The sequence below is a fragment of the Cellulomonas sp. GbtcB1 genome, from assembly GCF_019091725.1.
Classification (GTDB): domain Bacteria; phylum Actinomycetota; class Actinomycetes; order Actinomycetales; family Cellulomonadaceae; genus Cellulomonas.
The window spans coordinates 1-81,925 of record NZ_JAGXJG010000011.1 but is presented as its reverse complement, the minus strand read 5'-3'; the positions used below and the strand labels follow the sequence as shown (position 1 = coordinate 81,925).

82 protein-coding genes are annotated in these 81,925 nt (G+C 75.6%); 40 read left to right on the top strand and 42 right to left on the bottom strand.

Annotation, left to right across the window (positions count from 1 at the left end; all coding sequences use genetic code 11):
- On the bottom strand, positions 1-554 hold a 554-nt coding region (locus KVT14_RS06375; protein ID WP_217614906.1), incomplete at its 3' end, for a hypothetical protein.
- A gap of 124 nt (positions 555-678) precedes the next feature.
- The gene (locus KVT14_RS06370) at positions 679-1,434 is read right to left on the bottom strand and encodes an SDR family NAD(P)-dependent oxidoreductase (protein WP_217614918.1); all 756 of its coding nucleotides are present in this window, start codon (positions 1,432-1,434) and stop codon (positions 679-681) included.
- A 222-nt stretch (positions 1,435-1,656) separates the two neighbouring features.
- Between KVT14_RS06370 and KVT14_RS06365 the strand changes: the two genes are divergently transcribed.
- Positions 1,657-3,735: a SpoIIE family protein phosphatase gene (locus tag KVT14_RS06365; protein WP_217614905.1), complete on the top strand. Its 2,079-nt coding sequence runs from the start codon at positions 1,657-1,659 to the stop codon at positions 3,733-3,735.
- A 51-nt stretch (positions 3,736-3,786) separates the two neighbouring features.
- Positions 3,787-4,290, top strand: a complete 504-nt coding sequence (locus KVT14_RS06360) for a metallophosphoesterase (protein ID WP_217614904.1) — start codon at positions 3,787-3,789, stop codon at positions 4,288-4,290.
- 41 nt (positions 4,291-4,331) lie between these two features.
- Here the strand turns inward: KVT14_RS06360 and KVT14_RS06355 are convergent, their stop codons facing one another.
- The 5 genes from KVT14_RS06355 to KVT14_RS06335 are packed head-to-tail and all read right to left on the bottom strand — an operon-like array spanning position 4,332 to position 9,475.
- On the bottom strand, positions 4,332-5,507 hold the full coding sequence (locus KVT14_RS06355) for a PP2C family protein-serine/threonine phosphatase (protein ID WP_217614903.1): 1,176 nt from the start codon (positions 5,505-5,507) through the stop codon (positions 4,332-4,334).
- A 49-nt stretch (positions 5,508-5,556) separates the two neighbouring features.
- Positions 5,557-5,982, bottom strand: coding sequence for an ATP-binding protein (locus KVT14_RS06350; protein WP_217614902.1), 426 nt, complete (start codon positions 5,980-5,982; stop codon positions 5,557-5,559).
- A complete protein-coding gene (locus KVT14_RS06345) occupies positions 5,969-6,304 on the bottom strand; it encodes an STAS domain-containing protein (protein ID WP_147795922.1) in 336 nt (111 codons plus the stop codon). Before KVT14_RS06345 ends, KVT14_RS06350 begins: the two co-directional genes overlap by 14 nt.
- 19 nt (positions 6,305-6,323) lie before the next feature.
- Entirely contained in the window at positions 6,324-8,294 is a 1,971-nt protein-coding gene (locus KVT14_RS06340; protein WP_217614901.1) for a glycosyltransferase family 2 protein, read from the bottom strand.
- Positions 8,291-9,475 (bottom strand): PP2C family protein-serine/threonine phosphatase, encoded by a 1,185-nt coding sequence (locus KVT14_RS06335; RefSeq protein ID WP_217614900.1) that lies wholly within the window; start codon positions 9,473-9,475, stop codon positions 8,291-8,293. The genes KVT14_RS06340 and KVT14_RS06335 overlap by 4 nt, the downstream gene beginning before the upstream one ends.
- 117 nt (positions 9,476-9,592) lie before the next feature.
- Between KVT14_RS06335 and KVT14_RS23405 the strand changes: the two genes are divergently transcribed.
- From KVT14_RS23405 to KVT14_RS06320, 3 genes are all read left to right on the top strand, one after another.
- A complete protein-coding gene (locus tag KVT14_RS23405; RefSeq protein WP_217614899.1) occupies positions 9,593-11,869 on the top strand; it encodes a bifunctional diguanylate cyclase/phosphodiesterase in 2,277 nt (758 codons plus the stop codon).
- A 70-nt stretch (positions 11,870-11,939) separates the two neighbouring features.
- Complete coding sequence (locus tag KVT14_RS06325; RefSeq protein ID WP_217614898.1) at positions 11,940-12,581, top strand: DUF3105 domain-containing protein; 642 nt, start codon at positions 11,940-11,942, stop codon at positions 12,579-12,581.
- A complete protein-coding gene (locus KVT14_RS06320; protein WP_308160926.1) occupies positions 12,578-13,279 on the top strand; it encodes a DUF305 domain-containing protein in 702 nt (233 codons plus the stop codon). Before KVT14_RS06325 ends, KVT14_RS06320 begins: the two co-directional genes overlap by 4 nt.
- A gap of 12 nt (positions 13,280-13,291) precedes the next feature.
- Here the strand turns inward: KVT14_RS06320 and KVT14_RS06315 are convergent, their stop codons facing one another.
- Together KVT14_RS06315 and KVT14_RS06310 are read right to left on the bottom strand one after the other, a co-directional pair.
- Positions 13,292-15,133, bottom strand: a complete 1,842-nt coding sequence (locus tag KVT14_RS06315) for a sodium:proton antiporter (RefSeq protein WP_217614897.1) — start codon at positions 15,131-15,133, stop codon at positions 13,292-13,294.
- Positions 15,134-15,167: 34 nt separating this feature from the next.
- A complete protein-coding gene (locus KVT14_RS06310) occupies positions 15,168-15,581 on the bottom strand; it encodes a MerR family transcriptional regulator (RefSeq protein WP_217614896.1) in 414 nt (137 codons plus the stop codon).
- Positions 15,582-15,673: 92 nt separating this feature from the next.
- Between KVT14_RS06310 and KVT14_RS06305 the strand changes: the two genes are divergently transcribed.
- From KVT14_RS06305 to KVT14_RS06295, 3 genes are all read left to right on the top strand, one after another.
- Positions 15,674-16,678, top strand: a complete 1,005-nt coding sequence (locus KVT14_RS06305; RefSeq protein ID WP_217614895.1) for an aldo/keto reductase — start codon at positions 15,674-15,676, stop codon at positions 16,676-16,678.
- 173 nt (positions 16,679-16,851) lie between these two features.
- A complete protein-coding gene (gene aztD, locus KVT14_RS06300) occupies positions 16,852-18,198 on the top strand; it encodes a zinc metallochaperone AztD (RefSeq protein ID WP_217614894.1) in 1,347 nt (448 codons plus the stop codon).
- Between the two features lie 107 nt (positions 18,199-18,305).
- A complete protein-coding gene (locus tag KVT14_RS06295) occupies positions 18,306-19,241 on the top strand; it encodes a metal ABC transporter substrate-binding protein (protein WP_217614893.1) in 936 nt (311 codons plus the stop codon).
- 58 nt (positions 19,242-19,299) lie between these two features.
- Here KVT14_RS06295 and KVT14_RS06290 read toward each other — a convergent pair whose 3' ends face one another.
- Positions 19,300-19,569 carry a Rho termination factor N-terminal domain-containing protein gene (locus KVT14_RS06290; RefSeq protein ID WP_217614916.1) on the bottom strand — a complete coding sequence of 90 codons (270 nt, stop codon included), beginning with the start codon at positions 19,567-19,569 and terminating at the stop codon, positions 19,300-19,302.
- Between the two features lie 77 nt (positions 19,570-19,646).
- A complete protein-coding gene (locus KVT14_RS06285) occupies positions 19,647-20,753 on the bottom strand; it encodes a GTP-binding protein (protein WP_217614892.1) in 1,107 nt (368 codons plus the stop codon).
- 54 nt (positions 20,754-20,807) lie between these two features.
- Here KVT14_RS06285 and rpmB point away from each other — a divergent pair, with 54 nt between their 5' ends.
- The 7 genes from rpmB to KVT14_RS06250 all read left to right on the top strand — a co-directional run bounded on the left by rpmB (position 20,808) and on the right by KVT14_RS06250 (position 22,856).
- Positions 20,808-21,044 carry a 50S ribosomal protein L28 gene (rpmB, locus tag KVT14_RS06280; RefSeq protein WP_217614891.1) on the top strand — a complete coding sequence of 79 codons (237 nt, stop codon included), beginning with the start codon at positions 20,808-20,810 and terminating at the stop codon, positions 21,042-21,044.
- Positions 21,044-21,211: a 50S ribosomal protein L33 gene (gene rpmG, locus KVT14_RS06275; protein WP_203668967.1), complete on the top strand. Its 168-nt coding sequence runs from the start codon at positions 21,044-21,046 to the stop codon at positions 21,209-21,211. Before rpmB ends, rpmG begins: the two co-directional genes overlap by 1 nt.
- Positions 21,211-21,516: a 30S ribosomal protein S14 gene (rpsN, locus tag KVT14_RS06270; RefSeq protein WP_217614890.1), complete on the top strand. Its 306-nt coding sequence runs from the start codon at positions 21,211-21,213 to the stop codon at positions 21,514-21,516. The genes rpmG and rpsN overlap by 1 nt, the downstream gene beginning before the upstream one ends.
- A gap of 11 nt (positions 21,517-21,527) precedes the next feature.
- Complete coding sequence (locus KVT14_RS06265; RefSeq protein WP_217614889.1) at positions 21,528-21,791, top strand: type B 50S ribosomal protein L31; 264 nt, start codon at positions 21,528-21,530, stop codon at positions 21,789-21,791.
- Positions 21,788-21,910, top strand: a complete 123-nt coding sequence (gene ykgO / locus KVT14_RS06260; protein WP_217614888.1) for a type B 50S ribosomal protein L36 — start codon at positions 21,788-21,790, stop codon at positions 21,908-21,910. Before KVT14_RS06265 ends, ykgO begins: the two co-directional genes overlap by 4 nt.
- Positions 21,910-22,080 (top strand): 50S ribosomal protein L32, encoded by a 171-nt coding sequence (gene rpmF / locus KVT14_RS06255; RefSeq protein ID WP_217614887.1) that lies wholly within the window; start codon positions 21,910-21,912, stop codon positions 22,078-22,080. Before ykgO ends, rpmF begins: the two co-directional genes overlap by 1 nt.
- A 125-nt stretch (positions 22,081-22,205) precedes the next feature.
- A complete protein-coding gene (locus KVT14_RS06250; protein WP_217614886.1) occupies positions 22,206-22,856 on the top strand; it encodes an alpha/beta family hydrolase in 651 nt (216 codons plus the stop codon).
- 81 nt (positions 22,857-22,937) lie between these two features.
- Here KVT14_RS06250 and KVT14_RS06245 read toward each other — a convergent pair whose 3' ends face one another.
- Genes KVT14_RS06245 through KVT14_RS06235 form a run of 3 tightly spaced genes read right to left on the bottom strand, consistent with a single transcriptional unit; the run spans position 22,938 to position 25,286 of the window.
- Positions 22,938-23,417 carry a heme-degrading domain-containing protein gene (locus tag KVT14_RS06245; RefSeq protein WP_147795906.1) on the bottom strand — a complete coding sequence of 160 codons (480 nt, stop codon included), beginning with the start codon at positions 23,415-23,417 and terminating at the stop codon, positions 22,938-22,940.
- 58 nt (positions 23,418-23,475) lie between these two features.
- The gene (locus KVT14_RS06240) at positions 23,476-24,252 is read right to left on the bottom strand and encodes a class I SAM-dependent methyltransferase (RefSeq protein WP_308160925.1); all 777 of its coding nucleotides are present in this window, start codon (positions 24,250-24,252) and stop codon (positions 23,476-23,478) included.
- Positions 24,249-25,286 (bottom strand): NAD(P)/FAD-dependent oxidoreductase, encoded by a 1,038-nt coding sequence (locus tag KVT14_RS06235; protein ID WP_217614885.1) that lies wholly within the window; start codon positions 25,284-25,286, stop codon positions 24,249-24,251. Before KVT14_RS06235 ends, KVT14_RS06240 begins: the two co-directional genes overlap by 4 nt.
- Before the next feature lie 90 nt (positions 25,287-25,376).
- Here KVT14_RS06235 and KVT14_RS06230 point away from each other — a divergent pair, with 90 nt between their 5' ends.
- On the top strand, positions 25,377-26,021 hold the full coding sequence (locus KVT14_RS06230; RefSeq protein WP_217614884.1) for a helix-turn-helix domain-containing protein: 645 nt from the start codon (positions 25,377-25,379) through the stop codon (positions 26,019-26,021).
- Between the two features lie 22 nt (positions 26,022-26,043).
- On the opposite strand, the gene KVT14_RS06225 is transcribed toward KVT14_RS06230, so the two are convergent.
- The 3 genes from KVT14_RS06225 to KVT14_RS06215 all read right to left on the bottom strand — a co-directional run bounded on the left by KVT14_RS06225 (position 26,044) and on the right by KVT14_RS06215 (position 28,753).
- The gene (locus KVT14_RS06225) at positions 26,044-27,216 is read right to left on the bottom strand and encodes an SLC13 family permease (RefSeq protein ID WP_217614883.1); all 1,173 of its coding nucleotides are present in this window, start codon (positions 27,214-27,216) and stop codon (positions 26,044-26,046) included.
- A gap of 98 nt (positions 27,217-27,314) precedes the next feature.
- Positions 27,315-28,547, bottom strand: coding sequence for an AGE family epimerase/isomerase (locus KVT14_RS06220; RefSeq protein WP_217614882.1), 1,233 nt, complete (start codon positions 28,545-28,547; stop codon positions 27,315-27,317).
- 14 nt (positions 28,548-28,561) lie between these two features.
- Positions 28,562-28,753 (bottom strand): hypothetical protein, encoded by a 192-nt coding sequence (locus tag KVT14_RS06215; protein WP_217614881.1) that lies wholly within the window; start codon positions 28,751-28,753, stop codon positions 28,562-28,564.
- A gap of 114 nt (positions 28,754-28,867) precedes the next feature.
- Between KVT14_RS06215 and KVT14_RS06210 the strand changes: the two genes are divergently transcribed.
- Genes KVT14_RS06210 through KVT14_RS06200 form a run of 3 tightly spaced genes read left to right on the top strand, consistent with a single transcriptional unit; the run spans position 28,868 to position 33,404 of the window.
- Positions 28,868-30,064, top strand: coding sequence for a LacI family DNA-binding transcriptional regulator (locus tag KVT14_RS06210; RefSeq protein ID WP_217614880.1), 1,197 nt, complete (start codon positions 28,868-28,870; stop codon positions 30,062-30,064).
- A gap of 53 nt (positions 30,065-30,117) precedes the next feature.
- Positions 30,118-30,894 (top strand): HAD-IA family hydrolase, encoded by a 777-nt coding sequence (locus tag KVT14_RS06205; protein ID WP_308160924.1) that lies wholly within the window; start codon positions 30,118-30,120, stop codon positions 30,892-30,894.
- Entirely contained in the window at positions 30,891-33,404 is a 2,514-nt protein-coding gene (locus tag KVT14_RS06200) for a glycosyl hydrolase family 65 protein (RefSeq protein WP_308160923.1), read from the top strand. Before KVT14_RS06205 ends, KVT14_RS06200 begins: the two co-directional genes overlap by 4 nt.
- 24 nt (positions 33,405-33,428) lie before the next feature.
- On the opposite strand, the gene KVT14_RS06195 is transcribed toward KVT14_RS06200, so the two are convergent.
- The 3 genes from KVT14_RS06195 to KVT14_RS06185 form a co-directional block, all read right to left on the bottom strand.
- On the bottom strand, positions 33,429-33,947 hold the full coding sequence (locus KVT14_RS06195; protein ID WP_217614878.1) for a hypothetical protein: 519 nt from the start codon (positions 33,945-33,947) through the stop codon (positions 33,429-33,431).
- A gap of 31 nt (positions 33,948-33,978) precedes the next feature.
- Entirely contained in the window at positions 33,979-34,356 is a 378-nt protein-coding gene (locus KVT14_RS06190; RefSeq protein ID WP_217614877.1) for a hypothetical protein, read from the bottom strand.
- A gap of 125 nt (positions 34,357-34,481) precedes the next feature.
- Positions 34,482-34,850: a hypothetical protein gene (locus tag KVT14_RS06185; RefSeq protein ID WP_308160922.1), complete on the bottom strand. Its 369-nt coding sequence runs from the start codon at positions 34,848-34,850 to the stop codon at positions 34,482-34,484.
- 348 nt (positions 34,851-35,198) lie between these two features.
- Here KVT14_RS06185 and adhE point away from each other — a divergent pair, with 348 nt between their 5' ends.
- The 6 genes from adhE (at position 35,199) to KVT14_RS06155 (ending at position 40,909) form a co-directional block, all read left to right on the top strand.
- A complete protein-coding gene (gene adhE, locus KVT14_RS06180; RefSeq protein ID WP_217614876.1) occupies positions 35,199-37,913 on the top strand; it encodes a bifunctional acetaldehyde-CoA/alcohol dehydrogenase in 2,715 nt (904 codons plus the stop codon).
- Between the two features lie 140 nt (positions 37,914-38,053).
- The gene (locus tag KVT14_RS06175) at positions 38,054-38,578 is read left to right on the top strand and encodes a hypothetical protein (RefSeq protein ID WP_217614875.1); all 525 of its coding nucleotides are present in this window, start codon (positions 38,054-38,056) and stop codon (positions 38,576-38,578) included.
- 115 nt (positions 38,579-38,693) lie between these two features.
- A complete protein-coding gene (locus KVT14_RS06170) occupies positions 38,694-38,816 on the top strand; it encodes a molybdopterin oxidoreductase (protein WP_147795895.1) in 123 nt (40 codons plus the stop codon).
- A gap of 85 nt (positions 38,817-38,901) precedes the next feature.
- Positions 38,902-39,159, top strand: coding sequence for a type II toxin-antitoxin system Phd/YefM family antitoxin (locus tag KVT14_RS06165; protein WP_217614874.1), 258 nt, complete (start codon positions 38,902-38,904; stop codon positions 39,157-39,159).
- Complete coding sequence (locus KVT14_RS06160; protein ID WP_217614873.1) at positions 39,144-39,545, top strand: PIN domain-containing protein; 402 nt, start codon at positions 39,144-39,146, stop codon at positions 39,543-39,545. The genes KVT14_RS06165 and KVT14_RS06160 overlap by 16 nt, the downstream gene beginning before the upstream one ends.
- Positions 39,546-39,628: 83 nt before the next feature.
- Complete coding sequence (locus KVT14_RS06155) at positions 39,629-40,909, top strand: aminotransferase class I/II-fold pyridoxal phosphate-dependent enzyme (protein WP_217614872.1); 1,281 nt, start codon at positions 39,629-39,631, stop codon at positions 40,907-40,909.
- Positions 40,910-41,023: 114 nt separating this feature from the next.
- Here the strand turns inward: KVT14_RS06155 and KVT14_RS06150 are convergent, their stop codons facing one another.
- The 4 genes from KVT14_RS06150 to KVT14_RS06135 form a co-directional block, all read right to left on the bottom strand.
- On the bottom strand, positions 41,024-42,343 hold the full coding sequence (locus KVT14_RS06150; protein WP_217614871.1) for a multidrug effflux MFS transporter: 1,320 nt from the start codon (positions 42,341-42,343) through the stop codon (positions 41,024-41,026).
- 81 nt (positions 42,344-42,424) lie between these two features.
- The gene (locus tag KVT14_RS06145) at positions 42,425-42,823 is read right to left on the bottom strand and encodes a VOC family protein (protein ID WP_217614870.1); all 399 of its coding nucleotides are present in this window, start codon (positions 42,821-42,823) and stop codon (positions 42,425-42,427) included.
- Between the two features lie 44 nt (positions 42,824-42,867).
- Positions 42,868-43,932: an adenylate/guanylate cyclase domain-containing protein gene (locus KVT14_RS06140; RefSeq protein WP_217614869.1), complete on the bottom strand. Its 1,065-nt coding sequence runs from the start codon at positions 43,930-43,932 to the stop codon at positions 42,868-42,870.
- Entirely contained in the window at positions 43,929-44,819 is an 891-nt protein-coding gene (locus KVT14_RS06135; RefSeq protein ID WP_217614868.1) for a biotin--[acetyl-CoA-carboxylase] ligase, read from the bottom strand. Before KVT14_RS06135 ends, KVT14_RS06140 begins: the two co-directional genes overlap by 4 nt.
- 119 nt (positions 44,820-44,938) lie before the next feature.
- Between KVT14_RS06135 and KVT14_RS06130 the strand changes: the two genes are divergently transcribed.
- Genes KVT14_RS06130 through KVT14_RS06115 form a run of 4 tightly spaced genes read left to right on the top strand, consistent with a single transcriptional unit; the run spans position 44,939 to position 49,148 of the window.
- Positions 44,939-46,564: an acyl-CoA carboxylase subunit beta gene (locus KVT14_RS06130; RefSeq protein WP_217614867.1), complete on the top strand. Its 1,626-nt coding sequence runs from the start codon at positions 44,939-44,941 to the stop codon at positions 46,562-46,564.
- Complete coding sequence (locus tag KVT14_RS06125; protein WP_308160921.1) at positions 46,561-47,145, top strand: hypothetical protein; 585 nt, start codon at positions 46,561-46,563, stop codon at positions 47,143-47,145. Before KVT14_RS06130 ends, KVT14_RS06125 begins: the two co-directional genes overlap by 4 nt.
- Entirely contained in the window at positions 47,142-47,378 is a 237-nt protein-coding gene (locus KVT14_RS06120) for an acyl-CoA carboxylase epsilon subunit (RefSeq protein WP_308160920.1), read from the top strand. The genes KVT14_RS06125 and KVT14_RS06120 overlap by 4 nt, the downstream gene beginning before the upstream one ends.
- A gap of 51 nt (positions 47,379-47,429) precedes the next feature.
- Positions 47,430-49,148 (top strand): DUF885 domain-containing protein, encoded by a 1,719-nt coding sequence (locus tag KVT14_RS06115; protein ID WP_217614866.1) that lies wholly within the window; start codon positions 47,430-47,432, stop codon positions 49,146-49,148.
- Between the two features lie 94 nt (positions 49,149-49,242).
- On the opposite strand, the gene KVT14_RS06110 is transcribed toward KVT14_RS06115, so the two are convergent.
- A complete protein-coding gene (locus KVT14_RS06110) occupies positions 49,243-49,881 on the bottom strand; it encodes a vitamin K epoxide reductase family protein (protein WP_254630486.1) in 639 nt (212 codons plus the stop codon).
- A 166-nt stretch (positions 49,882-50,047) separates the two neighbouring features.
- Here KVT14_RS06110 and KVT14_RS06105 point away from each other — a divergent pair, with 166 nt between their 5' ends.
- The 4 genes from KVT14_RS06105 to KVT14_RS22285 all read left to right on the top strand — a co-directional run bounded on the left by KVT14_RS06105 (position 50,048) and on the right by KVT14_RS22285 (position 55,567).
- On the top strand, positions 50,048-50,731 hold the full coding sequence (locus KVT14_RS06105) for a nucleoside triphosphate pyrophosphatase (protein ID WP_217614865.1): 684 nt from the start codon (positions 50,048-50,050) through the stop codon (positions 50,729-50,731).
- 439 nt (positions 50,732-51,170) lie between these two features.
- Positions 51,171-52,970 (top strand): biotin carboxylase N-terminal domain-containing protein, encoded by a 1,800-nt coding sequence (locus KVT14_RS06100; RefSeq protein ID WP_217614864.1) that lies wholly within the window; start codon positions 51,171-51,173, stop codon positions 52,968-52,970.
- A gap of 5 nt (positions 52,971-52,975) precedes the next feature.
- Positions 52,976-53,476, top strand: a complete 501-nt coding sequence (locus KVT14_RS06095) for an NUDIX domain-containing protein (protein WP_308160919.1) — start codon at positions 52,976-52,978, stop codon at positions 53,474-53,476.
- A 78-nt stretch (positions 53,477-53,554) separates the two neighbouring features.
- Positions 53,555-55,567 carry an endonuclease/exonuclease/phosphatase family protein gene (locus KVT14_RS22285; RefSeq protein WP_308160918.1) on the top strand — a complete coding sequence of 671 codons (2,013 nt, stop codon included), beginning with the start codon at positions 53,555-53,557 and terminating at the stop codon, positions 55,565-55,567.
- A 30-nt stretch (positions 55,568-55,597) separates the two neighbouring features.
- Here the strand turns inward: KVT14_RS22285 and KVT14_RS06085 are convergent, their stop codons facing one another.
- A complete protein-coding gene (locus tag KVT14_RS06085) occupies positions 55,598-57,013 on the bottom strand; it encodes an NAD(P)H-quinone dehydrogenase (RefSeq protein WP_308160928.1) in 1,416 nt (471 codons plus the stop codon).
- A 342-nt stretch (positions 57,014-57,355) separates the two neighbouring features.
- On the opposite strand from KVT14_RS06085, the gene KVT14_RS06080 reads away from it, so the two are divergent.
- The 3 genes from KVT14_RS06080 to KVT14_RS06070 all read left to right on the top strand — a co-directional run bounded on the left by KVT14_RS06080 (position 57,356) and on the right by KVT14_RS06070 (position 60,674).
- The gene (locus KVT14_RS06080) at positions 57,356-58,186 is read left to right on the top strand and encodes a purine-nucleoside phosphorylase (RefSeq protein ID WP_217614862.1); all 831 of its coding nucleotides are present in this window, start codon (positions 57,356-57,358) and stop codon (positions 58,184-58,186) included.
- Between the two features lie 126 nt (positions 58,187-58,312).
- Positions 58,313-60,202, top strand: a complete 1,890-nt coding sequence (locus KVT14_RS06075; RefSeq protein ID WP_217614861.1) for a phospho-sugar mutase — start codon at positions 58,313-58,315, stop codon at positions 60,200-60,202.
- Between the two features lie 121 nt (positions 60,203-60,323).
- Positions 60,324-60,674 (top strand): hypothetical protein, encoded by a 351-nt coding sequence (locus KVT14_RS06070; protein WP_217614860.1) that lies wholly within the window; start codon positions 60,324-60,326, stop codon positions 60,672-60,674.
- Positions 60,675-60,770: 96 nt separating this feature from the next.
- Here the strand turns inward: KVT14_RS06070 and deoC are convergent, their stop codons facing one another.
- The 12 genes from deoC to KVT14_RS06010 form a co-directional block, all read right to left on the bottom strand.
- Positions 60,771-61,445, bottom strand: a complete 675-nt coding sequence (gene deoC / locus KVT14_RS06065) for a deoxyribose-phosphate aldolase (protein ID WP_217614859.1) — start codon at positions 61,443-61,445, stop codon at positions 60,771-60,773.
- Positions 61,442-62,533 (bottom strand): adenosine deaminase, encoded by a 1,092-nt coding sequence (locus tag KVT14_RS06060; protein WP_217614858.1) that lies wholly within the window; start codon positions 62,531-62,533, stop codon positions 61,442-61,444. The genes deoC and KVT14_RS06060 overlap by 4 nt, the downstream gene beginning before the upstream one ends.
- 84 nt (positions 62,534-62,617) lie before the next feature.
- Positions 62,618-62,839 carry a hypothetical protein gene (locus KVT14_RS06055; RefSeq protein WP_217614857.1) on the bottom strand — a complete coding sequence of 74 codons (222 nt, stop codon included), beginning with the start codon at positions 62,837-62,839 and terminating at the stop codon, positions 62,618-62,620.
- Positions 62,840-62,927: 88 nt separating this feature from the next.
- Positions 62,928-63,920 carry a hypothetical protein gene (locus KVT14_RS06050; RefSeq protein WP_217614856.1) on the bottom strand — a complete coding sequence of 331 codons (993 nt, stop codon included), beginning with the start codon at positions 63,918-63,920 and terminating at the stop codon, positions 62,928-62,930.
- A 148-nt stretch (positions 63,921-64,068) separates the two neighbouring features.
- Complete coding sequence (locus KVT14_RS06045) at positions 64,069-65,361, bottom strand: thymidine phosphorylase (protein WP_217614855.1); 1,293 nt, start codon at positions 65,359-65,361, stop codon at positions 64,069-64,071.
- Positions 65,358-65,762, bottom strand: a complete 405-nt coding sequence (locus tag KVT14_RS06040) for a cytidine deaminase (RefSeq protein ID WP_217614854.1) — start codon at positions 65,760-65,762, stop codon at positions 65,358-65,360. The genes KVT14_RS06045 and KVT14_RS06040 overlap by 4 nt, the downstream gene beginning before the upstream one ends.
- A 123-nt stretch (positions 65,763-65,885) precedes the next feature.
- On the bottom strand, positions 65,886-67,166 hold the full coding sequence (locus tag KVT14_RS06035) for an ABC transporter permease (RefSeq protein ID WP_217614853.1): 1,281 nt from the start codon (positions 67,164-67,166) through the stop codon (positions 65,886-65,888).
- Complete coding sequence (locus KVT14_RS06030) at positions 67,163-68,341, bottom strand: ABC transporter permease (protein ID WP_217614908.1); 1,179 nt, start codon at positions 68,339-68,341, stop codon at positions 67,163-67,165. Before KVT14_RS06030 ends, KVT14_RS06035 begins: the two co-directional genes overlap by 4 nt.
- Before the next feature lie 101 nt (positions 68,342-68,442).
- A complete protein-coding gene (locus tag KVT14_RS06025; RefSeq protein ID WP_217614852.1) occupies positions 68,443-70,023 on the bottom strand; it encodes an ABC transporter ATP-binding protein in 1,581 nt (526 codons plus the stop codon).
- A gap of 145 nt (positions 70,024-70,168) precedes the next feature.
- Positions 70,169-71,266 (bottom strand): BMP family protein, encoded by a 1,098-nt coding sequence (locus tag KVT14_RS06020; RefSeq protein WP_217614851.1) that lies wholly within the window; start codon positions 71,264-71,266, stop codon positions 70,169-70,171.
- Between the two features lie 228 nt (positions 71,267-71,494).
- Positions 71,495-72,697 (bottom strand): amidohydrolase, encoded by a 1,203-nt coding sequence (locus tag KVT14_RS06015; protein WP_308160917.1) that lies wholly within the window; start codon positions 72,695-72,697, stop codon positions 71,495-71,497.
- Positions 72,698-72,765: 68 nt separating this feature from the next.
- Complete coding sequence (locus KVT14_RS06010; RefSeq protein ID WP_217614850.1) at positions 72,766-73,920, bottom strand: mannose-1-phosphate guanylyltransferase; 1,155 nt, start codon at positions 73,918-73,920, stop codon at positions 72,766-72,768.
- Between the two features lie 282 nt (positions 73,921-74,202).
- On the opposite strand from KVT14_RS06010, the gene sdhC reads away from it, so the two are divergent.
- From sdhC to KVT14_RS05990, 4 genes are read left to right on the top strand one after another with little or no spacing between them, the layout of a single operon-like run.
- Positions 74,203-74,574, top strand: coding sequence for a succinate dehydrogenase, cytochrome b556 subunit (sdhC, locus tag KVT14_RS06005; protein WP_308160927.1), 372 nt, complete (start codon positions 74,203-74,205; stop codon positions 74,572-74,574).
- Between the two features lie 55 nt (positions 74,575-74,629).
- A complete protein-coding gene (locus KVT14_RS06000; protein WP_147795869.1) occupies positions 74,630-75,079 on the top strand; it encodes a succinate dehydrogenase hydrophobic membrane anchor subunit in 450 nt (149 codons plus the stop codon).
- A 46-nt stretch (positions 75,080-75,125) separates the two neighbouring features.
- Positions 75,126-76,964 carry a succinate dehydrogenase flavoprotein subunit gene (gene sdhA, locus KVT14_RS05995; protein ID WP_217614849.1) on the top strand — a complete coding sequence of 613 codons (1,839 nt, stop codon included), beginning with the start codon at positions 75,126-75,128 and terminating at the stop codon, positions 76,962-76,964.
- Positions 76,964-77,731 (top strand): succinate dehydrogenase iron-sulfur subunit, encoded by a 768-nt coding sequence (locus tag KVT14_RS05990; RefSeq protein ID WP_166942903.1) that lies wholly within the window; start codon positions 76,964-76,966, stop codon positions 77,729-77,731. Before sdhA ends, KVT14_RS05990 begins: the two co-directional genes overlap by 1 nt.
- 129 nt (positions 77,732-77,860) lie before the next feature.
- Here the strand turns inward: KVT14_RS05990 and KVT14_RS05985 are convergent, their stop codons facing one another.
- From KVT14_RS05985 to trpS, 4 genes are all read right to left on the bottom strand, one after another.
- Positions 77,861-78,907 (bottom strand): endonuclease domain-containing protein, encoded by a 1,047-nt coding sequence (locus KVT14_RS05985; protein WP_217614848.1) that lies wholly within the window; start codon positions 78,905-78,907, stop codon positions 77,861-77,863.
- A 152-nt stretch (positions 78,908-79,059) separates the two neighbouring features.
- Positions 79,060-80,088 (bottom strand): YihY/virulence factor BrkB family protein, encoded by a 1,029-nt coding sequence (locus KVT14_RS05980; RefSeq protein ID WP_217614847.1) that lies wholly within the window; start codon positions 80,086-80,088, stop codon positions 79,060-79,062.
- 94 nt (positions 80,089-80,182) lie between these two features.
- On the bottom strand, positions 80,183-80,722 hold the full coding sequence (locus tag KVT14_RS05975) for a 2'-5' RNA ligase family protein (protein WP_217614846.1): 540 nt from the start codon (positions 80,720-80,722) through the stop codon (positions 80,183-80,185).
- On the bottom strand, positions 80,719-81,741 hold the full coding sequence (gene trpS, locus KVT14_RS05970) for a tryptophan--tRNA ligase (protein WP_217614845.1): 1,023 nt from the start codon (positions 81,739-81,741) through the stop codon (positions 80,719-80,721). The genes KVT14_RS05975 and trpS overlap by 4 nt, the downstream gene beginning before the upstream one ends.
- Between the last annotated feature and the right edge of the window lie 184 nt (positions 81,742-81,925).

The following is an 81,925-nucleotide window of genomic DNA, read 5'->3' as shown; positions in this document are numbered from 1 at the left end:
GGCCGCGCGCGCGGCGCGACCGGGGCCGGCACCGCGCCCGCGAGCGCCGGCAGCAGCGCCGCCCAGCGGCGGGCCAGCGCGAGGACCCCGCGGTCGGTCGCCACGAGCAGCAGCACGGTGGCCGCCATCGCGGCGGCGTGGGCGGCGAGCATCAGCCCGCCGGCGCCGTGCGGCTCGGCGACCACGGCGTCGACCGGGACCCCGGCGCCGGACCCGACGAGGGCGGGCACCGCCGCCCCCGGCAGCACGGCCCCGTGCCCCGCGTGCGCCCCGCCCGGGAGCGCGGCGCCCGCGCCCGGCGCGAGCCAGGTGAGCGCCGCGTGCACCCCGAGCTGACCGGCCACCGCGGCGGGCAGCAGGACCCGCACGGTCAGGGGCCGGCGCGCGAGCGCCGCCGAACCGACCAGGACGAGCGACCCGATGAGGGCGAGCGCACCGCCGGACGGGGCGTGGCCGCCACCGAGCACGTGCGCACCGGACCCGAGCGCGAGCACGGTCGCCGCGACGCCGAGCAGGCGCCCCACGACGAGCGCACGCTGCACGGACGGGTCCACGGCGCCGACGCTACGGCATCACCGGGACGAAGGTCCCACCGGCGCCGGGTGACCGGCGCACCGGCGCGCGCGGGCCGGTCACCCGGCGGGTCGCCGGCGCCCGCCCGCCCGCGCGCGGCGGATGTCAGACCGCCGGGTACCCGCCGTCGACCTGGTGCAGGCTGCCCGTGATGAACGACGCCTCGTCGCTCAGGAGGAAGGCCACGAGCGCGGCGACCTCGTCCGGCCGGCCGATCCGGCCGATCGGGTGCTTCGCCGTGATGGCGTCGATCTGGTCCTGCGGGAGCTGCGCCATCAGCGGCGTCCAGATGTTGCCCGGCGCGACCGCGTTGACCCGGACGCCGCGCGTGCCGTACTCGACGGCGGCGTTCTTGGTCAGGCCGTTGATCGCGTGCTTGGACGCGACGTAGGCGGAGTTGCCCGGCGCGGCGACGAGCGCGTGCATCGACGCCATGTTGACGACCGCGCCGCCGCCCGCGGCCTCGATGGCGGGCAGCTCGTACCGCAGGCCGTACAGCACGCCGTTGAGGTTGATGTCGATGACGCGGCGCCAGTCGGCGTCGAGGTCGAGCTCGCCGGTCGGCAGCTGGTTCCGGGCCGCGATGCCGGCGTTGTTCACCGCGAGGTGCAGGGCGCCGTAGGTCGCGACCGCGAACTCGACGGCGGCGCGCGAGCTCTCGGCGTCGGCGGTGTCCTGCTGGAACGCGGACGCGGTGCCGCCCGCCGCGACGATCTCGTCGGCCACCCGCTGCGCCGCCTCGAGCCGGATGTCGGTGAGCACGACCGACGCGCCCTCCGCGGCGAGCCGCTGCGCGACGGCCTCCCCGATCCCGCTGCCGCCACCCGTCACCAGGGCCACCTTGCCGTCGAACCGCGCCATCACGCGTCACTCCTCGCTCAGATCTCGTGGGCCGCGGCGCGCGGCCCGTCCGAGTCAACACCGACCGAGCGGTCGGTGATGGCCGCTCGCGGTGTCGGGACGATCACACCGGGACCGACGGCCCTTGACACCGCTCGCGGGGCGCCGGGTCCACGGCCCGGGCGCCACGGCGCGCGGCCCCGTAGCCTGCTCGTCGGGGGCGGACGACATCCGGGAGGGCGCGTGACGACGGAGCCGCAGAGCGGCGCGACCACCACCGGGACCCCGCGGCTCCCCCGCGCGCCCCGCCGGCCGACCGCCCGCGATCTGCGCCTCGTGGCGCTGTTCACGCTGCTCAACGCCGCCGCCTGCCTCCTCGGCCGGGCGAACCGGGTGCCCGACGCGGACGTCAGCCTGGTCTGGCCCGCCGCGGGGGTCTCGGTGCTCTGGCTGGTGGCGCGGGCCCGCCGGCCGTGGCCGTGGCTGGACCCGCTGCTGCTGGCGCTGTCGACCGGGGCGGTCGTCGCCGCGACGGGGTCGTCCGCGCCGTCGGCCGCGATCGGCGCGCTCGCCGCGACCGTGCAGGCCGTCGTGTGCGCGTGGGTGCTCGCCCGGCACGCGCCGTACGTCTGGGCCGCGCGCGGCACCCAGCAGCTGCGGCGGGTGCCCGACCTCTGGTGGTTCGTGCTCGGCGCCGCGCTGAGCTCCGTGGTCTCGGCCCCGCTGGTCGAGCTGGCCGTGGTCCTCGGCGGCGAGCCGTGGACGTGGCGCACGGCGCTGCTCTGGTGCGCGCGGAACACCGTCGCGATCGTCGGCATCGGCACGCTCGGCTTCACCCTCGGCGCGTGGCTGCGCGGCCGCCGGTCGCGCACGGTGCCGGAACGCATCGAGTGGTGGACGGAGGGCAGAGGGGCCGACTACCTCGCGGCGCTGCTGCTCGCCCCGCTGCTCTACGTGGTGTGGTTCGTCGAGATCGACTGGCTCGCGGTGGTGTTCCCGCTGATCGGCCTCACGGTGTGGGCGGGCTCCCGGCTGCCGACGCGGTCGGTCGTGCTGCACACCACGCTGTGCGGCGTCGTCGCGATCCAGCTCACGCTCGCCGGGTCGGGCCCGTTCGCGGAGCTGCCCGACCCGACGGCCCAGGTCGCGATCGCCCAGCTCTACGTCGGGCTGGTCGCGGTGATCGGGCTCGCCCTCGCCATCGCCCGCGACGAGCGGGCGCTCCTGGTCGCGGACCTGCAGGCCGCCCGGGACCGCGCGCAGGAGCAGGCGACGCTGCTGGCGACGGTCGTGGACACCATGTCGGAGGGCGTCCGGGTGGTCGACGCGGCCGGTCGCGTGGTGGTGCGCAACCCCACCGCGGGCCTGCTGCTCACCGGCCGCACCGCGCCCGACGGCGTGGGCGACGCGGACCTGGCGCACCTCGCGCGCCTCGACGGCACCCCGGTGCCGGACGCGGAGCTGCCGTTCCGCCGGGCCCTGGCGGGCGAGCAGGTGCGCGAGGCGGACCTGCTCGTGCGGGTGCCGGGTGCGACGGAGCCGCGCATCGTCACGTTCTCGGCCTCCCCCCTGCCCGCCGCGGCCGGCGGTGGCGCGGTCACGGTGCTGCGGGACGTCACGGCCGAGCGCACGGAGCTGCGCCGGGCGGCCCAGGTGCAGGCGAGCCTGCTGCCGTCGCGGGCGCTCGACGTGCCCGGGCTCGACCTCGCCGCGCGGTTCGTGCCGGCGGGATCGGTCGGCGGCGACTTCTACGACTGGCAGCCCGTCGCGGACGGCCTGGTCCTCACCCTGGCGGACGTGATGGGCAAGGGTCCGGCCGCGGCGATCCTTGCCGCCACCACCCGCTCGGTGCTGCACGCGCAGCCCACGCTGCACGACGTGGCCGGGACGCTCGCGGCGACCGAGCGGGCGATGACGGCCGACCTGGCGAACGCCGGCGCGTTCGTGACGATGTTCCGCGCCTACGTGGACGCGGCGGACGGGCAGGTGTCGTACACGGACGCGGGGCACGGCCTGTCCCTGATCGTCGGTCCGGACGGCACGGCGCGCCGGCTCTCGGCGACCGGCCTGCCGCTCGGGATCGCCCCCGGCCCCGACCGGGTGAGCGCCCGCGCCCGGCTGGCCCCGGGCGAGCTGCTGGTGACGTTCTCCGACGGCGTGCTCGACGCGCTCGGCGGGTCGCTCGACGACCTGGACCAGGTGGGCCGAGCGGTGCGCGGCACGCGCACCGCAGAGCAGGCCGCCGACGCGGTGCTGTCGCTGGTCGACCCCCGGCACCCCGAGGACGACCTCACGGTCGTCGCGCTGCGCCGCGCCGCCTGACCGGGACGACCCCGCCCACCCCGCCCGACCCCGCCCGACACCGGAGGCCCCGTGGACCTGCTGCTCCTCGCCGACACCCACGTCCCGCGCCGCGCCCGCGACCTGCCCCCGGTGGTGTGGGACGCGGTCGACGCCGCCGACGTCGTGCTGCACGCGGGCGACTGGGTCGACGTGGCGCTCCTGGACGCCCTGGAGGCCCGGGCGCGGCGGCTCGTCGGCTGCTGGGGCAACAACGACGGGCCCGACCTGCGCGCCCGGCTGCCGGAGGTGGCCCGCGCGGAGCTCGGCGGGCTGCGGTTCGCGGTCGTGCACGAGACCGGGCAGGCGGCGGGACGGGAGGCGCGGTGCGCCGCGGCGTACCCCGACGCCGACGTGCTGGTGTTCGGCCACAGCCACATCCCGTGGGACACCGTCGCACCCGGCGGGCTGCGCCTGCTGAACCCGGGGTCGCCGACCGACCGCCGCCGGCAGCCGGCGGGGACCTACCTGACGGCCCGGGCCGAGGACGGGGCGCTGCACGACGTGGTGCTGCACCCGGTGCCGCCGCGCGCCTGAGCGCACGCGCCGCGCCGGGCGCCACCGCCGGGCGCCGCGGGTCAGCCCGCCCGGCGCACCGCCACGACCGTGATGTCGTCCGGCCGCTCGGCCGCTCCGGCCGCGAGGCGCAGCACCGCGTCGACCGCCGCGTCCGCGGACCCGGCGCCCCGGACGGCGTCGACCACCGGCGGCAGCCCCGCGAGCGTGCCGTCGACCAGGTCGAGCAGCCCGTCGGAGAACGTCAGCAGCAGGTCGCCCGGCCCGAGGTGCACGACCCGCTGCTCGCGGGCCTCCTCGTCCAGGACGCCGAGCGGGAGCCCGGTCGCCGGCAGCCGCTCGTCGGACCCGTCGGCGCGGACGACGACGGTGAGCCCGTGGCCGGCGTCCGCGTAGCAGAGGTCGCCGGTCGCGGCGTCGAGGGAGGCGTGGAACGCGGTGGCGAACACCCCGGCGCCGGACAGGTCCGAGTGCAGGATCGCGCCGGCGTACAGCAGGGACTGCGCGACGTCGGCGCCGTGGGCGGAGCCGCGCAGCACCGCGCGGATCGAGGCCGCCATGATCCCGGCGCCTGCGCCCTTGCCCATAACGTCGACCAGGCTGAGGACGACGCCGCCGGGCGTGGCCGTCCAGTCGTAGAAGTCGCCGCCCACGGCCCGGCTCGGCAGGCACGCGCCCGCGACCTCGTACCCCGGCACGTCAGGCGCGGACCGCGGCAGCAGCCCGGCCTGCACCTGCGCGGCGCGCTCGAGCTCGGAGTCGATCACGAGCTCCTTCTCGACCCACGCGGCCAGGTCGCGCAGCAGGGCGGCGCTGTCGGCGTCGAACTGCCGCGGCTCGCGGTCGGCGATGCACAGGGTGCCGACGCGGTAGCCCCCGGGCGCCACGAGCGGCTGCCCCGCGTAGAACCGGAGGCCGTCGGCGCCGACCACGAACGGCTTGTCCCGGAACCGCTCGTCCTGGGCGGCGTCGGGCACGACGAGCATCGCGTCGGACTGCACGGTGGTGCCGCAGAACGAGTCCTCGCGGCGCACGACCGGCTCGTCGAAGCCGGCCATCGCCTTGTGCACGACGACCTGGCGGTCGACGAGCGAGACGAGCGCCGTGGACACGCCGAACAGCTGCCGGGCGAGCCGGACGACGCGGTCGAACCGGTCCTCCGCGGGGGTCTCCAGGACGCCGAGGCGGTGCAGCGCCGCGACCCGGTCGTCCTCCAGGTGCGTGGTGTCGGTGGCCATCCCCACGACCGTACGTCACGGCCCCCGACCTGCGCACGGACGGCGGCGCTCAGGCCGAGCGGTCCCGGGCCAGCCGCCACGTGTTGCGCCCGCCCTCGCGCGCGAGGCTCAGGCTGTCCACCGCCCGCAGCACGAGGGCGATCCCCCGCCCGCTCTCGGCGAAGTCGTCCACCGGGGCCGGGTCGAGGTCGACCCGCACGGGCGCGCCGTCGTCGGTGAGCTCGGCCTCCAGCCGCGCCGGGTCCGCGCGCAGCAGCACGCTCGCCCGGACGGGGCCGTCGCCGACCGGGACGGTGTGCCGCACGACGTTCGTCGCGATCTCGATGACCGCGGTCTCGAACCGCAGCCGGTCGAGGTCGGGCACCTCGGGCGCGGCGTCCCACAGGCGCGCGAGCGCGGCGTGGACGTCCTCCAGCCACGCGGTCTGCGCGGTGCCGTCGACGCGGAGCTCGACGGCCCCGTCAGCGGCCGGCACCGACCGCGTCCTCGACGGTGGCGTACGGGCGGAGCACCCGGTCCATCGTGGTGAGCTCCAGCACGGTGCGGACCTGCTGGCCGACCCGGGCGATCCGCAGGTCGCCCCCGGCGGCGCGGGCGGTCCGCAGCCCGCCGACCAGCGCGCCCAGTCCGGACGAGTCCAGGAACGCCGTCTCCGCCAGGTCGACGACCACGAGCGTGCGCCCCTCGGCCACCTCGCGGTCGACGGCGGCCTTCAGCTCGCCCGCGGCGGCCATGGTCAGCCGGCCCTGCACGCGCAGCACCGCCGCGCCCTCGGTCCGGTCGGTCGTCAGCTCCATCGGGTCCTCCTCGTCGTCGTCATGCGATGCCCCGGCGCCGCGCGCTGGGCGGCGGGCTCGCCTCGGGCCCGGCGAACCCGCGGTAGCGGAGCGCCTGCACCACCACGCTGAGCACCACCAGGTCGTACACCACCCACAGCAGGTTCACGGTCGTGCCCACCCAGAGGGACAGCCCGAGCGACGCCCGGACGATCCCGACCACCGCCGCGACGACCAGCAGGGCCATCGCGAGCAGCTGGGGCCAGACGAGCCGCCACTGGCTGGGCGACCCGTCGGGCCGGACCTTCGGGGTCACCGCGAAGCCGAGCGGCCGGCCGAACCACACGTTCGCCACCGCGGTCCACACGGCCTTGATCCACACCGGGAACAGCGCGAGCGCGTACTGCTGCCCGCGCCAGGTCTTCACCCCCCGCGCCGCCACCACGAACAGCAGCTGGCTGGCCAGGAAGAACGGGATGAACCGCGCGAAGAAGTCGACCGTCCACGCGGTCACGGGCAGCACGCCGAAGCACAGGAAGATGATCGGCGCCGCCAGGTACACCAGCGCGGCGAAGCCCGACAGGTAGGACCACATGGTCGCGAAGTACATGAGCTTCTGGCCGACCGCCAGGCCCCGGACGCCCAGCGGGTTCTCCTTGAGCATCACCTGCATCGTGCCCTGCGCCCAGCGCAGCCGCTGGGTCATCATCGTGCCGAGGTCCTCGGGGGCCAGGCCGTGGGCGAGGCTCTCGTGGTGGTAGACGGTCCTCCAGCCGAGGGAGTGCAGCCGCATCGCGGTCGCCATGTCCTCGGTGACCGACAGCGTGGCCACGGGCATCACGGCCTGCGCCTCGGAGGACCGGTCCACGTCGACCGCCCGGACCAGCGCCTGCACCGACTCGATCGCGCCGAGCGGCGACCACTCGCGGTCGGCGAGCCGGGCCAGCGCGGGCTCGTCGACGACCACCGCGCCGATCTCGTCGTCCCGCGCGATCGGCAGCGCCGCGATCGCGGCGAGGTCGTCCTGGATGCTCGCGACGTCCCGGGCCACGACCTGCGCCGAGATCCCGTCGACCTCGCGCTGGAAGCCGTACGTGACGTCCGACAGCGGCTCGCCCGCGTCGAGCTGCGCGAGCGCCCGCGCGGCCGCCTCCTGCACCTCGTGCAGCACCGCGGCCTGGGCGGCGTCCGGGGCGTCCCGCTGCGCGCGGTCGAGCAGCCGGCGCGACGCGTGCAGCGCCTCGCGCACCGAGCGCTCGGTCTCCCGGACGTAGCCGACCAGGCCGAGCTGCATGAGGGCGTCCCGGCGCAGCACCGCGTTCGACCCGCAGAAGAACGCGGCGTTCCAGCCGTCCTTGCCCTGCTGGATCGGGCCGTAGAACAGCGGCGCCTGGCTGCCGAGGGGGTCGGCGGAGGTGACGTTGGTGAAGAACTGCGGCGTCTGGACGAGCGCGACCGCGGGGTCCTCGAAGTACCCGAGGACGCGGTCGAGGAGCTCCGGCTCCGGGATCTGGTCCGCGTCGAGGATGAGCAGGAACTCGCCGTCCGTCTGGAACAGCGCGTTGTTGAGGTTGCCGGCCTTGGCGTGCCGCGGCCGGTCGGTCCAGTCCTCGGAGCGCTCGATGTACCCGACGCCGGCGGCCCGCGCGGCGGCGGCCAGCTCGGGCCGCGATCCGTCGTCCAGCACGAAGGTGCGGTGCGGGTACGCGATGTCGCGCGCGGCCTCCGCGGTCCGCATCACCAGCTCCACGGGCTCGTCGTACGTGGTGACGAACACGTCCACCGTGATCCCCGGGGCGGGCGGGGCGGGGTCGTCGCGCCGCTTCGCCTTCCACATCGTCATGCCGAACAGCGCGACGTCGACCAGCGAGTAGGTCTCCGCGATCACCAGCGGCACGGCGATCCACCACGCCGACCAGTTCACCGAGTCGAGCCACCGCCAGGCGATGTAGTTCACGCCCAGCACGAGCGTGAGCACCACGACGACCCGCAGCACGAGCTGCTGCCTCATCCGTTCTCCCTCCGCAGCACCACGACGGTCACGTCGTCGAGGCGGTCCGTGGCGGTGCCGGCGGCCGCGAGCACGCGGGCCACGGCGTCCGCCGCCGACGTGGCGGCACCGAGCGGCCCCGCCAGCACGTCCTCCGGGTCCAGCGCCCGGTCGCCGCGCTCGAGCAGGCCGTCGCTCACCACGGCCAGGGTGTCGCCGGGTGCGAGCGCGACCTCCGCGGCGACGCGCGGCACCCCCACGACCACGCCGAGCGGCGGCCCCTGCGCGGGCAGCCGCCGCAGGGTCCCGTCGGCGGCGCGCAGCACCGCGAGGCCGTGGCCCGCGTCCGTGTACCGCAGCACGCCGGTCGCCGGGTCGAGCTCCGCGTGGAACGCGGTGACGAACGCGCCTGCCCGGTCGAGGTCGGGCTCGAGCACCCGCTCCGCGAGCGCCACGGCCGCCGCCACGTCCTCGTGCCGGCCGACGCCGCGGAGCACCGACCGCACCGTCGCGGCGATGATCGCGGCCCCCAGGCCCCGGTCCATCACGTCCGCGAGGGTGAGCAGCAGCCGCCCCGGGGTCGCCTGCCAGTCGTAGAAGTCTCCGCCCACCCCGTGCGCGGGCAGGCAGGCACCGGCCAGGTCCCACCCCGGGACGTCCGGCGCGCCGGTCGGCAGCAGGCCGCGCTGCACCTCCGCGGCCCGCCCGAGCTCGGCGTCCGCCGACAGCTCCTTCTCCACCCAGGCGGCGAGGTCCGTCAGCAGCGCCTCGTCCTCCGCGGAGAACTCCCGCGGGCGGCGGTCCATCAGGCACAGCGTGCCGACCCGCTGGCCGCCCGCCGTCGCCAGGGGCCGCCCGGCGTAGAACCGGATGTGCGGGTCGCCGGTCACGAAGGGGGCCACCGCGAACCGGGGGTCCAGGGCGGCGTCGGGGACCACCAGCGTCGCCGGCTGCTCGATCGCGACGGCGCAGAACATGCCGTCGCGCGGGGTCTCGCGCGCGGTGGTGCCCTGCCGCGACTTGAGGAACAGCCGGTCGGCGTCCACCAGCGAGACGAACGCCATCTGGACCCCGAACAGCTGCTGCGCCAGCCGGGTCACCCGGTCGAACCGCTCCTCCGGGGGCGTGTCGAGGACGTCCAGCTCGCGCAGCGCCGCGACGCGTCGCGCCTCGTCGACGTCGCCCCGTGCGGTCTCGCCCATGCCTCACCCCCCGGCGCGACCCTACCCACAGGTCCCCTGACCTGCAGGGCGGCGCGGCGTGCCGAGACCACCCGCCTGACGGGTCAAGGAGCGCCCCCGCATGCCGATGAGGAGTCCGTGCTCCAGCGTGTCCCCGTCCCGCCGGTCGCGGTCGCCGTCGCCGCGCTCACGGTGCACGCGCTGCTGCCCCCGGGGACGCTGCGGGACGTGCTCTACGTGGCGGTCGGCGCCGTGTGCGCCGCGCGGGCGCTCCGCGCCGCGGGCCGCGTCGTCGGGCCGCAGCGGCGCGCCTGGCGGCTGCTGGCGCTCGGGCTCGTCGCCTGGGTGGTCGGCGACGCGCTGTGGACCCTGCTGGAGCGCGGCCTCGGCGTCGAGCCGTTCCCCTCCGTGGCCGACGTGGCGTACGTCGCGTCCTACCCGCTGCTGGCCGCGGGCCTCGTCCGCGCGTTCCCCGCGCCGCGCGGCCGGCGGCCGACCTGGCTGCTCGACGCGGTGCTGGTGACGAGCGGGGCCCTGCTCGTGCTGTGGCTCGCGGTCCTGGAGCCGACGCTGGCCACCTGGGCCGCCGACCCGCTGGGCACCGCCGTCGGCGCGGCCTACCCCGTGGGCGATGCCGTGCTGCTCGTGCTCCTCGCCCGCGCCGCCACCGCCGCCGGCACCCGGCCCCCGGCCCTGCGGCTGTCGACCTGGGGCGTGCTGGCGATCCTGCTGGCCGACGAGCTGTTCCTGCTCGCGCCCGGCTGGCCCGCGCTGGACGCGCGCGTGCACCTGCTCGACTCCCTGTGGCTCGCGGGGTACGTGCTGCTCGCCGCCGCCGCGCGGCACGCCTCGGCCGGGCGGCTCGCGCCCCCGCGCGCCGAGGGCGACCTCGGCACCGGCTACCTGGTGCTGCTCGGCGCCTCGGTCTGCGTGCTGCCCGGCACGGCGCTCCTGGAGGTGGCGCGCGGTGTGCCCGTGCACGTGGCCGAGGTGTGCGTCGCCGCCATCGTCGTGATCGCGGCGTTCCTGCTCCGGTTCGGGGGCGTGCTGCGCGCGATGCGCCGCCAGCACGGGCGGCTGGAGCACCTCGCGGTGACCGACCCGCTCACCGGCCTCGCCAACGCCGCCGGGCTCGCGCGCCGGCTGGAGGCGCCGCCCGACGACGCGCCCGCCGGCACGGTGCCCGCCGTGCTGCTCGTGACGCTCGACGGGTACCGCGACGTGGCCCAGACGCTCGGGCACGCGGTGGCCGACGACCTGCTGCGCGCGGTCGGCGCCGTGGTCGGCCGGGAGGCCGAGGAGGGCGGCACGCCCGCGCGGCTCGCGCGCGACGTGTTCGCGGTGGGGCTGGACGTCGCCGACCCCGCCGGGGCCGAGGAGGCCGCGCGCCGGCTGGTCGCCCGCCTGATCCCGCCCCTGGCCGTGGGCGGGCTCGACCTGTCGGTCCGGCCGCTGGTCGGCGGCGCCGTGGGCGCCGGGCGGCCGGCGGCGGCGGACGCGCTCGTCGCGCGGGCCGACGCCGCGCTGGTCACCGCCCGGCACCGCGACGAGCGCGTGGCGCTGGACGTCGCCGGGGCCGCGCTGCCCGCCCAGCGCGGGCCGGAGCCCGTCCCCGGCCCGGGCGCCCCCGCGCTGTGCGCGACCGACCTGCTGCGCCGGCTGCCCGCGGCCGCCGCGTGCGGCGAGCTGGTGGTGCACTTCCAGCCGCAGGTCGGGGTCGCGGGCGGCCGGGTCGAGGGCGCCGAGGCCCTGGTCCGGTGGCAGCACCCCGCGCACGGCCTGCTCGGCCCCGACGCGTTCGTGCCCGCCGCGGAGCGCACGGGGCTCGTCCGCCCGGTCACGCTGCACGTGCTCGACGTCGCCCTGGCGCAGTGCGCCCGGTGGCGCGCGGCGGGCGCCGGGTCCTTCGTGGTGTCCGTCAACGTCTCCGCGCACGACCTGGACGACCCCCGGCTGGTCGACGACGTCCGCGCGGCGCTGGACCGGCACGGGCTGGCCGCGGACGCGCTGGGGCTCGAGGTCACGGAGACGATGGCGATGCGCGACGCCGCGCAGGCCGGGCGGACGCTGCGGGCACTGGCGGACCTCGGCGTCGTGCTCGCGGTCGACGACTACGGCGTCGGCTACGGCTCGCTGGACTACCTGCGCCGGCTGCCGTTCACCGTGCTCAAGGTCGACCGGGCGTTCGTGGCGCCCGCGGCCGACGACCGGGTGTGCGCCGAGATCCTCCGCTCGACGGTCGACCTCGGTCACGCGCTCGGCATGCAGGTGGTCGCGGAGGGCGTCGAGGACGAGCGCACGCTCGCGCTGCTCAGGGGGCTGGGCTGCGACGCCGCGCAGGGCTGGGCGCTGGGGCGGCCGGGACCGGCGACCGCGCTCGACGCGCGGCTCGGCACCGGGGCACCTGTCAATTAGTAGATCCTTCAAGTATTCTCGCCGGACCGACCGGCCCGCGGGCCGCGCCGACCGACCGGAGGAGTACCCCATGCCCGACCGCCGTCCCACCGCGGCCGAGCGCCAGGCCCGCCTGGCCGCCGTCCGAGCCGAGCAGCGCAAGAAGGAGCGCGGCCGCGCCGTCTGGATCGGCTCGATCGCCGGCGTCCTCGTCCTCGCCCTCGTCGGCGTGAGCGCCTGGGTGATCGTCGACGCCGGCCGCGACAAGGCCGCCCTCGAGGCGCAGGCGGACGCCGACATCGAGGGCGTCGAGGCGTTCGACGGCCTCACGTTCAACCACGTCACGACCTCCGTCGACTACCCGCAGTCGCCGCCCGCGGGCGGGGACCACAACGCCGCGTGGCTGAACTGCGGCGTGTACACCGAGCCGGTGCCGGACGAGAACGCGGTGCACTCGCTCGAGCACGGCGCCGTGTGGATCACCTACGACCCCGCGCTGCCCGCCGCGGACGTCGCGACGCTGCAGGCGTTCGCCGAGAACCAGTCCTACGTGCTGGTGTCCCCGTACGAGGGCCTCGACTCCCCGGTCGCCGTGAGCGCGTGGGGCTACCAGCTCAAGGTCGACTCGGTCGACGACGAGCGGCTGCCGGTCTTCATCCAGAAGTACCTGCTCAACCCGGAGCTCGCCGAGGTCGGCGCGCCCTGCTCGAGCGGCGTGGGCACCCCCGCGTGACGTCGGAGGACCTGCGCACCGACGCGCCCGTGGCGCCGGAGCCCGCACCCGCGGGGCGGGGTCACGGGCGCGTCGTGCTCGTCGTGGTGGCGCTCGCCGCCCTGGTGCTGGGCACGCTCGGCGGGGCGCTGCTCGCCCGGCAGCCGGCGCTCACCGCGGCCCCCGAGGGGTCGGTCGACGCCGGGTTCGCCCGGGACATGCAGGCGCACCACGCGCAGGCGGTCGACCTGGCGGTGCTGGTCCGGGACCGCAGCACCGACGGGGACGTGCGGACCGTGGCGCTCGACATCCTGCTGACCCAGCAGAACCAGATCGGCCAGATGGCCGGCTGGCTGTCGACGTGGGGGCTGCCGGCCGCGGCGTCGGCGGCCCCGATGGCGTGGATGACCGGCACGGAGCACGGCCACGGGTCGACCGGGGCGACCGGCGACGCGTCGGGCTACGCCGCGATGCCGGGGTGGGTGTCCCGCGAGGACCTCGCCCGGCTCACCGCGGCGACCGGGACCGAGGCGGACCGGCTGTTCCTGCAGCTGATGATCCCGCACCACCAGGGCGGCGTGGAGATGGCCGAGTACGCCGTCGAGCACGCGCAGCGCCCGCAGGTGGTGGCGCTGGCCCGGAACATCGTCACGTCCCAGGAGCGCGAGCTGACCGCCCTGCAGGACATGCTCGACGCCCGGGGCGGCCCGGTCGGCTGACGCCGCCGCGCGCTAGTCCCGCTCGCGCAGCTCCAGGCTGATCTGGTCCGCGTCGAGCACCCGGAGCGCCTCGGTCAGGGCGCCCGAGCTCGCGGTGCCGAGGTCGCGGACCTTCAGCAGCGCCTCCCGCTGCGCGTCCAGCACCGCCAGCCGCAGCTCGCGCACCTGCGCGGCGGCGGACGCGCGGTCCTCGGCCTCCTTGTCCTCGTCGAGCTCGCCCCCCTGCCGCTCGGCGATCCGCCGGGCCTTCTCCAGGACCACCGCGTCGTACGGGGTGCCGTCGGGCCGGCGCAGGTCGGGATGGCCGAGCAGCTCCGCGGCCGCCACCGCCATCTCCCCCGCCAGCCGGTCCACCTCGGCCCGATCGTCGGCGCCGTCGCGGCCCAGGCCGAGCCGGCGCACCAGCCACCCCAGCGTGCCGCCCTGCACGAGCAGCGTGCCGGCGGCCACGACGAACGCGACGAGCACCAGCAGCGCGCGGTGCGGGGTGTCCCGGGGCAGCGACTGCGCGGCGGCGAGGGTGACGACGCCGCGCATCCCGGCCCAGACGAGGATCGCGCCCTCGCGCGGACCGAGGTGCTCGGCCTGCAGGTAGTCGATGTCGGCGATCCGGCGGGTGATCCGGTAGCGCAGCCGGACGCCACGGGCCTCGGGCGCGTCGTCCCGGCCGAGGCGCGGCCGGCGACGGCCGAGCACCCGGCGCACCTTCGCCGCGTCGACCGGTGCGGTGGTGGCGCGCGGCGCGGCCCCCGCCGGCGGCGCGCCCGGGACCCGGCGCTCGGCCAGGTCCTCCCGGGTCAGGGTGGCGAGCGAGTCGGCGCGGTCGTTGAGCGCGCTGAGGTAGCCGCGGACCGTGACGCCGCGGCGCGCGCGGCGGGACAGCCGGGAGAGCAGGTAGGCGACGTACCCGGTGCGGACGACGAGCACGACGACGGCCGACAGCGCGCCGAGCCCGATCGCGACCCACAGGTGGCCGTGGTCCGCCTGCACCTCCGCGACGAGGCCGTACAGCTCGAGCCCCATCACCAGGAACACCGCGCCCTCGAGCAGCAGCTCGAGCGTGCGCCAGTTGGCGGCCTCGGCGATCCGGTCCTGCGGCCGCAGCCGGACGCTGCCCGACCCGGCGACGAGACCCGCGCTGACGGTCGCGACCAGGCCCGACGCGTTCAGGTGCTCCGCGGGGATGTAGGCGACGAACGGGACGATGAACGAGATCGCGGTCGTCAGGTGCGGGTCGGCGACCCGGGTGCGCACCCACAGGCTGACCTTGCCGATCAGCGCGCCGATCGCGACCGCCACGACCACCGCGTAGACGAAGTCCGTCGCCACCTCCCACAGCGTCACCGACGCGGCGGTCGCCGCCACCGCGGAGCGCAGGAGCACCAGGGCGGAGGCGTCGTTCAGCAGGCTCTCGCCCTCCAGCACCGTGACGATGCGGGGGCTCACCCCGGACTTCCGCACGATCGAGGTCGCCACGGCGTCGGTCGGGCTGAGGACGGCGCCCAGGGCGATGCCGGTCGCGAGCGTGACGTCGGGGATCAGCCAGGAGAAGATCACGCCCAGCACCACCGACGTCGCGACCACGAGCAGCACCGAGAGGCCGCTGATCGCCGTGAGATCGCGCCGGAAATCCATCGTCGGCACCGACACCGAGGTCGCGTAGAGCAGCGGCGGCAGGACCACCCCGAGGATCCACTCCGGCTCGATCTCGACCGCCGGCACCACCGGGAGCAGGCTGATCCCGACGCCGAGCGCGACGAGCAGCAGCGGGGCCGACACCCCCACCCGCGGGGCCAGGGCGGTGACGGTGACCACCGCGACGGCGCCGATCACCCCGATCAGCAGCAGGTCCATGCGCTCCGCCCCTCCGTGGCCGCCCGCCGCGCGCTCAGCCGGCGGACCCCGCGGCCGCGGGGGCCGGGTCCGCGTCCCGCACGAGGCCGCGGTAGTGCTCGATCTTCTCCGCGAGGTGCTCCTGCTGGTGCAGCAGCAGCTCGATGGTCGAGGCTACGTGCTCGGCGTGGGCCTCCAGCAGCGCGAGCCGCTCGGGCACGGTCGCGTCGGCGCCCGGGCCGGTCGCCAGGGCGAGCCCCGCGTACCGGCGCATCGCGGCGATCGGCATGCCGGTGTCCCGCAGGCAGCGGAGCACGCCGAGCCAGTCCAGGTCGGCGTCGTCGTACAGCCGCCGTCCCGCGGCGTCGCGCCGGACGCCGCGGACCAGGCCGATCTTCTCGTAGTAGCGGAGCGTGTCGAGGCTGAAGCCGGAGCGCCGGGCGGCGTCGGCCGGGGCGTAGGTGGTCACGGTCGCCAGTGTGGCGCGGCCCGGGCGGGCGCGGGGCGGGTTCGGCGCCGGGCCTTGCGCTGGAGCGCGCTCCAGCCGCCACGCTGGCGCGCATGACGACGACAGCACCCGCGACCGGGCCCCGCACCTCCGACGACGCGACCACCTCCACCCCCGTCCCGCCGATCGCGCTCGGCGCGATGCTGTTCGGCACCCGGCACGACGACGCCGAGTCCTTCGACCTCCTCGACGCGTACGTCGAGGCCGGCGGCGTGTGGATCGACACCGCCGACTGCTACGCGTTCTGGGCCGACGACTCCGGCCGCGGCGGCCAGAGCGAGCCCGTGCTCGGCCGCTGGCTGGCCGCCCGGCCCGGGATGCGGGACCGGGTGCGGATCGCGACCAAGGTCGGCTGCGAGCCGTTGTGGCCCGGCTCGTTCCCGGAGCGCACGACGGGCCTCGGCGCCGACCTCGTGCGGTCCGTGGCCCGGCAGAGCCTGGACCGGATGGGGATCGACCGCATCGACCTGTTCTGGGCGCACCGCGACGACCGGTCGACGCCGCTGCCGGAGGTCGTCGACGGGTTCGGCGGGCTGGTCGCGGACGGCGTGGTGGGTGCGTGGGGGTTCTCCAACACGGCGCTGTGGCGGGCCGAGCGCGCCGCCGGGCTCGCCCGCGCGCGGGGCCTCGCAGAGCCGACCGGGCTGCAGCTGCGCTACTCCTACCTGCAGCCCCGCCCGATGGTCCGGGACCACGAGCACGACCACCGGTTCGGCTGGATCACCGACGAGGTCCTCGACTACGCGGAGGCGAACCCGGCCGTCGGCCTGTGGGCGTACAGCCCGCTGATGTCGGGCGCGTACGAGCGCGCCGACCGGCCCGTCCCCGAGGGCTTCGACCACCCGGGGACGGCGCGGCGGCTCGCGGTGCTGGCGGCGGTCGCCGCGGATCTGGGCGTCAGCCGGAGCGAGGTCGTGCTCGCGTGGCTCGCGGGCGGGACGCCGCGGGTCAGCCCGGTTGCGGGGGTGAGCAGCCTCGCGCAGCTGGGCACGGCCATGGCCGGCGTGCGGCTGGTGCTGCCGCCCGAGGCCCGGGAGCGGCTCGACGCGGCCTGGTGAGCGCGCGCCGGGCGCGGGTCGGGCGCGGGTCGGGCGGGTGCGGGAGCGGTAATGAGACTGAGTATCAGTTGTGTTAGCGTGACCGCGCTGATCATCCGACCCGCGACCGGAGAGGAGACGGCGGCGAGGGCACCCGTGCGCCCGCACGGGCCCCGCGACCGCCGGCCCCCCACATGACCCTTTCGACCCGTACCCGCCCCCGACTCGCCGGGGCGCTCGGCCTCGGCGTGGCCGCCGCGCTGCTCGCCGCCTGCGGCTCCGGCGACGCCGCCGCGGAGCCCTCCGCGACCGCCGAGGAGACGGCCGCCCCCGCCGCCACCGAGGTCGCCACCGCGAAGCCCCGCCTCGCGCTCACCTACGACGGCGGCATCCAGGTGCTCGACGCCGACACGCTCGAGGTCGTCTCCGACATCGAGCTGGCGGGCTTCAACCGCCTGAACCCCGCCGGCGACGAGCGGCACGTCCTCGTGTCCACCACCGGCGGCTTCCAGGTGCTCGACGCCGGCACCTGGACCGAGCCGCACGGCGACCACACCCACTCGTTCGCCAGCGACCCGGTGCTCACCGACGTGCTGTGGTCCGCCGAGAAGCCCGGCCACGCCGTCCGGCACGAGGGCCGCACCGCCCTGTTCGACGACGGCACCGGCCAGGTCACCGTCGTCGACTCCGACGCGCTCGCCGACCCGGACGCCGCGACCCGCGAGTACACCACCCCGTCCGCGCACCACGGCGTCGCGGTCGAGCTGACCGACGGCACCCTCGTCGTGTCGGACGGCACCGAGGACGAGCGCACCGGCGTGCGGGTGCTCGACGCGGAGAACACGGAGATCGCCGCGATCGACACCTGCCCCGGCGTGCACGGCGAGGCGGTCGCCGCCGACGAGGCCGTCGTCATCGGCTGCGAGGACGGGGCCGTGGTCTGGGCCGGCGGCGCCCTGACCAAGGTCACCGCCCCCGACGCCTACGGCCGCATCGGCAACCAGGCCGGCTCCGAGGCCTCCCCGTACGTGCTCGGCGACTACAAGTCCGACCCGGACGCCGACCTGGAGCGCCCGACCCGGGTCTCTCTGATCGACACCCGCGACGCGTCGATCCGCCTGGTCGACCTGCCGGCCTCCTACACGTTCCGCTCGCTCGCCCGCGGCGACGCCGGCGAGGCCCTGGTGCTCGGCACCGACGGCGCGCTGCACGTCATCGACCCGGAGTCCGGCACCGTCGTGCGGTCCGTCCCGGTGATCGACGCCTGGGAGGAGCCCGAGGAGTGGCAGCAGCCGCGCCCGGCGATCACGGTCCTGGACGGCTCGGCGTACATCACCGACCCGGCGACGAACAGCGTGCACGCGGTCGACGTCGAGACCGGCGAGGTCTGGCTGTCGGCCGAGCTCGAGGTGACGCCGAACGAGATCGCGGGCGTCTCGGGCGCCGTGGCGGAGCACGGGGCGCACGAGGACGGGCACGAGGACCACGCGCACGAGGACGAGCACGACCACGCGCACGACGAGGAGACCGCCCAGGGCTGACCCTGGTCCACCCCTCGCACCTCCGGAGTGGAGCGTGCTGCCCGGACACGCCGCGCGTGTCGGGCAGGACGCTCCACTCCGGCGCACCCCGACCCGGAAGGACCCCCGTGGCCCGCAGCACGACCCGCCCCCGCACGACCCGCCCCACCCGCACCCTCGCCGCCGCGGCCGCCGTCGCCGCCGTCGCCGCCGGCCTCGCCGCCTGCTCCCCCGCCGACGCGGACGACCGGCACGACGTCGTCGCCGCGTTCTACCCGCTGCAGTTCGTGGCCGAGCGGGTCGGGGGCGAGCACGTCGCCGTCACCTCGCTGACCCCGCCCGGCGGCGAGTCGCACGACCTGGAGCTGTCGCCCAGCGCGGTGTCCGGCCTGGGCGCGGCCGACCTCGTCGTCTACCTGTCGGGCTTCCAGGCCGCGACCGACGCCGCCGTCGCCGCCACCTCCCCCGCGCATGTCGTCGACGCCGCCGAGGCCGCAGGCCTGGAGGTCGCGCCCGACGGCGTCACCCCGGGCGCGGGCGACAGCCTCGACCCGCACTTCTGGCTCGACCCGACCCGGCTCGCCGACGTCGCGCACCAGGTGGCGGGCGCGCTCGCGGACGTCGACCCGGCGCACGCGGACGAGTTCGCCATCGCTGCGGACGACCTGGTCGCCGACCTGGACGCCCTGGACGCCGAGCTCGCCGACGGGCTGGCCGCCTGCCGGGGCGCCACGCTCGTCGCGTCGCACGAGGCGTTCGGGTACCTCGCCCAGCGGTACGGGCTGCACCAGGTCGGGCTGAGCGGCGTCGACCCCGAGGTCGAGCCGTCGCCCGCCCGCCTGCGCGACGTCGCCGCGACCGTCGAGGCCGAGGGCGTGCGGACGCTGTTCTTCGAGACGCTCACCAGCCCCAAGGTCACGCAGACGCTCGCCGACGACCTCGGGGTCGCCACGGCCGTGCTCGACCCGCTGGAGGGGCTGGCCGAGGACGACGAGCGCGACTACCTCGACGTCATGCGGGACAACCTGGCGGCGCTGACGGGCGGGCTGACCTGCGGGGCGTGAGCCCGGGACGACGACGGCGCCGGTCCCCACGAGGGGCCGGCGCCGTCGTGCGTGCGCGTCAGTGCGAGCGCAGCGCGTCCACCAGGTCTGCCTTCTTCATGGACGACCGGCCCTCGATGCCGATCTCGGCCGCGCGCCTGCGCAGGTCGTCGACGGTCCAGTCCTCGTAGGACCCGGACTCGCCGCCCTTCTTGCCGACGGACGACCGCCCGCGCGCCGCCGCGGCGTTGGCGATGCGCGCGGACTTCTCCTTGCTGTTGCCCTCGTCGCGGAGCTCCTCGTAGAGCCCCTTGTCCTTCACGCTCGGGCCCGGGTCACGGCGCGGCATGGCGACCTCCTCGATCTGGACGACGTCCGACCCCTCGACCATGCCCCCGGCCCGCCGCGCCCGCATCCGGACGCCGATCACGCCGCGCGGTCCCCCAGCCACGGCGCCAGGACGTCGTCCGCGCCGAGCCACGGGTGCAGGCCCCGGGCGTGCTCGTCGGCGGTCAGCAGCACGTCGTCGAACGCCGCCAGCAGGTCGGCCCGCACGTCCTCGACCCCCGTGAACACCAGGCGCGTCCCCGCCGCGCGCCGGCCCCAGGTGCCGAGCGCCCCGACGCTGAGCTGCCCGCCGGCTCCGTCCCACACGCACACCGAGTCCGGCCGGCTCGGGACCCAGAAGTGCCCGCGGCTGCGGTGCCGGCCCCGCCCGAGCCGGGCGACCTCGGCCACCAGGCGCTCCGGGTGCAGCGGCCGGTCGGCGCTCAGCTCGAGCGTCCACACCCCGTGCGCGGTCGGCGCACCCGGCACCGGCGCGGCGAGCCGCGGGTCGAGCCGCCGGTCGCCGGCGCGCACGTCGTGCTGCCCGGCGAGCAGCGCCGCGACGTCCGCGGCGTACACCCCGTCCACCCGGCGACCGTCCGCCGCACGCACGTGGTCGAGCAGGTCGGACGCGACCGGGTGCTCCGCCGGGTCCCCCGCCACCAGCACGACGTCGGCGTGCCCGACCTGGGCCGCGAGCGCCTCGCCGACCGCACGGCCGTCGTCCTGGGTGAGGGCGAGCCCGCGCTCGTCGAGCAGGTCGTCGCCGAGCAGGTCGTGCTCGAAGGTCGCGAGGTCGAGCGCCGCGACGACCCCGGCGAGGCGCAGCGACCGCAGCCCGCCGCCGCGGCGGACCGCCCAGCCGAGCGCGCGGGTCACGGGGAGCGACTCCGCCGACACCGGGAGCGCGAGCAGCACGGCGTCCCAGCGCGGGTCGTGCGCGAGCCGCTCCAGCGTCGGTACGGCGTCCTCGCGCACCGAGCAGCTGAGGCAGGCGTGCTCGAGCGGGACCAGCACGTCCTCGACGACGCCGGACGCGTCGGCGACCACCCGGCGGATGCCCCCGCCGTCGGGTCCGTCGACGATGTCGTGCCGCAGCACGACGGTCCGGGGCCGGTCGACGACGACGCCGAACACGACGGCGTCGCGGAGCAGCGGGTCGACGGTGGCGAGCACGAGCAGGGGCGTCAGGTCGCGTCGGGACATGCGGCTCAGCCTAGCGCTTGTCGCAAACGATTCTCATTACCTATGATGGTTCCCATGTCCGCTCACTGCCAGGTCCTCGGCACGTCGCCCGGGTTCGGCCACTCGATCTCCCACTCGCACCGGCGCTCCAAGCGCCGGTTCGACCCGAACATCCAGCGCAAGCGCTACTGGGTGCCCTCCCTCGGGCGTCACGTCACGCTGACCATCAGCGCCCGGGGCATCAAGACGATCGACAAGCTCGGCATCGAGGTCGTCGTGGCCAGGATCCGCGCCCGCGGGGAGCGCCTCTGATGGCCCGGGCCGCCGACGTCCGCCCGATCATCAAGCTGCGCTCCACGGCGGGGACCGGCTTCACCTACGTCACTCGCAAGAACCGCCGCAACGACCCCGACCGCCTCGTGCTGAAGAAGTACGACCCCGTGGTGCGGCGGCACGTCGACTTCAAGGAGGAGCGCTGATGGCCAAGAAGTCCACGATCGCGAGGAACGAGCAGCGCCGGGCCGTCGTGGCCCGGTACGCCGAGCGCCGGCTGGAGCTGAAGGCCGCCGCGGTGGACCCGCACCGGTCCGAGGCCGAGCGGGTCGCGGCGCGCACCGCGCTGCAGGCGCTCCCCCGCGACGCCAGCCCCACCCGCGTCCGCAACCGGGACGTCGCCGACGGCCGGCCCCGCGGGTACGTGGGGAAGTTCGGGCTGTCCCGCGTGCGGATGCGGCAGATGGCGCACCGCGGCGAGCTGCCCGGTGTCACGAAGTCCAGCTGGTGAAGGAGATCGGCATGAAGCAGGGCATCCACCCCGAGTACCGACCCGTGGTGTTCCGGGACGTCAGCGCGGACTTCGCGTTCCTGACCCGGTCGACGATCACGTCCGAGAAGACCGTCGAGTGGTCGGACGGGAGGACGTACCCCGTCGTCGACGTCGACGTCTCCTCCGCCTCGCACCCGTTCTACACGGGCAGGTCGCGGGTCCTGGACACCGCGGGCCGTGTCGAGAAGTTCCGGCAGCGCTACGGCCTGGGCACCCCCGAGGAGACCCGATGAAGGTGCGCGCGTCGCTCGCGTCGCTCAAGAAGAAGGGGGGTTCGATCGTGGTGCGCCGCCACGGGAAGACCTTCGTGATCAACAAGAAGAACCCGCGCTGGAAGGCGAGGCAGGGCTGATGGCGGTCCCGAAGCGGAAGCTGTCCCGGTCGAACACCCGCGCCCGACGATCGCGGTGGAAGGCGACCCCGGTGCCGCTCGTGGCGGCGCGCACCCCGGACGGCCGCGTGGTCGAGGTCCCGCGCCGCCTGCTCCGCGCCGTCGAGCGCGGCCTTGTCGACCCGCGCTGACCGCCCCACGGCAGTGAAGTCGTCACTCGTCGGTGAGGTCGTCACGTGCGCGTGACGACCTCACCGGCTTGTGACGACCTCACCCCGGCGACGTGGCCGCGCCGGCCGCGGGTACCGTGCCGGGCGTGAGACCCGACGTCCCGAGCCTCGACATCGACACCCCGCAGGGGACCGCGCGGGCGCACCTGCACCTGCCCGCCGGCGCCGCGCCCGGCGCGGACGGGCGGGTGGCCGTCCCCGGCGCGCTCGTGCTCGGGCACGGGGCCGGCGGCGGGGTCGACGCCCCGGACCTCCGCGCGGTCACGGCGGCCGCCACGGCGCTGGGCCTGGCGGTGGCGCTCGTCGAGCAGCCGTACCGCGTCGCCGGCAAGCGGGTCGGCCCGCGCGGCCCCGCCCTGGACGAGGCGTGGACCGCCGTCGTGGCGGACCTGCGGGACCGGGCCCTGGACGCCCCGCTGGTCACGGGCGGCCGGTCGGCGGGAGCCCGCACCGCGTGCCGGACGGCACTCGCCACCGGCGCCGCCGGCGTGCTCTGCCTGGCGTTCCCCACGCAGCCGCCGGGACGGCCGGACGCCCCGAGCCGGCTCCCGGAGCTCGACGCCGCGGGGGTCCCGGTGCTGGTGGTCCAGGGCACGACCGACCCCTACGGCACCCCGCCGTCGTCGCCGACCCGCCGGGTGGTCCCGGTCCCGGGTGACCACTCCCTGAAGAAGGACACCCGGGCGGTCGCCGCGGCCGTCGCGGACTGGCTCCCCACGGTCCTTCCCGGGCTCTGACGCCGAGGTCGAGGGTCTCCCGCCGGAGCCCCCGCGGAACCGCTCGACCTCGCCGGGAACCCTCGACCTCGCCGGCGCGGGTCAGCCGTCGAGGAAGGTCCGCACCGCCTCCGTCACCAGGGCGTGGTCGTCGGCCTGCGGCAGGCCCGAGACCGTCACCACGCCCACGACGCCGACGCCCTCGACGTGCACCGGGAACGCCCCGCCGTGCGCGGCGTACTCCTGCAGCGGCAGCTCGTGCACCGCGCCGAACGTCGTCCCCTTCGCGCGCGCCCGCAGCCCCTGCAGGTACGACGACGTGCCGAACCGCTCGACGACCCGGACCTTGCGCTGGATCCAGGAGTCGTTGTCCGCGACCGTCCCGGGCCGCGCGGCGTGGAACAGCTGCTGCGCGCCGCGCCGGATGTCGACGGTCACGGGCAGCCCGCGCTCGGTGGCCAGCCGGACCAGCAGCGTCCCGAGCTCCCACGCGTCGTCGTTGGTGAAGGTGGCGAAGCGCAGGTCGCGCTCCTGCCGCTCGACCTCGGCGATCAGGGCCCGGACCTCGGTGTCGTCGCTCATGGGCGCGATCCTGCCACCCGCCGGCGCCGGCGGGTGGCAGCGACCGCGCCGCCGGGCGTCAGCCCCGGCGCACCGCCCGCACGACCGTGTCCCGGATCGTGATCTCCCGGCCGTCCGGGTCGGTCGCCGTGCGGGGTCGCGCCTCCGCCACCGGCACCTCCCAGCCCGCGGGGTCGAGCGCCGCGACGACGTCCTCGGGGTCGAAGAACAGCTCCGGCAGGTCCGGGCGCCCGATGGTGGTGCGCAGGTCGCTCGCGTGGTGCGCGACGACCAGCAGCGTGCCGCCGGGAGCCACCGCGCGCGCCATCCGGGCGAACGCCACGGCCCGGACCTTCGGCGGCAGGTGCAGGAAGTGCGTCGTCACCAGGTCGTAGGCGCCGTCCCCGGCGTCCCAGGTCGCGATGTCGACCCGCTCCGTCCGGACCCGGTCGGCGACCTCCGGCCCCGCCTCCGCGGCAGCGGCCGTGACCCGGTCGAGCGCGGTCTGCGCGAGGTCCACCGCCGTGACCGCCCAGCCGCGGCCGGCGAGCCACAGGGCGTCGCCACCCTCGCCGCACGCGACGTCGAGCGCCCGCCCCGGCGCGAGGTCGCCGACCTCGTCGACCAGCTGCGGGTTCGGCCGACCGCTCCACACCCGCGGCGCCGAGCGGTACCGGTCCTCCCAGAACTCCCGGTCGTGCCGCACCTCGCCCGGGTCCCCGCCGCGCCCGTGCGCGTGCCCGTGCGCGTGCGTCCCGGCGTCCTCGGCCCCGCCGTGCTGCTGCCCCATGCCCCGCTCCTCCTCGTCGTCCCCGCCGCGGGACCACCCCGCGGCGACCTCGTCGCGCGCGTTCACAGCCCGATCGCCCCGGCGCCCGCCCGGCGCGCCGCCACCTCGCGCTCCGCGCGCCCCGAGAACGGCGCCACCTGCTCCGCCCGGTACCGCGCCACGGCGGCGTCGGCGTCCTCGGCGGCGAGCTCGGCGACCAGCGCGGCCCCCGCGGTGAGCCCGGCCGCCGCGGCGACCTGCACCTGCGCCCGCAGGTCGGTGACGTTGCCCGCGACCCGCACGCCCGGCACGGTCGTCGAGCCGTCCGGCGCGGCGGCGACCCGGGTGCCGATCACGCGGTCGCCCATCGTCACCGGCTCGGTCGGCAGCCCCAGGCCCGCCAGCCCGTCGAGGCGGGCCCCCAGGCCGGTGGCGACCACGACGGCGTCGCACGCCAGCACCGTCCCGGTCGCCAGCCGCACGCCGGTCAGCACGTCGTCCGCCACCTCCAGCCCCGCCACGGGGCCCTCGACCACCCGCACGCCCAGCGCGGCGAGCCGCTCCCAGTCGTCGTCGGTCAGCCGGTCCCCGCCGGCCCCGCCCAGGAACAGCGTCACGTCGCCGGTCCAGCCGCGCCACAGCTGCGCCTGGTGCACCGCCACCGGCCCGGACCCGAGGACCGCGACGGCCCGGTCCCGGACCTCCCAGCCGTGGCAGAACGGGCAGTGCAGCACGTCCCGACCCCAGCGCGCGGCGAGCCCCGGCACGTCCGGCAACGCGTCGACGAGCCCGGTCGCGACGAGCACCCGGCGCGACCGGACGACGCGGCCGCCCGCGAGCGCCGCGCGGAACCCGTCGCCGTCGCGCCGGACGTCGACGACCCGGTCCTCGACGACCTCGGCGCCGTAGCCCTCGACCTCGGCCCTGCCGCGCGCCAGCAGCTCGGCCGGCGGCAGGCCGTCCAGCCCGAGGTAGGCGTGCATGTGCGCCGCCGGCGCGTTCCGGGGCGCGCCGTCGTGCACCACGAGCACGCTGCGCCGCGCGCGGGCCAGGGTGAGCGCGCCGCCCAGCCCCGCCGCGCCGCCGCCGACCACCAGCACGTCGACCTGCTCCGTCACCATCGGGTCCTCCACCCTCTCGTCCGTGGTGACCACCGTGCGCGCAGCACGACCGGCTTGACAAACATCGTTGCCGGAACGGCAAATGGGGGCATGGTCGAGCCCCGTCGCCCCCGCACCGTCCCGCCGACGCCGGCACCCGCCGACGACGCCCCCGCCGACCTGGAGCCCGTCCTCGAGGCCGTCGGCCCCCGGCTGCGCGACCTCCGTCAGCGCCGCGGCGCCACGCTGGCCGACCTGTCCCGCAGCACCGGGATCTCGGTCAGCACGCTGTCGCGCCTGGAGTCCGGGCAGCGCCGCCCCACCCTGGAGCTGCTGCTGCCGCTGGCCCGCGCGCACCAGGTCCCGCTCGACGAGCTGGTCGGCGCCCCCGAGACCGGCGACCCGCGGGTGCACCTGTCCCCCGTCGAGCGGCACGGGGTCACCTTCGTCCCGCTGAGCCGGCGGCAGGGCGGGCTGCAGGCGTACAAGCAGGTGTTCCCCGCGGGCCACAACCCGGGGCCCGTCGACCCCCGCACGCACGAGGGCTACGAGTGGATGTACGTGCTGTCCGGCCGGATGCGGCTGGTTCTCGGCGACCACGACCTGATGATCGAGCCGGGCGAGGCCGTCGAGTTCGACACCCGGATCCCGCACTGGTTCACCAACCCGGGGCCCGGCGCCGCGGAGGTGCTGACGCTCTGGGGGCCGCAGGGCGAGCGCATGCACGTCCGCGCCCGCTCGACCAGGAAGCCCTGACCGCTCCGGTCGAGGTCCCGCGTCAGGCCACCGCGACCAGCGCCAGCGCCGACGCCGCCACGCAGAGCGGCGCCAGCCACAGCCCCTGCACCACGAACGCCCGCACCGGCACGTGCACCATCGCCTGCCGGCACCGGCGCCACCACAGCACGGTCGCGAGCGAGGCCCACGGGGTCAGCAGCGGGCCGACGCCGGTCCCGATGAGCACGGCCGCGAGCCGCCGGACGTCCTCGCCGGCGACCGGCTCGAGCAGCAGGTAGGCGGGCAGGTTGTTCACCACGTTCGCGACGGCGGCGGACAGCCCGGCGACCCCGAGCAGCGCCCCCGCGTCCGCGCCGGCCGGCGCCGCGTCGAGGACCCAGTCGCCGAGACCGCGGACGTGCAGGGTCTCGACGACCACGAACAGCGCGCCGACGACGAGGATCATCCGCCACGGCACCAGGTCGCGGGCCCGCCCGGGCACCGGCCGCCGCCGCACCGCGAACGCCGCCAGCAGCACGGCGGCCGCCCCCAGCGCGACCGCCCACACCGGCAGCCCGGCGACGAACCCGACCGCCATCACCGCGACCGTGGCCCCGGTCGCGACCAGCAGCGCCCGGTCCGGCGGGACGTACCGCTCCCCCGGCTCGAACCGGCCCCGCAGGTCCCGCCGCCCGCGCACCGCGAGCACCGCGACGGTCACGACAACCGACGCGAGCGCGGGTGCCCACATCACGCCCAGGTAGCCGACGCCCTGCTCCGCGAACCGGTGGTCGGCGAGCAGGTTCGTGAGGTTGGAGACCGGCAGCAGCAGCGACGCGGTGTTCGCCAGGGCCACGACCGTCAGCACGAGCAGCAGCGGCGACGTCCGGGTGCGCCGGGCGAGGGTGATCGCCAGCGGCGTCAGCAGCACGGCCGTGGTGTCGAGCGACAGCAGCACGGTCGACGCGACCGCGATCGCGACCAGCAGCAGCCACAGCAGCCAGCGCCGGCCGCCCGAGGCGCGCGCGGCGGCGTCCGTCGCGACGTCGAACAGCCCGGCCGACCCGCACAGCTCCGCCACGACGGTCAGCGCCGCGACGAAGAGCAGCACCGGGCCGACGCGCTCCGCGAGCGCCGCCGCGTCCGTCCGCGGCAGGGCGCCCGTGAGCACCGCGGCGGCGGCCGGCACCACGGCCACCGCCCACCACGGGACGGCACGCCGGAGCCTGGGCACGGCGGAACTCTAGGTCCCGGGCCTGTCCCCCGCGCGACGGCGGCCGCCGGGTGGGCGGCGCGGGCGGCCGCGCACCGCCGCCCGCGCCACCGCCGAGGTCAGTCCAGCAGCCCCTGCGCCAGCGCCGGGGCGAGCACGGGCGCGAGCGGCAGCCGCGGGATCAGCGTCGCCTGCACCGCGTGGTAGAGGTCGGCCTTGCCCTCCCAGACCGTGCGCGACACCCGGTTGTCGGTGCCGAGCTCGTGCCACCAGGAGCCGCCCTCGTGGTCGAGCAGGTGCTCGGCGGCGTAGTCCCACCAGGTCGCGTACCAGTCGTCGAACCGCTGCTCGCCGGTGGCGGCGTGCAGGGCGGCGGCCGCGGCGATGCCCTCGGCGGCCACCCAGTGCATCCGCTCGCGCACGACCGGCTTCCCGGACCAGTCGACGGTGTAGACGAACCCGGGTGCGCCGTCGACCGACCAGCCCTCGCGGACGGACGCGTCGAACAGCGCCGTGGCGTCCTCGACCATCCAGGCGGGGGCGACGTCGCCGGCCGCGGTGAGCGAGGCCCGGGCGTGCAGGGTGAGCCGCGCCCACTCCAGCCAGTGCCCCACGGTCGCGCCGTACGGCCGGAACGGGTGCGCCGGGGAGTCGGCGTTGTACTCCAGGTCCGCGTTCCACCCGGCGTCGAAGTGCTCGGGGATCCGCCAGGCGTTGTCCCTCGCGAAGCCGTGCACCACGCGGGTGAGGATCCGCACGGCGCGGTCGAGCCACACCCGCTCGCCGGTCACGCCGTGCGCGGCGAGGTACGCCTCGACCGTGTGCATGTTGGCGTTGACGCCGCGGTAGCCGTCGAGCTCGGTGAACGTCCGGTCCCAGGACTCGACGGCCATGCCGGCCTCCTCGTCCCAGAACCGCCGCTCGGAGACGTCCAGCGCCTCGCGCAGCAGCGCCTGGGCGCCCGGCCGGCCCGCAGCGACCGCGGAGGACGTCGCGAGCACGACGAACGCGTGCGGGTACGCCGCCTTCGCGTCGTCGCGCGGAGTCCCGTCGGCGTCCACCTCGGCGTACCAGCCGCCGTGCTCGGCGTCCCGGAACAGCCCGTCGAGCGCGGCCAGGCCGTGGTCGACCAGCGCCGCGGAGCCCGGCCGCCCGAGCAGGTGGGCCAGCGCGTACACGTGCGTCATCCGGCAGGTGATCCACAGCTCGGCGGGCCCCGGCAGCGGCCGGCCCACGTCGTCCAGGCGGAGGAACCCGCCCGACGGGGCGGCGGAGGCCTTCCCGAAGGCGAGCAGGCGGTCGGTCTCGGTCTCGAGCCAGCGGGCGTGCGCGGGCGTCGTCAGCCACGTCATGGGTGTCACCCTAGTCACACCCCGGCCCACGGCACCGCCGCGCGCCGGTGCCGCGCGACATCCAAGCCCGGCCCCGCGCGGACCGCCCGGCCGGGCGTCCCCGCAGCGCACGGCGCCGCGACCGACCACGCGGTCGCGAAGTGCACGAACGTGCAGGCCAGGCCGCGCGGGTCCGGTTCGTCCGGGTCGTCCTGGGCCTTTGACACCGCGCCCCTGACGCGACCAGAATCGTCGCGGATTTGACCGGTCAAAGTGGCTCCGTCGGTCCCGCACCACCCCAGCCGCACCCCACCCCGCACGGACGCCACGAGGACCGCCGCATGCCCACCGCCGACGCCCCGCGCGCCGCCGCCGCGCCCGCAGCCCCTGCGCGCGCCGCCACGGCGGCACGCCCGGCTGCCGCGCGCGCACCGCGGGTGACCATCCGGGCGGTCGCGGAGCACGCCGGGGTCTCGCGGCAGACGGTGTCGAACGCGCTGAACGCCCCGGACCGGCTGTCGCCCGGCACCCTGGAGCGCGTCCGCCGCGCGGTGGCCGCGCTCGGCTACCGGCCGGACCACGCCGCCCGGGCCCTGACCTCGCGCCGCTCCGGCCTCATCGGCATCCGGGTCGGGTCGACGGCGCACCGCACGGCGGCGCACCCCGACCGGCTGCTGCACGAGCTCGTCGCGGCGGCCCGGCCGTACGGCTACCGGTTCCTCGCGTTCGACGCCCCGTACGGGGACGACGCCGCGGAGATCGCCGCCTACGGCGAGCTGCTCGCCGCCGGCGACGTGGACGCCGTGGTCGTCGCGGACACCCACCCGGGGGACGCGCGACCGGCCTGGCTGGCGGACCGCGGCGCGGCGTTCGTCGCGCACGGGCAGCCGTGGGGCGACCCGGACGCCGCGCACCCGTGGGTCGACGTCGACGGCGCGCTCGGCGTGCGGCTCGCGGTCGAGCACCTGCGCTCCCGGGGCCACCGCCGGATCGGGTTCGTCGGCTGGCCCGCCGACGGCGCGGGCGGCGACGCCCGGCGCGCGGCCTGGCTCGCGGCGACCGACGGCGCGGCCCCCGACCCCCGAGGGCCCGGCGGCGCCGACGACCGGGGTCCCGAGACGACCGCCGCGGCGGACGACCCGGACGCGGCGGCCGCCGCCGTCGCCGCCCTGCTCGGGCGACCCGGCGACACCCCGACCGCGCTGGTCTGCGCGTCGGACGCGCTGGCGCTCGGCGCGCTCACCGCGGTCGCGGACGCCGGCGCCACGCCCGGCCGGGACGTCGCGATCACCGGCTACGACGACTCCGACCTGGCGGCGTTCGCGCGCCCCGGGCTGACGAGCGTGCGGCAACCGATCAGACTGGTGGCGCAGACCCTCGTCGAGCAGGTGCTGGACCGGCTCGGCGTCGACCTCGGGCACCGGCCGGCCCCGGCCGGGCTGGTCCCGCCCGAGCTCGTCGTCCGGGCGTCCAGCGCCGGGCCCGCACCGTTCGACGCCGCCCCGGGCCCGGCCGGCGCCCGCGCCACCGCCGCATGACGCACGACCCCGCACCACCCGCACCCGCACACCACGCCCCTGGGAGCTCCACCGTGGCAACCGCACCCGACCGCCCCACCGCGGTCCTCGACGGCCTCGACGCCGTCCTGTTCGACCTGGACGGGGTCCTCACCCCCACCGCCGTCGTGCACATGCACGCCTGGGCGCGGCTGTTCGCGCCGCTGCTCGACGCCCGCGGGGCCGCGCCGTACACCGACGCGGACTACTTCGCGCACATCGACGGCAAGCCCCGCTACGAGGGCGTGCGGTCCCTCCTGGCGTCCCGCGGGATCGAGCTGCCCTGGGGCGACCCGGCCGACTCCCCCGACACCGAGACGGTCTGCGGCCTCGGCAACCGGAAGAACGCCGTCTTCACCCAGGTGCTCGAGACCGAGGGCGTCACGCCCTACCCGGGCTCGGTGCGCCTGGTCGACGCGCTGCTCGCGCAGGGCCGGAAGGTCGCCGTGGTGTCGAGCAGCCGGAACGCGGTGCCCGTGCTGGCCGCTGCGGGACTCACCGACCGGTTCCCGCTCGTCGTCGACGGCCTGGTGGCCGCGGCGCAGGGCCTGGCGGGCAAGCCGGACCCGGCGACGTACCTGTACGCCGCCGAGCAGCTCGGCGTCCCGCGCGAGCGCGCGGTCGTCGTCGAGGACGCCGAGTCCGGCGTCGCCTCCGGCCGTGCCGGGGCGTTCGGGCTCGTCATCGGCGTGGACCGCGGCGCGGGCGCCGACGTGCTGCGCGAGCAGGGGGCAGACCTGGTGGTGGACGACCTCGCGGAGCTCGTCACCCCGACCGACGACACCGACGAGCACGAGAGCACCCTGCCGTGAACCCCACCTCCCTGTTCACCCCGGACCCCCTGGACCGCAACCGGTTCCCGAAGGACGAGTGGCGGCTGCGCGAGACGCGCCACGACGCCGCCGACCTGGGCCGGACCGAGACCCTGTTCGCCGTCGGCAACGGGTACCTCGGCATGCGCGGCAACGTCGAGGAGGGCCGGGACAGCCACAGCCACGGCACCTTCATCAACGGCTTCCACGAGACCTGGCCGATCCGGCACGCCGAGGAGGCGTACGGCTTCGCCCGCGTCGGTCAGACGATCGTCAACGTCCCGGACGCCAAGATCATGCGGCTCTACGTGGACGACGAGCCGCTGCTGCTCACGGTGGCCGACCTGCACTCCTACGAGCGCAGCCTCGACTTCCGCGACGGCGTGCTCTCCCGCGACCTGGTCTGGCAGACGCCGTCCGGCAAGCGCGTCCAGGTGCGCACCCGGCGCATGGTGTCGTTCGCCGAGCGGCACCTGGCCGTCATGACCTACGAGCTGACCATGCTCGACGCCGACGCCCCGGTCGTGCTGAGCAGCCAGATCCTCAACCGGCAGGACGGCCAGGACGAGTACCACGTCCGCGCCGCCGCGATGGGCGAGGGCTTCGACCCCCGCAAGTCCGAGACGCTGACCGCGCGGGTGCTCGAGCCGAAGACGCACTGGGGCTCCGAGGGCCGGTACGTCATGTCCTACCGGGCCGCCGCGTCCGGCATGACGCTCGCCGTGGCGGCCGACCACGCCATCGAGACGGACAACGCCTACGAGGAGCTGTCGCTCGTCGAGGAGGACCTGGCGAAGCACGTCTACCGGATCGACGCGAAGCAGGGCCAGACGGTCCGGATCACCAAGGTCGTCACCTACCACTCGTCCCGCGGCGTCCCCGCGCGCGAGCTCGCCGACCGCTGCCGCCGGACGCTCGACCGGGCCGAGGCGGCCGGCGTCGACCGGCTGTTCGCCGACCAGCGCGCCTGGCTCGACGACTTCTGGGCGCGCAGCGACGTCGAGGTCCCCGGGCAGCCCGACCTGCAGCAGGCGATCCGCTGGAACCTGTTCCAGCTCGCGCAGGCGACGGCGCGCGCCGAGGGCAACGGCATCGCCGCGAAGGGCCTCACCGGCTCCGGGTACAGCGGGCACTACTTCTGGGACACCGAGGTCTACGTCCTGCCGTTCCTGACCTACACCTCGCCGCGGATCGCGCGGAACGCGCTGCGGTTCCGCTACACGATGCTCGACGCCGCGCGCCGCCGCGCCGCCGAGCTGAACCAGAACGGCGCGCTGTTCCCCTGGCGCACGATCAACGGCGAGGAGGCGTCCGCCTACTACGCGGCCGGCACCGCGCAGTACCACATCGACGCCGACATCGCGCACGCCGTGCGGCAGTACGTCGCGGCGACCGGCGACGACGACTTCCTCGCCCGCGAGGCCGTCGACATCCTGGTGGAGACCGCGCGCATGTGGGCCGACCTGGGCTTCTGGCGCGGGACGAACGGCGACGCCTCGTTCCACATCCACGGCGTCACCGGGCCGGACGAGTACACGACCGTCGTGAACGACAACCTGTTCACCAACGTGATGGCCCGCGCCAACCTGCGCGGTGCCGTCGAGGCCGTGGACCGCCTGGCGCACGAGCACCCCGCCGAGCACGCCGCGCTCGTCGCCCGGCTGCACCTGACCAAGGACGAGCTGGACGAGTGGGCACACGCCGCCGAGCGGATGCACATCCCGTTCGACGAGCGCCTCGGCATCCACCCCCAGGACGCGAACTTCCTCGAGAAGGAGCTCTGGGACCTGGCCAACACCGACCCGGCCAAGCGCCCCCTGCTGCTCTACTACCACCCGCTGGTGATCTACCGGTTCCAGGTGCTCAAGCAGGCGGACGTCGTGCTGGCGCTGTTCCTGCAGGGCGACCAGTTCACCGCCGAGGAGAAGCTGGCCGACTTCGACTACTACGACCCGCTGACCACCGGCGACTCGACGCTGTCCGGCGTCGTGCAGTCCATCGTGGCGTCCGAGGTCGGGTACCAGGAGCTCGCGCTGCGCTACTTCACGTCGGCGCTCTACGTGGACCTGGCCGACCTGCACCACAACACGGCGGACGGCGTGCACGTCGCGTCGGCCGGCGGCGTGTGGAGCGCGCTGGCCTGCGGCTTCGGCGGCATGCGGGACCACGAGGGCGTCGTGTCCCTCGACCCGCGGCTGCCAGAGGTCTGGGACGGGCTGACGTTCCGGCTCACGCTGCGCGGCAGCCGGGTGCGCGTCGACGTCCGGCACACCGAGCTGCGGCTCACCGTCGAGGAGGGCGACGCCGCGGACCTGGTCGTGCGCGGCGAGCCGGTCAAGGTCACCGCGGGCGACCCCGTCGTGCTGCCGCTGGCGCCCGCGCCGCGGCTGATCGGCACCCCGACGGTCCGGGACATCGAGGGCACCCGCCGCGCCGACGGCACCCTGATGACCGCGAGCGTGCCGGACCACCCGACGGTGCTCACGCCGCCCCCGGTCTCGCACGACTGAGCGCGGCGCGGGGCGCTCGCGGGATCAGCCCGTGAGCGCCTCGCGGAGCTGCCGGAGGACCTCGACGTCCTCCGGCTCGTAGCGGAAGTCGGTGACCCGGGCGGCCGGCGCGCGGCGCGGCAGGGCGGGCAGCGGACCCTCGGCGCCGGGCGCCGTGACGGCATCGGCACCGGTCCCGGCGAGCCCGCCGGGGGCGTCGTCGGCACCGCGCGGCTCGCCGTCCGCGAGCGCCGTGCGGACCAGCCGACGGACCAGCGCCAGGTTGAGATCCGGCCCCGCCACGACCACGAGCGTGCCGTGGCCGCCGAGCCGGTGCGCGAGCAGCGTCCGCGCCGGGGACTCGACCAGCAGGCTGCTGCTGTCCCCGGCGAGGTCGCCCCCGTCCCGGGCGACCGCGGCCGCGAGGGCCGCGACCAGCGCCGCGACGCCCGGCTCGGGCGCCGCCACCCCGGCGGCGGCGGCGCCGTCCGGCGCGAGCCAGGAGGCCGCGGCCCCGGGCGGCAGCGCGCGGGTGAGGGTGTCGAGCACCTGCGCGGCGTCCACGCGCACCTCCTGGGTCGTCGGCGGAGCCGGATCAGCTCTCGATCTCGATGCCGGCCTGGGTCAGGTCGCGCAGCCGCCGTCGGGCGAGCGCGAGGTTGCCCCGCTGCCGGTCGAGCACCAGGTACGAGAACAGGCCGGCGTAGCGCGGGTCGTCGCTCAGGGTGATGAGGTGCAGCTCGTCCGACAGCGAGATGAGGATGTCGTCGATGGACTGCCCGCCGCCCAGCTGGTCGATCGCGCGCATCTGCGCGCGCACCACCTCGGTGGCGACGGCCGCGGCGAGCTCGATGTCGAACGGCTTCACGACGGTGGACATGATCGTCATGCCGCTCGTGTAGTCGACGCCCGCGAGCGCGATCGCGCCGTCCAGCGCCATCACCTGGGCCGTTGCTTCCTCCATGCTGATCATGCGTCACTCCTCGTCGTCCGGTGGAACGGGAGCGACGCTGCCACCGGGAGGCACCACCCCAATCGCCGTTCCGCGCCCCCGAACGCGATTCGGGGGCGCGGCGCCGGCTCCGGCCTCGGCTCCGGCTAGAGCTCGACGGACCCGCCGAGCGCGCGCAGCGTGCGCCGCGCGAGCGCGAGGTTGCCGCGCCGGCGGTCGAGGGCGAGGTAGCCGAACACGCCCTGGAGGCGCGGGTGGTCGCACACCAGCGTCAGGTGCAGCTCGTCCTCCAGCGTGACGAGGATGTCCTCGACCGCCCCGCCGCGGCCCATCTGCTCGACCGCGCGCAGCTTGGCGCGGACGAACTCGGTGGCGACGGCCGCGGCGAGCTCGATGTCGTACGGCACCGAGGTGGCGGACGCGAGCACGAGCCCGTTCGTGTGGTCGACGAACGCGAAGGCGATCGCCCCATCGAGGTCCATCAGGTCCTGGGCGACGTCCTGGAGCGTGGGCACGGGGGGCCTCCTCGGCGGCGGCCGGCCGGGGGTCCGGCCGCGGGTCGGTGGTCGCGGACGGCGGGGGCCGACGCGGGGTGCGCCGCACGTTACCGACATTCCGACTCGATGTCAGCAACGCTCTGACCAGCAGAGCAAATGCGGGCAATCGATCCCAGATCCGCATTTGTGCGCATTTTCGTGACATATCGCGCGCCGCGCCCGGGCCCGGCGGGCCGCCCGCCGAGGCAGGACCGAGGTCCCCGGGACTCCGGTCCCAGACTTTGTGAAACTTTTCTCGATACCGTTCTGGTCGTGAGGTCGACGGAGCCCTCCGCACCCCAACCCACCACCCTCGGGAGAGTCCCCGTGACCACCACGACGACGAGCACCGACACCGCCGCGGCCATCGACCAGCTGGTCGCCGGCGCGACCAAGGCGCTGGCCGAGTACGCCCGCTTCACCCAGGAGGACGTGGACCGCCTGGTCAAGAAGGCCGCCGTCGCGGCGCTGGACCAGCACGGGCAGCTCGCCGAGCTGGCCGTCGAGGAGACCGGCCGCGGCGTCTTCGAGGACAAGGCCGTCAAGAACATCTTCGCCTGCGAGCACGTCACCAACTCGATGGCGGCGCTCAAGACCGTGGGCGTCATCTCCCGCGACGAGATCAACGGCATCACGGAGATCGCCGAGCCGGTCGGCGTCATCTGCGCCATGACCCCGGTGACCAACCCGACGTCGACGGCCATCTTCAAGGCGCTCATCGCGCTGAAGACCCGCAACCCGATCATCTTCGCGTTCCACCCGAACGCGCAGAAGTCGTCCGTGGCGGCCGCCCGCGTCGTGCGGGACGCCGCGGTCGCCGCCGGCGCCCCCGAGCACTGCATCCAGTGGGTCGAGACCCCCTCGATGGAGGCCACCGGCCTGCTGATGAACCACCCGGGCGTCTCGACGATCCTCGCGACCGGCGGCAACGCGATGGTCCGGGCCGCGTACTCGTGCGGCAAGCCGGCCCTCGGCGTCGGCGCGGGCAACGTCCCCGCCTACATCGAGAAGACCGCCAAGCTCAAGCGGGCCGTCAACGACGTGGTGCTGTCCAAGTCCTTCGACAACGGCATGATCTGCGCCTCCGAGCAGGCCGTCATCCTGGACGACGAGATCTACGACGCCGCGCTGGCCGAGTTCGCCGTGCTGCACGCGTACCGCGCCACCAAGAAGGAGAAGGCGCTCCTCGAGAAGTTCATCTTCGGGGTGGAGGCCAAGGGCAAGAACTGCGGCGACGCCAAGCTGAACCCGACCGTCGTCGGCAAGTCCCCGCAGTGGATCGCCGAGCAGGCCGGCTTCACCGTCCCCGCCGACACCTCGATCATCCTGGCCGAGGTCGGCTCGGTCGGCCCGAACGAGCCGCTGACCCGCGAGAAGCTCTGCCCGGTCCTCGCCGTGCTGCGCGCCACCTCGACCGAGCAGGGCATCCAGCTCGCCGAGCAGATGGTCGAGTTCGACGGCCTCGGCCACTCCGCCGCGATCCACACCCAGGACGAGGCGCTCACCGAGGAGTACGGCAACCGGGTCAAGGCGATCCGCGTCATCGCGAACGCGCCCTCCTCGCTCGGCGGCATCGGCGACATCTACAACGCCTTCATCCCGTCGCTGACCCTGGGCTGCGGCTCCTACGGCCACAACTCGGTGTCGAACAACGTCTCGGCGATCAACCTCGTCAACATCAAGCGCGTGGGCCGGAGGAACAACAACTTGCAGTGGTTCAAGGTCCCGGCCAAGACGTACTTCGAGCCGAACGCCATCCGCTACCTGTCCGACATGGCCGACGTCGAGCGCGTCACCATCGTCACCGACGCCACGATGACCACCCTCGGCTTCGTCGACCGGGTCCTGGACGTCCTGCACCGCCGCGGCAACAACGTGTCCGTGCAGATCATCGACCAGGTCGAGCCCGAGCCCAGCGTCAAGACCGTCCAGGCGGGCGCCGCGCAGATGCGCCACTTCCGCCCCGACACGATCATCGCGCTCGGCGGCGGGTCGCCCATGGACGCCGCGAAGGTCATGTGGCTGCTGTACGAGCACCCGGAGATCGTGTTCTCCGACCTCAAGCAGAAGTTCTTCGACGTCCGCAAGCGCGCGTTCAAGTTCCCGACCCTGGGCGAGCTCGCCAAGCTGGTGTGCATCCCGACCACCTCGGGCACCGGCGCGGAGGTCACCCCGTTCGCCGTCATCTCCGACCCCGACGCGGGCAAGAAGTACCCGCTGGCGGACTACGCGCTGACGCCGACGGTCGCGATCATCGACCCGGTCCTCACCTCGAAGATGCCGCGCTCGCTGGCCGCCGACTCCGGGTTCGACGCCCTGACCCACGCCACCGAGGCGTTCGTCGCCGTCTACGCGAACGACTTCACCGACGGCATGGCGCTGCAGGCGATCCGCCTCATCTTCGACAACCTCGCGCAGTCCGTGAACGGCGACCCGGCCGACCCGGCCACCAAGGACGCCCGCGAGAAGATGCACAACGCGGGCACCATCGCCGGCATGGCGTTCGGCAACGCGTTCCTCGGGATCGTGCACGCGATGGCGCACGTCATCGGCTCGACGTTCCACCTGGTGCACGGCCGGACCAACGCCACGCTGCTGCCGCACGTGATCCGGTACAACGGCCAGATCCCGACCAAGCTCACCAGCTGGCCGAAGTACGAGCACTACGTGGCCCCGGAGCGGTTCCAGCAGATCGCCCAGATGCTGGGCCTGCCGGCCGAGACCCCGGAGCAGGGCGTCGAGTCCTACGCCCTGGCGATCGAGGCGCTGCGCGCCAAGGTCGGCATCCCGTCGTCCTTCCAGGCGCAGGGCGTCGACGAGCAGGACTTCCTGTCCCGGCTCGACGAGGTCGCCATGGGCGCGTACGAGGACCAGTGCGCGCCCGCCAACCCCCGCATGCCGATGCGGGCGGACATGAAGGACATCATGACCGCGGCCTACTACGGCACCTCCGTCGCGGAGGTGCGGGGCCGCCGCGAGCAGCAGCAGGGCGCCGAGAGCGCGCCCGCCGGGGCGGGGGCCCCGGCGGAGGCCGACGCCTGAGCGTCCCTCCGACCTGACCCAGGTCGCTGCTCGCCCGAGCGCCCCGCCCGCGACCACCCGTCGCGGGCGGGGCGTTCCTCTGCCTCCGCTCCCAGGTGCGGCTGGCACACTGGGCGGTCCACCGACGAGGAGGCCCGCCGATGACCACCCGCCGCACCGCACGTCCCGCCCGCCGCGCCCGCGCCGCGGCCGTCGTGCCGCTCGCGCTCGCCGCCGCGCTCGCGCCAGGCGCCTGCTCCCAGGCCGAGGAGATCGCGTCCCAGGCGCAGTCCGTCGCCGACTCCGCCAGCGAGGCCGCCGGCAACCTGCGCGACCTCGCCGACCAGGTCCGCGAGCGCGTCGAGTCCGCGCAGACCGCCGTCGACGACGCCCGGGCGCGGCTCCAGGACCTCGACGCGAGCGCGCGCGAGGCCGCGCAGGGCGCGGTCGACCAGTCCTCCACCGCGATCGACGACGCCACCGCGGCGCTCGAGCAGGCCCAGGCCGACGGCACCGCCGCGACCCAGGAGCAGCTCGACTCCGCGCGCTCCGCGCTCGACTCGGCCCGCAGCGCGCTCGACTCGGCGTCTTCGCAGGTCGACGCCACGACGGCCGACGCCCTCGACAAGCTCGCGCAGCAGGTCGAGCAGCTGTCCCAGCAGGTGCAGGAGACCGAGCGGGGCTGAGGCCGGCCGCCGGCCGGGGCCGGGTGGCGACCGGGTGACACCCCCACCGGGAAGTCACCCGGGCGAGTCGGCCCCGACGGCTTGAGCCGGCGCGCGTGGTGCCGATCACACAGGCATGACCACGCACCACACGCGCACCCGGACCCGGCACCACGTGCCGTGGTGGGTCGCGTGCGCGTGGGGGTCGCTGGTGCTGCTGGTCCTCGCGGGCCTGGCGGCGGCGTCCGGCGTGCTCTGACGCCCGGGAACCGCGCCCGCGGCCGTCGTCCACAGGTCGGGAACTCCCTCTGTCGTCTCCGCACCCGCGTCCCTAGGCTCGACGCATGCGCACCGTCACCGCCACGCACGCGTCCCGCCACCTGCCCGGGATGCTCGACGCGGTCGCGCACGGCGAGACGTTCACGATCACGCGGTCCGGTCGGGCGGTGGCGGAGGTCCGATCGGCGGGCAGCACGTCGACGGCGGGCGCGCTGCGTCGGGCGCTCGCCGGTCTGCCTCCGCTGGACGACCACCTCGAGGCGGACATCGGGACGGCGACCCGGCTCCTCACCCGCGACTCCGTGCCGTGGCGCGACGCCTGATCCTGGACACCGGGGCGCTCATCGCGTTCGAGCGCGGTCGCGCGGGACCCCAGGTCGTCGCGGACGAGGACGACCTGGCGATCGCGGCGGTCACGGTCGCCGAGTTCCGGGTCGGGATCGAGCTGGCGGCCACGGCGGACCGCGCGGAGCGTCGCCGCCGCGTGCTCGCCGCGATCACCGCGACCACCACCGTCCTCGACTACACCGCGCGCACCGCCGCCGAGCACGCGCGGCTCCTCGCCCACGTGCGCCGGACCGGCGGCCCGCGCGGCGCGCACGACCTCATCATCGCGGCGCAGGCGGCCGAGCACGGCAGGGTCGTGGTGACCCCCGACCGGCGGGCGCGCTTCGCCGAGCTCCCCGGCGTCCACGCCGTCACCCTGTGACGGACGACCGGTCCGCGGGCACCCGGGCCCCCGGGCCGGCAGGCCGGACTACCCTCCTCGCGTCCCCTCACGACAGGACCGCGATGACCGGCACGCCCTTCCCCGCCCGCCCCACGACGCCCGGCCGCTGGCGCGACGCCGCCCGGGCCGCCGGGCTGCTCGGTGCCGACGGCGTGCCGCGGCCGACGATCTTCGCCGAGATGTCCGCGCTCGCCGTGCGGACCGGCGCTCTGAACCTCGGCCAGGGGTTCCCGGACGTCGACGGCCCGGAGTCCGTGAAGCGGGTCGCCGCCGAGGCCATCGCCGCCGGGGTGAACCAGTACCCGCCCGGCCCCGGCGTCCCGGACCTGCGCCGCGCCGTCGCCGAGCACCAGGCGCGGCACTACGGCCTGGCCCCCGACCCGGAGACCGAGGTGCTCATCACCACCGGCGCGACCGAGGCGCTGGCGGCCGCGGTGCTCGCGCTGACCGAGCCGGGCGACGAGGTGCTGACCCTCGAGCCGTTCTACGACTCGTACGCCGCGGTGATCGGGCTGGCCGGTGCGCGGCACACCACCGCCCCGCTCGCGGCGGCCCCGGACGGGTTCCGGCTGGACGCCGACGCGCTGCGCGCCGCGGTCACCGACCGCACCCGGGTCATCCTGCTCAACACCCCGCACAACCCGACGGGCGCGGTGCTGACCCGCGAGGAGCTCGCGGTGGTCGCGGAGGTCGCCGAGCGGCACGACTGCGTGGTCGTCACGGACGAGGTCTACGAGCATCTCACCTACGACGGCGTCCCGCACGTCCCGTTCGCCACGCTGCCGGGCGCCGCGGAGCGGACGCTCACGATCTCGTCGGCCGGCAAGACGTTCTCGTTCACCGGCTGGAAGATCGGCTGGGTCACCGGCCCGGCGGGGCTGGTGGACGCGGTGCGCGCCGTGAAGCAGTTCCTCACCTACGTGTCCGGGGCGCCGTTCCAGCCCGCGATCGCGCACGCGCTGGACCTGGAGACGACCGACTCCCCCGACGCCGGCTACGTGCGCGGCCTCGCCGACTCGCTCGCCGGGCGCCGCGACCTGCTGAGCGCCGGGCTGACCGCCGCCGGGTTCGACGTCGTGCGCCCGCAGGGCACCTACTTCGTGGTGGCGGACGCCGCGCGGCTGCTCGCGGGCCCGCTGGCGCGGCACGGCCTGCGGGACGCGGCGGACCTGTGCCGCGCGCTGCCCGGGCTCGCGGGCGTCGTCGGCGTGCCGGTCGGGGCGTTCACGCACGACGGCTCGGCCGCCGACCGCGCGCTGTGCACGGCGGTGCGGTTCACGTACGTCAAGCAGGAGGCGGTGCTGCGCGAGGCGGCGGAGCGCCTGGCGGCCCTGGCGGGCTGACCCGGGCGGCGCGCGTCCCGATCCCCTCCCGATTCTCGCGGGACCACCCGATCGATCGGGGTGCGGCGCGAGGATCGGGTGGGGTCCGGGACGGGGAGCCCGGCGCGCCGGCGCTCAGCGGGTGTCGACCGCCGAGCCCAGGCCGCCCCCGGTCCAGCCGCCGCGGCGGTAGGCCGGCGTCGCCAGCGCGAGCACCAGCAGCGCGCCGCCCGCGCCCGCGAGCATGACGGTCGCCATCGCCCAGGCCGACTCGCCGAGCACGCCGACCAGCGGCGCGACGACGCCCGACACGCCCGCCTGCAGCGCGCCGATGAACGCCGCCGCGGTGCCGGCGCGCTCGCCGTGCCGGGACAGCGCGATGGCCGAGGCGTTGGGCGGCGTGAAGTTGACCAGCGACATGGTCAGGAACAGCACGACGAGCAGCGCCGGCAGCCCGCCCGCACCGGTCAGCGCGAGGACCAGCAGCGTCAGCACCAGGACGAACGACGCGGGCAGCGCGACCCGGATGATCTGGATGGGCGCGTACCGGCGGACCAGCGCGGCGTTCACCTGCGCGCCGCCGACGAGCCCGATGCCGTTGATCGCGAACACCAGGGCGAACTGCCCCGCGGTCAGGCCGAACCCCTCGCGGAGCACGAACGGCGAGCCGACGACGTAGCTCATCAGCACCGCCAGCCCGAGGCCGGGCAGCAGCGCCAGCGCGACGAAGTGCCGGTCCCGGAGCAGCACCCGGTACCCGCTCCACACGCCGCGGGCGGACGACAGCCGCCGCTCGCGCGGCAGCGTCTCGGGCAGCCGGAGCAGCACGACCACCCAGAGCCCGGCGCCGTAGATCGCGAGCGCCACGAACACCGCGCGCCAGCCCCACTGGCCGGCGATCAGCCCGCCGACGCTCGGCGCGAACAGCGGGGCGACGCCGATGACCAGCATCAGGCGGGACAGCAGCCGCGACGCGTCCGGGCCGACGAACCGGTCCCGGATCACCGCCATCGCGACCACCGACGCCGACGCGTTGAAGAACCCCTGCACCATGCGCAGCCCGATGAGCGGGATGATCGCCGGCGCGATCGCGCACAGCAGGGACGTGACGACGTGCAGCGCCACCCCGATCAGCACGGGCAGCCGGCGGCCGAACCGGTCGGACAGCGGGCCGATGACCAGCTGCCCGGCGGCGCCGCCGACCAGCATCATCGTCATCGTCAGCTGGGCCGCGGCCGCGCTGGTGTCCAGGTCGCGCGCCACGTCGGGCAGCGACGGCAGGTAGATGTCGGTCGTGATCGCGGGCAGCGCGGTCATCACGCCCAGCAGCAGCACGTACTTGGCGCTGGGCCGGAACGCGGGCGCGGAGGCCGGGGTGGCCGCCGGCGCCGCCGCGGTCGTCGAGGGTCGGGCGGGGGTCGGGACGGGTTCGCCGGTGCTCATCTCGTGCTGCATCGTCGCACGCGCCACGGCCCGGGGCGAATCGATTCGATCCCGGTGCAGATCACCGTCGCACGGGCCGGTGCACCCGGCGGGTCAGTCCTCCGGGCCCAGCTCCTGGAACACCGTCAGCTGCAGGCCCGCCGGGCCCTCGAGCCGCGCGTTGAGCGAGCGCCACGGCGTCTCGGTCGGCGGCGCGACCAGCTCGGCCCCGCCCTCGTCGACCAGCCGGGCCGTCGTCGCCCGGGTGTCGGCCACCTCGAACGCGACCCGCACGTGCCGGGCGACCTGGCGGCCGACCTCGACGTCGTCGATCAGCCGCTTCTGCGCGGGGTTCGCGATCTCGAGCGTCGCGCGGCCGGCGTCGAGGATCGCGACGTGCGCGCCGTCGCCGCCCTCGTAGGCCTCGAGCTGCTCGAGCCCGGGCACGTCGCGGTAGAACGCCAGCGCCGCGTCGTAGTCCTCGGCCTCGACGACGAGCCGGAGCTGGCGCACGGGACGCCCGCCGTCCCCTCCCCCGGCCTCCGGCCCCGCCACCGTCACGCCGTCCGGATCCGGACCGGCGCCAGCGCCCCGATCCCCTCGAGCTCGCGCTCGGGCAGCGGCTCCAGCAGCATCCCGGGCGCGTCCAGCAGCAGCCGCGCGGTCGCCGGGTCGGTCAGCACCGTGCTCGGGTCGGCGATGTCGGTGAGCCGCGCCGCCACGTTGACCGACGGCCCGAACACGTCGCCGAACCGGGACAGCACCCGGCCCCACACGACCCCGACGCGCACCGGCGTGACGCCGCGGGCGCCCTCGGCCAGTCCGCCGGCGCCGCGCTCCCGCTCGACGTCCAGGTCCCCGCCGAGCACCCGCGCGAGCTCCAGGGCCACCTTCGCCCCGGTCCGCACGTCGTCGGCCACGAACAGCACCGCGTCCCCGATGGTCTTGACCACGCGGCCACCGCACTGGGTGACCACGTCCCGCGCCGCGGTCTCGAACCGCTGCACGAAGTCGGAGAGGTCGGTGGAGCCCAGGCCGGCGGTGCGGCGGGTGAACGACACCATGTCGGCGAACCCGACGGCGCGCGCGAGCGGCAGCGCGGCGGGGTCGGCCTCCGCCGCACCCGTCTCGCCGTCGGCGGCGAACTCGACGGCGTACCGCGCCGCGATCGACGCCAGGTGCCGGCGGTAGGAGTGCAGCAGCTGCGCCTCCAGGACGGGCGCGAGCCGCGGCAGCTCGTCGAGGACGGCGCGCCGGGCGGCCGGGTCGTCGAGGTCGCGGCGGGTCGCCATGTCCTCGACCAGCGCCTCGACCTGCCAGAGCGCGAGCCGGTCGCTGGTGTGCCCGAGCGCCCGGGTCAGCGAGATCATCGTGCGGCTGCCGACGTGGTCGTCGCGCAGCAGCGCCGCGACGCGCTCGACGGCCTCGGCGTCCCGGCCGGTGAACGCGACGTCGTCGGCGTCCGGGTGCGGCAGCCCGAGCGTCCGCCAGTACAGCCGCACCAGCTCCAGGTCGAGGCCCGAGCGCGCGGCGAGGTCCCGCAGGGACAGCGTCCGCGGGCCGCCCAGCAGCGCCGCGTCCAGCGCGGCAGCCCGCACCCCGTCCTGCACCTCGTCCGTCACGACTGCGACCCTAGTTCACCGACCGGGCGCACGTGACGCACGTCACCGGCGAGCAGTACCCGCTCGGCCCCGTCGGCGTCCCGGACCACCAGGGCCCCGTCCCGGTCGATCCGCTTCGCCGTCCCGCGGAGCTCCGCGCCGTCCGGCAGCGTGGCGCGCACCGTGCGGCCCAGCGTGAGGCACGCGGCCGCCACGTCCGCGTCCAGTCCCGCCGCCGCGACGTCGCCGCCGCGGTCCTGCCAGCGCTCGAGCACCGCGACGACCTCGCCGACCACGGCGAGCAGCAGCGCGGTCCGGTCGACGCCCGGCGCTCCCGCGACCCGCAGCGACGTCGCGCTCGGCACCGGCAGCTCCTCCGGCACCTGGTCGACGTTGATCCCGATGCCGAGCACCACGGCGTCACCCGCCGGGGCCACCTCGGCGAGCACGCCGACGGCCTTGCGGTGCGTCCCCCAGCCGGGCAGGTCGACCCCGTCCGCGGCCGGCAGCAGCACGTCGTTCGGCCACTTCACCCCGGCCGCGAGCCCCGTGGTCGCCTGCACGGCGCGCGCCACCGCCAGCCCGGTCAGCAGCGGCAGCCAGCCCCACCGGTCGCGCGGCACGCCCGGGCGCACCGCGAGCGACAGGGTGAGCGCGGCGCCCGGCGGGGTCGTCCACGCGTGGTCGGCCCGCCCCCGGCCGGCCTGCTGGTGCTCGGCGACGAGCAGCCCCCCGTCCGCCCAGGCGGGGTCCGCGGCGACCCGGGCGAGCAGCTCGGTGCTGGTCGAGCCCGCCGCGGGCAGCACCTCGCACCGGCGCAGCGGCCCGGCGGGGTGCAGCAGCGCGGCGCGCACCTCGGCGACGCGCAGGGGCGCGCGGGCCGGTCCGTCCGGGTTCGTCTCGTCCACGGGTCCATCCTCGCCCGGAGCGCTCGCGGGGACGTTGTGGCATTCGCACGACCCGGCGCGCGGGAGTCCGTGCCCGTCGCCCAGGTGTGCCGCGCCGTCAGGCCACTAGCCTCGTGCGGGTGACCGACCAGCTCCCGGCGGACCAGACCGCCGCCACGCCCGCCGCCCCCCGGCCCGCCGGCACCGCCGCCAAGGTGGCCGACCTCGCGGACCGGCACCGCCGCGCCGTCGCGGAGCCCGAGCGGACCGCCGCCGAGAAGCAGCACGCCCGCGGCAAGCGCACCGCCCGCGAGCGCATCGAGGCCCTGCTCGACCCGGGCTCCTTCACCGAGCTCGACGCGTTCGTCCGGCACCGCTCGACCAACTTCGGCCTGGACAAGAAGCGCGTCCCGGGCGACGGCGTCGTCGTCGGGCACGGCACGGTCGACGGCCGGCCGATCGCGGTCTACTCCCAGGACTTCACGGTGTTCGGCGGCAGCCTCGGCGAGGTGCACGGCCAGAAGATCACCAAGGTGATGGACCTCGCGCTGCGGACCGGGATGCCCCTGGTCGGCATCAGCGACGGCGGCGGCGCGCGCATCCAGGAGGGCGTCGCGGGCCTCACCCAGTTCGCGGAGATCTTCCGGCGCAACGTCGCCGCGTCCGGCGTGATCCCGCAGATCAGCCTCATCCTCGGCCCGTCGGCCGGCGGCGCGGTGTACTCCCCCGCGCTGACCGACTTCATCGTCATGGCCGACGGCACGTCCAACATGTTCATCACCGGCCCGGACGTGATCCGCGCGGTGACGGGCGAGGACGTCGGCTTCGAGGAGCTCGGCGGCGCGACCACGCACAACACCCGGTCGGGCGTCGCGCACTACCTGGCCTCGGACGAGGACGACGCGCTCGACTACGTGCGCTCGCTGCTGTCCTACCTCCCGCAGAACAACCTCACCGACCCGCCGGCCTACCCGCAGGAGGCCGAGCTCGAGGTCACGGACGAGGACCTCGAGCTCGACACGCTCGTGCCGGACTCGGACAACCAGCCGTACGACATGCGCACCGTCGTCGAGCACGTGCTGGACGACGGCGACCTGCTCGAGGTGCAGCCGCTGTTCGCCCGGAACGTGCTGGTCGGCTTCGGCCGGGTCGAGGGGCACGCGGTCGGGATCGTCGCCAACCAGCCGCTCACGATGGCCGGCACGCTCGACATCGACGCGGCGGAGAAGGCGGCCCGGTTCGTCCGGACCTGCGACGCGTTCAGCATCCCGGTGCTGACGTTCGTCGACGTCCCGGGCTTCCTGCCCGGCACCGACCAGGAGTGGAACGGCATCATCCGCCGCGGCGCGAAGCTCATCTACGCGTACGCGGAGGCGACCGTCCCGCTCGTCACCGTCATCACCCGCAAGGCGTACGGTGGCGCCTACATCGTCATGGGGTCGAAGCAGCTCGGCGCCGACGTGAACCTGGCGTGGCCCACGGCGCAGATCGCGGTCATGGGCGCCGGCGGTGCGGTGAACATCCTGCAGCGCGGGGCGCTCAAGCAGGTGGCCGAGGCCGGCGGGGACGTCGAGTCCGAGCGCGCCCGGCTCACCCGCGAGTACGAGGAGGCCATCGTGAACCCGTGGGACGCCGCGGACCGCGGCTACGTGGACGCGGTCATCGCGCCCGCCGAGACCCGGTCGCAGATCGTGCGCGCGCTGCGCGTGCTGCGGACCAAGCGCGCCGCGCTGCCGCCCAAGAAGCACGGGAACATCCCGCTGTGACCGGCGACCCGCTGCTGCCCGGCCCCGACGACCACGGGGGTCACGACCACGGCGCCCACGACCACGCCGGCGGCGCCCACGGCCCCGAGCCGCTGCCCGGCGTCGACACCGGCGCCATGCACGGCGTGGTGGACGAGCTCGCCGCTGCGCTGCACGAGTACGTGGACACCGCCGCCGGCGTGCGCGCCGAGTTCGGCGCGTCCGAGGCCGACGAGGACCCGCGGGTGCTCGCGCTCGAGTCCCGCGTCTCCGCGCTCAACGCCCGGCTGTACGACCTGCTGCACGAGAGCCTCGGCATGCACTCCGAGCTCACCGGCATGACCTGGGAGGACGACGCCGCGCCGTCCGAGGCGCCCGCCGCCGACGAGGACACCGACGAGTTCCACCTCGGGTTCGTCGTCAGCGTCCCGGCCGCCCCGCACGACCAGTCGATCGACGCCGTGCTCGGCATCGTCGACAACGGGGGCGCCGAGATCGTCGAGCGCCTGCTGGACAGCGGGTTCACCGTCGAGGGCTGGGGGGCGTCCCGCGGGGCGCCCGTCACGTTCGACGACGACGAGGACGGCGGGGACGAGGCGTGAGCGCGGGCGACGCCGCGGCGCTGCCGCACGTCCAGGTCGTCCGCGGCACGCCGGACGACGTCGAGCTCGCGGCCCTGGTGGCCGGGCTGGTCGCCGCGTCGGTGCCCGGTGACGACGACGTGGTCGCCGAGGCGCTGCCGCACGCGGGCTGGGCGGACCGCGCCCGCACGCTGCCCGGCGCGCGCGGGGCGTGGCGCACCGGGCCGGACGCCTGGCGGCGCAGCCTGCGCTGACGCGCCGGAAAAGCCCGGGCGGCCCGGCGCGGCGCGGGTAGGGTCGACCGGGTGAGCACTGCACCCGACACCACCGGGGCGCCGCAGCGCCCCGCGACCCCGATCGACGCCGTCGCCGACGCCTACGTCGCCACCACCGCCGCCCTCGACCCGTTCGGCGCGACCGCGCTGGGCGTCCCGGGCCACGACCACGAGGTCACCGACCTGTCCCCCGCCGGGCACGACGCGCGCGCCGACGCGGCCCGCGCCACGCTCGCGCAGCTGGACGGCCTCGCCCCCGCCGACGAGGTGGACGCGATCACGCTCGCCGCGATGCGCGAGCGCCTCGGCCTGGACCTCGAGCTGCACGAGGCCGGCGAGTGGCTCGCCGACCTCAACGTCATCGCCTCGCCCGTCCAGGGCATGCGGGACGTCTTCGACATCATGGCGACCGACGGCCCCGAGGCCTGGGCGACGACCGCCCAGCGGCTCGCGGGGCTGCCGCGCGCCGGCGCGGGCTACGTCGAGTCGCTGCGCCTGGCCGCGTCGCGCGGGCAGGTCCCCGCGATCCGGCAGGTCCGCGAGGCGATCGCGCAGGCGGAGGACCTGGCCGACCCGTCGTCCTCGTTCTTCACCTCCTTCGTCCAGGGCCCGGAGGCCGCGGCCGCGATCGAGGCCGGCGGCGACGCGCTGCGCGCCGACCTGGAGCGCGGGGCCGAGGCGGCCCGGCGAACCTACGCCGACCTGGTGACGTTCCTGCGCGACGAGCTCGCCCCGCAGGCGCCCGCCGAGGACGCCGCCGGCCGCGAGCGCTACGCGCTGTGGTCCCGGTACTTCCTGGGCGCGACCGTCGACCTGGACGAGACCTACCAGTGGGGGCTCGAGGAGCTCGCGCGGGTCGTCGCCGAGCAGGAGGCCGTCGCCGCCGAGATCGCCGGCCCCGGCGCCACCGTCGAGCAGGCCGTGGCCGCGCTCGACGCCGACCCGTCGCGCCGGCTCGAGGGCACCGACGCGCTGCAGCGCTGGATGCAGGAGACGTCCGACGCCGCGGTCGCCGCGCTCGACGGCGTGCACTTCACGATCCCGGACGCCATCCGCACCCTGGAGTGCCGGATCGCCCCGACCCAGAACGGCGGGATCTACTACACCGGCCCGTCCGACGACTTCAGCCGGCCCGGCCGGATGTGGTGGTCGGTGCCGCCGGAGGTCACCACGTTCAACACCTGGCGCGAGAAGACCACCGTCTTCCACGAGGGCGTCCCGGGCCACCACCTGCAGGTCGGCCAGGCGGTCTACAACCGCGCGCAGCTCAACTCCTGGCGCCGGCTGGCGTGCTGGGTGTCGGGCCACGGCGAGGGCTGGGCGCTGTACGCCGAGCGGCTCATGGCCGACCTCGGCCACCTGGACGACCCGGGCGACCGGCTCGGGATGCTCGACGGGCAGCGGATGCGCGCCGCCCGCGTCGTGCTGGACCTCGGCGTGCACCTGGGCCTCGAGGCGCCCGAGCGCTGGGGCGGCGGCACCTGGGACGCCGACAAGGCGTGGGAGTTCCTCCGGGCCAACGTCAACATGCCGGAGCAGTTCGTCCGGTTCGAGCTGAACCGCTACCTCGGCTGGCCCGGCCAGGCGCCCTCGTACAAGATCGGCCAGCGGATCTGGGAGCAGATCCGGGACGGCGCCCGCGACTCCGCGCAGGCCCGCGGCGAGGCGTTCGACCTGCGGGCGTTCCACGCCCGGGCGCTCGGCATGGGCGCGCTGCCGCTCGACGTGCTGCGGACCGCGCTGGCCTGACCGGTGCGGGACGACGAGGGCCCCCGGACCTGCGCGGTCCGGGGGCCCTCGTGCGTGCGGGGTGTGCGGCGCGTCGCGCGGGACGCCGCGCGGCTCAGGACGCCAGGAGCGACGGGCCGTACTTCAGCAGGATCGCGGCCACGAACAGCACGAGCACGGCGATCGTCACGTACCAGTCCGTGCCGGAGGCCACGAACCCGCGTGCCCAGGGGCCGGCGCGACCGGGCAGCCGCAGGTGGCCGTCCCGGACGTTCCACCGGGTGAGGCCGGCCCACACCAGCGTCGTGGTCACGGTGATGAGCAGGCACCACGGGCACAGCGCCTTGATGACGAAGTACGACTGCAGGAACAGCCACCACGCGAACACCAGCGCGACCGTGTAGAGCGCCTGGGTGCCGAGCATGTACCAGCGCGGGAACCGCACCCCGGCGATGCCCGCGATGGAGATCGCGATCACCACCGACTCGAACGCGATGCCGAGGAACGCGTTCGGGAAGCCGAGCACCTCCGCCTGCGGGGACAGCGCCACGGTGCTGCACGAGATCACCGAGCTGAGGTCGCAGGACAGGGCCGCCGTCGGGTCCTTCGCCAGGTGCCACGCCTCGATGGACAGCACGAACGACGTGAACAGCCCGATGACGCCGGAGACGGCCATCTCGATCGCGGTCCGGCGGCGCCAGGCCGCGCGAGCCGGGGAGTCGGGGTCGTCGTCCACGGGATCGTGGTCGAGCAGGTCGGTCGGGTCGGCTGCTGCGCCGCTCGGGCGCGTGGCCCGCGCGCTGTCCTCGGTCACGCCCGTCATCGTCGCATCCCCTCCTGGGAGTTCCCCGGACATCATCGGCACGCGGGCGGTGCCGGCCGAGGGACGTACGTCCCCGACCTGGCCGTACGCTCGCCGGATGACGACCCTCGTGCTCGCCTCCGCCTCCCCCGCCCGGCTCGCGACCCTGCGCGCGGCCGGGATCGAGCCGACCGTCGCCGTGTCGGCCGTCGACGAGCCCGCGGTGCTGGCCGCGGCCGGCGACGTGCCGCCCGCCGAGGCCGTGCTGCTGCTGGCCCGCGCCAAGGCCCGGGACGTCGCGCCCGGGCGCGCGGGGTCGCTGGTGCTGGGGTGCGACTCGATGCTCGAGCTCGACGGGCAGGTGCTCGGCAAGCCCGCCGACGCCGCGGACGCCGCCGCGCGATGGCGGGCGATGCGCGGGCGCAGCGGGCGGCTGCACACGGGGCACTGGCTCGTGGACGGGCGGGACGCCGGCGACGGCGCGGGCGGGGACGGCGACGGGGCGGGCGTCGGCGTGCGCGCGGGCGACGGCGGCGGCGCGGGCCGCGAGTCGGGCGCCACGTCCACCACCGTCGTGCACTTCGCCGACGTCACCGACGCCGAGGTCGACGCCTACGTCGCCACCGGCGAGCCGCTGTGGGTCGCGGGCGCGTTCACCATCGACGGCCTCGGCGGCGCGTTCATCACCCGCGTCGAGGGCGACCACCACGGCGTCGTCGGCCTGAGCCTGCCGCTGCTGCGCGAGCTCCTGGCCGCGCGCGGCGTCCCCCTGCACACCCTCTGGACCCGCCTCCCGTCCTGACGCCCCTCCTGGCCGCCCGCGCCGCCCGCGCCGCGCCCCCTACGCGCGCCGCCTCGGACGCGAGCGGGTAGCCGACACGTCGAGGGGGTAGTCGGCGACTGCTCGCTCGACGTGTCGGCTACCCGGTCGGCGCGGCGGCCCGCGGCCGCGCCCGCACCGCCCGCACGCGCCGCGCCCAGCCCCCAGTGCACAACCGACACGTCGAGTGCCTATCCGCTGGATAGGCACTCGGCGTGTCCGGTAGGCACTCGACGCCCGGCGCACGGCGCCGCGGGTTTGTCGGGGGCGGACAAGGGCGCGCCGGGCCGCGCACCCGGCGCCGCGCGTCCGCTGTGGAACCCTCCAACGGCGCGGGGACCGCGTTGGCCGGTTCGGCGATCTTCGCGGCGCGACCGGCCGCGGGCGTGAACGCCGGAGGCAGCCCGCGTTACGGTGAGCCGTGCCCCGCATCTCGAAGGTCCTCGTCGCCAACCGCGGCGAGATCGCCGTCCGCATCGCCCGCGCCTGCCGCGACGCCAGCCTCGCCTCCGTCGCCGTCTACGCGGACCCCGACCGCGAGGCGCTGCACGTGCGCGTCGCCGACGAGGCCTACGCGCTGGACGGCGCCCGCGCCGCCGAGACGTACCTGGACATCGCCAAGCTGCTCGACGTCGCCCGCCGCTCCGGCGCGGACGCCGTGCACCCGGGCTACGGGTTCCTCTCGGAGAACGCCGAGTTCGCCCAGGCCGTCCTGGACGCCGGGCTGGTCTGGGTCGGCCCGCCGCCCGCCGCGATCCGCGACCTCGGCGACAAGGTGAGCGCGCGGCACATCGCGCAGCGCGCCGGCGCCCCGCTCGTCGCGGGCACCCCCGACCCGGTGTCCGGCGCCGAGGAGGTGCACGCGTTCGTCCGCGAGCACGGGCTGCCGGTCGCCATCAAGGCGGCGTTCGGCGGCGGCGGCCGCGGCCTCAAGGTCGCCCGCACCTCCGAGGAGATCGACGAGCTGTACGACTCCGCGGTCCGCGAGGCCGTCGCGGCGTTCGGCCGCGGCGAGTGCTTCGTCGAGCGGTACCTGGACCGGCCGCGGCACGTCGAGACCCAGTGCCTCGCCGACGAGCACGGCACCGTGGTCGTCGTGTCGACCCGCGACTGCTCGCTGCAGCGCCGGCACCAGAAGCTCGTCGAGGAGGCCCCCGCGCCGTACCTCTCCGACGCGCAGCGCGCCCAGCTGGTCGACGCCTCGGTCGCCATCCTCCAGGAGGCCGGCTACGTCGGCGCCGGCACCTGCGAGTTCCTCGTCGCCGCCGACGGGACGATCTCGTTCCTCGAGGTGAACACCCGCCTGCAGGTCGAGCACCCGGTCTCCGAGGAGATCAGCGGTATCGACCTGGTCCGCGAGCAGCTCCGCATCGCCGACGGCGAGCCCCTCGGCTACGACCACGTGGAGACCCGCGGCCACTCCTTCGAGTTCCGGCTGAACGGCGAGGACCCGGCCGCCGGGTTCCTGCCGGCGCCCGGCAAGATCTCGACGCTGCGGTTCCCCGCGGGCCCGGGCGTCCGGGTCGACTCCGGCGTGGTCGAGGGCGACACCGTGTCGGGCGCCTTCGACTCGATGATCGCCAAGCTGGTCGTCACCGGCGCGACCCGGCAGCAGGCCGCGGAGCGCGCCCGCCGGGCCCTGGCCGAGCTGGAGATCGCCGGCATCCCGACGGTCGTGCCGTTCCACCGCGCCGTCATGGCCGAGCCGGCCTTCGTCCCGACCGACCCGGAGCAGCCGTTCGCGGTGCACACCCGGTGGATCGAGACCGAGTTCGCCGACCGGCTGCCCACGCTCACGGGCACGCCCGCCGTCACCGCCAGCGGGCCCGACGAGGACGGCGAGCCCACCGAGCTCGAGCGCGTGGTCGTCGAGGTCGGCGGCAAGCGCCTCGAGGTCGTGCTCCCGGCCGCGCTCGCCCTGCGCGCCGGTCGCGGCCGCGCCGCCGCCGCGGGCCCCCGCCGCTCGGCCCCCCGCCGCGCCGCGGGCCGCCCGGCCGCCGCGTCCGGCAACGCCCTCACCTCCCCCATGCAGGGCACGATCGTCAAGGTCGCGGTCGGCGAGGGCGACACCGTGGCCGAGGGCGACCTGGTCGTGGTGCTCGAGGCCATGAAGATGGAGCAGCCGCTGGTCGCGCACCGCGCCGGCACCATCGCGTCCCTGTCCGCCGACGTCGGCGGGATGGTCGCGGCGGGCACCGCCATCTGCGAGATCGTCGACTGACCGCGGTGCCGCGGCGACCGCACCACCCGGGCGACGGGTGGGTCGAGTGCCGGTGCGGCCGCCGGCACTGGGGCACCGCCGGCGCGGCCGGCCTGCTGCTGGCGCGCCCGGCGACGGCCACCGACGCCGCCGCGGTCGTGCTGCAGCACCGCGCGCCGTGGAGCGACCAGGGCGGCACCTGGGGGCTGCCCGGCGGCGCCCGGCACACCGGCGAGTCGGCGGTCGACGGCGCCCTGCGCGAGTCGCAGGAGGAGGCGGGCATCGAGCCCGCGTCCGTCCGGGTGGTCGGTGAGCACGTGCTCGACCACGAGGACTGGTCGTACACGACGATCGTGGCCGTCACGTCCGGCCCGGTCGACGCGCGGCCGACCGACGACGAGAGCCTCGCGATCGCCTGGGTCGCGCTCGACGACGTCACCGCGCTGCCGCTGCTGCCCGCGTTCGCGGACGCCTGGCCGGCCCTGCGCGCGGCGCTGCCGCCCGAGGTCGAGGACGCCGCGTCCTGAGGCCCGCGGGCGCCAGCGGCGCGCCCGCCCGGGGGAAGGCGTTCGCCCGCGCGGCACGCCGCCCACTACGTTGACGGCGTGAGCGTCCCCGAAGCCGCACCGCCGTCGGTGCCCGCCGCGTCCGCACCGTCGCCGGCCGGGAGCCCGCTCCCGCCGGACGCGGGCACCGCGACCCGGGTCTCGCTCGTCGCGCTGGTCACCGTCCTCGCGCTCGACGCCGTGCGCGCCGCCGGCCCGGTGCTGGACCGGGCGTTCGCCGTCAGCACCGTCGCCGTCGCCGGCGCCGCGGTGGTCACCTTCCTCGGGGCGGGGCTGCTCGCCGCGCTCGCGCTGGTCGGCACCGGCCGCCGCGGCCCGGGCACCGCGTCCGGGCGGACGGCCCTCGTCGCCGTCGTCGCGCTCGGTGCGGCCCGCCTGGTCACGCAGGTGGTGCACGACGAGGCGCGGTTCGTCGCCGGGCTCGTCACGGCCTCGCTCGCCGTCGCCGCGCTGGTGCTGGCGACGACGCTGGTCGCGGGCCGCGCGGGCGGCGGGCGGCAGGCGGCGCTCGGCCTCACGCTCGGCACCGGGCTGTCGGCGGGGCTTCAGCTGGCGCTCGGCACCTGGGACCCGCTGTGGCGGGGCGGGGTGCTGGGCAGCGTGGTGGCCGTCGTCCTGGTGCTGCTCGCGGTCGCCCTCGCGTGGGTCGCGCGCCGCGAGACCGCGACCGGCCGGCCGCGCCGGACCTGGGTGCTCGGCCCCGCGCTCGCGCTGGTCGTGATGGTGCTGGGCAACCCCGCGTTCGCGGCGGCGCAGTCGCACCTGCCGCTGATGGCCGCGGGGACCGCGACCGTGCTGGCGTCGGCGCTCACCGCCTGGCTGCTGCTCGTGCCGCGGATCATGGCCCGTCCCGTGCGCTGGGCGGCGGCCGTCCTGCTGCCGGTCGCCACCGCGGTCGCGTTCCTCACCACCGGCGTCCCGGCGCTCGTCGCGATCCTGGTCGCCGAGGCCGCCGCGGGCGTCGTGCTCACGGTCGCGCTCAAGACCCGCCGGCCCGCGCCGCCCGGGATCCCGCGCACCGCGCTCGCCACCGGCGGCGTCGGGCTCGGGCTGGTCGTCGTGCTGCTGCTCTACCTGCTGGACTACGACGTGCCGCTCGGCGTCGACAACGCGTGGGTGGTCGTGCTGGCGGCGGCGCTGCTCGCGACCGGCGGCCTGCGGTGGCGCACGCCGCCGGAGCCCGCCGAGGCCGCGGCGCCCACGACGGTCGAGGCGGGGGCCCGCGAGCCCGCTCCCCCGCTGCGGGCCAACGCGCTGCGGTTCCTCGTGCTGCCGTCCGTCGCGCTCCTGCTGGTCGGCTGGGTGTCCGCGACGCTCGCCGCCCCGGCCCCCGCGGCCGACGCGGACCCCGACACGTTCGTGGTGCTCGACTGGAACCTGCACTACGGCGTCGCCGCGCACACCGCGGTCGACCTGGAGCAGATCGCCCGCACCATCGAGGCCCAGGGCCCGGACGTCGTCGCGCTGCAGGAGGTGTCCCGCGGCTGGGTGCTGGGCGGCGGCGCGGACATGCTCACCTGGCTGGGCCACCGGCTCGGCATGCACGTGGCCTTCGCCCCGGCCGCGGACCAGCAGTTCGGCAACGCCCTGCTGTCCCGCACCGAGCTCACCGACGTCGAGGTCGTCGACCTGCCGTACGGCGCCGGACCGCAGGAGCGGTCCGCGCTCACCGCGCGGGTCGCGGGGCCGGGGGGCGAGTCCGTGCGGGTGACGTCGGTGCACCTGCAGCACCGGGACGACAACGTGGACACCCGGCTCGACCAGCTCGCGGCGCTCGAGGACGCGCTCCCGGACGACGTGCCGTCGGTGCTGGCCGGCGACCTCAACGCCGAGCCGGGCTCCGCCGAGCTCGACGCGCTGGGCGGCGCCGGCTGGGTCAGCGCCATGGACACCGCGGGCGCCGAGGACGTGCTCACCCACCCGAGCAACGAGCCGGCCGTCCGGATCGACTGGGTGCTCGGGCGGGGCGGGGTGACGTTCGCGGAGGCGCGGGTGCTCGCCGACGACTCCTCGGACCACCTGGCGCTGGTGACGGAGGTCCGGGCGGGCTGACCCGCGCCGGGGCCGCCCGGACGCCCGGGTTCAGCCCTGGTCGGTCCGGTGCAGCACCCGGGCCACCTCGCCGATGGACCCCGACAGCGACGGGTACACCGTGAACGCGTTCGCCACGTCGTCGACCGTCAGGCTGTGCGACACCGCCAGCGTGATCGGGAAGATCAGCTCCGACGCGCGCGGCGCCACCACGACCCCGCCGAGCACCGTGCCCGCCGTCGAGTGCGCGAACAGCTTCACGAAGCCGTCGCGGACACCGAGCATCTTGGCGCGCGGGTTCCGGGCCAGCGGCAGCGTGTGCGTGACGAAGTGCGCGTCCCGCTCGATCAGCGCCGTCTCGCTCAGGCCCACCGTCGCGATCTCGGGGGCGGTGAAGATGTTCGCCGCCACGCCGCGCAGCTTCAGCGGCGCCACCGCGTCGCCGAGCGCGTGCGACATCGCGATCCGCCCCTGCATCGCCGCGACGGACGCCAGCGGCAGCACGCCGGTCACGTCGCCGGCCGCGTAGACCCCGCGCGCCGAGGTGCGGGACACCTTGTCGACCTCGATGTGCCCGGACGGCGTCGTGCGCACGCCCGACTCCGCGAGGCCGAGGCCCTCGGTGCTGGGGATCGACCCGACCGCCAGCAGCACGTGGGAGCCGTGGATCTCCCGGCCGTCTGCCAGGGTCACGACCACGCCGTCCGCGGTCCGCCGTGCCGCCTGCGCCCGCGAGCGCCCGACGACCTCCATGCCGCGCGTCCGGAACACGTCCTCGAGCATCGTCGCGGCGTCGGCGTCCTCGCCCGGCAGCACCCGGTCCCGGCTCGACACCAGGACCACCTGCGAGCCGAGCGACACGTACGCCCCGGCGAACTCGGCACCGGTGACGCCCGAGCCGACCACGATCAGCCGCTCCGGCAGGGCGTCCAAGTGGTAGAGCTGCGTCCAGGTGAGGATGCGCTCGCCGTCGGGCTGCGCGTCGGGCAGCGTGCGGGGCGTCGCGCCGGTCGCCAGCAGGACGACGTCGGCGTCGAGCGTCTCGTCCGCGTCGCCGGTGACGACCACCCGTTCCGGGCCGTCGAGCCGCCCGTGGCCGATCACCACGCGCACGCCCTCGCGCTCCAGCCGCGTGCGGATGTCGTGCGACTGCGCCAGCGCCAGGTCCCGCACCCGGGCGTTCACCGCGGCCAGGTCGATGCTGTGCCGGCGGCTGCGGCCGGTGTCGTGGGCGGGGTCCGCGTCCTCGCCGGGGCCCGCGGGCACGTCCAGGCGGATGCCCAGGTCCGGGGCGCGCTCCGCGATCGTCATCCACTCCGCGGTGGCGATCAGCGTCTTCGACGGGACCACGTCGGTGAGCACGGCGGCGCCGCCGAGGCCCGCGCGCTCGACGACGGTCACCTCCGCGCCGAGCCGGCGGGCGACCAGGGCGGCCTCGTAGCCGCCGGGACCGCCGCCGACGACCACGACCCGGGGCGCCGGGCGGCCGGCGTCGGCGGGGCCGGGCGCGGGCGCGGCGGCGCTGCTGGTCGAGGAGGCGGGCGGGGCGGCCGCGGCGTCGGGGGCGTCGGCCGCGGCGGGGGTGGTCGCGGCGGGGTCGGCGGGCGCGGGCGTGGGGGTCGACGACGTCACGGGTCCATCTTCCCGGTTCGCGCCGCGGACGCACCCCCGCCACGCGCCGCGGCGGGACCTTCCGGGGTCCTGCGGGGCGGGTGCGGCCGGTACGCTCGACCGTTGCGACCGCACGTGCCCGCGCGCCGGGTCGCCACCCGCACCACCACCGCCGCACGCACCGCGAGGAGCACCCGCATGGCCGACGACGCCCGTCTCGACGACCCGACCACCGACCCGCTGGCCGTCGCGGCCGACGCCGCCGCGTACCTCGCGGAGGCGACCGGGGTGGAGAAGCACGACGTCGCGCTGGTGCTGGGCTCCGGCTGGGGCGGCGCCGCCGACCTGCTGGGCGAGACCGTCGCCGAGATCGCGGCGCCCGACGTCCCGGGCTTCGCCGCGCCGGCCGTCGTCGGCCACGTCGGCACGATCCGCTCGGTCAAGATCGCCGCGACCGGCAAGCACGCGCTCGTGCTGGGCTCGCGCACCCACCTGTACGAGGGCAAGGGCGTGCGCCGCGTCGTGCACGGCGTCCGCACCGCCGCGGCCGCCGGCTGCTCGACCGTCGTGCTCACCAACGGCTGCGGCGGCCTGAACCCGGCGTGGGGCCCGGGCACCCCGGTGCTGATCCGGGACCACATCAACCTCACGACCGTGTCCCCGCTGGAGGGCGCCACGTTCGTCGACCTGACCGACCTGTACGCCGGCCGGCTCCGCGACGTGGCGCGCGAGGTCGACCCGTCGCTGGACGAGGGCGTCTACGTGCAGTTCCGCGGCCCGCACTACGAGACCCCGGCCGAGGTGAGGATGGCCGGGATCATGGGCGGCGACCTGGTCGGCATGTCCACCACCATCGAGGCCATCGCGGCGCGGCACGTCGGCATGGAGGTGCTCGGCATCTCGCTGGTCACCAACCTGGCCGCGGGCGTCGGCGACGAGCCGCTGTCCCACGCCGAGGTCCTCGAGGCCGGCGCCGCGGCGGGCCCGCGGATCAGCCGGCTGCTGGCGGACATCGTCGGCCGCATCTGATCGACGCGCCGTGCCGCCCGGGTCCTCCGCGGCGGCGCGGCGCGCAGCACGGCACCACCGCGGCCCGAGCGCCGCGCAGCAGGCAGCGAGGTCGGGGCGGGGCGCCCCGGGGAGGACGGCAGACGGATGACCGAGCGCACCGAGACCGGCGCGGACGTGACGGAGCAGGGCGACGCCTGGGCGGAGCTGGCGGGCCGGGTCCGCGAGTGGATCGCGGACGACCCCGACCCGCGCACCGCGGCGGAGCTGACCGCGCTGCTCGACCGCGCCGAGGCCGGTGAGCCGTCCGTATCCGGCGGCGCCTCCCCCGAGGACCAGCAGTCGGCCACCGACGTGCGCGAGGCCCGCGAGGACCTGGCCGACCGGTTCCAGGGGCTCCTCCAGTTCGGCACCGCCGGCCTGCGCGGCGCCGTCGAGGGCGGCCCGCACCGGATGAACCGCGCGGTCGTCATCCGCGCCGCGTCCGGCCTGGGTGCCTACCTGCTCGGCGAGCTCGAGGGCGTGTCCCCCGCGCCCCGCGTGGTCGTGGGCCACGACGCCCGGCACGGCTCCGTCGACTTCGCCCGCGACACCGCCGCGGTGCTGACCGCGGTCGGCATCGAGGTCGTCATGCTGCCGCCGTACCTGCCGACGCCGGTCCTGGCGTTCGCCGTCCGGCACCTCGGCGCCGACGCGGGCGTCATGGTCACCGCGTCCCACAACCCGCCGAAGGACAACGGCTACAAGGTCTACCTCGGCGGCCGCGTCGTCACCGACTCCGGCCAGGGCGCGCAGATCGTCCCGCCGATGGACGCCGCCATTGCCGCCGAGATCGCGCGGGTCCCGTCGGTCGCCGCCGTGCCGCGCGCCGCCGAGGGCTGGTCGTCGGTCGGCCCCGAGATCGTCGACGCCTACGTCGCCGAGGTGCTCGGCCTCGCCGACCTGTCCGACGAGGCCCGCGCCCGGCACGCCGCGCTGCGCGTCGTGCTCACCCCGATGCACGGTGTCGGCGGCGGCACCGCCCGCCGGGTGCTCGCCGAGGCGGGCTTCACCGACGTGCACGTCGTGACGCTCCAGGCCGAGCCCGACCCCGACTTCCCCACCGTCGCCTTCCCGAACCCCGAGGAGCCCGGCGCGATCGACCTGGCCGTGGCGCTCGCCGCCGAGGTGCAGGCCGACCTGGTCATCGCCCTCGACCCGGACGCCGACCGCTGCGGCGCCGCCGTGATCGACCCGCGGGCGCGCACGCACATGAGCGCCGGCTCCGCGGGCTCGGACGGCTGGCGGATGCTGCACGGCGACGAGACCGGCGCGCTGCTCGGCAGCGTGGCGGCTTCCCGGCTCGGGTCCGTCGGCGCGGCCGTGGCCGACGACGCGCCCGTGCTCGCGAACTCCATCGTGTCGTCCCGGCTGCTCGGCCGGATCGCCGCGCACGCCGGCCTCCGGCATGCCCAGACGCTCACGGGGTTCAAGTGGATCTCCCGCGTCGAGGGCCTCGTGTACGGCTACGAGGAGGCCCTCGGCTACTGCGTCGACCCCGCGCACGTGCGGGACAAGGACGGCATCTCCGCCGCGCTGACCCTCGCCGGCCTGGCCGCCCGTCTCAAGGCCGAGGGCCGCGCCCCGGTCGACGTCCTGGACGACCTCGCCCGGCAGCACGGCCTGCACCTCACCGACCAGCTGTCGGCCCGGTTCACCGACCTGTTGCAGATCCCCGAGACCATGCAGCGGCTGCGCGAGCACCCGCCGGTCGTCCTCGCGGGCTCGCCGGTCCTGGCCGTCGTCGACCTGGCCGCCGGCTCGGACGCCGACCGCGAGGGCCTGCCCCCGACCGACGGCATCCGGCTGCTCACCCAGGACGACACCCGGGTCATCGTCCGGCCCTCCGGCACCGAGCCGAAGGTGAAGTGCTACCTCGAGGTCGTGGTGCCGGTCGAGGAGCACGCGTCGGTCGCGTCGGTCGGCGAGGCGCGGGTCGCCGCGCGGGCGCGGCTGGACGCGGTGCGCGCGGACGTGGCGGCGGCGCTGGGGCTCTGACGCCCGGCCGCGCCGGCGGCGTCGAGACGAGGCAGCGGCCCGTCCCCCGATCGGGGGGCGGGCCGTCGTCGTCGGTGCGCACAGCGCTCGCCGCACCGGACCGCCCCGCTACGGTGCCGGTGTGGAGAGCGCGACCCCCGCCGCGGCTCGGACCGCCGCCGCGCGTGCGGTCGCCGGGCCGCTGCTCGCGATCGCCCTCGTCGCCGGGGCGGGCGTCGCGGCGCTGTGGCCGGCGGTCCTGGGACTGCCGCCGGACCTGATGTGCCCGGCCGTGCTCCCGGTGCCCTGGTGGTGCTCGGCCGCCGGCGCACGGGCGCACGGGCTGCGCCTCACCGGCGCGCTGCTGGCCGCGGCGGCCGGGGCGGCGGCACTCGCGGTCCTGCTCGGACGCCGGTGGACCCGTACGGCGTGGCTGCTGCCCCTCGCGGTGGGCGCCGCGGGGTGGGCGGCGCACGCGGCCGCGGCACCCTGACCGCACACCACCCGAGCCGGCCCCGGACGCACTGACGGCCCGTCCCCCGCTGCCGGGGTGACGGGCCGTCGGTCGTGCTGCGCCGGGCGCGGGGGTTCAGTACCCGCCGTCCGCCTCGAAGCCGCCGAGCACCGCGGCGGTGCCGGACAGGCCGAGCCGGGTCGCGCCCGCCTCGATCATCGCGAGGGCGTCGGCCGTGGTGCGGATGCCGCCCGAGGCCTTGATGCCGAGGCGGCCGCCGACGGTGGCGTTCATGATCTCGACGGCGTGCACGGAGGCGCCGCCGGCGGGGTGGAAGCCGGTCGAGGTCTTCACGAAGTCGGCGCCCGCGGCCTCGGCGGCCCGGCAGACCTCGACGATCTCGTGGTCGGTCAGCGCGGCCGACTCGATGATGACCTTGAGCACGACGGGCGCCGGGGTGGCGGCGCGCACAGCGGCGATGTCGGCCTGCACGTCGGCGAACCGGCCCTCCTTGGCGGCGCCGACGTCGATCACCATGTCGACCTCGTCCGCGCCGTCGGCGACGGAGCGGGCGGCCTCGGCGGCCTTGACGTCGCTGTGGTGCTTGCCCGAGGGGAAGCCGCACACGGTGGCGACCTTGAGGCCCTGCGCGTCCAGCGGCAGGAACGACGGCGAGACGCACACGGAGTACACGCCGAGCGACGCGCCCTCTGTCACGAGCGCCTCGACGTCCGCGCGGGTCGCCTCGGGCTTGAGCAGCGTGTGGTCGACGAACTGCGCCAGCGCGGCGGCGTCGAGGGACTGGGTCATGCGCGGTGCCTTCCTGTTCCGGTCGGTGCGTGACCGGGGACGATGACCCGGTCGATGAGGTCCTGGCGCTCGTCCGCGTGGACGAACGCGTGGCGGGCGGCGGTCAGGGTGACCGTCCGCACGTCGTCGACGGTCCAGCCCGCCTCGGTGACGAGCAGGTGCAGCTCGCGGCTGAGGCCGGTGCGGGACTGCAGGCGGTTGTCGGTGTTCACCGTGACGGCGAACCCCAGCCGCAGCAGGGTCGTGACCGGGTGCTCGGCGATCGACGCGGCGGCGCCGGTCTGCAGGTTCGACGTCGGGCACACCTCGAGGGCGATGCCGCGGTCCCGGACCCAGTGCGCCAGGCGGCCCAGCACGGGCGTGCCGTCGTCGTCGTGCCGGATGTCGTCCACCAGCCGCACGCCGTGGCCCAGGCGCAGGGCGCCCACGTCGACCGCCTCGTCCATCGAGTCGCGGCCCGCGGCCTCGCCGGCGTGCACCGTGACGGGGAACCGGGCGGTGCGCAGCTGCGCGAAGGCGGCGCCCAGGGCGCTCGCCGGGAAGCCCGCCTCGGGACCGGCGATGTCGAAGCCGACGACGCCCCGGTCCCGGTTGGCGAGCGCCAGGGCGGCGATCTCGTCGGCGCGGTCGGACTGGCGCATGGCGCACAGCAGCAGCCGGGCCCGGATCGGGCGGCCGTCCGCGGCCGCCTCGGCCTCGCCCTCGGCGAGCCCCTCCAGCACGGCGTCGACGGCCTGCTGCAGCGACAGCCCGCCCTCCTGGTGCAGCTCGGGGGCGAACCGCTCCTCGACGTACACGACGCCGTCGGCGGCCAGGTCCAGCACCGCCTCGCGCGCGACCCGGCGCAGGGCCTTGGGCCGCTGCATGACGGCCAGGGTGTGGCTGAACGTCGCGATGTACGCCTCGAGGCTGCCGCTGTCCGCGGCGTCCCGGAACCAGGCCGCCAGCGCGTCCGGGTCGGTCGCCGGCAGCTCGTGCCCGACCTTCTCCGCGAGCTCGACGACGGTCCGCGCGCGCACGCCCCCGTCGAGGTGGTCGTGCAGCAGGACCTTGGGCAGCGCGACGATCTGCTCGAAGGTCACGGTCATGCGCCCACCGTAGTGGCCGGGTGCCCGGAACCTCGCATCGGGGAGCCGGGCGCCCGGGCGGGGTGTCCGCGGCGCGGGGGGACCTCAGGGGTAGTCGTCCCGCTCGTCCTCGGGGACGGGGGTCTTCTGCTCGGCGACGTCGCCCGGGTCGGCCTCGCCGACCAGGTCGGGCCGCGGGTCGTCCGGCTCGTAGGCGCCGTCGCGGGCGTCGCTGTCGTCGTCGGGCCGGACCTCCGGCAGGTCGGTCAGCTCGGGCTCGACGAGCCCGGCGTCGCGCCAGGTCCGGTCGCCGGGAACGGTGCTCATGTCCACTCCTCCGGTCGGCGGCGGGGTACACCCCCATCGTGTCCCGGACGCGCGCGACCCGCCAGGCCGGACGGGTGCCGTCGGGGTGTCAGCGGGCCGGGGTCGGGAGGAGCGCCCAGGCCAGGTGGGTCCAGTGGCCGAGCGCCGGCACCGGTCCGGACGGGGAGCGCAGCGCCGCACGCGGCAGCGGGAGCACCGCGCCGGCGCCCGGCTCGTAGACCCGGTAGTCGTCACCCGCGCGGCCCACGGCCAGGACCACGTGCCGCGGGACCGCGGCCCCGAGGCCGCCGGACAGGTCGCCGCCCGAGTACAGCGGCACGGGGATCCCACGGCCGAGGGCGGCGTCGACGCGCGCCAGCAGGTCGTCGACCTCCGCCGTCCGGGTGTCGTCGACCAGCACCGAGCGGTACCGCACGCCGGGGAACCGGGCCAGGCGCGCGGCGCCCCACGGCGGCGTGCCGAGCGCGCGCGGCCACGGCAGGACGCCGCCGAGCGCCCGGACCGTGCTGCGCCGGTGCAGGGCCGCCTGGAGCAGCCCCCAGCGCGCCGCGGCGGCCTCCTCGCCGGTGGCCGAGGCGTGCACCACCCGGCCGTCCGGGGTGCGGAACCAGGTCGGGGCCTCGGGGTGGTGCGGGTCCGCGGGCTCGGGCAGGTCGAGGCCGGCGAGCTCCGGCGGGCGCGGCCCGTCGGGCAGCCGCCCGGACACGAGCCAGAGCGCGAGCCGCGGGTCGCCGGCGGCCGCGAGCAGGCCCAGGACGGCCGCGCCGCACGTGGTGCCGTCGACCTGGCGCGCGGCGGCGGTGCCCCAGCGGACCGTGCGGCCGGCGGGGACGTCGAGCGGGGCGAGCACCTGCGCGCGCCGCCGGGCGTCGAGGCCGTCGAGGGCGTCCGCGGGAAGGGCGCCCCGGGCCACGGCGGCGGCGAGCGCGACGCCGTCGACGCGGGACGGCGCCGGGCTGTCCGCCCCGCCGGCCGCGCCGCGTGCGATCCCGCCGCCCGGTGCCGGCGGCACCACCCGGCCACGCAGCGCCCGCAGCACCGTCGTCAGCTGCCCGCTGCGCCACCCCGATCGCGCGCCCACGCCCGCTCCCCTCGTCCGCCGAGTCTCCATTGTCGGCCTCCGTCCGCGCCGCCCGCCGAAGGCCGGAAGCGGAGACTCGGCGAGAGGCTGCCGCGGGCGCACGCGAGGCCCCGCAGCGCACGCGCGCTGCGGGGCCTCGCCGTGCCGCTCAGGACGCCGCGATGCGGTCCAGGACCAGCGGGGTCGGCGCCGCGGCCTCGGCGGCGACGTCGAAGCCGCCCTCCAGGGCCTCCTTCGCGCGCTCGAACCGCTCCGGGGTGTCCGTGTGCAGGGTCAGCAGCGGCTGCCCCGCGCGGACCGCGTCACCCGGCTTGGCGTGCAGCTCGACGCCCGCGCCGGCCTGCACCGGGTCCTCCTTGCGCGCGCGGCCGGCGCCGAGGCGCCACGCCGCGATGCCCACCGCGTAGGCGTCGAGCCGGGTGAGCACGCCGTCGGCCGGCGCCAGCACCTGCTCGGTGTGCCGCGCGACCGGGAGGGTCGCGTCGGCGTCGCCGCCCTGCGCCTCGATCATCCGACGCCAGACGTCCATCGCGCGGCCGTCCGTCAGAGCGGCCCGCACGTCGAGCCCCGGGCGCCCGGCGGCGGCCAGCATCTCCTCGGCCAGCGCGACGGTCAGCTCCACGACGTCGGACGGGCCGCCGCCCGCGAGCACCTCGAGCGACTCCCGGACCTCGAGCGCGTTGCCCGCGGTGAGGCCGAGCGGCGTCGACATGTCCGTGAGCAGCGCGACGGTGTTCACGCCGGCGTCGGTGCCCAGGTCGACCATCGTGCGGGCGAGCTCGCGGGCCCGGTCCAGGTCCTTCATGAACGCGCCGGAGCCGACCTTCACGTCGAGCACCAGCGCGCCGGTGCCCTCGGCGATCTTCTTGCTCATGATCGACGACGCGATGAGCGGGATCGCCTCGACGGTGCCGGTCACGTCGCGCAGGGCGTAGAGCTTGCGGTCGGCGGGCGCGAGGCCCGAGCCGGCCTGGCAGATCACCGCACCGGGGCCGTCGAGCTGCGCCATCATCTCGTCGTTCGACAGCGCCGCGCGCCAGCCCGGGATGGACTCCAGCTTGTCGAGGGTCCCGCCGGTGTGGCCGAGGCCGCGGCCGGACAGCTGCGGGACCGCGACGTCGAACACGGCCACCAGGGGCGCGAGCGGCAGGGTGATCTTGTCGCCGACGCCGCCGGTCGAGTGCTTGTCGGCGGTGGGCCGGCGCAGACCGGAGAAGTCCATCCGCTCGCCGGAGGCGATCATCGCGGCGGTCCACCGCGAGATCTCCGCGCGGTCCATGCCGTTGAGCAGGATCGCCATGTTGAGGGCGGACATCTGCTCCTCGGCCACGACGCCACGGGTGTACGCGTCGATGACCCAGTCGATCTGGGCGTCCGTCAGGCGGTGCCCGTCGCGCTTGGCGACGATGACGTCGACGGCGTCGAACTTCTCGGTGCTCACGAAGACTTCCTCTCGACCAGGTCGGACGGCCCGAACGCGTCGGGCAGCACCTCGGTCATCGGCTTGATCCCGCTCACCGTGTCGACGAGCAGGTCGGGACCCCCGTGCTCCCACAGGAGCTGGCGGCAGCGGCCGCACGGCATGAGGGCGTTCCCGTGGGCGTCCACGCAGGCGAACGCCACGAGACGCCCGCCGCCGGACACGTGCAGCCCGGACACGAGCGCGCACTCGGCGCACAGCGTCAGGCCGTAGGAGGCGTTCTCGACGTTGCAGCCGACGACCACGCGGCCGTCGTCCACCAGCGCCGCGACGCCGACGGGGAACTTCGAGTACGGGACGTACGCGCGGTGCATCACCTCGGTGGCGGCGGCACGCAGGGCGTCCCAGTCGATCTCCGGCACAGCCGGTCTCCTGTTCTCCCCGGGCGACCGGGGCGTCTCACGGCACCTGCTCGGACGCTCCCGAGTGTGCCCGTGAAGCACGACCGCCGCCGCCCTGCGCGGGCGACGGCGGTCGTGACGTGCTCACTTCACGTAGGCGATGCCCTCCGCGGCGGGCGCGCGCACCCGGCCGACCAGCCCGGCGACCGCGAAGATCGTCACCACGTACGGGGTCATCAGCATGATCTGGCTCGGGATCGGCGTGCCGATGATGCCGAGCACCACCTGCAGGTTGTCCGCGAAGCCGAACAGCAGGGCCGCGGCCAGCGCGCCCTTCGGGCTCCACCGGCCGAGGATCATCGCGGCGAGCGCGATGAAGCCCTTCCCGCCGGTCATCTCCTTGCCGAACGCCAGGCCGTTCGCGACCGTGAAGAACGCGCCGCCGAGGCCGGCGATGGCGCCGCCGAGCAGCGTGTTCCACACGCGGGTGCGGTTGACCTTGATGCCGACGGTGTCCGCGGCCTTGGGGTGCTCGCCGACGGCCCGCATGCGCAGGCCCCAGCGGCTGCGGAACACCAGGACCTGCAGCACGATCACCACGACGTACATGAGGTACACGAGGATCGTCTGCCGGAACAGCACCGGGCCGATGATCGGGATGTCCGAGAGCCCCGGGATCGCGAGCGTCGGCAGGCGCGGCGGCGCGTTCAGCGTGTCGGCGTTCTCCTTGAGCACGGTGGAGAACAGGTAGCTCGTGATGCCCACGACCAGCACGTTGAGCACGACGCCGACGATGATCTGGTCGACCACGTACTTGATCGCGAACGCGACGAGCAGGGCGGAGACCAGGGCACCGGCGATGGGCGCGGCGATCAGGCCGACGTAGGCGCTGGACGTGATGGTCGCGACCACGGCGGCGAGGAACGCGCCGGCGAGCAGCTGGCCCTCGATCGCGATGTTGATGATGCCGGACCGCTCGCTGACCAGGCCGGCGAGGGCGCCGAACACCAGCGGCACCGCGAGGAACAGCGACCCCTGCAGCAGGCTCGTGAGGGGCAGCGGCTGCGCCTTGCCCGCGACGGCCCACGTGAGGAGGGCGAACACCAGCGCGACCGCGTAGACGGCGGGCAGCCAGACGCCGACCTTGCGGCGGGTCCGCGCCGCCTGGAACGACCAGGCCGCGAGCCCGAGGGCGATCAGGCAGAGCACGATCGCGGTCAGCTTGGACGGGACAGAGAACGCGATGTTCTCCCCCGGCGCGAACATGGTGAACGAGGTCTCCCGGCCCGAGGCGGGCAGGATCCCGAACAGCAGCAGCGCGACCGCGGCGACCGCGCCGTACGCGATCGGCGCCTTGTACGAGATCGGCGGCAGCGGCTTGCCCGCCGCGGCGCGCGCGGGGGCGGGGGCGGCGACGGCGCTCACGCGGCGGCCTCCTTGACGACGGGCGCGGCGAGCTCGGCCGGCTGGGCGCCGGGACCGCGGGGGGACGGGAGGCGGAACACCGCGCGCACCAGCGGGGGCGCCGCGATGAACAGCACGACGAGCGACTGGACGACGAGCACGATGTCGATCGGCGTGCCGGTCCGGGACTGCATCGCGAACCCGCCGGCGCGCAGCGCGCCGAACAGCAGGCCGGCGAAGAAGGTGCCGAGCGGCTTGGACCGGCCGAGCAGGGCGACCGTGATCGCGTCGAACCCGAAGCTGGCCGCGATGCCGGCGGTGAGGACCTTCTCGGTCCCGAGCACCTGCGCGGTGCCCGCCATGCCGGCCAGGCCGCCGGCCACGAGCATCACCAGCAGGTACATGCGGTTGACGTTGATGCCCGCGGTGCGGGCGGCGCTCGGGTTGGACCCGACCGCGCGGAACGCGAACCCGACCGTCGACCGGTTCATCAGCCACCACACGAACACGGCGGCGAGGATCGCGACGACGAAGCCGAGGTGCAGCCGGAACTGCGGCCCGAGCAGCTGCGGGTACAGCGCGTTCTCGGCGATCGGCGGGGACACCGGGTTGTTGCTGTCGCCGCGCTTGAACGCCGACGTGGTCAGCAGGTAGCCCACCAGGTAGATCGCGATGTTGTTGAGCATGATCGTGACGATCACCTCGTTGGCGCCGGTCCGGGCCTTGAGGTAGCCGGCGATGCCGGCCCACAGGCCACCGCCGATGACGCCGCCGATCACCGCGAGCAGCAGGTGCAGCACGGGGGGCAGGTCCCAGGCGAAGCCGATGTAGCCGGCGAAGATCGCGCCGAGGATGATCTGGCCCTGCGCACCGATGTTGAACATGCCGGCCCGGAAGCCGATGCCCAGGCCGAGGCCCGCGAGGATCAGCGGGACGGACCAGGTCATCGTCTCGGTGATCGGGCGGATCCCGCGGGCGAACGTCGCGGCACCCGGGTCGAAGACGGCCCCCTGGAACAGCGCCACGTACGCGCCCCAGACCGCGTCCCACGCCGCCGAGAAGAAGTCCGCCGGACGCGCGAAGAAGTACCCCGCGGCGTCCTGCACGGCGCTGTCGGCGGCCGCGATCAGCACGCCGGAGATGACGAGCGCGAGCACCAGGGCGGCGACCGTCACCAGCCAGCTGCTCTCCAGCATCTCGCGGAGCGCGCCCTGGGCGCGCGACTCGAGGCCGTCGTCGCGGCGCGCCGGCGCGGTGGACCCGGCCGGCGGCTGCTCGGGGGCGGGGGTCGCCTGGCTCACTTGCTCTCCTCCTCGGAGGCCTCGATGTCGGCCTCGCCGAGCACGGTGTGGTGGGTCGCGGCCTGCTGCACGGCCTCGGCCTGCGGGACGCCGGCCATCATCAGGCCGAGCACGTCGCGGTCGGTGCCGCCGGGGACGATGCCGACGATCCGGCCGCGGTACATGACCACGATCCGGTCCGCCAGGGCGAGCACCTCGTCGAGCTCGGTCGAGACGATGATCACCGGGGTGCCGGTGTCCCGCTCCTGCACGATCCGCTTGTGCACGAACTCGATCGACCCGACGTCGAGGCCGCGGGTGGGCTGCGACGCGATGAACAGCCGCAGCGGGCGGGACATCTCGCGGGCCAGGACGACCTTCTGCTGGTTGCCGCCGGACAGCGTGCCGGCGTGCGCCTCGGTCGACGGCGTGCGGACGTCGAACTCGACCGTCCGGCGCTCGGCGTTCTCCTGGACCCGCTTCGGGTCGAGGGAGATCCCGCGGGCGAACGGCGCGCGGTCGTACAGGTCGAGGATGAGGTTCTCGGCGACCGAGAAGTCGGCGACGACGCCGTCCTCGGTCCGGTCCTCGGGGATGAACCCGACCCCGGCGTCGAGCACCTGCTTGACCGTGCGGCCGACCAGCTCGGTGCCGTCGAGCACGACGGACCCGGCCACCGGCTGCTGCAGGCCGAGGATGACCTCGGTGAGCTCGGTCTGGCCGTTGCCCTGCACGCCCGCGACCGCGACGATCTCGCCCCGGGCCACGTCGAACGACACGTCGTCGACCTGGCGCACGCCGGCCTCGTCGAGCACGGAGAGGTTCCGCACCTGCAGGGCGACCTCGCCTGGCTGCGCGGGCGCGCGGTCGACGCCGAGCGAGACGGACCGCCCGACCATGAGCGAGGCCAGCTCGGTCTCCGCGGCGTCGGGCCGCGCGCTGCCGACGACCTTGCCGCGCCGGATGACCGTGATCCGGTCCGCGACGGCGCGGACCTCACGGAGCTTGTGGGTGATGAAGACGATGGACGTGCCCGCCGCCTTCAGCTGCCGCATGATCGCGATGAGCTCGTCGGTCTCCTGCGGCGTCAGCACCGCGGTGGGCTCGTCGAGGATGAGGACCTTCGCGTCCCGGGACAGCGCCTTGATGATCTCGACGCGCTGCTGCGCGCCGACCGGCAGGTCCTCGACCAGGGCGTCGGGGTCGACGTCGAACCCGAACCGGTCGGAGATCTCCTTGACGCGGCGGCGGGCCGCGGTCAGGTCCAGCATGCCGCCGCCCTTGACGGGCTCGTACCCGAGGACGACGTTCTCCGCGACGGTGAACACCGGGACCAGCATGAAGTGCTGGTGCACCATGCCGATGCCCGCGGCCATCGCGTCGCCCGGGCCGGCGAACTCCACGGCCCGCCCGTCCACGAGGATCTGGCCCTCGTCCGGGTCGTAGAACCCGTACAGCACGTTCATCAGGGTGCTCTTGCCGGCACCGTTCTCGCCCAGCAGCGCGTGGATCTCGCCGGGCTCGACCACCAGGTCGATGTGGTCGTTCGCCACCAGGGCGCCGAAACGCTTGGTGATCCCCCGCAGCTCGAGCTTCACGTGGGACTGCTCCTTCGGTCGATCGTGTCGCTGCGCACACTAGGCCAAACCGGACGGCCGGAGACAGCCGCAAGGTCCCGGGTGCGCGGGTGAACGCAGCGGTGGCCCGGGCAGGCGTCCTGCCCGGGCCACCACGGCGCTGGTGTCAGTTCTGGCTCGGGGACTCCACGACCAGGTCACCGGAGATGATCTGGGCCTTCAGGTCCTCGACGGCCGTCTTGACCTCGGCCGGCACCTTCGCGTCGAAGTCGTGGAACGGCGCGATGCCGATGCCCTCGTTCTCCAGGGTGCCCACGTACGGGTCCGAGGAGAAGCTGCCCTCGGAGGCCTCCTTGACCGTGTCGAACACGGCCTGGCCGATCTCCTTCATGACCGAGGTCAGGATGATCGAGGAGTAGTCGGGCGAGGTCTCGAACCAGTCGGCGTCGACGCCGACGATCGCGACGTCCCCGGCCTCCTGCGCGGCCGCGGCGGCACCGAGGCCGACCGGGCCGGCGACGGGCATGATGACGTCCGCGCCCTGGTCGATGAAGCCCTTGGCCAGGTTCTGGCCGTTGGTCTGGTTCTCGAAGTCACCGGTGAAGGAGCCGGTCTGGGCCTCCTTGTCCCAGCCGAGGACCTTGACGTCGGCGCCGTTGTCCTCGTTGTACTTGGCGACGCCGTCGGCGAAGCCGTCCATGAAGATCGACACCGACGGGAGCTGGATGCCGCCGAAGGTGGCGACGGTGCCCGTGGTCGAGGTGCCCGCGGCGACGTAGCCGGCGAGGTACGCGGCCTCCTGCGTGTTGAACAGCAGCGGCTTGGCGTTGTCCAGCGTCACCGGGTTGAAGTCGGCGTCGGTGAACGCGGAGTCGATCAGCGCGAACTCGATGTCCGGGTTGGCCTCGGCGGCCTCCTGGATCGGGTCCTCGAGCAGGAAGCCGACGCCGATGATCAGGTTGCAGTCCTGCTGCACCAGCGAGTCGATGTTCGGCGTGAAGTCGGTCTCGGCGGTCGACTCGACCTTGACCTCCTCGATGCCCAGCTCGGACTTCGCGCGGTCGAGGCCCTCGGCGCCCGACTGGTTGAAGGACTTGTCCTCGAAGCCGCCCGAGTCGGAGACCATGCAGGCCTTGAAGTCGGAGGCGCCGGTGTCGCCGCCGCCGCCGGCGGTGCTGTCGGACTCCTCCGGCGCGCTGCCGCAGGCGGCGAGGGCGAGCGCGACAGCCCCGGTGAGGGCGGCCGCACGGATGATCTTCTTCACGCGATGCTCCTGCTTCTCGTCGTCGACCGGTCCGCTGAGGCCCGCCCGGTCACCGCGGGCGACGCTGCGCGCGGGACGGTCGGGGTCGTCCGGTGTTCGTCGTGAACACTAGCCACGCGCAGGTGACGACTGTGTTACGGAGCACTCTCCCGGCCCCTTCGTTACTGACTTGGAACATTCGTCCGGGCGGCGGATCACCCGACCGGCCCAGCGCGGTCCCGCGCAGCCTCAGCCCCCGGGCGTCGCGCCGACCCGCAGGGCCGCCCGCGCGAGGAGCGCCGCGCCCGCGGCGATCGCCCGCTCGTCGACGACGAGGTCGCCCTGGTGGATGTCGTAGGTCCGGCCGCCCGGCGTGCGGGTGCCCAGCCGGGCCATCGCACCGGGGACCCGGGTCAGGTACCAGGCGAAGTCCTCGCCGCCGAGCGACTGCTCGGTCAGCTGCACGGACTCCTCGCCGAGGACGTCGCGCGCCGCGGCCTCGAGCACCGCGACCGCGCGCTCGTCGTTCTCCACCGGCGGGACGCCGCGCTGGTGCCGCACCTCGACCTCGACGCCGTAGGGCGCGACGACCTGCTCGACCGCGTCGTGCAGGACCTGGGACGCCTTCTCCCACGCGCGGACGTCGAGGCAGCGCAGCGTGCCGCGCACCGACCCCGAGGCCGGGATCGCGTTGTGCGCCGAGCCCGCCTGGACCGCGCCCCACGTGAGGTTGACCCCCGAGCGGGGGTCGAGCCGCCGCCCGAGGACCGCGGGCACCTGGGTGATGACCTGGCCGAGCGCGTACACGAGGTCGGCGGTGAGGTGCGGGCGCGAGGTGTGCCCGCCCGGGCCGGTGAGCACGACGGTGATCTCGTCGGAGGCCGAGGTGATCGGGCCGATCCGGCTGCCGATCCGGCCGACGTCGACCTTGGGGTCGCAGTGCAGCGCGAAGATCCGGCCGATGCCGTCCATCGCGCCCGCCTGCAGCACGTCGAGCGCGCCGCCGGGCTGCACCTCCTCGGCGGGCTGGAACACCAGCCGCACCCCCGTGGGCAGCTCGCCCGCCTCGTGCAGCTCGGCCAGCACCAGCCCGGCGCCGAGCAGCGCCGTGGTGTGCACGTCGTGGCCGCAGGCGTGCGCGACGCCGTGCACCGTCGACGCGTACGGCAGCCCGGTCGTCTCCTGGACCGGGAGCGCGTCGATGTCGGCGCGCAGGGCGATCCGGCGGCGGCCTGTCTCCACCGGGCTCGGCCCGATGTCGCACGTGAGGCCCGTCCCCGGGAGCAGCCGCGGGGACAGCCCGGCGAGCCGGAGGCGGTCCGCGACGACGCGGGTCGTGCGCTGCTCGGTGCGCCCGAGCTCGGGGTGGGCGTGGATGTCGCGCCGGATCTCCACCAGCTCGGGCTGCAGGGTGGCGACGAGCTGGTTGACCCGGGTGGCGTCGACGATCACCCTCCCGACCCTAGCCGTCCGCGCAGGTGGCGGCAGGTCCGGGTCCGCGCCCGGGGCGCCGCGGGCCGTCAGAGCAGGTCGTCGCGACCCCGGCCGCGCCAGCCGTCGACCGCCTGCTTCACGGCCTGCGCGTGCGCCCGCGTGGTGACCAGCACCGCGTCCGCGGTGTCGACGACGACGGCGTCCGGGACGCCCAGCACCGTGACGGCCCGGCCGGCCCCCGGCACGACGACGGCGCCCGCGGCGTCCAGCCGCTGCACGAGCGCGTCGTCGCCCAGCGTGCGCCCGCCGTCGACGCCGACCGCCGGCAGCAGCGCCGCCAGCGAGTCGAAGTCGCCCACGTCGTCCCACGTGAAGGAGCCCGGCACCACGGCCACGCCGCCGGCGGCCGCGACCGGCTCGGCGATCGCGTGGTCGATGGCGATCTTGGTCAGCCCGGGCCAGATCTCGGCGAGCGCGGCGTCCCGGCGCTCCGGGTCCTCCCAGGCCGCGGCGATCTCCCGCAGGCCCGCCGCCAGCGGGGGCAGCTGCCGGGCGAGGTGGTCGAGCAGCACGCCCGCCTGCACGAGGAACATGCCGGCGTTCCACCAGTAGTCGCCGGTCGCGAGGTACTCGGCCGCGGTCTCGGCGTCGGGCTTCTCCGTGAAGCCGGCGACGTGCCGCGCGCTCGGCGCGCCCTCCGCCTCGAGCGGGGCGGCGGCACGGATGTAGCCGAACGCGGTCGACGGCTCGGTGGCCTCGATCCCGATGGTGACGACGTAGCCCGCGCGCGCGGCGGCGACCCCTTCGGTCACCGCGGACCAGAACCCGTCGAGGTCGTCGATGACGTGGTCGGCGGCGAACGAGCCGAGCACCACGTCGGGGCCGTGCCGTTCGGCGAGGATCGCGGCGGCGAGGCCGATGGCGGCCATCGAGTCCCGCGGCGACGGCTCGGCGACGACCTGACCCGGGCCCAGCTCGGGCAGCTGCGCCGCCACGGCCTCCGCGTGCCGCACGCCGGTCACGACCAGGACGCCGTCGCGCCCGGTGAGCGGCAGCAGGCGGTCGACGGTGCCCTGCAGCAGGGTGCGGCCCGTGCCGGTCAGGTCGTGCAGGAACTTGGGCGAGCCCTGACGGGACAGCGGCCACAGCCGGGTGCCGGCTCCTCCGGCGGGGACGACGGCGTGGAAGCCGTCGATCGGGGTGGGCTGCACGGGCGACGCGGGCGTGGCGGGGCTCGACATGCCGGGCAGCGTATCGGGAGGAACCGGACCGCGGTCGGCCCCGCGTCACCCGTGCGGGTGGCCCGGTCGCGACGCGCGTCGGACCAGGGACCCAGGTCCCGACCGACGTGTGCGCTTGATCACATCGGGCCCGATCCGGCCCCCGACGGCAGGGTGACCCAGCGCACGATCACTACAGTGATCGGACCGGACACAGCAGTCCCGCCCGAACTCGCCAGGAGGCCACCCGTGCCCACTGCGCCTGCCGAAGCCCGCGACGACGCCGCCCCCACGGCCAAGCGGATCCCCGGCGGCACCCTCTACCGCGGCCGCGAAGGCATGTGGTCCTGGGTCGCCCACCGGATCACCGGCGTGCTCATCTTCTTCTTCCTGCTCGTGCACGTGCTCGACACGTCGCTCGTGCGGGTCTCCCCCGAGGCGTACAACGCCGTCATCGGGACCTACAAGAACCCGATCATGGGGCTCGGCGAGGCCGGCCTCGTCGCCGCCATCGTGTTCCACGCCTTCAACGGCATCCGGATCATCCTGGTCGACTTCTGGTCGAAGGGCGCGAAGTACCAGCGCGTGATGCTCTGGGTCGTGCTCGGCCTGTTCGTCGTGACGATGGCGGGCTTCCTGCCGCGGCACCTGATGCACGTCTTCGGAGGCGAGTGATGACCTCACCCCACGCAATCGCTCGCTGCGCTCACGATTCCGCGGGGGCCCCGAGATGACCACGATCGCCGCCCCCCGCACCCGGGGCGCCGGGCCCGGCCGCCGGACCTCGCGCGGCAACTGGGAGCTGTACGGCTGGGTGTTCATGCGCGCGTCCGGCGTCGTGCTGCTCGTGCTGATCTTCGGCCACCTGTTCGTGAACCTGGTCGCCGGCGAGGGCATCTCCGCCATCGACTTCGGGTTCGTCGCCGGCAAGTGGGCGTCCCCGTTCTGGCAGATCTGGGACCTGCTGATGCTGTGGCTCGCGATGATCCACGGCACCAACGGCGTCCGGACGATCATCAACGACTACGCCGAGCGCGACGGCACCCGCCTGGTGCTCAAGCTCGCGCTCTACACGGCGTTCACCGTGGTGGTCGTGCTCGGCACGCTGGTGATCTTCACCTTCGACCCGTGCCCCGCGAACAGCCCGGCGGACCTGCTGCCGTCGTTCTGCACCGCCTGACGCCCTCATCTCGCACCCCCGCATTCGCTTGGAGGCATCGACCCCGATGCAGACCCACCAGTTCGACGTCGTGATCGTCGGCGCCGGCGGCGCCGGGATGCGCGCCGCCCTCGAGTCGTCCGCCCGCACCCGCACGGCGGTCATCTCGAAGCTGTACCCGACCCGCTCGCACACCGGCGCGGCCCAGGGCGGCATGTGCGCCGCGCTCGGCAACGTCGAGGACGACAACCCCGAGTGGCACACCTTCGACACCGTGAAGGGCGGCGACTACCTGGTCGACCAGGACGCCGCGACGATCATGGCCAACGAGGCCATCGACGCGGTGCTCGACCTGGAGCGCATGGGCCTGCCGTTCAACCGCACGCCCGAGGGCCGGATCGACCAGCGCCGGTTCGGCGGCCACACCCGCAACCACGGCGAGGCCGCCGTGCGCCGCGCCTGCTACGCCGCGGACCGCACCGGGCACATGATCCTGCAGACGCTGTACCAGCAGTGCGTGAAGAACGAGGTCGCGTTCTTCAACGAGTTCTACGTGCTGGACCTGATCCTCACGCACGACCTCACCGGCCGGGAGGTGCCCGAGGGCGAGGACGTCGCGGTCTCGGGCGTCGTCGCCTACGAGCTGTCCACCGGCGAGATCCACGTGTTCCGCGCCAAGTCCGTGGTCCTCGCGACCGGCGGCGCCGGGAAGATCTACAAGACGACGTCGAACGCGCACACGCTGACCGGCGACGGCATGGCCCTGGCCTACCGCCGCGGGCTGCCGCTGGAGGACATGGAGTTCTTCCAGTTCCACCCGACCGGCCTGGCCGGCCTCGGCATCCTGCTCTCGGAGGCCGCTCGCGGCGAGGGCGGCATCCTCCGCAACGCCGACGGCGAGCGGTTCATGGAGCGCTACGCCCCCACCATCAAGGACCTCGCGCCGCGCGACATCGTCGCCCGGTCGATGGCCAACGAGGTGCGCGAGGGCCGCGGCGCCGGGCCGAACAAGGACTACGTCCTGCTCGACCTCACCCACCTGGACCCCGCGCACATCGACGCGAAGCTCCCGGACATCACCGAGTTCGCCCGGACCTACCTCGGCATCGAGCCCTACACGGAGCCCGTCCCGGTGTACCCGACGGCGCACTACGCGATGGGCGGCGTGCCGACCAACGTCGAGGGCGAGGTCCTGCGGGACACCACCCACGTGGTCAAGGGCCTGTACGCCGCCGGCGAGGTCGCGTGCGTCTCGGTGCACGGGTCGAACCGGCTCGGCACCAACTCGCTGCTCGACATCAACGTGTTCGGCAAGCGCGCCGGCATCTCGGCGGCCGAATACGCCGCCGGGGCGTCGTGGGTGGACCTGCCCGCCGACCCGGCCGCGGCCGTCGTCGAGGAGCTCGAGGACATGCGGAACCGCCCCCAGGGCGAGCGCGTCTCCGACGTCCGCCGCGAGCTGCAGCAGACGATGGACACCAACGCGCAGGTCTTCCGCACCGCCGAGTCGCTGCGCCAGGCGTTCCAGGACATCCAGGTGCTGCAGGAGCGCTACACGCGGGTGTCCGTCCAGGACAAGGGCCGGATGTTCAACACCGACCTGATCGAGGCGATCGAGCTGGGCTTCCTGCTCGACATCGCCGAGACGGTCGTCGTCGGCGCGCTCAACCGGCGCGAGTCCCGCGGCGGGCACTTCCGCGAGGACTACCCGAAGCGCGACGACGCCGGCTTCATGGAGCACACCATGGCCTACCGCCGGCAGCCCGGCGTGCCGGTCGACTCCCCCGCGCTCTCCGCGCCGAAGGGCGAGGAGGTCCCGCCGCCGGGGCCCGGCCGCCCGGTCGTGCTCCTGGGCACCAAGCCCGTCGTGACCACCGTGTACCAGCCGATGGAGCGGAAGTACTGATGACTGCTGTCGCAGAGCGCTCGGCCGCCGCCGAGCCCAAGGCCGGCGAGATCCCGTCGTTCGAGGTCACGCTCAAGATCCGGCGCTACACCCCCGAGACGCACGGCGACGAGGCGTACTGGGAGGAGCACACGGTCACCGCCCACGGCACCGACCGCCTGCTCGACGCGCTGCACAAGATCAAGTGGGAGTCCGACGGCTCGCTGACGTTCCGGCGGTCCTGCGCCCACGGCGTCTGCGGTTCGGACGCCATGCGGATCAACGGCCGCAACCGGCTGGCGTGCAAGGCCCTGCTCAAGGATCTCAACCCGGACAAGCCGATCACCGTCGAGCCCATCAAGGGCCTGCCCGTGATCAAGGACCTCGTGGTCGACATGGAGCCGTTCTTCGCTTCCTACCGCGAGATCATGCCGTTCCTCATCACCACCGGCACCGAGCCGTCCCGCGAGCGGCTGCAGTCGCCCGAGCAGCGCGCCCGGTTCGACGACACCACCAAGTGCATCCTGTGCGCCGCGTGCACGTCGTCCTGCCCGGTGTTCTGGACCGACGGCCAGTACTTCGGCCCCGCCGCGATCGTGAACGCGCACCGGTTCATCTTCGACAGCCGCGACGAGGGCGGGGCGCAGCGCCTGGAGATCCTCAACGACAAGGAGGGCGTCTGGCGCTGCCGGACCACCTTCAACTGCACCGAGGCCTGCCCCCGCGGCATCGAGGTCACCAAGGCGATCCAGGAGGTCAAGCGCGCGATGATCACCCGCGCGTTCTGACTCCTTCGGCACGGCGACCGTCCCCGTCCCCGTTTCCCGCTTCAGTGGAGTGTTCTGCCCGACACGCGCCCGCGTGTCGGGCAGAACGCTCCACTGCTTTCCACTGTCGCGGCCTGCTCGGCGCGCGAGTCAGCGCGTCGGAGCGAGCCGCCACCGTGCGGTCGACCGCTGCGCGACAGCTCGGTCGCGCGCCGTTCGCGCCCTCCCCTGCCAACGGGCGCGCGCCTCGGCGGTGGCGAGGTCGACCGACGTCGCGCGCAGCACCTCGACGCCGAGCGCTCGCAGCCGTTCCTGGCGTGCGGCGTCCGCGCTGCGCCGCTCCGCACCGGAGTGCACCGCTCCGTCGTACTCGGCGGCGAGCCCGCTCGTCGGGTCGAGCACGTCGACCCGGGCGACGAACCGCCCGTCCTCGTCCAGCACGTCGGGGTTGCACAACGGTGCCGGCAAGCCGGCCTCGAGCCACGCGAGCCTCATCCGCGTCTCCTGCGGCGACTCCACGCCGTCAGCCGAGAGGGCGAGGGCGCGTCGAGCGGCGTCGGCACCCCGCCACCGCGACCGCTCACGCACGAGGACCTGGAGGTCCTCGACGGAGGCCAGTCCCAGGGCGCGCATCCGGTCCAGGCCGACGACCGCGTCGGTCGGCGGCGAGGTCCGCGCGAGGTCGAACGCCGTGCGCGTCACGTCCGTGATCGCGTAGCCATCCAACGTCGTGCGCTCGTGCGGCGCGACCCTGCTGCGCAGGAGACGCTGGCCGGCACGAGGTGCCAGCCGGATCTCGGGCGGACCGAGGAGGAGCACCGGGCAGAGGTCGCCGGGACGGCCCCCGACGACCGCCCCGTCGAACAGGAGCGCGCCGTCGTCGCGGCCGCCGCGACCTCGCGCTCCGCGCGACGCCGCCCGAATGCGCAGCGCACGCCGTTCGTGAAGTCGTGCCGCCGCCCAGCCGCCCAGCGTGACGGTCTCGGGAGCGCCCGTCATCGCGACGGCGATCCGTACGTCAGGGTCGTCGATCTCGGTTCCCGCGGCGACGTGCACCCCCTGCGAGGCCCGGACGTAGCCCGCGCGGAGGTCGCGCCTGCGCCCTTGGGCAGCGGCGTCGCGTGCGGACAGGACTGCGGGCAGGTCACCGCCGAGGGCGGGACGCGTCTGCACGCCGGCGGAGGGGGGTCGGTTCATCGACCCACTGTGCGGGTGGCGGGCCCGACGCGGCCAACCCGCCGTGACGGTCCTGTGGACAACGGCCAGGTCAGTGGAGACGAGTGGAGCGTTCTGCCGGACACGCACCGGCGTGTCGGGCAGAACGCTCCACTCGAGGGAAGGGACCTGGGTCAGGGGGCCTCCGGGGTCTCCGGGGTCTGCTCGGGCGCGGGCGGGTCCGCCGTCCAGGCGGCGGCCAGGAGGACGATGCGGGCGATCAGGTTGATCCAGATCAGCAGGGTCACGATCACCGCGAACGACGCCAGGATCGCGTTCCGGTCCGCCGACCCCGCCACCACCGACGTGCCCAGTACCCGCACCACCCCGAGCCCGACCGCGGCGACGAGCATCCCCTGCCGGAGGTCCGGCCACGCGGGGTGCTGCGCCGCGAGGACTCGCACGATCAGCACGAACGTCCCGGCGTCGACGACGAACGCCACGAGGATGCCGGCCGCGCGCAGCACGAGGGAGCCGACGGTCGAGCCGTCGAGGCCCAGCGCGCTGAGCGCCCAGTCGGCGGCGGTCGTGGTGGCGATGCTGAGCACCGCGGAGACGAGGATGGCCAGGCCGATGCCGGCGAACCCGCCGAGCTCCCGCAGCTTCCCGGCGACGGCGTTGCCGCCGGCGCCCTCGGCGGCGAACATCGCGCGGACGGCCGTGCGCAGCGCTGCCATCGCCGAGATCGCGCTCACCAGCAGCACCACGAACGCGACCAGCCCCGCGATGCCCACACCGGTGCTCAGCTGGAGCGAGTCGGGGTCGATCACGCCGTCGTCGCGGGGGCCCGTCTTCACCAGCCCCGGCAGGTTGGCGTCGATCGTGTCCAGGACGGTCTGGCGCAGCGCCTCGTTGTTGCCGAGGACCGCCATGAAGACCGAGTACCCGATGGTCAGCCCGGCGAACACCGAGAAGATCGTGGCGTAGGCGATGCCGCCGGTCAGGACCCCGCCGCCGGCCTCGCCGAACCGGGCGTTCGCCCGCGCGGCCCGGGTGCGCTGCCACCAGGCCAGCACGGCCTTCCCGCGCGCGACCAGCCCGGCGAACCCGCCCGGGTAGACCCGCGCGCCGACGTCCTGCCGGTTGCCGGCGGCGACGTCCTCCGCGCTCGCGGCGGCGGCGTGCGCCCGCCCGGCGCCCTGCGGTTCGGCCGGGACTCCCATGCGGACGACCCTAGGGACCGCGCGGCGGCTCGGCATCCCGAGCGGGGGCGTCGCCGCCGGTCAGGGCGCCGCGGGCGGCGTCCACCCGCCCGCGTCAGCCCTCGAGCGGGAACGCACCGATCGTCCGCCACATCCCGTCGTCCCCGTGCTCGTACACGTGGATCTCGGTCACGTCGAACCGCGCCTCGAACCCCGCCATGTCCTCGAACGCCCGGTCCAGGGCGTCGTCCGGGACCTCGTGCGCGATGGTGACGTGCGGGTGGTAGTGGAACCGGAGCTGCTGGTCGAGCACGCCCGACCGGATGGCGACCTCGAGCAGCTCGCAGGACGCGATGCCCTCGACGACCTCGACGAACACCACCGGCGAGACCGGGCGGAAGGTCGCGGTCCCCCGCAGGTGCACGGTGAACGGCGCGTGCGCCGCCGCGACCGCCCGCAGGTGCTCCTCCGCCTCGGGCAGCGCGGCCGTCGGGAGGACGGTCGGGCCGAGCAGCGTGATGTGCGGCCGGATCAGGTCGGCGGCCGGGTCGCCGACGCGGGCGCGGGCCGCCTGGAGCTCGGCGGCGTACGGCTCCGGGACGGAGACCGCGACGCCGATCCGGAGCTCGTCGGCGAACGGCCCGGTGGGGTTCATGCCGTCCGGCGGCGCGGCAGGAGGCCGAAGCGGTCGGCGACCCGGTCGAGCGTGCCCCGCGCGATGGCCCGGGCCCGCTCGGCGCCGTCCTCGAGCACGGCGTCCAGCGAGGCCGGGTCGGCCAGGTAGCCGTTCACGCGCTCCTGGAACGGGGCGAGGAACTCGACGACCACGTCCGCCAGGTCGACCTTGAGGTGGCCGTAGCCCTTGCCCTCGTAGTCGGCGACGATCGACTCGACCTCGCGGCCCGTGAGGGCCGAGTAGATCGTCAGCAGGTTGGCGATGCCGGGCTGGTTCTCCCGGTCGAACCGGATCTCCGAGCCCGCGTCGGTGACGGCCGAGCGGATCCGCTTGGCGACGGTCTTCGGCGGGTCGAGCAGCTCGATGATGCCGTTCGGGCTCGACGCCGACTTGCTCATCTTGGCCGTCGGGTCCTGCAGGTCGTAGATCTTGGCGGTGGCCTTGACGATGTGCGCGTCCGGCACGACCGCGGTGCCGTCGCCGAACCGCTTGTTCAGCCGCTCGGCCAGGTCGCGGGTCAGCTCGAGGTGCTGACGCTGGTCCTCGCCGACCGGCACGAGCGCCGTGTCGTACAGCAGGATGTCCGCCGCCATGAGGATCGGGTACGTGAACAGCCCGACCGTGGTGCCCTCGGCGCCGTGCTTCGCCGACTTGTCCTTGAACTGCGTCATCCGGCCGGCCTCGCCGAAGCCCGTCTGGCAGGACAGCAGCCACGCCAGCTCGGCGTGCTCCGCGACGTGCGACTGCACGAACAGGATGGAGCGCTCCGGGTCCACGCCCGCGGCGAGGTACTGCGCCGCGGTGCGCCGGGTGCGCTCGCGCAGCGCCGCCGGGTCGGGCGCCACCGTCAGCGCGTGCAGGTCGACGACGCAGTAGAGGGCGTCGTAGGACTCCTGCAGCGCGACCCACTGGGTCAGCGCGCCGAGGTAGTTGCCGAGGTGGAGGGAGTCGGAGGTGGGCTGCATCCCGGAGAAGATGCGAGGGGAGCCGGAGGCCATGGGTCCATTCTGACGGTCGGGGGCGGGTGGCCCGTGCAGGAGGGGGCGGGAGCGGGCTGCTCGGCGGCGGTCAGGTGGCCTCGTCGTCGAACGGGGCCGGCTCGCCGGGCGGCAGCGGGGTCGTCGACGGGGCGGCGCGCGCGGCGTGCGCGGCCGCGCCGGCACCGGCGGCCGCCGCCGCGGT

Excerpts from the sequence above, each read along its gene's own strand:
- KVT14_RS06370 (WP_217614918.1), bottom strand. The coding sequence starts at position 1,434 with ATGGCGCGGTTCGACGGCAAGGTGGCCCTGGTGACGGGTGGCGGCAGC.
- KVT14_RS06355 (WP_217614903.1), bottom strand. The coding sequence starts at position 5,507 with ATGGCCACCGACACCACGCACCTGGAGGACGACCGGGTCGCGGCGCTG.
- KVT14_RS06345 (WP_147795922.1), bottom strand. The coding sequence starts at position 6,304 with ATGGAGCTGACGACCGACCGGACCGAGGGCGCGGCGGTGCTGCGCGTG.
- KVT14_RS06340 (WP_217614901.1), bottom strand. The coding sequence starts at position 8,294 with ATGAGGCAGCAGCTCGTGCTGCGGGTCGTCGTGGTGCTCACGCTCGTG.
- KVT14_RS06335 (WP_217614900.1), bottom strand. The coding sequence starts at position 9,475 with ATGGGCGAGACCGCACGGGGCGACGTCGACGAGGCGCGACGCGTCGCG.
- KVT14_RS06325 (WP_217614898.1), top strand. The coding sequence starts at position 11,940 with ATGCCCGACCGCCGTCCCACCGCGGCCGAGCGCCAGGCCCGCCTGGCC.
- KVT14_RS06315 (WP_217614897.1), bottom strand. The coding sequence starts at position 15,133 with ATGGACCTGCTGCTGATCGGGGTGATCGGCGCCGTCGCGGTGGTCACC.
- KVT14_RS06305 (WP_217614895.1), top strand. The coding sequence starts at position 15,674 with ATGACGACGACAGCACCCGCGACCGGGCCCCGCACCTCCGACGACGCG.
- aztD (WP_217614894.1), top strand. The coding sequence starts at position 16,852 with ATGACCCTTTCGACCCGTACCCGCCCCCGACTCGCCGGGGCGCTCGGC.
- KVT14_RS06290 (WP_217614916.1), bottom strand. The coding sequence starts at position 19,569 with ATGCCGCGCCGTGACCCGGGCCCGAGCGTGAAGGACAAGGGGCTCTAC.
- KVT14_RS06285 (WP_217614892.1), bottom strand. The coding sequence starts at position 20,753 with ATGTCCCGACGCGACCTGACGCCCCTGCTCGTGCTCGCCACCGTCGAC.
- rpmB (WP_217614891.1), top strand. The coding sequence starts at position 20,808 with ATGTCCGCTCACTGCCAGGTCCTCGGCACGTCGCCCGGGTTCGGCCAC.
- rpmG (WP_203668967.1), top strand. The coding sequence starts at position 21,044 with ATGGCCCGGGCCGCCGACGTCCGCCCGATCATCAAGCTGCGCTCCACG.
- rpsN (WP_217614890.1), top strand. The coding sequence starts at position 21,211 with ATGGCCAAGAAGTCCACGATCGCGAGGAACGAGCAGCGCCGGGCCGTC.
- KVT14_RS06265 (WP_217614889.1), top strand. The coding sequence starts at position 21,528 with ATGAAGCAGGGCATCCACCCCGAGTACCGACCCGTGGTGTTCCGGGAC.
- ykgO (WP_217614888.1), top strand. The coding sequence starts at position 21,788 with ATGAAGGTGCGCGCGTCGCTCGCGTCGCTCAAGAAGAAGGGGGGTTCG.
- rpmF (WP_217614887.1), top strand. The coding sequence starts at position 21,910 with ATGGCGGTCCCGAAGCGGAAGCTGTCCCGGTCGAACACCCGCGCCCGA.
- KVT14_RS06245 (WP_147795906.1), bottom strand. The coding sequence starts at position 23,417 with ATGAGCGACGACACCGAGGTCCGGGCCCTGATCGCCGAGGTCGAGCGG.
- KVT14_RS06235 (WP_217614885.1), bottom strand. The coding sequence starts at position 25,286 with ATGGTGACGGAGCAGGTCGACGTGCTGGTGGTCGGCGGCGGCGCGGCG.
- KVT14_RS06230 (WP_217614884.1), top strand. The coding sequence starts at position 25,377 with ATGGTCGAGCCCCGTCGCCCCCGCACCGTCCCGCCGACGCCGGCACCC.
- KVT14_RS06220 (WP_217614882.1), bottom strand. The coding sequence starts at position 28,547 with ATGACGTGGCTGACGACGCCCGCGCACGCCCGCTGGCTCGAGACCGAG.
- KVT14_RS06210 (WP_217614880.1), top strand. The coding sequence starts at position 28,868 with ATGCCCACCGCCGACGCCCCGCGCGCCGCCGCCGCGCCCGCAGCCCCT.
- KVT14_RS06190 (WP_217614877.1), bottom strand. The coding sequence starts at position 34,356 with ATGATCAGCATGGAGGAAGCAACGGCCCAGGTGATGGCGCTGGACGGC.
- KVT14_RS06175 (WP_217614875.1), top strand. The coding sequence starts at position 38,054 with ATGACCACCCGCCGCACCGCACGTCCCGCCCGCCGCGCCCGCGCCGCG.
- KVT14_RS06170 (WP_147795895.1), top strand. The coding sequence starts at position 38,694 with ATGACCACGCACCACACGCGCACCCGGACCCGGCACCACGTGCCGTGG.
- KVT14_RS06165 (WP_217614874.1), top strand. The coding sequence starts at position 38,902 with ATGCGCACCGTCACCGCCACGCACGCGTCCCGCCACCTGCCCGGGATG.
- KVT14_RS06155 (WP_217614872.1), top strand. The coding sequence starts at position 39,629 with ATGACCGGCACGCCCTTCCCCGCCCGCCCCACGACGCCCGGCCGCTGG.
- KVT14_RS06150 (WP_217614871.1), bottom strand. The coding sequence starts at position 42,343 with ATGCAGCACGAGATGAGCACCGGCGAACCCGTCCCGACCCCCGCCCGA.
- KVT14_RS06105 (WP_217614865.1), top strand. The coding sequence starts at position 50,048 with ATGACGACCCTCGTGCTCGCCTCCGCCTCCCCCGCCCGGCTCGCGACC.
- KVT14_RS06080 (WP_217614862.1), top strand. The coding sequence starts at position 57,356 with ATGGCCGACGACGCCCGTCTCGACGACCCGACCACCGACCCGCTGGCC.
- KVT14_RS06075 (WP_217614861.1), top strand. The coding sequence starts at position 58,313 with ATGACCGAGCGCACCGAGACCGGCGCGGACGTGACGGAGCAGGGCGAC.
- deoC (WP_217614859.1), bottom strand. The coding sequence starts at position 61,445 with ATGACCCAGTCCCTCGACGCCGCCGCGCTGGCGCAGTTCGTCGACCAC.
- KVT14_RS06060 (WP_217614858.1), bottom strand. The coding sequence starts at position 62,533 with ATGACCGTGACCTTCGAGCAGATCGTCGCGCTGCCCAAGGTCCTGCTG.
- KVT14_RS06055 (WP_217614857.1), bottom strand. The coding sequence starts at position 62,839 with ATGAGCACCGTTCCCGGCGACCGGACCTGGCGCGACGCCGGGCTCGTC.
- KVT14_RS06030 (WP_217614908.1), bottom strand. The coding sequence starts at position 68,341 with ATGCTGGAGAGCAGCTGGCTGGTGACGGTCGCCGCCCTGGTGCTCGCG.
- KVT14_RS06010 (WP_217614850.1), bottom strand. The coding sequence starts at position 73,920 with ATGTCGAGCCCCGCCACGCCCGCGTCGCCCGTGCAGCCCACCCCGATC.
- KVT14_RS06000 (WP_147795869.1), top strand. The coding sequence starts at position 74,630 with ATGACCACGATCGCCGCCCCCCGCACCCGGGGCGCCGGGCCCGGCCGC.
- sdhA (WP_217614849.1), top strand. The coding sequence starts at position 75,126 with ATGCAGACCCACCAGTTCGACGTCGTGATCGTCGGCGCCGGCGGCGCC.
- KVT14_RS05990 (WP_166942903.1), top strand. The coding sequence starts at position 76,964 with ATGACTGCTGTCGCAGAGCGCTCGGCCGCCGCCGAGCCCAAGGCCGGC.
- KVT14_RS05985 (WP_217614848.1), bottom strand. The coding sequence starts at position 78,907 with ATGAACCGACCCCCCTCCGCCGGCGTGCAGACGCGTCCCGCCCTCGGC.
- KVT14_RS05980 (WP_217614847.1), bottom strand. The coding sequence starts at position 80,088 with ATGGGAGTCCCGGCCGAACCGCAGGGCGCCGGGCGGGCGCACGCCGCC.
- KVT14_RS05975 (WP_217614846.1), bottom strand. The coding sequence starts at position 80,722 with ATGAACCCCACCGGGCCGTTCGCCGACGAGCTCCGGATCGGCGTCGCG.
- trpS (WP_217614845.1), bottom strand. The coding sequence starts at position 81,741 with ATGGCCTCCGGCTCCCCTCGCATCTTCTCCGGGATGCAGCCCACCTCC.